Annotated in this window: 107 protein-coding genes and 2 tRNA genes (2 of these 109 cut by a window edge); 92 read left to right on the top strand and 17 right to left on the bottom strand. The window is 70.7% G+C overall.

The genetic code is table 11. The features are described 5' to 3' along the window. The 7 genes from ABD169_RS11645 to ABD169_RS11615 all read left to right on the top strand — a co-directional run. Positions 1–1,683 carry the 3' portion of a Na+/H+ antiporter subunit A gene (locus tag ABD169_RS11645; RefSeq protein WP_344032371.1) on the top strand. It extends 1,296 nt beyond the left edge of the window, so only the last 1,683 of its 2,979 coding nucleotides appear in the window; the start codon falls outside the window, past its left edge; the stop codon is at positions 1,681–1,683. Continuing rightward, positions 1,680–2,171 carry a Na(+)/H(+) antiporter subunit C gene (locus ABD169_RS11640; protein ID WP_046455385.1) on the top strand — a complete coding sequence of 164 codons (492 nt, stop codon included), beginning with the start codon at positions 1,680–1,682 and terminating at the stop codon, positions 2,169–2,171. The genes ABD169_RS11645 and ABD169_RS11640 overlap by 4 nt, the downstream gene beginning before the upstream one ends. Beyond that, positions 2,168–3,835 carry a Na+/H+ antiporter subunit D gene (locus ABD169_RS11635; RefSeq protein WP_344032369.1) on the top strand — a complete coding sequence of 556 codons (1,668 nt, stop codon included), beginning with the start codon at positions 2,168–2,170 and terminating at the stop codon, positions 3,833–3,835. Before ABD169_RS11640 ends, ABD169_RS11635 begins: the two co-directional genes overlap by 4 nt. Next, positions 3,832–4,380: a Na+/H+ antiporter subunit E gene (locus ABD169_RS11630; protein WP_344032367.1), complete on the top strand. Its 549-nt coding sequence runs from the start codon at positions 3,832–3,834 to the stop codon at positions 4,378–4,380. The genes ABD169_RS11635 and ABD169_RS11630 overlap by 4 nt, the downstream gene beginning before the upstream one ends. Then, complete coding sequence (locus ABD169_RS11625; protein ID WP_046455383.1) at positions 4,377–4,727, top strand: MrpF/PhaF family protein; 351 nt, start codon at positions 4,377–4,379, stop codon at positions 4,725–4,727. Before ABD169_RS11630 ends, ABD169_RS11625 begins: the two co-directional genes overlap by 4 nt. Then, complete coding sequence (gene mnhG / locus ABD169_RS11620; RefSeq protein WP_099724772.1) at positions 4,724–5,092, top strand: monovalent cation/H(+) antiporter subunit G; 369 nt, start codon at positions 4,724–4,726, stop codon at positions 5,090–5,092. The genes ABD169_RS11625 and mnhG overlap by 4 nt, the downstream gene beginning before the upstream one ends. Positions 5,093–5,245: 153 nt before the next feature. Next, a complete protein-coding gene (locus ABD169_RS11615; RefSeq protein ID WP_344032364.1) occupies positions 5,246–7,210 on the top strand; it encodes a DUF7507 domain-containing protein in 1,965 nt (654 codons plus the stop codon). A gap of 91 nt (positions 7,211–7,301) precedes the next feature. Here the strand turns inward: ABD169_RS11615 and aceB are convergent, their stop codons facing one another. After that, on the bottom strand, positions 7,302–8,954 hold the full coding sequence (gene aceB / locus ABD169_RS11610; RefSeq protein WP_156174982.1) for a malate synthase A: 1,653 nt from the start codon (positions 8,952–8,954) through the stop codon (positions 7,302–7,304). A 196-nt stretch (positions 8,955–9,150) separates the two neighbouring features. On the opposite strand from aceB, the gene ABD169_RS11605 reads away from it, so the two are divergent. The 4 genes from ABD169_RS11605 to ABD169_RS11590 all read left to right on the top strand — a co-directional run bounded on the left by ABD169_RS11605 (position 9,151) and on the right by ABD169_RS11590 (position 12,646). Further along, a complete protein-coding gene (locus ABD169_RS11605) occupies positions 9,151–10,632 on the top strand; it encodes a helix-turn-helix domain-containing protein (RefSeq protein WP_344032362.1) in 1,482 nt (493 codons plus the stop codon). Positions 10,633–10,763: 131 nt separating this feature from the next. Further along, positions 10,764–11,228, top strand: a complete 465-nt coding sequence (locus ABD169_RS11600; protein ID WP_046455379.1) for an FHA domain-containing protein — start codon at positions 10,764–10,766, stop codon at positions 11,226–11,228. 1 nt (position 11,229) lies between these two features. Further along, complete coding sequence (gene ftsR, locus ABD169_RS11595; protein WP_046455378.1) at positions 11,230–11,928, top strand: transcriptional regulator FtsR; 699 nt, start codon at positions 11,230–11,232, stop codon at positions 11,926–11,928. 160 nt (positions 11,929–12,088) lie between these two features. Beyond that, positions 12,089–12,646 carry a MerR family transcriptional regulator gene (locus tag ABD169_RS11590; protein ID WP_046455377.1) on the top strand — a complete coding sequence of 186 codons (558 nt, stop codon included), beginning with the start codon at positions 12,089–12,091 and terminating at the stop codon, positions 12,644–12,646. A gap of 187 nt (positions 12,647–12,833) precedes the next feature. Here ABD169_RS11590 and ABD169_RS11585 read toward each other — a convergent pair whose 3' ends face one another. After that, the gene (locus tag ABD169_RS11585; protein ID WP_046455376.1) at positions 12,834–13,724 is read right to left on the bottom strand and encodes a ParA family protein; all 891 of its coding nucleotides are present in this window, start codon (positions 13,722–13,724) and stop codon (positions 12,834–12,836) included. Positions 13,725–13,824: 100 nt separating this feature from the next. On the opposite strand from ABD169_RS11585, the gene def reads away from it, so the two are divergent. After that, positions 13,825–14,316 (top strand): peptide deformylase, encoded by a 492-nt coding sequence (def, locus tag ABD169_RS11580; RefSeq protein ID WP_344032358.1) that lies wholly within the window; start codon positions 13,825–13,827, stop codon positions 14,314–14,316. Positions 14,317–14,421: 105 nt separating this feature from the next. On the opposite strand, the gene ABD169_RS11575 is transcribed toward def, so the two are convergent. Further along, a complete protein-coding gene (locus ABD169_RS11575) occupies positions 14,422–16,251 on the bottom strand; it encodes an AMP-dependent synthetase/ligase (RefSeq protein WP_344032356.1) in 1,830 nt (609 codons plus the stop codon). Between the two features lie 135 nt (positions 16,252–16,386). On the opposite strand from ABD169_RS11575, the gene ABD169_RS11570 reads away from it, so the two are divergent. Both ABD169_RS11570 and ABD169_RS11565 read left to right on the top strand, forming a co-directional pair. Further along, positions 16,387–17,067, top strand: a complete 681-nt coding sequence (locus ABD169_RS11570) for a lysophospholipid acyltransferase family protein (protein ID WP_344032354.1) — start codon at positions 16,387–16,389, stop codon at positions 17,065–17,067. Positions 17,068–17,203: 136 nt separating this feature from the next. Further along, positions 17,204–18,574, top strand: a complete 1,371-nt coding sequence (locus ABD169_RS11565; protein ID WP_046455373.1) for a class II 3-deoxy-7-phosphoheptulonate synthase — start codon at positions 17,204–17,206, stop codon at positions 18,572–18,574. Between the two features lie 75 nt (positions 18,575–18,649). Here the strand turns inward: ABD169_RS11565 and pknB are convergent, their stop codons facing one another. Further along, positions 18,650–20,578: a Stk1 family PASTA domain-containing Ser/Thr kinase gene (pknB, locus tag ABD169_RS11560; protein ID WP_344032352.1), complete on the bottom strand. Its 1,929-nt coding sequence runs from the start codon at positions 20,576–20,578 to the stop codon at positions 18,650–18,652. A 203-nt stretch (positions 20,579–20,781) separates the two neighbouring features. On the opposite strand from pknB, the gene ABD169_RS11555 reads away from it, so the two are divergent. Continuing rightward, positions 20,782–21,129 (top strand): Rv2175c family DNA-binding protein, encoded by a 348-nt coding sequence (locus ABD169_RS11555; RefSeq protein WP_344032351.1) that lies wholly within the window; start codon positions 20,782–20,784, stop codon positions 21,127–21,129. 44 nt (positions 21,130–21,173) lie between these two features. Here the strand turns inward: ABD169_RS11555 and ABD169_RS11550 are convergent, their stop codons facing one another. Then, a complete protein-coding gene (locus ABD169_RS11550) occupies positions 21,174–22,325 on the bottom strand; it encodes a polyprenyl synthetase family protein (protein ID WP_344032349.1) in 1,152 nt (383 codons plus the stop codon). Between the two features lie 71 nt (positions 22,326–22,396). On the opposite strand from ABD169_RS11550, the gene ABD169_RS11545 reads away from it, so the two are divergent. The 26 genes from ABD169_RS11545 to msrA all read left to right on the top strand — a co-directional run bounded on the left by ABD169_RS11545 (position 22,397) and on the right by msrA (position 50,783). After that, positions 22,397–22,783 (top strand): DUF3040 domain-containing protein, encoded by a 387-nt coding sequence (locus ABD169_RS11545; protein WP_046455369.1) that lies wholly within the window; start codon positions 22,397–22,399, stop codon positions 22,781–22,783. A 780-nt stretch (positions 22,784–23,563) separates the two neighbouring features. Next, positions 23,564–23,995: a division/cell wall cluster transcriptional repressor MraZ gene (mraZ, locus tag ABD169_RS11540; protein WP_046455368.1), complete on the top strand. Its 432-nt coding sequence runs from the start codon at positions 23,564–23,566 to the stop codon at positions 23,993–23,995. 169 nt (positions 23,996–24,164) lie between these two features. Next, entirely contained in the window at positions 24,165–25,151 is a 987-nt protein-coding gene (rsmH, locus tag ABD169_RS11535; RefSeq protein WP_046455393.1) for a 16S rRNA (cytosine(1402)-N(4))-methyltransferase RsmH, read from the top strand. Continuing rightward, positions 25,151–25,747 carry a cell division protein FtsL gene (gene ftsL / locus ABD169_RS11530; protein WP_046455367.1) on the top strand — a complete coding sequence of 199 codons (597 nt, stop codon included), beginning with the start codon at positions 25,151–25,153 and terminating at the stop codon, positions 25,745–25,747. The genes rsmH and ftsL overlap by 1 nt, the downstream gene beginning before the upstream one ends. Before the next feature lie 28 nt (positions 25,748–25,775). Beyond that, on the top strand, positions 25,776–27,566 hold the full coding sequence (locus tag ABD169_RS11525) for a peptidoglycan D,D-transpeptidase FtsI family protein (RefSeq protein ID WP_344032344.1): 1,791 nt from the start codon (positions 25,776–25,778) through the stop codon (positions 27,564–27,566). Between the two features lie 50 nt (positions 27,567–27,616). Beyond that, positions 27,617–29,161, top strand: a complete 1,545-nt coding sequence (locus ABD169_RS11520; RefSeq protein ID WP_344032342.1) for a Mur ligase family protein — start codon at positions 27,617–27,619, stop codon at positions 29,159–29,161. Next, positions 29,158–30,603 carry a UDP-N-acetylmuramoyl-tripeptide--D-alanyl-D-alanine ligase gene (locus ABD169_RS11515; protein WP_344032340.1) on the top strand — a complete coding sequence of 482 codons (1,446 nt, stop codon included), beginning with the start codon at positions 29,158–29,160 and terminating at the stop codon, positions 30,601–30,603. The genes ABD169_RS11520 and ABD169_RS11515 overlap by 4 nt, the downstream gene beginning before the upstream one ends. Further along, positions 30,600–31,685, top strand: coding sequence for a phospho-N-acetylmuramoyl-pentapeptide-transferase (gene mraY, locus ABD169_RS11510; protein ID WP_046455364.1), 1,086 nt, complete (start codon positions 30,600–30,602; stop codon positions 31,683–31,685). Before ABD169_RS11515 ends, mraY begins: the two co-directional genes overlap by 4 nt. After that, on the top strand, positions 31,682–33,166 hold the full coding sequence (gene murD, locus ABD169_RS11505; protein ID WP_344032338.1) for a UDP-N-acetylmuramoyl-L-alanine--D-glutamate ligase: 1,485 nt from the start codon (positions 31,682–31,684) through the stop codon (positions 33,164–33,166). The genes mraY and murD overlap by 4 nt, the downstream gene beginning before the upstream one ends. A 1-nt stretch (position 33,167) precedes the next feature. After that, positions 33,168–34,376: an FtsW/RodA/SpoVE family cell cycle protein gene (locus tag ABD169_RS11500; protein ID WP_344032335.1), complete on the top strand. Its 1,209-nt coding sequence runs from the start codon at positions 33,168–33,170 to the stop codon at positions 34,374–34,376. Then, positions 34,373–35,449: a UDP-N-acetylglucosamine--N-acetylmuramyl-(pentapeptide) pyrophosphoryl-undecaprenol N-acetylglucosamine transferase gene (locus ABD169_RS11495; RefSeq protein WP_344032333.1), complete on the top strand. Its 1,077-nt coding sequence runs from the start codon at positions 34,373–34,375 to the stop codon at positions 35,447–35,449. Before ABD169_RS11500 ends, ABD169_RS11495 begins: the two co-directional genes overlap by 4 nt. Before the next feature lie 141 nt (positions 35,450–35,590). Further along, positions 35,591–36,829 carry an MFS transporter gene (locus ABD169_RS11490; RefSeq protein WP_344032331.1) on the top strand — a complete coding sequence of 413 codons (1,239 nt, stop codon included), beginning with the start codon at positions 35,591–35,593 and terminating at the stop codon, positions 36,827–36,829. A gap of 86 nt (positions 36,830–36,915) precedes the next feature. Then, on the top strand, positions 36,916–38,361 hold the full coding sequence (gene murC / locus ABD169_RS11485) for a UDP-N-acetylmuramate--L-alanine ligase (protein ID WP_344032329.1): 1,446 nt from the start codon (positions 36,916–36,918) through the stop codon (positions 38,359–38,361). A gap of 24 nt (positions 38,362–38,385) precedes the next feature. Beyond that, on the top strand, positions 38,386–39,594 hold the full coding sequence (locus tag ABD169_RS11480) for a cell division protein FtsQ/DivIB (RefSeq protein WP_344032327.1): 1,209 nt from the start codon (positions 38,386–38,388) through the stop codon (positions 39,592–39,594). A 167-nt stretch (positions 39,595–39,761) separates the two neighbouring features. Next, the gene (gene ftsZ, locus ABD169_RS11475; protein WP_344032325.1) at positions 39,762–40,973 is read left to right on the top strand and encodes a cell division protein FtsZ; all 1,212 of its coding nucleotides are present in this window, start codon (positions 39,762–39,764) and stop codon (positions 40,971–40,973) included. 2 nt (positions 40,974–40,975) lie between these two features. Beyond that, complete coding sequence (locus tag ABD169_RS11470; RefSeq protein WP_344032323.1) at positions 40,976–41,680, top strand: YggS family pyridoxal phosphate-dependent enzyme; 705 nt, start codon at positions 40,976–40,978, stop codon at positions 41,678–41,680. 37 nt (positions 41,681–41,717) lie between these two features. After that, positions 41,718–42,200 (top strand): cell division protein SepF, encoded by a 483-nt coding sequence (locus ABD169_RS11465; RefSeq protein ID WP_046455357.1) that lies wholly within the window; start codon positions 41,718–41,720, stop codon positions 42,198–42,200. 4 nt (positions 42,201–42,204) lie between these two features. Next, positions 42,205–42,492 carry a YggT family protein gene (locus ABD169_RS11460; protein WP_046455356.1) on the top strand — a complete coding sequence of 96 codons (288 nt, stop codon included), beginning with the start codon at positions 42,205–42,207 and terminating at the stop codon, positions 42,490–42,492. A 138-nt stretch (positions 42,493–42,630) separates the two neighbouring features. Further along, positions 42,631–43,245: a DivIVA domain-containing protein gene (locus ABD169_RS11455; protein ID WP_344032320.1), complete on the top strand. Its 615-nt coding sequence runs from the start codon at positions 42,631–42,633 to the stop codon at positions 43,243–43,245. Positions 43,246–43,253: 8 nt separating this feature from the next. Further along, positions 43,254–43,871, top strand: a complete 618-nt coding sequence (gene lspA / locus ABD169_RS11450; protein WP_344032318.1) for a signal peptidase II — start codon at positions 43,254–43,256, stop codon at positions 43,869–43,871. Next, the gene (locus tag ABD169_RS11445) at positions 43,871–44,788 is read left to right on the top strand and encodes an RluA family pseudouridine synthase (RefSeq protein ID WP_046455353.1); all 918 of its coding nucleotides are present in this window, start codon (positions 43,871–43,873) and stop codon (positions 44,786–44,788) included. The genes lspA and ABD169_RS11445 overlap by 1 nt, the downstream gene beginning before the upstream one ends. Positions 44,789–44,828: 40 nt before the next feature. Then, positions 44,829–45,410 (top strand): GNAT family N-acetyltransferase, encoded by a 582-nt coding sequence (locus tag ABD169_RS11440; RefSeq protein ID WP_344032316.1) that lies wholly within the window; start codon positions 44,829–44,831, stop codon positions 45,408–45,410. Further along, complete coding sequence (locus tag ABD169_RS11435; RefSeq protein WP_344032314.1) at positions 45,407–45,775, top strand: TraR/DksA family transcriptional regulator; 369 nt, start codon at positions 45,407–45,409, stop codon at positions 45,773–45,775. The genes ABD169_RS11440 and ABD169_RS11435 overlap by 4 nt, the downstream gene beginning before the upstream one ends. Positions 45,776–45,912: 137 nt before the next feature. Beyond that, a complete protein-coding gene (gene dnaE / locus ABD169_RS11430; RefSeq protein ID WP_425560970.1) occupies positions 45,913–49,407 on the top strand; it encodes a DNA polymerase III subunit alpha in 3,495 nt (1,164 codons plus the stop codon). Between the two features lie 9 nt (positions 49,408–49,416). Next, positions 49,417–50,262 carry an ammonia-dependent NAD(+) synthetase gene (gene nadE / locus ABD169_RS11425; RefSeq protein ID WP_344032311.1) on the top strand — a complete coding sequence of 282 codons (846 nt, stop codon included), beginning with the start codon at positions 49,417–49,419 and terminating at the stop codon, positions 50,260–50,262. Beyond that, on the top strand, positions 50,259–50,783 hold the full coding sequence (gene msrA / locus ABD169_RS11420; protein WP_344032309.1) for a peptide-methionine (S)-S-oxide reductase MsrA: 525 nt from the start codon (positions 50,259–50,261) through the stop codon (positions 50,781–50,783). Before nadE ends, msrA begins: the two co-directional genes overlap by 4 nt. A 52-nt stretch (positions 50,784–50,835) precedes the next feature. On the opposite strand, the gene ssb is transcribed toward msrA, so the two are convergent. Then, a complete protein-coding gene (ssb, locus tag ABD169_RS11415; RefSeq protein ID WP_344032307.1) occupies positions 50,836–51,615 on the bottom strand; it encodes a single-stranded DNA-binding protein in 780 nt (259 codons plus the stop codon). A 281-nt stretch (positions 51,616–51,896) separates the two neighbouring features. On the opposite strand from ssb, the gene ABD169_RS11410 reads away from it, so the two are divergent. After that, positions 51,897–52,403, top strand: a complete 507-nt coding sequence (locus ABD169_RS11410) for a DUF6993 domain-containing protein (RefSeq protein WP_344032306.1) — start codon at positions 51,897–51,899, stop codon at positions 52,401–52,403. 6 nt (positions 52,404–52,409) lie between these two features. On the opposite strand, the gene ABD169_RS11405 is transcribed toward ABD169_RS11410, so the two are convergent. Further along, a complete protein-coding gene (locus ABD169_RS11405; protein WP_344032305.1) occupies positions 52,410–53,213 on the bottom strand; it encodes an aminoglycoside 3'-phosphotransferase in 804 nt (267 codons plus the stop codon). 113 nt (positions 53,214–53,326) lie between these two features. Between ABD169_RS11405 and ettA the strand changes: the two genes are divergently transcribed. Further along, complete coding sequence (gene ettA / locus ABD169_RS11400; protein WP_046455347.1) at positions 53,327–55,006, top strand: energy-dependent translational throttle protein EttA; 1,680 nt, start codon at positions 53,327–53,329, stop codon at positions 55,004–55,006. A 91-nt stretch (positions 55,007–55,097) separates the two neighbouring features. Then, the gene (locus ABD169_RS11395) at positions 55,098–55,565 is read left to right on the top strand and encodes an acyl-CoA thioesterase (protein ID WP_344032302.1); all 468 of its coding nucleotides are present in this window, start codon (positions 55,098–55,100) and stop codon (positions 55,563–55,565) included. Between the two features lie 156 nt (positions 55,566–55,721). On the opposite strand, the gene ABD169_RS11390 is transcribed toward ABD169_RS11395, so the two are convergent. Next, complete coding sequence (locus tag ABD169_RS11390) at positions 55,722–56,588, bottom strand: acyl-CoA thioesterase (protein WP_344032300.1); 867 nt, start codon at positions 56,586–56,588, stop codon at positions 55,722–55,724. Positions 56,589–56,702: 114 nt separating this feature from the next. Between ABD169_RS11390 and ABD169_RS11385 the strand changes: the two genes are divergently transcribed. The 5 genes from ABD169_RS11385 to ABD169_RS11365 all read left to right on the top strand — a co-directional run bounded on the left by ABD169_RS11385 (position 56,703) and on the right by ABD169_RS11365 (position 61,521). Then, positions 56,703–57,350 carry a DUF8185 domain-containing protein gene (locus ABD169_RS11385; RefSeq protein ID WP_344032298.1) on the top strand — a complete coding sequence of 216 codons (648 nt, stop codon included), beginning with the start codon at positions 56,703–56,705 and terminating at the stop codon, positions 57,348–57,350. A gap of 61 nt (positions 57,351–57,411) precedes the next feature. Continuing rightward, on the top strand, positions 57,412–57,714 hold the full coding sequence (rpoZ, locus tag ABD169_RS11380; protein ID WP_344032296.1) for a DNA-directed RNA polymerase subunit omega: 303 nt from the start codon (positions 57,412–57,414) through the stop codon (positions 57,712–57,714). A gap of 158 nt (positions 57,715–57,872) precedes the next feature. Next, a complete protein-coding gene (gene metK, locus ABD169_RS11375; RefSeq protein WP_344032295.1) occupies positions 57,873–59,075 on the top strand; it encodes a methionine adenosyltransferase in 1,203 nt (400 codons plus the stop codon). Then, entirely contained in the window at positions 59,072–61,087 is a 2,016-nt protein-coding gene (locus ABD169_RS11370) for a primosomal protein N' family DNA-binding protein (RefSeq protein ID WP_344032293.1), read from the top strand. The genes metK and ABD169_RS11370 overlap by 4 nt, the downstream gene beginning before the upstream one ends. Before the next feature lie 23 nt (positions 61,088–61,110). Further along, entirely contained in the window at positions 61,111–61,521 is a 411-nt protein-coding gene (locus tag ABD169_RS11365; protein WP_344032291.1) for a DUF1622 domain-containing protein, read from the top strand. A gap of 1 nt (position 61,522) precedes the next feature. Here ABD169_RS11365 and trpB (ABD169_RS11360) read toward each other — a convergent pair whose 3' ends face one another. Then, entirely contained in the window at positions 61,523–62,752 is a 1,230-nt protein-coding gene (trpB, locus tag ABD169_RS11360; protein WP_344032290.1) for a tryptophan synthase subunit beta, read from the bottom strand. A gap of 237 nt (positions 62,753–62,989) precedes the next feature. Between trpB (ABD169_RS11360) and ABD169_RS11355 the strand changes: the two genes are divergently transcribed. The 5 genes from ABD169_RS11355 (at position 62,990) to ABD169_RS11335 (ending at position 68,027) form a co-directional block, all read left to right on the top strand. Beyond that, on the top strand, positions 62,990–63,913 hold the full coding sequence (locus ABD169_RS11355) for a methionyl-tRNA formyltransferase (protein ID WP_344032289.1): 924 nt from the start codon (positions 62,990–62,992) through the stop codon (positions 63,911–63,913). Further along, a complete protein-coding gene (locus ABD169_RS11350) occupies positions 63,910–65,490 on the top strand; it encodes an RsmB/NOP family class I SAM-dependent RNA methyltransferase (RefSeq protein ID WP_344032288.1) in 1,581 nt (526 codons plus the stop codon). The genes ABD169_RS11355 and ABD169_RS11350 overlap by 4 nt, the downstream gene beginning before the upstream one ends. Before the next feature lie 165 nt (positions 65,491–65,655). Continuing rightward, positions 65,656–66,108, top strand: a complete 453-nt coding sequence (locus ABD169_RS11345) for a DUF6389 family protein (RefSeq protein WP_344032286.1) — start codon at positions 65,656–65,658, stop codon at positions 66,106–66,108. A 116-nt stretch (positions 66,109–66,224) separates the two neighbouring features. Next, a complete protein-coding gene (locus tag ABD169_RS11340; protein ID WP_344032285.1) occupies positions 66,225–66,659 on the top strand; it encodes a hypothetical protein in 435 nt (144 codons plus the stop codon). 45 nt (positions 66,660–66,704) lie between these two features. Beyond that, the gene (locus tag ABD169_RS11335) at positions 66,705–68,027 is read left to right on the top strand and encodes an MFS transporter (protein WP_344032284.1); all 1,323 of its coding nucleotides are present in this window, start codon (positions 66,705–66,707) and stop codon (positions 68,025–68,027) included. A 15-nt stretch (positions 68,028–68,042) separates the two neighbouring features. On the opposite strand, the gene ABD169_RS11330 is transcribed toward ABD169_RS11335, so the two are convergent. Next, a complete protein-coding gene (locus ABD169_RS11330; RefSeq protein WP_344032282.1) occupies positions 68,043–69,635 on the bottom strand; it encodes a hypothetical protein in 1,593 nt (530 codons plus the stop codon). Between the two features lie 74 nt (positions 69,636–69,709). On the opposite strand from ABD169_RS11330, the gene rpe reads away from it, so the two are divergent. The 15 genes from rpe to ABD169_RS11255 all read left to right on the top strand — a co-directional run bounded on the left by rpe (position 69,710) and on the right by ABD169_RS11255 (position 83,447). Continuing rightward, positions 69,710–70,372: a ribulose-phosphate 3-epimerase gene (rpe, locus tag ABD169_RS11325; RefSeq protein WP_344032280.1), complete on the top strand. Its 663-nt coding sequence runs from the start codon at positions 69,710–69,712 to the stop codon at positions 70,370–70,372. Positions 70,373–70,416: 44 nt separating this feature from the next. Further along, positions 70,417–70,680, top strand: a complete 264-nt coding sequence (locus ABD169_RS11320) for a phosphoribosyl-ATP diphosphatase (RefSeq protein ID WP_099724822.1) — start codon at positions 70,417–70,419, stop codon at positions 70,678–70,680. 105 nt (positions 70,681–70,785) lie between these two features. After that, positions 70,786–71,625, top strand: coding sequence for an ATP phosphoribosyltransferase (hisG, locus tag ABD169_RS11315; protein ID WP_336653451.1), 840 nt, complete (start codon positions 70,786–70,788; stop codon positions 71,623–71,625). 14 nt (positions 71,626–71,639) lie between these two features. Then, positions 71,640–72,434, top strand: coding sequence for an imidazole glycerol phosphate synthase subunit HisF (gene hisF / locus ABD169_RS11310; protein ID WP_336653450.1), 795 nt, complete (start codon positions 71,640–71,642; stop codon positions 72,432–72,434). Then, the gene (hisI, locus tag ABD169_RS11305) at positions 72,431–72,802 is read left to right on the top strand and encodes a phosphoribosyl-AMP cyclohydrolase (RefSeq protein ID WP_344032276.1); all 372 of its coding nucleotides are present in this window, start codon (positions 72,431–72,433) and stop codon (positions 72,800–72,802) included. The genes hisF and hisI overlap by 4 nt, the downstream gene beginning before the upstream one ends. 37 nt (positions 72,803–72,839) lie before the next feature. Further along, positions 72,840–74,384 (top strand): anthranilate synthase component I, encoded by a 1,545-nt coding sequence (locus ABD169_RS11300; protein ID WP_344032274.1) that lies wholly within the window; start codon positions 72,840–72,842, stop codon positions 74,382–74,384. A 5-nt stretch (positions 74,385–74,389) separates the two neighbouring features. Next, positions 74,390–75,031, top strand: a complete 642-nt coding sequence (locus tag ABD169_RS11295) for a Trp biosynthesis-associated membrane protein (protein ID WP_344032394.1) — start codon at positions 74,390–74,392, stop codon at positions 75,029–75,031. A gap of 85 nt (positions 75,032–75,116) precedes the next feature. Further along, entirely contained in the window at positions 75,117–75,350 is a 234-nt protein-coding gene (locus ABD169_RS11290; RefSeq protein WP_099724828.1) for a DUF6704 family protein, read from the top strand. A 1-nt stretch (position 75,351) separates the two neighbouring features. Continuing rightward, on the top strand, positions 75,352–76,122 hold the full coding sequence (gene trpC, locus ABD169_RS11285) for an indole-3-glycerol phosphate synthase TrpC (protein ID WP_344032272.1): 771 nt from the start codon (positions 75,352–75,354) through the stop codon (positions 76,120–76,122). A gap of 20 nt (positions 76,123–76,142) precedes the next feature. Further along, on the top strand, positions 76,143–77,366 hold the full coding sequence (gene trpB, locus ABD169_RS11280) for a tryptophan synthase subunit beta (protein ID WP_336653446.1): 1,224 nt from the start codon (positions 76,143–76,145) through the stop codon (positions 77,364–77,366). Beyond that, positions 77,363–78,160 carry a tryptophan synthase subunit alpha gene (gene trpA / locus ABD169_RS11275; RefSeq protein WP_336653445.1) on the top strand — a complete coding sequence of 266 codons (798 nt, stop codon included), beginning with the start codon at positions 77,363–77,365 and terminating at the stop codon, positions 78,158–78,160. The genes trpB (ABD169_RS11280) and trpA overlap by 4 nt, the downstream gene beginning before the upstream one ends. 131 nt (positions 78,161–78,291) lie before the next feature. After that, positions 78,292–79,236 (top strand): prolipoprotein diacylglyceryl transferase, encoded by a 945-nt coding sequence (lgt, locus tag ABD169_RS11270; protein WP_336653444.1) that lies wholly within the window; start codon positions 78,292–78,294, stop codon positions 79,234–79,236. 46 nt (positions 79,237–79,282) lie between these two features. Continuing rightward, a complete protein-coding gene (gene pyk, locus ABD169_RS11265) occupies positions 79,283–80,743 on the top strand; it encodes a pyruvate kinase (RefSeq protein ID WP_344032269.1) in 1,461 nt (486 codons plus the stop codon). Positions 80,744–80,841: 98 nt separating this feature from the next. After that, the gene (locus ABD169_RS11260; protein ID WP_344032267.1) at positions 80,842–82,101 is read left to right on the top strand and encodes an ATP-binding protein; all 1,260 of its coding nucleotides are present in this window, start codon (positions 80,842–80,844) and stop codon (positions 82,099–82,101) included. After that, positions 82,098–83,447: a tetratricopeptide repeat protein gene (locus ABD169_RS11255; RefSeq protein ID WP_344032265.1), complete on the top strand. Its 1,350-nt coding sequence runs from the start codon at positions 82,098–82,100 to the stop codon at positions 83,445–83,447. Before ABD169_RS11260 ends, ABD169_RS11255 begins: the two co-directional genes overlap by 4 nt. A 4-nt stretch (positions 83,448–83,451) precedes the next feature. Here ABD169_RS11255 and ABD169_RS11250 read toward each other — a convergent pair. Beyond that, positions 83,452–83,533, bottom strand: a tRNA-Leu gene (locus ABD169_RS11250). 82 nt (positions 83,534–83,615) lie between these two features. On the opposite strand from ABD169_RS11250, the gene ABD169_RS11245 reads away from it, so the two are divergent. Then, positions 83,616–84,221 carry an ANTAR domain-containing response regulator gene (locus ABD169_RS11245; protein ID WP_099724836.1) on the top strand — a complete coding sequence of 202 codons (606 nt, stop codon included), beginning with the start codon at positions 83,616–83,618 and terminating at the stop codon, positions 84,219–84,221. A 67-nt stretch (positions 84,222–84,288) separates the two neighbouring features. Here the strand turns inward: ABD169_RS11245 and ABD169_RS11240 are convergent, their stop codons facing one another. Next, positions 84,289–84,741, bottom strand: a complete 453-nt coding sequence (locus tag ABD169_RS11240; RefSeq protein ID WP_046456399.1) for a hotdog fold thioesterase — start codon at positions 84,739–84,741, stop codon at positions 84,289–84,291. Positions 84,742–84,852: 111 nt separating this feature from the next. On the opposite strand from ABD169_RS11240, the gene polA reads away from it, so the two are divergent. Together polA and rpsA are read left to right on the top strand one after the other, a co-directional pair. Further along, a complete protein-coding gene (polA, locus tag ABD169_RS11235; RefSeq protein ID WP_344032263.1) occupies positions 84,853–87,480 on the top strand; it encodes a DNA polymerase I in 2,628 nt (875 codons plus the stop codon). Between the two features lie 216 nt (positions 87,481–87,696). Then, positions 87,697–89,142, top strand: coding sequence for a 30S ribosomal protein S1 (rpsA, locus tag ABD169_RS11230; RefSeq protein ID WP_046456397.1), 1,446 nt, complete (start codon positions 87,697–87,699; stop codon positions 89,140–89,142). A 525-nt stretch (positions 89,143–89,667) separates the two neighbouring features. Here the strand turns inward: rpsA and ABD169_RS11225 are convergent. Further along, positions 89,668–90,273, bottom strand: coding sequence for a DUF4126 domain-containing protein (locus tag ABD169_RS11225; RefSeq protein WP_344032261.1), 606 nt, complete (start codon positions 90,271–90,273; stop codon positions 89,668–89,670). A 57-nt stretch (positions 90,274–90,330) separates the two neighbouring features. Here ABD169_RS11225 and coaE point away from each other — a divergent pair, with 57 nt between their 5' ends. Then, positions 90,331–90,954, top strand: a complete 624-nt coding sequence (gene coaE / locus ABD169_RS11220; protein ID WP_344032259.1) for a dephospho-CoA kinase — start codon at positions 90,331–90,333, stop codon at positions 90,952–90,954. A 31-nt stretch (positions 90,955–90,985) separates the two neighbouring features. Here the strand turns inward: coaE and ABD169_RS11215 are convergent, their stop codons facing one another. After that, positions 90,986–91,594, bottom strand: coding sequence for a vitamin K epoxide reductase family protein (locus ABD169_RS11215; protein WP_099724842.1), 609 nt, complete (start codon positions 91,592–91,594; stop codon positions 90,986–90,988). A gap of 247 nt (positions 91,595–91,841) precedes the next feature. On the opposite strand from ABD169_RS11215, the gene ABD169_RS11210 reads away from it, so the two are divergent. The 19 genes from ABD169_RS11210 (at position 91,842) to ptsP (ending at position 112,138) form a co-directional block, all read left to right on the top strand. Further along, positions 91,842–94,454 carry an Rne/Rng family ribonuclease gene (locus tag ABD169_RS11210; protein ID WP_344032256.1) on the top strand — a complete coding sequence of 871 codons (2,613 nt, stop codon included), beginning with the start codon at positions 91,842–91,844 and terminating at the stop codon, positions 94,452–94,454. Between the two features lie 202 nt (positions 94,455–94,656). Beyond that, positions 94,657–94,965 (top strand): 50S ribosomal protein L21, encoded by a 309-nt coding sequence (gene rplU, locus ABD169_RS11205; RefSeq protein ID WP_046456392.1) that lies wholly within the window; start codon positions 94,657–94,659, stop codon positions 94,963–94,965. Positions 94,966–95,000: 35 nt separating this feature from the next. Beyond that, on the top strand, positions 95,001–95,258 hold the full coding sequence (gene rpmA, locus ABD169_RS11200; protein WP_046456391.1) for a 50S ribosomal protein L27: 258 nt from the start codon (positions 95,001–95,003) through the stop codon (positions 95,256–95,258). An 85-nt stretch (positions 95,259–95,343) separates the two neighbouring features. Beyond that, positions 95,344–96,849: a GTPase ObgE gene (obgE, locus tag ABD169_RS11195; RefSeq protein ID WP_344032254.1), complete on the top strand. Its 1,506-nt coding sequence runs from the start codon at positions 95,344–95,346 to the stop codon at positions 96,847–96,849. Beyond that, positions 96,846–97,634 (top strand): glutamate 5-kinase, encoded by a 789-nt coding sequence (proB, locus tag ABD169_RS11190; RefSeq protein ID WP_046456389.1) that lies wholly within the window; start codon positions 96,846–96,848, stop codon positions 97,632–97,634. Before obgE ends, proB begins: the two co-directional genes overlap by 4 nt. 51 nt (positions 97,635–97,685) lie before the next feature. Continuing rightward, on the top strand, positions 97,686–98,942 hold the full coding sequence (locus tag ABD169_RS11185; protein WP_344032251.1) for a glutamate-5-semialdehyde dehydrogenase: 1,257 nt from the start codon (positions 97,686–97,688) through the stop codon (positions 98,940–98,942). 59 nt (positions 98,943–99,001) lie between these two features. Further along, positions 99,002–99,214, top strand: a complete 213-nt coding sequence (locus ABD169_RS11180; protein ID WP_046456387.1) for a hypothetical protein — start codon at positions 99,002–99,004, stop codon at positions 99,212–99,214. Next, complete coding sequence (nadD, locus tag ABD169_RS11175) at positions 99,198–99,815, top strand: nicotinate-nucleotide adenylyltransferase (RefSeq protein WP_344032392.1); 618 nt, start codon at positions 99,198–99,200, stop codon at positions 99,813–99,815. Before ABD169_RS11180 ends, nadD begins: the two co-directional genes overlap by 17 nt. A 3-nt stretch (positions 99,816–99,818) precedes the next feature. Further along, a complete protein-coding gene (locus ABD169_RS11170) occupies positions 99,819–101,543 on the top strand; it encodes a hypothetical protein (protein WP_344032249.1) in 1,725 nt (574 codons plus the stop codon). A gap of 49 nt (positions 101,544–101,592) precedes the next feature. Beyond that, complete coding sequence (gene rsfS / locus ABD169_RS11165; protein ID WP_344032247.1) at positions 101,593–102,000, top strand: ribosome silencing factor; 408 nt, start codon at positions 101,593–101,595, stop codon at positions 101,998–102,000. 35 nt (positions 102,001–102,035) lie between these two features. After that, positions 102,036–102,108, top strand: a tRNA-Ala gene (locus ABD169_RS11160). A gap of 190 nt (positions 102,109–102,298) precedes the next feature. Next, positions 102,299–103,270, top strand: a complete 972-nt coding sequence (locus ABD169_RS11155; protein ID WP_344032246.1) for a helix-turn-helix domain-containing protein — start codon at positions 102,299–102,301, stop codon at positions 103,268–103,270. Positions 103,271–103,438: 168 nt separating this feature from the next. Next, positions 103,439–105,250 carry an APC family permease gene (locus tag ABD169_RS11150; protein WP_344032390.1) on the top strand — a complete coding sequence of 604 codons (1,812 nt, stop codon included), beginning with the start codon at positions 103,439–103,441 and terminating at the stop codon, positions 105,248–105,250. Then, complete coding sequence (gene gluQRS, locus ABD169_RS11145; protein WP_344032244.1) at positions 105,247–106,170, top strand: tRNA glutamyl-Q(34) synthetase GluQRS; 924 nt, start codon at positions 105,247–105,249, stop codon at positions 106,168–106,170. Before ABD169_RS11150 ends, gluQRS begins: the two co-directional genes overlap by 4 nt. Before the next feature lie 92 nt (positions 106,171–106,262). Further along, positions 106,263–107,024, top strand: a complete 762-nt coding sequence (locus tag ABD169_RS11140; protein ID WP_344032242.1) for a DeoR/GlpR family DNA-binding transcription regulator — start codon at positions 106,263–106,265, stop codon at positions 107,022–107,024. Then, entirely contained in the window at positions 107,021–107,968 is a 948-nt protein-coding gene (gene pfkB / locus ABD169_RS11135; protein WP_344032240.1) for a 1-phosphofructokinase, read from the top strand. Before ABD169_RS11140 ends, pfkB begins: the two co-directional genes overlap by 4 nt. A gap of 45 nt (positions 107,969–108,013) precedes the next feature. Then, complete coding sequence (locus ABD169_RS11130; RefSeq protein ID WP_344032238.1) at positions 108,014–110,083, top strand: PTS fructose transporter subunit IIABC; 2,070 nt, start codon at positions 108,014–108,016, stop codon at positions 110,081–110,083. Between the two features lie 67 nt (positions 110,084–110,150). Beyond that, positions 110,151–110,420 (top strand): HPr family phosphocarrier protein, encoded by a 270-nt coding sequence (locus ABD169_RS11125; protein ID WP_046456378.1) that lies wholly within the window; start codon positions 110,151–110,153, stop codon positions 110,418–110,420. A 68-nt stretch (positions 110,421–110,488) separates the two neighbouring features. Continuing rightward, positions 110,489–112,138 (top strand): phosphoenolpyruvate--protein phosphotransferase, encoded by a 1,650-nt coding sequence (ptsP, locus tag ABD169_RS11120; RefSeq protein ID WP_344032236.1) that lies wholly within the window; start codon positions 110,489–110,491, stop codon positions 112,136–112,138. A gap of 42 nt (positions 112,139–112,180) precedes the next feature. Here the strand turns inward: ptsP and ABD169_RS11115 are convergent, their stop codons facing one another. The 3 genes in view from ABD169_RS11115 to ABD169_RS11105 are tightly spaced (each overlapping or abutting the next) and all read right to left on the bottom strand, a layout consistent with a single transcriptional unit that may run on beyond the window. Beyond that, the gene (locus ABD169_RS11115; protein WP_344032234.1) at positions 112,181–113,392 is read right to left on the bottom strand and encodes a glycoside hydrolase family 3 N-terminal domain-containing protein; all 1,212 of its coding nucleotides are present in this window, start codon (positions 113,390–113,392) and stop codon (positions 112,181–112,183) included. Beyond that, positions 113,389–114,615 (bottom strand): MFS transporter, encoded by a 1,227-nt coding sequence (locus ABD169_RS11110; protein ID WP_344032232.1) that lies wholly within the window; start codon positions 114,613–114,615, stop codon positions 113,389–113,391. The genes ABD169_RS11115 and ABD169_RS11110 overlap by 4 nt, the downstream gene beginning before the upstream one ends. Next, positions 114,612–114,840, bottom strand: partial view of an SGNH/GDSL hydrolase family protein gene (locus ABD169_RS11105; protein WP_046456375.1) — the final stretch only. The gene runs 599 nt beyond the window's last position; only the last 229 of its 828 coding nucleotides appear in the window; its start codon lies off the right edge, out of view — the gene reads right to left on this strand; the stop codon is at positions 114,612–114,614. The genes ABD169_RS11110 and ABD169_RS11105 overlap by 4 nt, the downstream gene beginning before the upstream one ends.

Raw genomic sequence — 114,840 nt, 5'->3', positions numbered from 1 at the left:
TTCCTGTGGGGAGCGTTCTCGCGCAAGACCGGCGTCATCGGCTGCTCCATCGTGCATCGACAGCACCCCAGCATTCTGTTCGCGCCGATCGTGTTCGTCGTCACGGCCATCGCGGCCGGTATCGGCGCGACCGCGCTCGATCCCTTCATCCAGGAGCTCGCGAAGCAGGCCGGCCCGGAGGGGGTCGAGTCCCTCGACCCCGCGCACCTCGCGCTCTGGCACGGGCTGACGCTCGCGCTGCTCATCTCGGTGTTCATCATCGCGCTCGGCGTACTGCTCTTCTTCGTCACGCGCAGGCTCGTCGACCGCCTGCCGGTCTGGCCCGAACGCTTCACCGCGTCCCACGCCTACTTCTCGATCACCCGTGCCGTCGACGAGCTCGCGCTCCGCGTCACCGGCTTCACCCAGCGCGGTTCCCTGCCGTACTACCTGGCCGTGATCCTCTGCGTCACCGTCGTCGCGATGACGGGGACCCTGCTCACGAGCGGGCAGAAGCCGGTCGACACCACGCTCGCGACCAACGCGGTGCAGCCCGTGCTCGCCGTGCTCATGATCGCCGCGGCCATCGCGACACTGCGCGCGACGAAGCGCTTCCAGGCGCTCATCCTCGTGGGCTTCACGGGTTACGGCATGGCCGCCCTGTATGCGTTCCACGGCGCCCCCGACCTGGCGCTCACGCAGGTCCTCGTCGAAACCGTCACGCTCATCGCCTTCGTGCTCGTGATCCGACGTCTGCCGCAGCGCATGCAGCGCCGGAGTACGCGCAAGATCCGCATCGGCCGGGTCGTGCTCGGCACGGCGCTCGGCACCCTGTTCGGAGCCGCGGTGCTGTTCGCGCTCGGGGCCCGCGTCGCCGATCCGATCTCGCTCGAGCTGCCCAGGCTCGCGGTCGAGGGCGGGCACGGCATCAACGTGGTCAACGTGATGCTCGTCGACATCCGCGGCTGGGACACGCTCGGCGAGCTCTCCGTCGTGCTCTCGGCGGCGACCGGCGTCGCCTCGCTCGTGTTCCTGCGCAACCGCAGCGGCTCCCTGCCGCGCCTCAGCCGTCGCGACGCGCGGAGCCGGGTGCGCGAGCACCTGCAGCGCGTCGCCGATCCGCAGGACCGCACCGAGCGCGGCACCTGGATCCTGGCCGGCCGGCGCCTCGACCCCGCGAACCGCTCCATCATCCTGGAGGTCGTGGTCCGCCTGGTGTTCCACGCCCTCATCATCCTGTCGATCTACCTGCTGCTCGCGGGCCACAACGCGCCCGGCGGCGGGTTCGCCGGCGGCCTCGTGGCCGGCATCGCGCTGGTCGCCCGGTACCTGGCGGGCGGACGCCACGAGCTGGGGGCGACGGTGCCCTTCGACGCGGGCAGGATCCTCGGCACCGGCCTCGCGATCTCGGTCGCGACCGCCGCCGTGCCGCTGCTCTTCGGCGAGGCCGCGCTCAGCTCGAGCTGGTTCGACCTCGACCTCGGCCCGTTCGGACACCTCTCCTTCGTCACCTCGACGCTGTTCGACATCGGCGTCTACATGGTGGTCTTCGGTCTGGTGCTCGACGTGCTGCGCAGCTTGGGATCGCAGGTCGACGTCTACGAGGAAGGCGAGGAGATCGAGGAGATCGCGAACACCGACGACCACGACGAGGAGCAGACCGGACCCCACGCGGGCCGCGTCGAGCGGGGAGGATCGCTGTGACCGTCCCGCTGATCCTCGTCATCGCCATGGTGGTGCTGTTCGCCTGCGGCTTCACCCTCATGCTCGATCGGGGCCTCACCCGGATCCTGCTCGGGTTCCTGCTCGTCGGCAACGGCGCCAACCTGATGATCTTCCTGATGTCGGGCACCTTCGGGCACGCGCCGATCGCGGGGGAGAGCGCCCCGGATGAGATGAGCGACCCGCTGCCGCAGGCGTTCATCCTCACCTCCATCGTGATCACCTTCGGAGTGAGCGCGTTCCTGCTCGCCCTGATCTACCGCTCCTGGCGCCTCGACCGCGAAGAGGTCGACGTGGTCTCCGACGACGCGCACGACCTGGAGCTCGCGCAGACCGCCGGTCTCCCGCTCGAGGAGTTCACCGACGCCGAGCTCACCGAGAGCTCCGACTTCGACGACGACGACGGCGACGGCTCCGCCTCGGCACCCGTGCCGCACGACGGGCCGCAGCAGGACGGGGGCCGCCGATGAACCCGTCAGCCCTGATCCCGCTCATCGTCCTCGTGCCGCTCGCGGGCGCCGCGTTCGCGCTCGCCGTGCCGCACAAGGCCCGTGCGCAGCGCGGCATCACGCTCGGCACCCTCGGCCTGATGGTGCTCATCGCCGCCACCCTCGTCTGGGCGAGCGACGTCCACGGCACGCTCGTCATGGAAGTCGGCGGCTGGGCCGCGCCCTTCGGCATCGCGCTCGTGGTCGACCGCTTCGCGGCGCTGCTCCTGCTCGTCAGCGCGATCGTGCTGTTCGCGGTCCTCACCTTCTCGATCGGTCAAGGCCTCGCGGACGGCGACGAGGAGACCCCGGTCTCGATCTTCTTCCCGACCTACCTGGTGCTCGCCGCCGGCGTCTCGGAAGCGTTCATCGCGGGCGACCTCTTCAACCTCTACGTCGGGTTCGAGATCCTGCTCGTGGCGAGCTACGTGCTGCTCACCCTCGGCGGAACCGGTCCGCGCATCCGCGCGGGCGTCACCTACATCGTGGTGTCGCTCGTGTCGTCGGTGCTCTTCCTGGTCTCCATCGCGCTGGTCTACGGGGCCACCGGCACCGTCAACATGGCGCAGCTCTCCGAACGCATCGGCGATCTGAGCGCGGGCATGCAGCTGTTCCTGAACGTCGCGCTGCTGGTCGCCTTCGGCATCAAGGCCGCGATCTTCCCGCTCTCGTTCTGGCTGCCCGATTCATACCCGACCGCCCCGGCCCCGGTCACGGCGGTGTTCGCCGGTCTGCTCACGAAGGTGGGCATCTACGCGATCGCGCGCACGCAGACCCTCATCTTCCCCCACTCGAGCGTCAACGACCTGCTGCTCTGGCTGGCCGGCCTCACGCTCGTCGTCGGCATCCTCGGCGCCATCGCGCAGCTCGACATCAAGCGCCTGCTCTCGTTCACGCTGGTGAGCCACATCGGATACCTGCTGTTCGGCATCGCGCTGAACACACCGCTGGGCTACGCGGCGACCACCTACTACATCGTCCACCACATCATCGTGCAGACGACGCTGTTCCTCGTGGTGGGCCTCATCGAACGGCACGGTGGCACCACCTCGCTCGCGCGCCTCGGAGGCATGCTCAGGACGGCGCCGCTCGTCGCGGTGCTGTTCTTCATCCCGATGCTCAACCTCGGCGGCATCCCGCCGTTCTCCGGGTTCATCGGCAAGCTCGGCCTGTTCACCGCTGCGGCGGAGCTCGGCACACCCGGCGCCTGGTGGCTGATCGGCATCGGCGCACTCGTGTCGCTGCTCACGCTGTACGCGCTCGCGCGCGCCTGGAGCCTGGCGTTCTGGCGTCCCCGAGGCGAGGACGCGACGCCGACGGGTGTGCTCGCACGGCTGCAGGACGCCCCCGAGGCCGCGCCCCAGCGCGAGTCGCGCGGCATGCCGAAGCTGATGGTCGGATCCACCGCAGGCATGGTCGTGATCAGCGTGCTGCTGACCGTGTTCGCGGGACCGCTCGTCGCGTACTCCGAGCGCGCCGGGGTGGTCCTGGAGGACGCCGAGAAGCAGACCTCCTGGTACGACGAGCACCGGGTCGATCGGGAGATCACCGGCGACGATTCGAAGGGCGACCACGGCGCCGCTTCCTCGGAGCCGGCTCAGGCACCCGAGCCGGCACGGGCCCGCGGAACGGAGGATCCCTCATGAGCCCCGCACCCGGTCGCCGCGTCGAACGGCGCTTCCGCCTCTACGAGCTCCCGCTGCTGCTCGGGCTCGTGCTGCTCTGGATGATGCTCTGGGGCGAGATCAGCTGGATGTCGTTCGGCAGCGGGATCCTCATCGCGCTGCTCGCGACCCGCCTCTATTACCTGCCCCCGGTGGAGCTCGCCGGGCGGTTCAACGTGTGGTGGGCGATCCGGTACCTCTGGTACTTCTTCACCCACCTCGCGCTCGCGTCGCTGCAGGTCGCCTGGCAGGCCCTCGGGCCCGTGCCCAGGCCCGTGCCCGCGGTCATCGAGGTGCGGCTGCGCACCCGATCCGACTTCATCCTGACGATGACGAGCCTCACGCTGTCGCTGATCCCCGGATCCCTCGTGGCGGAAGTGGATCGCTTCGGATCGACCCTCTACCTGCACGTGCTGAACGCGCCGACCCACGAGGCCATCGAGCGCGTCCGCTGGGACGCGCACCACGTCGAAGAACTTCTGATCCGGACCATCGGCAGCCGCGAGGAGGTGGCCAAGCTCCCATGACGACCCTCCAGTGGATCCTGGTGATCGGCGGCGGCACCGCGCTGACGATCACGCTCATCGCCGCGCTCATCCGCGCGATCATCGGGCCGACCGTGCTCGACCGCATGATCGCCTCGGACGTCTTCCTGACCACCGTCGTGCTCGGGCTCGGCGGCGACATGGTGATCCGGCAGCACACCGATTCGATCACGCTCATGACGGCGATCGCGGCGACCGCCGTGTTCGGCACGATCACGGTCGCGCGGCACGTGCACCGCACCGACGGCCCCGAGTCCGTCGGCCCGATCACCCAGCCGGGCGAACCCGGACCCGAAGACGCTGCGCACGCGACGGAGGAGGCCCGATGAACCTGCCCGAATGGGTCGACACGGCCTGCGATATCGCCGCTGCGGTCTGCGTGCTGGGTGCGGCCGTGCTCGCCGTCGCCGCGGGCGTCGGCCTGCTGCGCTTCTCGGATCCGCTCTCGCGACTGCACGCGGCGACCAAGCCGCAGATCCTCGGTCTCCTGCTCATCATCGCTGCGGTCGCGCTCTCGGACCGCTCGCTCCTGACCCTGTTCGCGCTGGTGCCGACCTTCATCATGCAGACCCTGACGGCTCCGGTCGCCGCGCACATGATCGGCCGCGCGGCGTATCGCGCGGGACACATCGACACCGAGCACCTGTCGGTCGACGAGCTCGCCCCCGCGGTCGAGCAGTCCGATCACTCCTGAGCAGCACCGCTGACCGGCATCCGTATCGCCAGGACCCCCGCCCGGGGGTCATTTCCCGGGAGTCCGCCGAGACCGACCCTCCCGACTGTCACCCTGAGAAGAAGCTGTGTCTTCGCGGCACCGCTGATTCGACCGGTTCAGGAAGGGAAAACCGTGGCTTCAACGAAATCCAGGCCCGCGCGGCGGCTCGCCGCACTGGTGGGCGGCACCGCCGTACTGCTGGGAATGGGGGTGATCGCGCCCTCGGCCGCGGTCGCGGCTCCCGCTCCGGCGCCCGCAGATCCGACCGTGCTCTTCCAGGAGGGCTTCGAGAACGGTACCGGCTCGGAGATCATCGGCCTGCCGGCGTACACCGGGAGCCAGGGGGCTTCCTACACCGCTGATCCGTTCTGGCTCAGCGCGGCCGCGTGCAACGGCCTGGTGCTCCAGGGCGGCGGCGACTGGAGCGGATCGGGAGCCCCGTGCGCGACGCCCGAGTCGCGCGCCCGCCTCATGGATCTCGCAGGGGTCCTCGGCGGCGGCGATACGAAGAACCACATCGTCGCGGCCTACACCGATTCGAACGGGCCCGCGGGGCAGACCCTGCTCGCTCGTTCCGACCACAGCGGGATCCAGCTCACCAAGGGCCGCTTCTACGTGGCGGGCATCGACATCGCCGAGGTGAACTGCTTCGCGGCGGCCGACTCGACGATCTCCTTCGGGCTCGTGCTGCCGAGCGGCGAGGTCATGATCGACGGCGCACCCGCCGTGGCCTGCAGCACCGGCCAGACGACCACCGTGAACGGGCACGAGATCAAGTACGGCTCCTTCCGGAGCGCCGGTTTCAAGGCACCCGAGACGGGTGCCGGCGAGTACGTCGTGCGCAACCTCCAGACCTCGGGCGGCGGCAACGACTTCGCCTACGACAACCTCGTGCTGATGGACGCGACCCCCACGCTGCACAAGTCCTTCTCGCAGGACGCGGTCGAGGTCGGGCAGTCGGTCACGATGCAGCTGACCGTGGTGAACACGAGCGAGCTCTCCGAGAAGACCGGCTGGGGCTTCTCCGATGCGATGCCCGCGGGCATGAAGGTGGCATCGACGCCGAACATCGCCTCGACCTGCGCCGCCGGCGACGTCACCGCGGCCGCAGGTTCCTCCGCGCTCTCGGTCGAGAACGGTTCGCTCGCGAGCGGCGCCGAGAGCTGCACGATCTCGGTCGACGTCGTCCTCGACAAGGGCGGCGACTTCACGAACGTGATCACCAGCATGGACGGTCTCGGCGGCACGCCGAGCGCCGCGGTCCGCGCGCTCGTCCCCTCGCTGTCGCTGACCAAGACCGTCGCTCCCGAGACGCTGACCGCCGACCAGCGCGAGGCCACCTACACCTTCACCGTGCGCAACGACGGCGACGTCGACCTGCACGATGTGGCGGTGACCGATCCCGGTCCGATCGGCGGCACGGGCACGATGGGCCCCATCGACTGCGGCGGCGTCACCGACCTCGCCGTCGACGAGCAGATCGTCTGCACGGCCGTCTACACCGCCGGGCTCGATGATCTCGACGGCACCGCGCTGAAGAACGAGGCCAAGGCGTCCGGCGTCAGCCCCGCCGGCACCCGCGTCGACGCCGACGCCTCGGCCCAGCTGCCGACCGTCGCCCCGAAGCCGGAGCTCACCCTGGTGAAGTCCGCCGACACGGACGTCGCGACCCGCGCCGGCCAGAAGATCGTCTACTCGTTCCTCGTGACGAACACCGGGAACGTGACCGTCACCGACGTCGCGGTGGCCGAGGGCGACTTCTCGGGCAAGGGCGAGCTCGGAGACATCGTCTGCCCGGCAGCGGCCGAGTCTCTCGCGCCCCAGGCGAAGGTGACCTGCACCGCCGACTACACCGTCGTGGCTGCGGATCTCACGGGCAAGGCGATCACCAACACTGCGACGGCATCGGGCACCGGCCCGAACGGTGCGGTCGTGTCGAAGGCGGCAGCCGCGCAGGTGAAGACCCAGGCACCCGCTGAGCTCGCGGTCACGGGTTCGGCGTCCGGCTTCGTTCCGGCCGCCGGCGCGCTGGCGCTGCTGCTCATCGCCGGTGGCGCGACCGTCGTCGCGACCCGTCGCCTGAACGCTCGTTCCTGAGCCGGGAGCGTCGCCTGATCCGATCCGGCGGCGGTAGCGCGAAGGGCCCGGTCCTCCTCGAGGAGGACCGGGCCCTTCGTCGTGCGTCGGCCTAGAGGTCGACCAGGTACCGGCTGTAGGCGGGCACCGTGAGGAACGTCGGGAAGTTGTCGCCGAGCGACACGTCCTCGAACAGCTCCGTCGCGTCGTCGTAGCGGTCGCCCGGGAAGCGGTCGAAGCCGGCGACGGTCTCGCGCACGAGCTCCTGCACCCACTCCCGGGTGATGCGGGTGCCCTCGGCGGTCGACTGATCCTGGTGGATCCACTGCCAGATCTGCGAGCGGCTGATCTCGGCGGTCGCGGCGTCCTCCATCAGGTTGTCGATCGCCGCGGCGCCGATGCCGCGCAGCCACGCCTCGATGTAGCGGATGCCGATCGAGATGTTCTCGCGCACGCCGGCCTCGGTGACGTCGCGGCCGATGTGCACATCGAGCAGCTGGGCCGCGGTGACCTCGACGTCGTCGCGCTGGCGGTCGACCTGGTTGGGGCGGTCGCCCAGCACGGCGTCGAACTCGGCGCGAGCGACCGGGATCAGGTCGGGGTGCGCCACCCAGGTGCCGTCGAAGCCGTCGTTCGCCTCGCGGTTCTTATCGGCGCGGACCTTCTCCTCGGCACGACGGGTGATCTCGGGGTCGCGACGGTTCGGGATGAACGCGCTCATACCGCCGATGGCGTGCGCTCCGCGCTTGTGCGCGGTCTTGACCAGCAGCTCGGTGTAGGCCCGCATGAACGGCACCGTCATGGTGACCTCGCTGCGGTCGGGGAGCACGAAGCGGGCGCCGCGGCCGCGGTAGTTCTTGATGATCGAGAAGATGTAGTCCCAGCGACCGGCGTTCAGGCCGGCGATGTGGTCCCGCATCACGTAGAGGATCTCCTCCATCTCGAACGCGGCGGGCAGGGTCTCGATCAGCACCGTGGCGCGGATCGTGCCGTGCTCGAGGCCGAGGGCCTGCTCCGTGTAGGTGAAGATGTCGTCCCAGAGCTTCGCCTCTTCGCTCGACTCGAGCTTCGCGATGTAGAAGTAGGGCCCGCGTCCGCGGGCGACGAGCTCGCGCGCGTTGTGGAACGCGTAGAGGCCGAAGTCGACCAGGCTGCCCGAGGCCGCACCGGACTGGCCGTGCGCGTCGACGTAGCGGATGTGCTTCTCGACGAGGTGCCAGCCGCGGGGGCGCATCACGATCGTGGGGGTCTGCTCGGCGGTGACGCGGTACTCCTTGCCCTCGGGGCTCGTGTACTGCAGCTGATCACGGATCGCGTCGAACAGCGACAGCTGGCCGCCGATGACGTTGTGCCAGGTGGGACTCGTCGCGTCCTCCTGATCGGCGAGCCACACCTTGGCGCCCGAGTTGAGCGCGTTGACGGTCATCTTCGGGTCGGTGGGGCCGGTGATCTCCACGCGGCGATCCTCGAGGCCCGGGCCGGGGCCAGCGACCCGCCACTCCGCGTCCTCGCGGATGTGCCGGGTGTCGGCGCGGAACTTCGGGTCGCGGCCGTTGCCGATCTCGTACCGGCGGCGCTGCCGGTCTGCGAGACGCTCGTGGCGGATCCCGGCGAAGCGCCGGTGCAGCTCGGTCAGGAACTCGAGCGCCTCGGGGGTGAGGATCTCCGCGGAGCGGGGGATGGCGGGGCCGAAGACCTCGATGCGCGGGCCGATGGTCGCGGGGGTGGCGGTCTGCTGCTGCGGGGCCGCCTGCGTGGTGGTCATGATCTGTTCCTTCCGAGGGAGCCGATGATCGAGGTGGAGAACCGGTGCCGAGCGATGCGCGGGATCGGAGGATCCCGGATGTTCGGCGGTGATTCCATCTTGAACGGCGGTGACGGGCCCGGACCGGCGATTCGCCGGGTGAAGTTCCGGGGAATTTCTGCTTGGCGGAATTTTCCGGATCTGGCACCATGGGCGTATGACGCTCACCGCAGCCCCGCGCACCCCGGCCGCCGAACCCGCCGAGGACGACACCGCCGACGCGCTCACCCTCGGCCGCCGCATCCGCGAGCGGCGGGCGCAGCTCGGACTCACCCTCGAGCAGCTCGCGACCGCGATCGACCGGGCGCCCTCCCAGCTCTCGGCCATCGAGAACGGCAAGCGCGAGCCCCGGCTGCCGATCCTGCGCGCGCTCGCCGCAGCGCTCGACTGCACCGTCGACGAGCTGCTCGCCGACGAGGCGCCCAGCGAGCGGGCGGCGCTCGAGATCTCGGTCGAGCGGGCGCAGCGCGGCTCGGTGTTCCGCTCGCTCGGTATTCCGGCGATCCGCGTGTCGAAGGCGACGTCCGACGACACGCTGAAGGCGATCCTCGGGCTCCACCAGGAGGTCGAACGGCTGCACCGCGAACGCGCGGCGACGCCCGAGGAGGCCCGCCGGGCGAACACCGAGCTCCGCGCCGAGATGCGGGTCCGGGGCAACTACTTCGCGGAGCTCGAGGCCGAGGCCCAGCGCCTGCTCGGGGCGGTCGGCTACAGCGGCGGCCCCGTGTCGCAGCGCACCATCGCGCAGGTCGCCGAGAAGCTCGGCTTCAGCCTGCACTACGTGACCGATCTGCCGCACTCCACCCGCTCGGTGATCGACCGTCGCAACGGCCGGATCTACCTCGGCGCGAACCTGCCCTCGCGGGACGCCCGGGCTCCGATCCTGCGGGCGCTCGCCAGCCTCGTGTGCCGGCACGAGGAGCCGCGCAACTACGGCGACTTCCTCCGTCAGCGCGTCGAGGCCAACTACCTCGCGGGTGCGGTGCTGCTGCCGGAGGACGCGACGGTGGAACTGCTGAGCGCGGCGAAGCGCGAGCGGCAGATCTCGATGGAGGATCTGCGCGACGCGTTCGCGGTCTCCTACGAGATGGCGGCGCACCGCTTCACGAACCTCGCGACCGAGCGGCTGGACCTCGAGGTGCACTTCATGAAGGCGCACGAGTCCGGCACGCTGATCAAGGCCTACGAGAACGACGGGGTGCGCTTCCCCTCGGACGCCCTGGGCAATCTCGAGGGGGCGACCGTCTGCCGCAACTGGACCGCGCGCACCGTGTTCGCGCAGCCCGACCGCTTCAACCCCTGGTATCAGTACACCGACATGGCTGCGGGCGGCACCTACTGGTGCACCTCGCGCGTCGAGAAGGCGAAAGAGGGGGAGTACTCGGTCAGCGTGGGCGTGCCCTTCGACTCGGTGAAGTGGTTCCGCGGACGCGAGACCTCGCACCGCAGCACCTCCGACTGCCCCGATGAGCGCTGCTGCCGGCGGGCGAGCGACGGCCTGACCCGCAAATGGGAGAGCGCAGCCTGGCCGGAGGCCGCGACGCCGACGAGCCTGCTGGCGGCGCTGCCGACCGGTACCTTCCCCGGGGTCGACGCGCACGAGGTCTACGAGTTCCTCGAGGCCAACGAGGTGCGCTGAGCTATGGGTCCGCTGAGCATCTGCGTGCGGCACCCCGTCACGGGATGCGCCGGGCCGAGCGCTGCGATAGCGTAGAAGGACGACCCCAGAAGCACGCACCGCACGTCGCGGTACCGGAGGTGAGAGACGACATGAACGCCGAGAATCTCCAGCATCGCCCGGATGACACCGAGGCCCGCTCCACGCAGCAGTTCCGCGAGGATCTCAATGCGATGATCCGTTCGCGCGCGACCGACCTCACGGTCGACGAGCAGGAGGCCGTGCAGGCGCTCCCCTCAGGTGCAGCGCTGCTGGTGGTGCGCCGCGGTCCCGACCTGGGCGCCCGATTCCTGCTCGACCAGAAGGTCACCGTCGCCGGTCGTCACCCCGAGGTCGACATCTTCCTCGACGACGTCACGGTCTCCCGCAAGCACGCCGAGTTCCGGCGCGAGGGCACCCGCTTCTTCGCGCGCGACCTCGGGTCGCTCAACGGTACCTTCTGGGACGGCCAGCGCATCGACGGCGAAGTCGCCCTCGAGGACGGCTCCGAGGTGCAGGTGGGCAAGTTCAAGTTCACCTTCTTCGCCTCGCGCTTCGATCTCGCGGACCTCGCCTGACATGGCGGCGTCGGCCGCAGCGGTTCCCGCCGCATCGAATCCGGCCGGTGCCGGCGCACGGTTGAGCATCGGGCAGGTGCTGTCGCACCTGCAGGGCGAGTTCGGGGACCTCACTCCCTCGAAGCTGCGATTCCTGGAGGAGCAGGGGCTCGTGACCCCGGAGCGCACACGCTCGGGGTACCGCAAGTTCTCGCAGGCCCACGTCGAGCGGCTGCGCCTGATCCTGACCCTGCAGCGCGACCACTACCTGCCGCTGAAGGTCATCGCCGAGGTGCTCGACGAGGTCGATCAGGGCCGCGACCCGGTCATCCCCGGTGCCGCCCCGCGGAGCGCCTCGAGCATCCTCATGCCGCGACGGCTGCTCGGCCGCGAGGAGCTGCAGCAGCTCACGGGCGCGAGCTCCCGGTTCCTCGGCGAAGCGATCGCCGCCGGCCTGCTGCCCGCCGCCGAGGTGTTCCCGCACGACGCGGTCGCTGAGGTCACCGCGCTCTTGCGCCTCGCGGAGCAGGGGATCACGCCCCGTCATCTGCGCGCCGTGCGCGTCGCGGCGGAGCGCGAGGCCGAGCTCATCGAGCACGCGGTCTCGAGCCGGGGCGTGCGCGGCGGAACCCCGCACTCCACGGAGGACGCGCTGGCCATCGCTGCCGAGCTCGAAACCGTGCGGAGCGGCGTGCTGAAGCGCCGCCTCACCGGCCGCTGAGTCGACTTCTTCGGGCCCGTTCGACGGGCGCTCCGCGTGTTTCCGCGGATCCGTCGACGACGCGCGCGACTCGCCCCCCGAAGGTCGTTGCACCGGGGTCGAGTGCTCGATACCTTTGAAAGGTCCGGATAGGCCGGAGCAGACGACAGGGGACCAGCATATGGAGCAACTCAGCCAGGCGCCGGGCGACTCCGCGGAACTCAATATGCTGTTCGCCGACGGACTTCCGAAGCCCGACGCCGATGGCGGGTACAAGGGTGCGATCGCCGCTCGCGCGGCCGGCATCACCTACCGTCAGCTCGACTACTGGGCCCGCACGGGGCTCGTCGAGCCCACCGTCCGCGGTGCCAAGGGCTCCGGGTCGCAGCGTCTCTACGGCTTCCGCGACATCCTCGTGCTCAAGCTCGTCAAGCGCCTGCTCGACACGGGCATCTCGCTGCAGCAGATCCGCACCGCGGTCGAGCAGCTGCACGAGGCCGGCGTGCACGACCTGGCGCAGACCACTCTCATGAGCGATGGCGCGAGCGTCTATCTCTGCACTTCCAACGACGAGGTGATCGACCTCGTCAGCCGCGGGCAGGGCGTGTTCGGCATCGCCGTCGGCAAGGTGCTCCGCGAGGTCGAGGTCACTCTGGTCGACATGGACGAGCACCGCGCCGAGGCCGAGTCGGCCGTCGATGAGCTCGCGGTGCGCCGCCGCGCCCGCAAGATCTCCTAAGCGCGCCCAGCGCCCTCAGCGCCGCCGCTCGTCGGCGTCGTGCTCGGAACTCGATAGCCGAGTCGCTCCTGCACGGTTGCCCGATTGGGAGCCGTGCGACCGGCGGGTTTGGCGGGAGCGATCAGCGCGAAGCGCCGATCGCGGATGGATCGTCGCGCGGGCCCAATCGGGCGACCGCGCAGGGGCGTCAGTTCGCCGCGGGATCCGAGACGACGTCCGAGTCGTCGCCCTCGTTCTCGACGACCGCCGTGGCCTGCGTCGCCTGGCGGGCCAGGGGAGCGCTCGCTGCGCCTTCGAGCTTGGCGGAGCGGAGCACCCGGTCGAGGATCTGGTCGAAGTAGCCGGCCATTTCTTGCGCGGCTTCGCCCGGCCACATGTGCACGGGCTTCGCCGCGCCCTGGGCCTGCTGCAGGGAGGTGCGCTCGGGGAGCTGCGGGCTGAGCACGAGGGGGCCGAACATCTCGCGCAGCTCGCGGGTGCGGAACTGGTGCTCCATCGACTGCGGGCGGGTGCGGTTGATCACGATGCCGAGGGGCTGCAGTCGCGGGCTGATGCCGCGGCGGATCTCCTCGATGGCGCGGAGCGCACGGTCGGCGGCGGCGACGGCGAAGAGGCCGGGCTCGGTGACGACGAGCACGCGGTCGCTCGCGGCCCACGCGGTGCGCGTGAGCGCGTTCAGCGAGGGCGCGCAGTCGATGAGGACGAGGTCGTAGTCGGCCTCGACGCTGGCGAGCGCCTCCTCGAGCTTCCAGATGTCGCGCACCGACGGGTGGGGTCCGTCGAAGTTGATGGCCGAGGGGCTGCCGATGAGCAGGTCGATGGCGCCCTCGTGGTGCTGGTTCCAGCCGCTCGCGGCGATCGCCGAGCGGACCGTCTTCTCTTTCGGGTTCTCGAGCACGTCGGCGATGTTGCCGTGCCCCTCGGGGTTGACGTCCATGCCGGTGGAGACGTCGGACTGCGGGTCGAGGTCGACCACGAGGGTCCGGAGCCCGCGGGAGAACGCCGCCGAGGCCAGGCCGAGGGTGACGGTCGTCTTGCCGACGCCGCCCTTGAGGGAACTCACACTCAGAACATGCACGGCATCAAGCTTAGGGGAAGAAGCCTGAACGGAACATCTCCCAGTGCGGTTCGCGGGGATCCCGCAGGGCGATTCCGCGGCGCCGGTAGACTCGATTCCCATGGCTGTACGTGAGATTCGAAAGTTCGGCGACCCGGTGCTGCGCACCGTCTGCGAGCCCATCACCGAGATCGACGAGGGTGTGCGCGCCCTGGTCGCCGACCTGTGCGACACGGTCGCGTTCGACGGTCGCGCGGGGCTCGCGTCGACGCAGATCGGTCACACGCTGCGCGCGTTCAGCCTGCACATCGACGGCGAGATCAGCTACGTGCTCAACCCCGAGATCGTCGAGCTCGCGGGGGAGCCGACCCCCACCGGCGAGGGGTGCCTGTCGGTGCCGGAGCTCTGGTTCCCGGTGATGCGCTACCCCCGGGCCACCGTCCGCGGTATCGATCTCGACGGCGCGGAGGTCGTGATCTCGGGCGAGGGGCTCATGGCGCAGGCGCTGCAGCACGAGTGCGACCACCTCGACGGCAAGCTCTACCTGAACCGGCTGGATCGCGAGAACCGCGGCGAGGCGATGCGGCAGATCCGCACCTCGGACTGGTTCTGATCGATCCCGCGTCGGCTGCGGCCGCGCGGTGAACGCCGAGGGCCCCGATCCATCAGGATCGGGGCCCTCGGCGTTGCGGGCGGTGCCCGGGAGACGCGTGCGCGGTCAGCGCGGGGTCGAGATCGCCGCGGTCTGCGGGTTGTCGCCGTAGAGCGCCGCGATCTCGGAGGCGTAGTCGCGCAGAATGTTGTCGCGCTTGATACTGAGCTTCGGCGTCAGGTGCCCGTTCGCTTCGGTGAACTCGACGGGCAGGATCACGAACTTGCGGATCGACTCGGCGCGCGAGACGAACTCGTTGCCGTGGTCGATGGCGCGCTGGACCTCGGCGAGGACCTTCGGGTTCACCGCGGCCTCCTCGAGGCTGAGGCTCGGGTTCTCCCCGTTGTTCTTCAGCCAGGTGCCGAGCATCTCGCCGTCGAGCGTGACGAGCGCGGCGATGAACGGCTTCTGCTCGCCCACGACGACGACCTGGCCGACGACGGGGTTGGAGCGGATCGGATCCTCGAGCACCGCGGGGGCGACGTTCTTGCCGCCGGCGGTGACGATGATCTCCTTCTTGCGACCGGTGATCGCCAGGTATCCGTCGTCGTCGATGGAGCCGAGGTCGCCCGTCTTGAAGAAGCCGTCCTCGGTGAACGCCGCGGCCGTGGCCGCGGGGTTGTTCCAGTACTCCTTGAAGATGTCGATGCCCTTGATCTCGATCTCGCCGTCCTCGGCGATGCGGATCGTGTGGCCGGGCAGCGCCGGGCCGACGGTGCCGATCTTGAACTTCTCGGGCAGGTTGACGGTGGCGGGCGCCGTCGTCTCGGTGAGGCCGTAGCCCTCGAGGATCTTGATGCCGAGCGAGTGGTAGAAATGGCCGAGGTATCGGCTGAGGGGTGCGGAGCCCGAGACGGCGTAGCGCACGCGGCCGCCGAGCGCTGCGCGAAGCTTCGAGTAGACGAGCTTGTCGAAGAGGCGGAAGCGGAGCTCGAGCATCAGCGGGACGCGACCCGTCTCCTGCGCTTCGGAGTAGGCGACCGCGACGCGCGCGGCGGCGCGGAAGATCTTGCCCTTGCCCTCGCCCTCGGCCTTCTGCTCGGACGAGTTGTAGACCTTCTCGAACACGCGCGGCACGGCGAGCAGGAACGAGGGCTTGAACGTGTTCAGCGCCGGCAGCAGCTGGGAGGTGTCGGCCTGGTGGCCGACGCGCACACCCGCGTGCACGGCGAGGGTCGAGATGAACCGGGCGAAGACGTGCGCGAGGGTGATGAAGAGCAGCGTCGAGGCGCCCTCCTCCTGCACGACCTGCGAGAGCGCGGCGCCGGCGTTGCGCGAGAGGTCGACGAAGTTGGCGTGGGTGAGCACGCAGCCCTTGGGGCGCCCGGTGGATCCCGAGGTGTAGATGAGGGTCGCCGGGTCGGAACCGACCGCGATCGAGCGGCGGCGCTCGATCTCCTCGTCGGGGATCTCGTCGCCCGCGGCACGGAGCGCGTCGAGCGCGCCCTCGTCGAGGCGCCAGGTCAGGTCCAGGTTGGAGAGGTCGCCTCGGACCTCCTCGAGCCGCTCCGCGTGATCCCGCGTCTCGGTGATGATGCCGCGCGCGCCGGAGTCCTCGAGGATCCAGTGCATCTGCAGCGGGGAGGAGGTCTCGTAGACCGGCACCATGATCGCGCCCGTATAGAAGAGGGCGAAGTCGACCAGCGTCCACTCGTAGCTGGTCTTGCACATGAAGCCGATGCGGTCGCCGGGCTGCACGCCCCCGGCCACGAACCCCTTCGCGACCCGGATCACCTCGTCGCGGAACTGCGCGGCGGTGATGTCGCGCCAGCCCGACCCCTCGGGGACCGCGAAGAGCGGTCGATCGGGCGTGGCGGCCACCCGCTGCTCGAGCAGGTCGGTCACGTTGTCCTCGGGGACGTGCGGGATGACGATCGGCGTCTCGGTCTGATTCACGGCAGCTCCTTCGGCACCAGGGCGAGGTCTCTGGGCGGCTTCTTCGCCGCCGGTTTCTGCCTGCCACCCTATTGCATGCGACCATGCGACGCCCGGCTCCAGTATCCTGTTTCGAGTCGAAGGGACGTCTCCGCCGTGTTCTACTGGATTCTCAAGCACCTGGTCATCGGACCGCTGCTGAAGACGATCTACCGACCCTGGGTCGAGGGCGCCGAGAACATCCCCTCGTCGGGTCCGGTCATCATCGTCGGCAACCATCTGTCGGTCATCGATTCGTTCATCATGCCGATCATGGTCGATCGGCGGGTCTACTTCCTCGCGAAGAGCGACTACTTCACCGGGACCGGCCTCAAGGGCTGGTTCGTGCGCGGCTTCATGCTGTCCGTCGGGCAGCTGCCGATCGACCGCTCGGGCGGCAAGGCCTCCGAGGCGTCGCTGAACACCGGGCTCGGCGTGCTCGATCGCGGCGACGTGCTCGGCATCTACCCCGAGGGCACTCGCAGCCCGGACGCGCGGCTCTACCGCGGACGCACGGGCGTCGCCCGCCTCGTGCTCGAGTCCGGCGCGGTCGTGGTCCCTGCGATCATGGTCGACACCGAGAAAGCCATGCCGATCGGGGCGAAGCTCCCGCGGATCCGCCGCATCGGCACCGTCATCGGCAAGCCGCTCGACTTCAGCCGCTTCGCGGGAATGAGCGCGGATCGTTTCGTGTTGCGCAGTGTGACGGACGAGATCATGCTCGAGATCCAGAAGCTCAGCGGTCAGGAGTACGTCGACGTCTACGCGTCGAGCGTTCGGGCGGCCAAACGCCCCTGAGCGATCGCAGCAGCGGCCTCGGCGACCTCCGCCGGGTTCGCTCGTGATCCCGCCCGTCGAGTACCCTGGAAAAGTTGCGGCGAACGGCCGCGGCATGCGGGTTCGTCCCGCAGATTTCGAGAAACGGCGGAGACCAATGGGCGGTCAGACTGAGACGGCAGTGAAGCGGGACGTGTTGGCGGAGCTCGACACGTATCGCACTCGCGAGGCGAAGCAGCAGCCGACCTGGCCCGACGCGGCAGCCGTCGAAGCGGCTTCGGCGAATCTCGCCTCCCAGCCCCCGCTCGTCTTCGCCGGCGAGGCGGACCAGCTGAAGCAGCGGCTCGCTGCGGCCGCACGCGGTGAGGCCTTCCTGCTGCAGGGCGGCGATTGCGCCGAGACCTTCGAGGCCGCGACCGCCGACAAGATCCGCGACCGCGTCAAGACGCTGCTGCAGATGGCGGTCGTGCTGACCTACGGCGCGTCCATGCCGGTGATCAAGCTGGGCCGTATGGCCGGCCAGTTCGCCAAGCCCCGCTCGAGCGACACCGAGACCCGCGACGGAGTGACGCTCCCGGCGTTCCGCGGCGATCTCGTGAACGGCTACGACTTCACCCCCGAGTCGCGCGCGGCGGACCCGTCGCGGCTGGTGCAGGGCTACCACGTCTCGGCTTCAACGCTGAACCTGATCCGCGCCTTCACGCAGGGCGGCTTCGCCGACCTCCGTCAGGTGCACGCCTGGAACCAGGGCTTCGTGTCGAACCCGGCCAACCGCCGCTACGAGTCGCTGGCGGCCGAGATCGACCGGGCGCTCAAGTTCATGGAGGCGTGCGGCGTAGAGAGCGCCGCGCTGACCCAGACCGAGTTCTACGTGAGCCACGAGGCGCTGCTGCTCGACTACGAGCGTCCTCTGACCCGCATCGACTCGCGCACCGGCGAGCTCTACGACACCTCGGGGCACATGCTCTGGATCGGCGAGCGCACCCGCGAGCTCGACGGCGCGCACGTCGAGTTCCTGTCGCACGTGCGCAACCCGATCGGGGTCAAGCTCGGCCCGACCGCTTCGGTGGACGACGCCATGCGCCTCATCGACAAGCTCGATCCCGAGCGCGAGCCCGGCCGCCTCACGTTCATCACGCGCATGGGCGCGGGCAAGATCCGTGAGGCGCTCCCGCCGCTGCTCGAGGGCGTCAAGGCCGCGGGCGCTCAGCCGCTGTGGGTCACCGATCCGATGCACGGCAACGGGATCACCACGGCGACCGGGTACAAGACCCGCCGCTTCGACGACGTCATGGACGAGCTCCGCGGCTTCTTCGAGGCGCACCGCGCCGCCGGCACGGTCCCCGGCGGCATCCACGTCGAGCTCACGGGCGACGACGTGACCGAGTGCCTCGGCGGATCCGAGAACATCGACGAGGAGACGCTGGCGACCCGCTACGAGTCGCTCTGCGATCCCCGACTGAACCACATGCAGTCGCTCGAGCTCGCCTTCCTCGTGGCGGAGGAGCTCAAGCAGATCGCGCACTGAGGCGCACCGCGCCGGTGACGTGAACGGCCCGGATCCCGCAGGGGATCCGGGCCGTTCACGTTTCGCGGAGCGACGTCAGAGCTCGAAGTTGAGCGTGATCTTGGTGCCCTTCGGCACCATCTCGCCGGCGGCGGGCTCAGTGCTCTCGACCTTGACCGCGTTCCAGAGCAGCTCGGGCACCGCCGTCTGCGGATCGAAGCCGGCGTCCTTGAGCGTCTGCACGCCCTTGCGCATCTTCTGGCCCGAGACATCGGGCACCGCGAACAGCTCGGGGCCCTTGGAGACGGTGAGGCCGACGGAGTCGCCGGGCCGCACCGGGTCGGTCGAGTAGATCACACCGATGACCTTGCCCTTGGCGATGTCGTCGCTGAACTCCTCGACGTTCTTGCCGGAGTCGACCGTCAGCTCCTTGTCGGCCAGCGCCGAGGTCGCGGCGTCGACGGTGCTGCCGGTCACATCGGGGACCGTGCCGACCGAGACGACGAGGTCGACCTTCGCCTGCTCGGGGTACTGCTCGCCGAGACCCTTGCCGTCGGAACCGAGGGCCGCGATTACCGTGCCGTTCTTCGCGTCCGAGCTGAACTGGCGACCCGTGACCTTGCCGAAGGTGAACCCGGCCTTCGCGATCGCGGCCTCGGCCTGATCCTGCGGGAGACCGACGAGCGTCGGCACGGGCAGGATGCGCGGACCGGTGGACTCGCAGAGCTCGACCGCGGTCTTGCGATCGACCCGGGAACCGGCTCCGGGCTTGGTGCTGACCGCTTTCCCCTTGGGGATCTCGACGCTCGAGCACTCGGTGCGCGTCGCGGTGAGCGTGAGACCGCTGAGCTCGGCCTTCGCCTCGGCGAAGGGGAGCCCGGCGACGTCCGGGACCGTGACCTGGGAACCGGGGCCCTGCCCGAACCACCAGCCGGCACCGGCCGAGGCGGCGACGGCGAGCGTCACGAGGAGGGCGATGATCCCGCCGCGGCGCTTGCGGCGGCGGGCCGTCGCGGCGGCGAGGCCGACCGCGCCGGCATCCGCCGGTTCGGGGATCTCGGGAGCGGGCTCCGGAGCGCCGTCGGTGGGGGCCTCGGCCACGGGATCGAGCACCGTGGTCGACGGCAGCACCGAGGTCGCATCGAGCCCGAGGTCGCTCGGGAGCACCCGGGTCGCGTGGAGCGGGGAGCCCGAACGGATCCGTTGCAGCTCGGCGAGCGCCTCCGAGGCGTCGGCGGGGCGGTTCGCGGGGTCCCGCTGCGTCAGCCAACGCACGAGCGCGTCGAACTCGGGGCTCGACTCGGACGAGATCGTCGACGGGACGGGAACCTCGCCGTGGGCGTGCTGGTATGCGATCTGCACCGGCTGCTCGCCCGTGAACGGATGCGTTCCGGTGAGCATCTCGAAGAGCATGATCCCGAACGCGTAGAGATCGCTGCGGGCGTCGGCGACGCCGCGGGTGACGAGTTCGGGGGAGAGGTACGCGATCGTGCCGAGCAGGGCCTGGCCCGTCGTGGTGTTCGCGCTGACGGCGCGCGCCAGCCCGAAATCGCCGATCTTGATCCGGCCGTCGTCGGCGAGCAGCACGTTCTCGGGCTTGAGGTCGCGATGGACGATGCCGGCGCGGTGCGCGGCGGCGAGCCCGGCGAGCACCGCCTCGCCGATCTCGAGGGTCTGCTCGGAGGTCAGGCGCTGCTGCTGCTTGAGCAGCTCGCGGAGCGTGATGCCCGGCAGATACTCCATGACCAGATAGGGATGCCCGGCATCGTTGCCCTGGTCGAACACGTTGACCACGTTGGGGTGCGCGAGTCGGGCCGCGCTGCGCGCCTCCTGCTCGAAGCGACGGGTGAAGTTCTCGTCGTCGGCGAGGTGCGCGTGCATCACCTTCACGGCGACGCGGCGCTCGAGCCGCAGGTCGTTCGCGACATAGACCATCGCCATACCGCCGCGCGCGATGCGCGAGCGGATCACGTAGCGCTCGTCGAGGGTTCGTCCCACGAGCGGATCGGAGGGGGCAGAGGTCACCCGCAAATTCTACGGACCCGAGGGTTCCCCAGTCTGGATCCTCACCGGCGTTGCCCGGAACCGCGCCGCGGATCGGGATCCGCGACGGCTCTCCCGCCCGGTGCTCCGGGCGCGTCCGCCGCTGAGCGGCATCGCCCGGCGGGAATCACCCGATCCGAATCGCCCGGCTGGAACCGCTCGCGGCTTCGTGGCAGAGTTGAGGCGTGGCCGAGAATTTCCTCACTGGTATCCAGACCCTCACCGTCCCCGAGCTGACCGAGCGACTCGGACTCGCTCCGAGCAAGGTTCGGCGACTCATCGAGGATCAGCACCTCGCAGCCGTGCGCATCGGCGGTGTGCTCCGTGTTCCCGCAGCGTTCCTGCAGGGCGACGAGCCGCTGAGCTCGCTGCGCGGCACTCTGCTGGTGCTGCGCGACGCCGGCTACTCGGAGGAGCAGTCGATCGAGTGGCTGTTCACCGAGAACGCGGAGGTCGGCGGGATCCCCATCGAGGAGCTGCAGAACGGACGCAAGAGCGCGGTTCGCCGCGCCACGCAGTCGCTGGCGTTCTGACGGGACGCTGACGGGCCGGGGTCGGGAGAGCCGGAGCCGGCCGCTCAGAAGGCGCGTCGACCCGAACGGTCGGCGAGGGACCCGAGACGCGCCTTGGCTTCGGCATTGATCGGCGCGGCGGCGAGCGACTGCGTCGCCCGGTCCAGGTTGCGCGTGATCATCTCCTCGACCCGGTCGAGCGCGCCGCTGTCGCGGATGGTCCGCTGCAGCATCTCCACCTGCTCGTCGTCCAGCTCGGGATCGCCGAACATATCGTCGAACACCCGGCGCTGAGTGTTCGGCAGGGCCTCGCGCGCGAGCGTCACGAGCACGGTGCGCTTGCCCTCGGCGAGATCGTCGCCCGCAGGCTTGCCGGTGACCTCCGCGTCGCCGAACACGCCGAGCACGTCGTCGCGCAGCTGGAAGGCGACCCCGACGGGCAGCCCGAACTCGGCGAGCGACTGCTCCTGCTCCTCGTCGGCACCGAACAGCGCGGCGCCGATCAGCAGGGGAGCCTCGACGCTGTACTTCGCCGACTTGTAGACGAGCACGCGCGTGGAGCGCTCGAGCTGCTCGGCTTCGGGCGCGGCGGCGGGACGCTGCTCCTCGAGCACGTCGAGGTACTGGCCGACGGCGACCTCGCTGCGCATGCGGTTGAAGTGCTCGCGCGCTGCCCGCGCCGCGGCGCGATCCCCGGTCGCGTCGCAGGCGCGCTGCATCAGCTCGTCGGACCAGGACTGCAGCAGATCGCCGAGCAGGATCGCGCCGGCGAGACCGAAATGGTCCGCGTCGCCGCGGTAATCGGCGTCCTCGTGCAGGCCCGCGAAGTGGCGGTGCGCCGACGGGCGACCGCGGCGCGTATCGGACCGGTCGATGACGTCGTCGTGGATCAGCGCGGCGGCGTGGAACAGCTCCAACGCACAGGCGGCGTCCAGGATACGGTCGGCATCGGGGCCGAGTGCAGGGCTCGCCGCGCCCGGGGCGACGCCGTCCGTCTCGGATTCGTCGGCGTCGTCGAAGTCGACACGACCGACGGATCGGGCACCGAGCACGCAGAACTGGGCGCGCAGACGCTTGCCGCCGGCCAGGTAATCGGCGGCTTCGTCGAGCAGCGGGATCGCGTCGGGGCCGAGGGCCTCGAGCTGCTGACGGTGATCGGCGAGCACATCGCCGATCCGCTCCTGTACGAGGCCTGCAAGTCGGATGGTTTCGTGCACGCAGCTAGCCTAGCCGTCCGCGTGCGGCGTAGAATCGAGGGAAGAATTCCGGATCGATCGAGGAGGCGGACGTGGCACTGTCCGAGCATGAGCAGCGGCTGCTCGACGAGATGGAGCGGCGGCTGTACCAGAGCGAAGCCGACGTGATGTCGGCTTCCACGGGTGAGCGTCGTCGGGTCGACCTGCGGTCGTTGGTGCTCGGCATCATCGTCGTGCTCGTCGGGGTCGGCGTGCTCATCGGCGCCGTCGCAGGATCGCAGCTGTGGCTGGGCCTCGTCGGCTTCGTCGTGATGCTGGGCGGCGCGGTTCTCGCTCTGACCCGACGCACCCCGGCCGAGCCGGGCGAGGTGCACGAGCCGGTCGCGGCCGGTGGTCGCGCTCACTCCGGCGGGCGCCGATCGAACATGAATGAGCGCCTCGAGCGCCGCTGGGACGAGCGCATGGAGGGCGAGCGCTAGCTCGCGACGCGCAGCGTCGGCCCACGGCGTAGGCCGAAGCGGATAGAGAAGACCGCGGTCAGGTGACCGCGGTCTTTTGCTGCGCCCGGGCGGGGTTCGCGTTCGGACGGACATCCGGGTTCGGAAGGAACGCTGCGCCGGAATCGTCCTTCTGAACGCGGATCTCCTTCGATGGGCGCCGACTCGGCTCCGGAGTCGTGTCGCCGCTGACGCACAGTCCACCCCGCGGAGATCTGCGAGATTTCGGATCGGTTCCGTCTGGTGGATCCGAATCGGTGCAGATCTCCGAGGCCGAGGAGGGCCGGCTCGACCGACCCCGCGTCCGGGCGGGGTTCGCGTTCGGAAGGACATCCGGGTTCGGAAGGAACGCTGAGCCGGAATCGTCCTTCTGAACGCGGATCTCCTTCGACGGACGGACGGACGGGCGCCCCGCCGCGAGCCACTCCACCGCGCTCCACCCTGCACTCCTCCATCCGCTCCACTTCGCTCCACTCCGACTTCGCGGCGAACTTGAGGCGGAACCGAAGCGACGGAGAATCCGCGTGTTTCCGCGGATCTGGGGAACACGCTCGCGACGGGAGCGCGCCCCGGGTCGACGGAGCTCGGGCCGGAACCGTGCGGGCGGCGGCGCGACCTCCTCGGCTCAGGACCGCCATGATCCCAACGATCTCGCCGAACTTCGCACAGAAACCTGGGGAACTCGGGAATAAAACTGAGGGAAGTGGAGGAAAGTGGAGTACTGTGGGAGCACCCGGACCCCGCAGGGAGGAGGTGACCCCCATGTTCCTCGGTACTTTCACACCGAAACTGGACGACAAGGGCCGCCTCATCCTGCCCGCGAAGTTCCGCACGGAGCTCGCGGACGGTCTGGTGATCACCCGTGGTCAGGAGCACTGCCTCTACGTGTTCAGCGAGCAGGAGTTCGCCGACATGCACGATCGGATCCGTCAGGCGCCGATCACCTCGAAGCAGGGCCGCGACTACCTGCGCGTCTTCCTCTCGGGAGCGCACGCGGAAACGCCCGACAAGCAGAACCGCGTGACGATCCCGCAGGCGCTGCGCGAGTACGCCGGTCTCGACCGCGACCTCGCCGTGATCGGAGCGGGCAGCCGCGCCGAGATCTGGGACGCCGAGGCCTGGCAGCGATACCTGGCCGAGCAGGAGTCCGCCTTCTCGCAGATCGAGGAGGAGGTGATCCCGGGCATGTTCTGACCCGGTGCCCGCGGCTCTTCGTCTACCGCCCTGTCGCACTTCCCCGGCGACAGGTGGGCTGACGGAGAACCGGGGGTCCCGGACCGGCCCGAGCACCATGAACGCAGCAGACTTCCGCGCGAACCACGACCCGTCCGACCACACCGAAGCCACACGTGAGGCCACCGCCATGAACGACACCGCACGCGACGCGTCCGCAGATCCCCGGGATCCCGGCGCGCTGCACACCCCGGTGCTGCTCGATCGCTGCCTCGAACTGCTGGCGCCGGCCATCGAGCGCCCGGGCGCCGTGGTCGTCGACGCCACGCTCGGCATGGGCGGTCACAGCGAGGCGATGCTCGAGGCGCACCCCGAGCTGACGCTGATCGGGCTCGACCGCGACACCGAGGCGCTCGCGCTCGCAGGGCGCCGACTGGAGCGCTTCGGCGACCGCGCGATCCTGGTCCACGCGGTCTACGACGAGATCGCGGAGGCGGTGCGCGGCGCCGGCTTCGACCGGATCGACGGCGTGCTGTTCGATCTGGGCGTCTCGTCGCTGCAGCTCGACGATGCCGATCGCGGCTTCGCCTACGCGCAGGACGCACCGCTCGACATGCGCATGGATCAGGAACGCGGGGTGACCGCGTTCGAGATCCTCGCGACCGCGTCGGAGGGGCGCCTGCGAGCGATCTTCGAGCGCTACGGCGAGGAACCGCTCGCCGCGCGCTACGCCCGGGCGATCGTCGCGGCCCGCGCGAACGGCCCGATCATGCGCAGCGGGGAGCTCGTCGACGTGCTGCAGGAAGCGACTCCGGCGGCGGTCCGCAACCAGCGGCACCCGGCGAAGCGCGTCTTCCAGGCGCTGCGCATCGAGGTGAACGGCGAACTCTCGGTGCTCGAGCGGGCGATCCCCGCCGCGCTCGACCTGCTCGCCGTCGGCGGCCGCGCCGTGATCATGTCGTACCAGTCCCTCGAGGACCGCCTGGTGAAACGCGAGCTTGTGCGTCGCAGCCGATCCACGGCGCCGGCCGGCCTGCCGGTCGAACTGCCCGAGCACCGTCCCGAGTTCCGCCTGCTGACCCGCGGCGCCGAACTCGCCGACACCGAAGAACGCGAGCGCAATCCGCGCGCCATCCCCGTGCGCCTCCGTGCTGCCGAACGAGCCAGGGAGATCTGATGAACTCGACGGTCCCTCTCGACCGCGACGAGCTGCTGAGCGGCTTCGCCGCGCCAGCCCCCGCGCGCCCGGCACCGGTCCGGCCCCTGCGTCCCGCGGAGGCGCCCCGTCCCGCCGCTCGGCGCAGGCCGCGCGTCATGGCCGGCGCGCTCACCGCGGTCGGGGTGATCCTCGCGATCATGGCGGCGCAGCTCGGCCTGAGCATCCTGGTCTCCCAGGGGGCCTACGAGGTGCGCGCGCTGCAGGTCGAGGAGCGCGATCTGGGCCGCGTGCAGAGCGTGCTCAAGCAGAACCTCGAGAAGCTGTCGTCCCCGCAGAACCTCGCCGAGAACGCCACGGCGCTCGGCATGGTGCAGAACTCGCAGCCGGCCACCCTGCGGCTCAGCAGCGGCGCGGTGCTCGGCTCGCTCGAGACCCGCACCAGCGAGCCGCTGAAGAACACGGTGCCGAACGCGACGCTCGAGTCGATGCCGGTCGTCGATGCGAAGGGTCTGCTCGTCTCGCGCAATGCCGCCCAGCCCGGAGCGGCCTCAGGGAACTTCGCGACCACGCCGGTAGCGTGGAAGGGCAAGCTGCCCGCGCCGGATACTCACTAGTCGTCTCGCGGGCGAACGAGGAGGGTCCATGCGGAACGGGCGGATCCGCGTGAGGCGGCGCGCGTTGGCGCTGCTGATCGTGGGAGTGGTCGCGGTGGTGTTCGCCGTGCGGCTCTTCGACCTGCAGGTGGTGCAGGCGCCGAAGCTGAACGCCGACGCGAAGGACAAGCGGGCCGTGCCGGTCTCGATCCCGAGCGTGCGCGGCGACATCGTCGACCGCAACGGCGATGTCTTCGCGACGACGGACGAGCGCTACGACGTGCAGCTGTCGCCGAAGAACACGGTGCTGAACGGCGGCCGCTTCTACCGTCCGGTCTCGCCGGGCAGCGCGGCGACGGTGGAGGTCACCTCGAAGGAGGCCTTCGCCGAGATCGGCGCGATCACCGGGCAGAAGCCGGAAGAGATCCAGAAGATCGTCGACGACGCGCTCGCGAAGAACAAGAAGTCCGACTTCGCCTACGTGAAGCGCTCGGTCGATCTCGTCGCGCTCAAGAAGCTGAAGGATCTCGGCATCCCGTGGCTGACCTTCGACACGGCCTACTCGCGGGTCTACCCGAGCGGCGCCGTTGCGGGCAACATCGTCGGTTTCTCCGGCTCCGACGGCAAGCCGCAGGCGGGGATCGAGATCTCGCAGAACTCCTGCCTCACCGGTAAGGACGGCTCGGAGGTCTACGAGCGCGGGGCCGACGGCGTCGCGCTGCCCGGCAGCGTGGTGGTGACCCAGCAGGCCGTCAACGGCGGAACGGTCAAGCTGACCCTCGACCGCGACCTGAGCTGGCAGGCGCAGGAGATCATCAACAAGCAGGTCGCCGACGTCGGGGCAGAGTCGGGCTACCTCGTCATCATGAACGCCAAGACCGGCGAGCTGGTCGCGGTGGCCGAGAACAACTCGGTCGATCCCAACAACGTCGACGGTTCGCCGAACCGCGAGGCGCGCTCGTTCACCTCGCCCTACGAGCCCGGCTCTACGTTCAAGAGCATCACGGCCGCGGCCCTCATCGACCAGGGCAAGGCGACGCCGGTCACCCCGAACCTCACGCCCTCGCACTGGGAACCCGAGCCCAACGTGCAGTTCGGCGACTCCTTCGTGCACCCGCCCGAGCAGTGGACCCTGAACGGGATCATGGTGCACTCCTCGAACGTGGGCATCTCGATGCTCGGCAACCAGTTGAGCCCGGCGGTGCGCTACAGCTACCTGCAGAAGTTCGGCATCGGGCAGTCGACCAAAGCCGGCATGCCGCTCGAGGATTCCGGGCGCCTGGACCAGCCCGACAAGTGGGACCGCCAGACGGCCTACAACACGATGTTCGGCCAGGGCCTCTCGTCGACCATCGTGCAGACGGCGGGCGTCTACCAGGCGCTCGCGAACGGCGGCGTGCGGATCCCGCCCACGCTCGTGCAGAGCTGCACCTCGGCGAACGGCGACGTGAAGAAGCCGGATCACGGCAAGCCCGTGCGCGCGGTCTCGGAGAAGACGGCGAGCACGATGATGGGCATGCTCGAATCGGTCGTGCAGGAGGGCTGGATCAAGCCGTACCTCGAGATCCCCGGCTACCGGATCGCGGGCAAGACGGGCACCGCCGAGGAGGTGGACCCGGCGACGGGTCGCTACCGCACCGACTACGTGCACTCGTTCGCGGGCATCTTCCCGGCCGACGACCCGCAGTACGTCGCGGTAGCATCGGTGGCGTTCCCCTCGTCGGGAGACGGCGGCATCGCAGCGATGACCGCCTTCCGGAACGCCGCCGAAGCGACGATCCGTACGTTCCACATTCCGCCGTCGAAGGGCGCATACAAGCCCATTCCGACCGACTACTGATCCGCGCGACCCGCGGCAGAGATGGAGACCCAGTGACGACCGACGGTGCGATGAGCATCCGACCCGCGCATCCGACCGAGATGCCGCTCGAGCGACTCGCCGAGCGCTTCGGTCTGGAGCACGACGGCGAACTCGGGGGCCGTGCCGTCACGGGCGTCTCGATCGACTCGCGCGACGTGCAGCCGGGGGATCTCTACGTCGGTCTGCCGGGGGCCAAGCACCACGGCGCGGACTTCGCCGCGACGGCCGCCGAGCGCGGCGCCGTCGCGGTGCTCACCGACGACGCGGGCGCCGAGCGCGCCGCGGCGGCGGGCCTGCCCGTGCTCCGCTCGGCCGGGCACCCGCGCGAGATCCTCGGCGAGGTCTCCGCCGCGGTCTACGGGACCGAGAACCTGGGCGACGGCGCCGACGGGGCGAAGATCTTCGGCATCACCGGCACCAACGGCAAGACCAGCGTGGTCTACCTGATCGCCGAGCTGCTGCGCGCCGCGGGGATCACCGCGGGCCTCAGCTCCACCGCGGAGCGCCGCGTGGGCGACGCGGTGATGACGAGCGGGCTCACGAGCCCCGAGGCGTCCGAGCTCCATGGACTGCTGGCGCGCATGGTAGAGGAGGACGCCCGCGGGATCGCGCTCGAGGTCTCGGCGCACGCGGTCGAGCGCCGTCGCATCGACGGCGTCCGCTTCGACGTCGTGGCCTTCAACAACTTCTCGCAGGATCACCTCGACGACTTCGGCGACATGGAGTCCTACTTCGCGGCGAAGCTCGCGCTGTTCGCCCCCGAGCACGCCGCCCGCGGCGTGGTCGTCGTCGATTCGCCCTACGGTGTGCGCGTCTCGCGCGAGTCGGAGATCCCGGTCACCACGCTCGCGACCGAGTACGGGGTCGAGGCCGATTGGCACCTCGCGGTGACGCGTCAGGACCTCGACGGCGTCAGCTTCGTGCTCCAGGGCCCCGAGGGCGCGCGGTTCCGCGGCCGCGTGCCGGTGTTCGGCCGCTTCATGGCCGAGAACGCCGCGCTCGCGCTGATCATGCTGCACGAGGCCGGGATCCCCATCGCGCAGGTCGAGGCCGGGCTCGAGAACGGCCTCATCCCGGTGTACATCCCGGGCCGTCTCGAAGCGATCAACCCGGCAGGCCCCGGCCCCCGCTTCTACGTCGACTACGGCCACACGCCCGGCGCGTTCCAGACCATGCTGGACGGACTCGCCGAGGTCGCCCCCGGCCGCATCATCTTCATGTTCGGCGCCGACGGCGACCGCGACACCACGAAGCGCGAAGAGATGGGCCGGATCGCCGCCGCGGGCAGCGACGTGCTCATCGTCTGCGACTACCACCCGCGCACCGAGGATCCCGCCGCGATCCGCGCCCAGCTCATCGCCGGGGCGCGCGAGGCGAACCACGCCGAGATCATCGAGGTCGCGGATCCGCGCGAGGCCGTGCGCCGCGCCATTTCGATCGCGGGTCCCGAAGACGTTATTCTGTATGCCGGTCCCGGGCACGAGGACTATCAGGAAGTAGCCGGGCAGCACCTCCCGTACTCGGCTCGAGACGAAGTACGCGGAGCGCTCCGCGAGGCAGGACTGCTCCAGTGATCGAACTCACGCTCGACGAGATCGCCGCTGCGGTCGACGGACGCCTGGTGCCCGGTGCATCGGGCGCGACCGGCGCCACGGCGGTGACGGGGGAGTCCCAGACCGATTCCCGCGAGGTCGCCGAGGGGCAGATCTTCTTCGCCCGGCGCGGCGAGGAGACCGACGGGCACCGCTTCGCGGCGAAGGCCGTCGACTCCGGTGCCGCGCTGCTGGTGGTGGAGCGCGAGGTCGATGACCGCGTGCCCCAGATCGTCGTCGCCGACAGCACCGATGCGCTCGGGGCGCTCGCGACCGAGGTCGTGCGCCGCGTGCGCGGTGCCGGCGGCCTCCGCATCGTCGGGATCACCGGTTCCAACGGCAAGACCACCACGAAGAACCTCGTCGCAGCGATGGCCGACCGGCTCGGACCGACGGTCGCGTCGGCGAAGTCGTTCAACAACGAGGTCGGCGGCCCGCTCACGATGCTCCGCGTCGAGGCCGGCACCGAGACGCTCGTCGCCGAGATGGGGGCGAGCGCCGAGGGCGAGATCACGCGCCTCACCGACATGGCGCAGCCGCACATCGGCGTCGTGCTGACCGTCGGGCTCGCCCACGCGGGCGGTTTCGGCGGGATCGAGACCACGTTCCGCACCAAGAGCGAGATGGTGCGCGCGCTCGACGCGACCGGCGTCGCGGTGCTCAACCGCGACGACCCGCGGGTCGCCCGCATGGCCGAGCTGACCGAGGCGCGCGTGCGCTGGTTCGGCCAGTCCGAGGCCGCCGACGTGCGCGCGAGCGACATCGTCGGGGACGCGAGCGGCACCCGCTTCACCCTCCACGCCGACGGCGCATCGCGCCCGGTGCGTTTCCGCGTGCTCGGTGAGCACCACGTCATGAACGCCCTCGCCGCGGCGACGGTCGGGCTCGAGCTCGGTCTCGACCTCGATGCCGTCGTCGAGACGCTCGAGGCCGCGGTCGTCGCGGCTCCCGGCCGCATGGAGGTGCTCGGCGGGCGCGACGGCATCACGATCATCAACGACGCCTACAACGCGAGCCCCGACTCGATGAGCGCAGCGCTGCGCACGCTCGCGCAGGTGCGGCGTCCCGACGCGCGCTCGGTCGCGGTGCTCGGCGCCATGAGCGAGCTCGGCGAGCTCGCGGGCGACGAGCACGATCGCATCGGCCTCCAGGTCGTGCGCCTCGGCATCTCCGAGCTCGTGGTGGTGGGCGCCGATGCGCGCCGCCTGCACATCTCGGCCATCAACGAGGGCTCCTGGGACGGCGAGAGCGTGCTCTTCGACTCCGCCGACGACGCATTCGACTACCTGAAGTCCGGCCTGCGGCCGGGCGACACGGTGCTCGTGAAGTCCTCCAACGCCGCCGGCCTCCAGGCGCTCGGCGACCGGCTCGGTGCGGAGTTCGCGCCCGCCTCCGACGCCACGACCGAGGAGGTCACTGCATGATCGCCCTGCTCATCGCCGGCGGGTTCTCCCTGCTCTACTCGCTGCTGCTGACCCCGCTCTTCGTGCGGGTCTTCAACCGCCTCCGCTGGGGCCAGCCGATCCGCGTCGACGGCCCGAAGGAGCACGAGGTCAAGCGGGGTACGCCCACCATGGGCGGGCTCATCTTCCTGTCGGGCTCCGTCATCGCCTACTTCCTCGGCAAGTTCATCATGGGGGAGACGCCGACCCCGTCGGCGATGCTCGTGATCCTCATGGCCGTGGGCGCCGGCCTCGTCGGCTTCGTCGACGACTTCATGAAGGCCCGCATGCAGAACTCGGCCGGCCTGAACGGCTGGGCGAAGATCGTCGGCCAGATCCTCGTCGCGGTCGCGTTCGCGCTGCTCGGCCTGCAGTTCGCGAACCAGGCGGGCGTCACCCCGGTGTCCACGCACATCTCGATCTTCCGCGACCTCCCGTTCGACTTCATGGCGCTCGGCTCGGTGCTCGGCATCATCGTGATCGTCATCTGGATCATCCTGATCGTCACCTCCGCCACCAACTCGGTGAACGTGACCGACGGCCTCGACGGCCTCGCCGCGGGCGCCGCGCTGTTCGCCTTCGCCGCCTACCTCGGCATCGGCTTCTGGCAGTCGGCGCAGAACTGCGCGACGACGGCGGGCAAGGCCGGCTGCTACGAGGTGCGCGATCCCATGGATCTCGCGGTCATCGCCGCGGCGTTCCTCGGCGGCCTCGCCGGCTTCCTCTGGTGGAACACCAACCCGGCGCACGTGTTCATGGGCGACACCGGCTCGATGGGCATCGGCGGCGCGATCGCCGCGCTCGCGATCCTCACCCGCACCGAGCTGCTGCTCGTGCTCATCGGCGGCCTGTTCATCATCGAGACCGGCTCGGTCATCGTGCAGCGCCTCTACTTCAAGGTGACGAAGGGCAAGCGCATCTTCCTGATGAGCCCGATCCACCACCACTTCGAGCTCAAGGGCTGGGCCGAGGTCACGGTCGTCGTCCGCTTCTGGATCATCGCGGGACTCTTCGTGGTGGCCGGCGTGGGCGCGTTCTACGGAGAATGGTTGCTGCAGCAATGACCATCGATGTCCGCGAGCGCGTGCTCGCACTGTCCAGCTGGCACCACGACTGGTCGGGACTGCGCGTCGCCGTGCTCGGCCTCGGCGTCACCGGGTTCTCGGTCGCCGACACCCTCGTCGAGCTCGGGTCCCGCGTCCGCGTCATCTTCGCGGGCGAGGATCCCGAGCGCGAGCAGCTGCTGCGCGTCATCGGCGCGGAGCAGGCCCGGATCGCCGGTGACGAGGCGCAGCTCGCCGACCTCGCCGCGTTCGATCCCGACCTCGTCATCGTCTCGCCCGGCTACCGGCCCGATCACCCGCTGACCGAGTGGGCGATCGCCCGCGGCACCGTGGTGTGGGGCGACATCGAGCTCGGCTGGCGCCTGCGCGACAAGACCGATCGGGTGGCCGACTGGATCTGCATCACCGGTACCAACGGCAAGACCACGACCTCGCAGCTCACGGCGCACATGCTGCTCGCCGGGGGACTGCGCGCGGCCCCCGTGGGCAACATCGGCGTGCCGATCCTCGACGCGCTGCGCGACCCGCAGGGGTACGACGCGCTCGTGGTCGAGCTGTCGAGCTTCCAGCTGGAGCGGCTCGGCGAGATCTCGCCGTACGCGAGCGTCTGCCTGAACATCGCGGACGACCACCTCGACTGGCACGGCTCCGCCGAGGCGTACCGCGCGGCGAAGGCCAAGGTCTACGCGCACACGCAAGTCGCCTGCGTCTACAACCGCGCCGACGCGGCCACCGAGCGCATGGTCGAGGAGGCCGACGTGGTCGAGGGCGCCCGCGCGATCAGCTTCGGCCTCGACGCCCCGCCGCCCAGCGGCTTCGGGATCGTCGACGGACTCCTCATCGACCGCGGCTTCCACGCCGAGCGCCGCAGCTCGGCGTACGAGCTCGTCACGATCGAAGAGCTGCAGGAGCGCCACCTGGGCGCGCCGCACCTGGTGCAGAACATCCTCGCGGCGGCGGCCCTGGCCCGCTCGCGCGGGGTCGAGCCCGAGGAGATCGCGACCGCGATCCTGAACTTCGAGCTGGACGCCCATCGCGCTCAGCATCTCGGCGTGCTCGACGGCGTCACCTGGATCGACGATTCGAAGGCCACCAACGGGCATGCCGCGGCCGCATCGCTGCGCGCGCTCGAGCGCGTGGTGTGGGTGGTCGGAGGCCTGCTCAAGGGAACCGACATCGGCGAGCTCGTCGAGACCCACGCGGAGCGCCTGCGCGGCGCGGTCGTGATCGGGGCCGAGCGCGAGGCCGTGCTCGCCGCGTTCGCCGAGCACGCGCCCGGCGTCGCCGTGAGCGAAATCGTGCCCGAGGGCTCCGACTTCGACGTCGCACGCGCTGCGGTCGATGCGGCGGCGGCGCTCGCTGACGAGGGCGACACCGTGCTCTTCGCACCGGCCGCGGCCTCGATGGACCAGTTCACCGACTACGCCGATCGCGGACGGCGCTTCCAGGCGGCCCTTCGCGCACTCGCCGAGGGCCGCTGACGTGAGCGAGCAGGCGGCGTCGACCCCGGGGCGCGGCGCGTTCGGCCGTGCGCGGATCCGCCTGGGCGGCGCGATCCCGACCCCGGGCGACCCGACGGTGGTGGCGCTCTACGCGATCACCTTCCTCCTGGTCGGCATCGGGCTGATCATGGTGCTCTCGGCGTCGTCGATCACCTCCTACCTCGACGATCAGGGCTTCCTCGGCGGATTCTGGCGCCAGGCGACCTACGCGCTCATCGGCATCCCGCTGATGATCTTCGCGGCGACCCGCACCATCGAGTTCTGGCGGCGCTGGGCCTGGTGGCTGTTCGGTCTCGGGATCTTCCTGCAGCTCCTCGTGTTCACGCCGCTCGGCGTCGACGTCTACGGCAACCGCAACTGGATCCAGATCGGTTCCTTCTCGGCGCAGCCGTCCGAGGCGCTGAAGCTCGCGCTCATCGTCTGGATCGGCGCGGTGCTGATGTCGAAGGAGCGACTGCTCACGCAGACCAAGCACGAGCTGATCCCGATCGTGCTGCCGGGTGCGCTCATCGCCCTCGGCACGGTCATGCTGGGCAAGGATCTCGGCACCACGATCATCATGGGCGCCTCGGTGCTCGGCGCGATGTACTTCGGCGGCGTCAGTTGGAAGGCCCTCGGCTACACCTTCGCGGGGGCCGCGCTCGCGGCGTTCTTCTTCGTCGTGACGAGCCAGAACCGCATGGATCGCCTGTTCGGCCACGCGGGCGGCAACAGCGACTACAGCGGCCTCGCCTGGCAGCCGCTGCACGGCCTGTGGGCGCTCGCCGGCGGCGGGCTCTTCGGCGTCGGCCTCGGCGGGTCGAAGGCGAAGTGGAAGTGGCTGCCGGCGGCCGACAACGACTACATCTTCGCGATCATCGGCGAGGAGCTCGGCATGATCGGCGCGGTCCTCGTGATCGTGCTCTTCATCGTGCTGACCGTGTTCATGCTGCGCGTGATCGGCAACGCGCGGGACCGCTTCGGCAAGGCCGTCGTCGGCGGGATCCTCGTCTGGATCGTCGGCCAGGCCTTCGTGAACATCGCGGTGGTGATCGGCATCCTGCCGGTGCTCGGGGTGCCGCTGCCCCTCATCAGCGCCGGCGGCACCGCGCTCATCGCGTGCCTGGTCGCCATGGGCGTGGTCATATCGATCGCGCGCGACAACGCGAAGCACCGAGACGAGATCACCACCACGGAGGCGACACGATGACCACCTACCTGCTGGCCGGAGGCGGAACCGCCGGGCACGTCAACCCGCTGCTCGCGCTCGCCGATCTGATCCGGACGGAGGAGCCGGACGCGGAGATCGTGGTGCTCGGCACGAAGGAGGGGCTCGAAGCCCGCCTGGTGCCGGAGCGCGGGTACGAACTGGTGACCATCGAGCGCCTGCCGTTCCCGCGGAAGCCGAGCGCCTACGCGCTGAAGTTCCCCGCGAAGTACCGCCGGGCCATCGCCCGGGTGCGCGAGCTGATCCGCGAGCGCGGCGTCGACGTCGTGGTCGGCTTCGGCGGCTACGCCTCGGCGCCCGCCTACCGGGCCGGCGCGAAGGAGGGCGTGCCCGTGGTGATCCACGAGGCGAACGCGAAGCCCGGCATGGCGAACAAGCTCGGCGCGCGCTCGACGCCCTACGTCGCGGTCACCTTCCCCGGCACCCCGATCCCGAACGCTCGGGTCACCGGGATGCCCCTCCGCCCCGAGATCACGGGGCTCGACCGCGCGGCGCTCCGCGCCTCGGCGCGCGAGCACTTCGGTCTCGACCCCGAGCGGCGCACGCTGCTGGTGACGGGCGGCTCGCTGGGCGCCCGCGCGATCAACCGCGGCATCTCGAGCGAGGCCGCGGCGATCACCGCGGCCGGGATCCAGGTGCTGCACGTCTGGGGCGGGCTCACCGAGCTCGAGGATCCGGGCGTCGCGGGCTACGAGGTGCTGCCGTACTGCGACCGCATGGACCTCGCATTCGCCGCCTGCGACCTCGCGGTCTCGCGGGCCGGATCCACGACCGTGAGCGAGCTCGCCGGACTCGGCATCCCCGCCGTGTTCGTGCCCTACGGACACGGCAACGGCGAGCAGCGCTTCAACGCCGCCGCCGACGTCGAAGCCGGCGGTGCGCTGCTCGTGGACGACGCCGAGCTGACTCCTGAGTGGGTGCGCGGCACTCTGATCCCGCTGGTCGGCGACGACGCGCGGCTCGGCGAGATGTCGGAGCGGGCCCGCGGGGTCGGCGCCCTCGACGGGACCGAGCGCCTGCTCGCGCTCGTGCGCGAGGCGCTGGCGGCGCGCTGACCGCGCTCTGACGCGATAGGATCGCCCCATGTCTCGCAGCCTCCTCCTTCGGAGCCGCAGCAGGGTGTGAATCGATCGGCGCCCTGCCAGCGGCGCCGTTCGTCGTGCCGGTCAACGCTTCGCTGATCGGAGAGTCCTCCCGTGCCCATTCGTCCTAGACCCTGGCTGATGCTCGCCGTCATGGTGTTCGGCCAGGCCTCGACCACCGTGGTGGTCGCGACCCCCGCGTTCCTCATCCCGTATTTCACGCAGGAGCGGGGCATGAGCCTCGCGGGCGCCGGCCTGCTCGCGGGCATGCCCAATCTGGGCCTCGTGCTCGCGCTCTTCCTCTGGGGCGCGCTCGCCGACCGGGTGGGCGAGCGCCGGGTGCTGATCATCGGTCTCAGCCTGAGCGTGCTGGCGGTGGCGCTGTCGATGCTGGCGGGCGACGGCTTCTGGCTCGGCGCGGCGTTCGTGCTGGGCGGCGCGATGACCGCCTGCATCAACAACACGAGCGGGCGCCTGATCACCGGATGGTTCCCGGTCGGCCGCCGCGGGTTCGTGATGGGGATCCGGCAGACCTGCCAGCCGTTGGGGATGGCGGTCGCGGCCGTCGCGGTGCCGCCCATCGCGGCGGGTGCGGGCGTCGTCGCCGCGCTCGGCTTCGGCGGGATCCTGCTGCTCGTCAGCCTGATCGCCTGCGTCTGCGCCGTGGTGGATTCGCCGTCGTCCGCCGTGGCCGGAGCGGCCGGGGCCGCGGGAGCGGCCGGGGCCGCGGGCGAGAGCCGGCCGGAGTCCAATCCGTACCGGGGCTCCGCGACGCTCGTGCGCATCCACGCGGTCTCGATGCTGCTCGTGGTCCCGCAGTTCGCGCTCTCGACCTTCGGTCTCGTGTGGTTCACCGTCGGGTTCGGGTGGAGTGCCCTCGCCGCGGGTGCGCTCGTGGCGGTCTCCCAGTTCGCGGGCGCCGCCGGGCGCATCGCGGTGGGGCTGTGGAGCGATCGCGTGCGCTCGCGCCTGCGCCCGCTGCTGCAGGTCGCCGTGATCGGCGTGGTCGTGCTGGTCCTCGCCGCGGTCTTCGGGTGGGCCGGGTGGGCCGTTCCTGCCGCCGTGGCCTACGTCATCGCGAGCTGCGTGAGCGTCGCCGACAACGGGCTCGCCTTCACCGCGGTCGCCGAGACCGCGGGGCGGGGCTGGGCCGGGCGCGCGCTCGGGATCCAGAACACCGGGCAGTTCCTCGCCGCGGCAGCGGTCGGCCCGGTCGTCGGCGGGCTCATCACCCTCGTCGGCGTGCCGACGGCGCTCGCCCTCATCGCCCTGGCGCCCGCCGCGGCGATCCCGCTCGTCCCGCGGGAGGGCCGCCGGGCCCGGGAGTCGAAGGCTCCGGTGGGAGCGCGCTGAGACCCGCGCCACACCGGGCATCCGCGCCGCGGGAACGCGGGCGCGGAACGGTAGTCTTGTCGGGCACGACCTGAGGAGGCGCCCAGATGATCTATCCCGATCTCGACATGCAGATTCCCGACGAGCTCGGGAAGGTGCACTTCGTCGGCATCGGCGGTTCCGGCATGAGCGGAATCGCGCGCATGATGCACGCCGCCGGCGTGCGGGTCTCGGGCTCCGATCGCAGCGCCAACTACAACACGAAGGCGCTCGCCGAGCTCGGCATCGACGTCAGCATCGGGCACGACGCCGCGAACGTCGGCGACGCCGACACGCTCGTCGTGACGGGTGCGCTCTGGCAGGACAACCCCGAGTACCAGCTCGCGCTCGCGAAGGGCCTCCCGGTGCTGCACCGTTCGCAGGCCCTCGCGTGGCTCGCGCGCGGCAAGCGCCTCGTCTCGATCGCCGGCGCGCACGGGAAGACCACCTCGACCGGCATGGTCGTGACCGGGCTGCTCGGCCTCGGCGCCGACCCGTCCTTCGTCAACGGCGGCATCATCGAGTCCCTCGGTACCTCGTCGGGCCCGGGATCCGACGACCTCTTCGTGATCGAGGCCGACGAGAGCGACAAGTCGTTCCTGCTCTACGACACGGCGATCGCGCTGATCACCAACGTGGATCCCGAGCACCTCGACTTCTACGGCTCCCGCGAGAACTTCATGCAGGCGTTCGTCGACTTCGCTCGCGGCGCGCGGGAGCAGATCGTCGTCTCGGCCGACGACTCCGGAGCGCTCGAAGTGCTCGCTTCCCTGCGCGAGCAGGCCGCGGGCGGCGAGCTGCCCGCCGTCCGCACTTTCGGCGAGGCCGAGGGCGCCGACGTGCGCCTCGTCTCGCTCGACGACTCCGGCCCCGTGGCCTTCGAGGTCGAGCTGATCGGCGCCGACGGGGCGGTCGAACGGCACCGGGCCCAGCTCAGCGTCTTCGGCCGGCACAACGCGGTCAACGCGGTCGGCGCGCTGGCCGTGCTCACCGGGCTCGGCTTCGACGCGGCCGCTTCGCTCCGCGCGATCAGCGAGTTCGGCGGCACCAAGCGCCGCTTCGAGTTCCACGCCGAGGTGGGCGGCGTGCGCGTGTACGACGACTACGCGCACCACCCGACCGAGGTCGCGGCGCTGCTCGATTCGGCGCGCGCCGTCGTGGGGGAGGGCCGCCTCATCGCGATCCACCAGCCCCACCTCTACAGCCGCACCAGCCTGTTCCACCGCGAGTTCGCGGAGGTGCTCGAGCAGGGCGCCGATCGCACCGTGGTGCTCTCCGTCGACGGCGCGCGCGAGGATCCCGTGGCCGGTGTCACCGGTGCGCTCGTGGCCGACGACTTCTCGGACCAGAGCCGGGTCGCATACATCGACGACTGGCAGCGCGCGGCCGACTATCTCGCCGAGATCGCCGAACCCGGCGACGTGATGGTGACCATGAGCTGCGGTACCGTCTACCAGATCATCCCGCAGGTGGTCGAGGCGCTGCACGGCCGGTTCGACGCCGACGGCGAGTGAGTTCGTCGTGCCGATGAGACGGCGGTGCGCGTGAAGCGCCCGAGCGGGTTCGATCGCGAGCCCGAGCCGGAGCGCGATGCACCCGTCGCGCCGGAGACGTCGGCGAGCGACCGCCGAGGCGGATCCGACGGTGGTTGGCTGCTCCGGCGACGCGGTTCGGGCGGGGCCGCCGAGACGCCGCCGTCCGATGCCGAGGCGACCGTCGCCGAGGTCATCCCTGAACGGGCCGAGGAGGCTCAGCGCGACCCGAGCGATCTCGCCGACGTGCTCGGCGATGCGCGGTTCGGCACGGCCGATGCAGGCAGAGCGGCTCCTCCGGAGCGCGGCGCCTTCTCGGCTCCCGCCGGAGCATCCGCGGACGAACTGGCGACGACCGACCTGAGCGACGCCGCGCTCGATGCGCGGAGGGCCGACGGCGGCCTCATCGCGAAGCTGCGTGCGCGCTCCGACCGTGAACCCGATCCGATCCGGGTCGCCGAACGCGATCTGCGGACGGCCACGCGACTGCGCCGCCGGCGCGAGCGTCGCGAGCAGCGCCGGTTCACCGTGCACACCCGACGCCGCCGCCGGTACTGGCTGATCGCCGCCGGCGCGGTGGCGGCGCTCGCGCTCTTCGTCGCGATCGGGGTGCTCAGCCCGCTCATGGCGGTGCGCGACATCCGCGTGACGGGGGCGTCGAGCGTGGACGCGGCGAAGGTGAAGGACGCGCTCGGCCGGTTCGACGGCGTGCCGCTGGCGCTGGTCGATGACGGCGAGGTGCATCGCGTCCTCGCGGAGTTCCCGCTGATCCAGCGCTACGCGATCGAGCGGATCCCGCCGGGCACGCTGGTGGTGCAGGTCGAGGAGCGCATTCCCGCCATCACGGTGGCGAAGGGGAAGAAGCTCGAGACCTACGACCCCGCGGGCGTGCTCGTGGGGACCGCCGACAAGCGTCCCGCGGGGGTGCCGCTGGCGACCGGCGCGGCGTCGTCGCCGGGCTCTCCGGCATTCGCGGCTTCGGCGAAGATCGTGCGCGACATGCCCGACGCGCTGCGGAAGCAGCTCGCCTCGGTGACGGCGTCGAGCGGGCAGGACGTCCGTTTCACCCTCACGAACGGACTCGAGGTGCTGTGGGGCGAGGCCACCGAGACGCAGAAGAAGTCGGCGGTGCTGCAGGCGCTGCTCACGGGACTCAAGGGGCGCTCGGTGCAGAAGATCGACGTCTCGGCGCCGAACGCGCCCGTCTACAACTGAGCTCCGAGCGGGGATCGGGCCGGTTTTTCGCGGAGATTGCGCCGCGCCGGTGTGTCGCCGGTGTCGTTCCGGGCTGTCACCGTACCTTGGGAACCGCCCGAAATGTATACCCGGATACTAACTTTCACCTTGAGGTAGAGGTTGAAGGTTGAGGGGGAGGACCCACAGTGTCAACGAACCAGAACTACCTGGCCGTCATCAAGGTCGTCGGTGTCGGCGGCGGCGGCGTCAATGCGGTGAACCGCATGATCGAGCTCGGCCTGAAGGGCGTCGAGTTCATCGCGGTGAACACCGATGCCCAGGCGCTTCTGCTCAGCGACGCTGACGTCAAGCTCGACGTGGGCCGCGAGCTCACCCGCGGCCTCGGCGCGGGCGCCGATCCCGAGGTCGGGCGTCGCGCCGCCGAGGATCACGCCGACGAGATCGAGGAGGCGCTGACCGGCGCCGACATGGTCTTCGTCACCGCAGGCGAGGGCGGCGGTACCGGAACCGGTGCGGCTCCCGTCGTGGCGCGCATCGCCAAGTCGATCGGCGCGCTCACCATCGGCGTCGTGACCCGTCCCTTCAGCTTCGAGGGCCGCCGCCGCGCCGCCCAGGCGGATTCGGGCGTCAACGCCCTCCGCGAGGCCGTGGACACCCTCATCGTGGTGCCCAACGATCGCCTGCTCGAGATCAGCGAGCCCGGCATCAGCATGATCGAGGCGTTCGCCGCCGCGGATCAGGTGCTGCTCGCCGGTGTCCAGGGCATCACCGACCTCATCACCACCCCGGGCCTCATCAACCTCGACTTCGCCGACGTGAAGTCGGTCATGCAGGGTGCCGGTTCCGCGCTCATGGGCATCGGCTCCGCACGCGGCGCCGACCGCGCCATCAAGGCCGCGGAGCTCGCGGTGGCCTCCCCGCTGCTCGAAGCTTCGATCGAGGGCGCGCACGGCGTGCTGCTGTCGATCCAGGGCTCCTCCAACCTCGCGCTCAGCGAGATCTACGAGGCGTCCTCGCTCGTGCAGGACGTGGTCCACGCCGAGGCCAACATCATCTTCGGTACGGTCATCGACGACACGCTCGGCGACGAGGTCCGTGTCACCGTGATCGCCGCGGGCTTCGACTCCGAGCCCGCCGCCGCGCAGCAGAACCCGCCGCGCCGCTCGGAGCGCTCGCGTCGCGCGGCTCGCGCCGAGGCCAACGATGAGAGCTCGCGTCCGCTCGCGGCGGTCGAGTCGCCCTCCGTCGAGCCCGCCACCGTGGGCGCCGCAGCGTCCGCCGGTGAAGGAGAGTTCGGCGAGGCCATCTCGAACCCGCCCCTCGAGGCGCGCATGGTCGATCCCGCCTTCGACGGTGTCGACGACGACGATCTCGACATCCCCGAGTTCCTGCGCTGAGCATGGACGCGGAAGCTGTCGAAGCGAGCCGGACCGCACTCGCGGCCCGGCTCGCCGGCATTACCGAGCGGATCGGCGATGCGGCGCGCGCGGTCGGCCGCTCGCCAGAGGAGCTCACGCTCATCGTCGTCACCAAGTTCCATCCGGCGAGCCTCGTCACTGACCTGGCCGCCCTCGGTGTGCGGGACGTTGGCGAGAACCGGCATCAGGAGGCGCAGGACAAGGCGGCGGAGCTCGCCGATCTCGATCTGCGCTGGCACTTCATCGGGCAGCTACAGACGAAGAAGGCGCGGCAGGCCGCGCGCTACGCGCACGCGATCCACTCGATCGACCGGGAGCGCCTCGTCGACGCGCTCTCCGGGATCGATCGCACGGTGGACGCGTTCCTGCAGGTCAACCTCACGGACGACCCGAGCCGCGGAGGCGCCGCACCCGACGAGCTGGACCGGCTCGCCGAGCGGGTGCTCGAGACGCCCAGCCTGCGTCTCCGCGGAGTCATGGCCGTCGCGCCTCTGCCCGAAGAGGAGGAAGCGGCTCGCGCGTTCGAACGCCTCCGCCGGTATTCGGAACGGGTTCAGGCCCTGGCGCCCGATGCCACCGCGATCTCCGCGGGGATGACCCACGATTTCGCCGAGGCGATCGCCGCCGGCGCGACACACCTTCGCATCGGCAGCGCAATCACCGGAAACCGGCCGGTGGCCGGTTAGCCTCGAAGTAACCGCGCAAGCGTGTAGGGAGTAGAACATGAGCAACCCGCTGAAGAAGACCATGGTGTTCCTCGGACTCGCCGAGGACGAGCTGGAGGAGACCGGCGAACGTCCGGCCCCGGCGCCCGCCGCCGAGACCGCCGCGCCTGCCGCAGCCCCGCGCCCCGCCGCGCAGAAGGCTCCGGTCACCCCGCTGCGCAAGGTCACCCCGACCCGCGCGCCCGCGGCACCCGCGATGAACGAGATCCTCACGGTGCACCCCAGCGAGTACCGCGATGCGGCCGCGATCGCCGAGAGCTTCCGCGACGGCATCCCGGTGATCCTCAATCTCTCGCGCATGAACGATGCGGACGCGAAGCGACTGATCGATTTCGCGAGCGGTCTCTCCATGGGACTCCGCGGACGCATCGAGCGCGTCACGAGCAAGGTCTTCCTGCTGTCGCCCGAGCACATCGCGACGGCCAGCGACGAGGATTCGGGGTCGGAGACCGGCTCCTTCTTCGTGAGCCCCTCCGCCTAGCGCGTTGGCGATCCTCGCGATCCTCAGCCTCGTGCTGAGGATCCTGTTGCAGACGTACGTCTTCATCCTCTGGGCACGATTCGTCCTCGACTGGGTGCGGGTGCTCAACCCCCGCTTCCGGCCGCGCGGCGTCTGGCTCGCGGTGGTGGAGGCCGTCTACACGGTCACCGATCCGCCCATCCGGATGTTCCGGAAGATCCTGCCGCCGATCCGCCTCGGGGCCGTCGCGCTCGACCTCGGCTGGATGCTGACAATGCTGAGCTGCTGGATCCTTCTCGCGATCCTCCCCTGATTTCCTGTCCCGAACCTCCGTCCCGCGCACGCACCCGTGAGGCGACGCCCTGCGAACTCCCTGGGCGAAGCCGAGCGATTGTTTGCTACCGTGGTTCCCATCCCACCGAAGTGGAACCGAAGCGAAAGAGATCCACGAATGTCACTGACACCCGAAGACCTTCTGAATCACGAGTTCTCCATCACCAAATTCCGTGATGGCTACGAGGTTGACCAGGTCGACGATTTCCTGGATCAGATCGCGGCAGAACTGCGCCAGCACGAAGAAGAGAAGGCCGAGCTGCGCAAGCAGATCGAAGAGCTGACCGCGAAGCTCGCCGAGGCCGAGGCCGGCAAGTCCGAGCCGCAGGTCGAGGCGTCCGAGCAGACCATCGTGGTCGATGCGCCGGCCCCGGCCGCAGCTCCCGTCTCCGCACCGAGCTTCGGCGAGGGCGACGCGGTCAAGTCGAGCGCCATGCTGCAGCTCGCGCTCGAGCTGCACGACAAGCACGTCAGCGAGGGCGAGTCCAAGCGCGACCAGCTCATCCGCGACGCCGAGGCGACCTCGGCCCAGCTCGTGCAGGAAGCGCAGAAGCAGCGCGCCGAAGAACTGCGCCTGCTCGGCGAGGAGCGCATCGACTTCCGCAACAAGATCAAGGAGCTCCGCGAGTTCGAGGGCGAGTACCGCAACACGCTCCGCTCGTACATCCAGTCGCAGCTCCGCGGCCTCGAGGGCTCGCCCGAGCCCGGTGGGGCTCCCGAGGGCCTGCAGTAGTCCGGGGCGTGAACGACGCATCCGAACGGGCGGCGCGAATTCGCGCCGCCCGTCCTGCTTCGCGACGACGACTGGTGCCCGTGCTCCTGTTCGTCGTCGCGATCGTCGTGTTCGCGACCGATCAGCTCGTCAAGAACTGGGTCGTCGACACGCTGCCCGAGGGCCAGACCGTTCCGGTCCTCGGCGATTTCCTCCAGTGGCACTTCGTGCGCAACCCGGGGGCGGCGTTCTCGCTCGCGAGCGGCTCCACCTGGATCTTCACGATCCTCGCCACGGTCGTCGTCTGCGTGATCCTGTGGCAGATCCGCCGGCTCGGCTCGCTGCTGTGGGCGGCCTTCTTCGGGCTCCTGCTCGGCGGCGTGCTCGGCAATCTGACCGACCGCCTTACGCGTCCGCCCGGGTTCCCGGTCGGGCACGTCATCGATTTCATCTCCACGCCGTGGATGATCCCAGCGATCTACAACATCGCCGACATCGCGATCTGCACCGGCATGGCGCTGTTCGTGCTGGTCACGCTGTTCGGGCTCCCGCTCGACGGATCGCCGCGCCGCAAGCGAGGCGAGGAGGAGCCCGAGAGCTCCGACGCACCCGCGGCCGACGCCGACCCGGAGCCGGAGACCCGCTGATGGAGCACCGTTCCCTTCCCGTTCCCGATGGTCTCGCGGGCGAACGCGCCGACAGCGCCATCGCGAAGCTGCTCGGCTTCTCGCGCAGCTTCGCGGCGACCGTGGTCGAAGCCGGCGGCGTCGAACTCGACGGTCGCGTGCTCGGCAAGTCGGACCGGCTCGCGGCCGGAGGCTGGCTCCAGGTGAGCTGGACCGAGAAGCGCGAGCCCGAGATCGTCCCCGTCCACCTCCCCGAGCTGGGCATCGTGCACGACGACGACGACATCGTGGTGGTCGACAAGCCCGCGGGCGTCGCGGCGCACCCGTCGCTCGGCTGGCAGGGTCCGACCGTGCTCGGCGCACTCGCCGGGGCAGGCTTCCGCATCGCCACCTCAGGTCCCGCGGAACGCCAGGGCGTCGTCCACCGGCTCGACGCGGGCACGAGCGGGCTGATGGTGGTCGCCAAGAGCGAGCACGCCTACCGCGAGCTCAAGCGCGCGTTCAAGGAGCGCGAGGTCGAGAAGATCTACCACGCGGTCGTGCAGGGGCATCCGGATCCGTTCGCGGGAACCATCGAGGGGCCCATCGGTCGGCACCCGAACCACGAGTGGAAGTTCGCCGTGACGCGCGACGGCAAGCCGTCGATCACTCACTACGAGACGATCGAAGCGTTCCCGTACGCCTCGCTGCTCGAGATCCACCTCGAGACGGGCCGCACGCACCAGATCCGCGTGCACATGTCGGCTCAGCGGCACCCGTGCGTCGGCGACGCGATGTACGGCGCCGACCCGAAGCTCTCGGAGCGCCTGGGGCTGACCCGGCAGTGGCTGCACGCCATGCGCCTCGGGTTCCGGCACCCCGCGACGGGCGAGCCGGTGGAGTTCGCGTCGAGCTACCCCGAGGATCTGCAACACGCGCTCGATGTGCTCTCGGCCTGACCCCGTCCTCGATGTCGGCGGTGCCGCCTAGGATTCCCGCATGGGAATCGAGATCCGGCCCGCCGACGTCTACGCGGACGTCCGTGCGGTCATCGGGCCGAAGCGGCCCGAGTCGAACGTCTGCTTCTGCCTGAGCTATCGCATCGGCTCCGCCGAGAACACGCGGCTCCGCGAGCCCGAGCGCAGCGAACGGGTGCGGGGTCTGTGCGCCGAGGATCCTCCTCCGGGGGTGCTCGCATATCTCGACGGCGAGCCCGTCGGCTGGGCCGCGGTGCATCCGCGGGCCGGCACGAGCTTCGCCCGCAACCGCAAGATCCCGCACATCGACGATCTCGACGTCTGGTCGCTCTGGTGCTTCCGGGTGCGCCCCGGGCACCGCGGTGCGGGCGTCGTTCACGCGCTCGCGACCGGCGCGGTCGAGTTCGCGCGCGCCAATGGAGCGCCGGCGATCGAGGGCTACCCGGTCGACAACACCGGTGAGTCGGTGCATCAGACGATGGCCTACGTCGGCACGCGATCCGTGTTCGAGCGCGCGGGGTTCTCCTGGGCGGCCGACACCGACTCGGTGTTGGCCGGATTCCGTCGCGTGGTCATGCGCCTCGACCTCCGGGGCGCGCCGTGAGCGCCCGCGGGCACGGCACCGCCGAGCTGCGCGGCCTGCTCGACGAGCTGCGGGCGCGGATCGAGGCCCGGATCGCGCGGGTCTCGGCCGAGCTGGACGAACTCGCGCGGGCTCGACGGAGCGAGAGCGACGACGACGAGCACGACCCCGAGGGCGTGCCGCTGTCGGCCGAGTGGTCGCGGCTCTCGGGCCGGCTCGACGCGGCGCGCGCCGAGCTGAGCGGCGTCGAGGAATCCGAACGGCGTCTGGCGGCGGGGGAGTACGGGGTCTGCACGGCGTGCGGCCGCGCGATCCCGATCGCCCGGCTCCGGGCGCGCCCGGCCGCCCTCACCTGCGTGCCCTGCGGGGAGCGCCTCGCCAGATAGCGCCGGGGCCTCCCCGAGCGCCAGAAGCGCGCCCGTTGTCAGCGGTGCGCGGTACCCTGGGACGGCCGACGAAAGGGGTCTGATTCGTGTCAGCGAACGACGGGTTCGTGCACCTGCACGTGCACAGCGAGTACTCGATGCTCGACGGGGCCGCACGCGTCGGGCCGCTCATGGATGCGGCCGCCGCTCAGGGCATGCCCGCCATCGCGGTCACCGACCACGGCAACACCTTCGGCGCATTCGATTTCTGGCGTCAGGCGAAGGACCGCGGTCTCAATCCGATCATCGGCATCGAGGCCTACCTCACCCCGGGCACCCACCGCACCGACAAGACCCGTGTGCGCTGGGGCAGCGGTGGCGGCGACGACGTGTCGGGCGCCGGCGCCTACACCCACATGACCATGCTCTCGGAGACGACCGAGGGCATGCACAACCTCTTCCGGCTGTCGAGCTACGCCTCCATGCAGGGCTACTACTTCAAGCCCCGCATGGACCGCGAGCTGCTGCAGACCTACGGCAAGGGGCTCATCACCACGACGGGCTGCCCTTCGGGCGAGATCCAGACCCGCCTGCGTCTCGGGCAGTACGACGAGGCCCGGCAGGCGGCGGCCGAGTTCCAGGACATCTTCGGCAAGGAGAACTTCTTCTGCGAGCTCATGGATCACGGGCTCGACATCGAACGCCGGGTCCAGTCCGACCTCATCAAGATCGCGCGCGACCTCAAGATCCCGCTCGTCGCCACGAACGACCTCCACTACGTGCACGAAGCCGACGCCGAGGCCCACTCGGCACTGCTCTGCGTGCAGTCGGGTTCCCGCCTCGACGACCCGAACCGCTTCAAGTTCGACGGCTCGGGCTACTACCTCAAGACCGCGGCCGAGATGCGGCACATCTTCCGCGACTTCCCCGACGCGTGCGACAACACGCTGCTCATCGCCGAGCGCTGCAACGTCGAGTTCAACACGTCGGCCAACTACATGCCGCGCTATCCGGTGCCCGACGGCGAGACCGAGGACAGCTGGTTCATCAAGGAGGTCGAGAAGGGGCTGCACTACCGCTACCCGAGCGGCATCCCCGATTCGGTGCGCAAGCAGGCCGAGTACGAGATCGGCGTCATCACGCAGATGGGCTTCCCCGGGTACTTCCTCGTGGTCGCCGACTTCATCAACTGGTCGAAGGACCACGGCATCCGCGTGGGCCCCGGTCGTGGCTCGGGTGCGGGATCCATGGTCGCCTACGCGATGCGCATCACCGATCTCGATCCGCTGCAGCACGGCCTCATCTTCGAGCGATTCCTCAACCCCGACCGCGTCTCGATGCCCGACTTCGACGTCGACTTCGATGATCGCCGTCGCGGCGAGGTCATCAAGTACGTCACCGAGAAGTACGGCGACGAGCGCGTGGCGCAGATCGTCACCTACGGCACGATCAAGTCGAAGCAGGCGCTAAAGGACGCGTCGCGCGTGCTCGGCTTCCCGTTCGGCATGGGCGAGAAGCTCACGAAGGCGATGCCGCCCGCCGTCATGGCGAAGGACATCCCGCTCTCGGGCATCACCGACCCGGAGCACCCCCGCTACAAGGAGGCGGCGGAGTTCCGCGCCGTGCTCACCGAGGATCCCGAGGCGAAGCTCGTCTACGACACGGCGCTCGGCCTCGAAGGCCTGAAGCGGCAGTGGGGCGTGCACGCCGCGGGCGTCATCATGTCGAGCGACCCGCTGATCGACATCATCCCGCTGCAGAAGCGCGAGCAGGACGGCCAGATCGTCACGCAGTTCGACTACCCGACCTGCGAGGGCCTCGGCCTGATCAAGATGGACTTCCTGGGGCTGCGCAACCTCACGATCATCTCGGACGCGCTCGAGAACATCCGCCTCAACCGCGGCGAGGAACTCGACCTCGAACGCCTGGAGCTCGACGACGCGCCCTCCTACGAGCTGCTCGCCCGCGGCGACACGCTCGGCGTGTTCCAGCTCGACGGCGGCCCCATGCGCGGCCTGCTGCGCCTCATGAAGCCCGACAACTTCGAGGACATCTCGGCAGTGCTCGCGCTGTACCGTCCGGGCCCCATGGGCGCCGACTCCCACACCAACTACGCGCTGCGCAAGAACGGCCTGCAGCCGATCACACCGATCCACCCCGAGCTCGAGGAACCGCTGAAGGACATCCTCGAGACGACCTACGGCCTGATCATCTATCAGGAGCAGGTCATGTCGATCGCTCAGCGGGTGGCAGGCTTCTCGCTCGGCCAGGCGGACATCCTCCGCCGCGCGATGGGCAAGAAGAAGAAGTCCGAGCTCGACAAGCAGTACGAGGGCTTCTCCGGCGGCATGAAGGAACGCGGCTTCTCCGAAGCCGCGATCAAGGCGCTCTGGGACATCCTGCTCCCGTTCTCGGACTATGCCTTCAACAAGGCGCACTCGGCCGCGTACGGCGTCGTCAGCTACTGGACCGCCTACCTGAAGGAGCACTATCCGGCCGAGTACATGGCCGCGCTGCTCACGAGCGTCGGCGACTCGAAGGACAAGCTCGCGCTCTACCTCAACGAGTGCCGTCGCATGGGCATCAAGGTGCTGCCGCCCGCCGTCAACGACTCCTTCGCGAACTTCTCGGCCGTCGGCGACGACATCCGGTTCGGCCTCGGCGCGATCCGCAACGTCGGCACGAACGTGGTCGAGGGCATCCGCGAGGCGCGCGAGGGCAAGGGGCGCTTCGAGACCTTCCACGACTTCCTCAAGAAGTCGTCCATCACGGTGCTGAACAAGCGCACGGTGGAATCGCTCATCAAGGCGGGCGCGTTCGACGGCCTCGGCGGGACCCGCCGCGCGCTGGTCGAGATCCACGAGCAGTCGATCGAGAGCGCCGTCAAAGAGAAGCGCGACGCCGAGCACGGCAACGTCGGGTTCGACTTCGACAGCCTCTTCGCCGAGGCTGCCGAGGAGCACGGCGACGCGGGCGAGACCGTCTCGCAGGTGCCCGACCGACCCGAGTGGACCAAGAAGGACAAGCTCGCGTTCGAGCGCGAGATGCTGGGCCTCTACGTCTCCGACCACCCGCTGCGCGGCCTCGAGGCCGCGCTCGCGAAGGAGGCGAGCGATTCGATCGAGCGCGTCACCAACCCGGAGTCCCACCTCGACGGCGAGATCGTCACCGTCGCGGGGCTGCTCACGAGCGTGCAGCACCGCACGGCGAAGTCGGGCAACCTCTACGGCATGGTCACCATCGAGGACTTCACGGGCGAGGTGCAGGCGCTCTTCATGGGCAAGTCGTACCAGGAGTTCGGCAGCCTGCTGCAGCCGGACTCGATCGTCGCGCTGCGCGGCAAGGTGAACGCCCGCGATGACGGCATGTCGATGCACGCCTACGGCGTCAAGCCGATCGACGCGGCCGTGCAGGACGACGCGAGCACGCTCATGCTGACGCTGCCCGACCAGCGGGCGACGGAGGACCTCATGCACGAGCTGAAGGGCACGCTCAAACGGCACCGCGGCGAGAGCGAGGTCCGGCTGCACCTGCTGACCTCGACGAGCGTGCGCGTCTTCGACCTTCCCTTCCCGGTGCGCATCACCTCCGATCTGTACGGGGAGCTGAAGGGCTTGCTGGGGCCGCGCTGCCTGTCGGAGCCCGGGGCGTAGGCTGGCGTCATGCGTGAACTTCAGCAGCGGATCCAGGCGGCGCTCGGTGCGCACGCGGAGGTCGACCCGGGGGTCGAGATCGAACGTCGAGTGAGTTTCCTCGTCGAGTACGCCCGCGCCGTGCCGGGAGTGCGCGGTTTCGTGCTGGGCATTTCCGGTGGGCAGGACTCGTCGCTGGCCGGTCGCCTGGCGCAGCTCGCGGTCGAGCGGCTGCGCAGCGAGGGCGCCGAGGCCGAGTTCGTCGCGGTCCGCCTGCCCTACGGGGTGCAGCACGACGAGGACGACGCGCAGCTGGCGCTGTCGTTCATCCGTCCCGACCGCGCGGTCGCTGTGGACATCGCGCCGGGCGTCGACGGGATCGTGGCCTCGGTCGACGCCGCGCTGGGCGAGGCGACCACCGACTTCACCAAGGGCAACGTGAAGGCGCGCATGCGCATGATCGCGCAGTACGCGATCGCGGGCGACCGCGGTCTCCTCGTTATCGGAACGGACCACGCGGCCGAGGCGATCACGGGCTTCTTCACCAAGTTCGGCGACGGCGCGGCCGATGTCGTTCCGCTCGCAGGGCTCACCAAGGGGCAGGGCGCGGCCATGCTGCAGCACCTCGACGCTCCGGATCGGCTCTGGCAGAAGGTGCCCACCGCCGACCTGCTCGACGGCGAACCCGGTCAGTCCGACGAAGCGAGCCTCGGCGTCAGCTACCCGGTGATCGACGCGTATCTGCGCGGCGAAAGCGTCCCCGAGTCCGCCGCCGAGAACCTCGAGCGCCGCTACCGCGGCACCGAGCACAAGCGGCGCCAGCCGGTCGGTCCCGACGACGACTGGTGGCGCGCGACCGGGGGAGCCGCGCGATGACCACGAGCTACGTGCTGGCCGGCGGCTGCTACTGGTGCCTCGACGCCGCCTACCGCGCGTTGCGCGGCGTGACGGACGTCGCCTCCGTGTTCACGGGCGGCCGCACCGAGCACCCGAGCTACGCCGAGGTCTGCACCGGCAGCACCGGCCACGCCGAGGCGGTCGTGGTGACCTTCGACGAGTCGGTGCTGCCGGCCGAGGTCGTGCTCGACGCCTTCTTCACGATGCACGACCCCACGCAGCTGAACCGGCAGGGCGCCGATGTCGGCACCCAGTACCGCTCGGCGATGTTCCCGCGCAACGACGAGCAGCGTGCCCGCTTCGTCGCCGCGCGGGATCGAGCGGCCGAGTGGTGGCCGGGCGAGATCGTGACCGCGATCGAGCCGTTCGGGCCCATCTATCCGGGGCCCGAGGAGCACCAGGACTTCTTCGCGAAGAACCCGACGCAGGGCTACTGCCTCGCCGTCGCCGCGCCCAAGGTGAGCAAGATCCGCGCCTCCTTCAGCGCGTATCTCGCCTGAACCGGCCGTCGGGCATGTTCGGCGCTGCTCGACGAGGCTTGGCCCGGAGCGGTCACGACGCGAGCGGAAGCTCCTCCCCGTCGTCCTCGTCGGTGCGCCCGAACGCCGCCTGAACCGGCGTCCCGGCCGGTTCTTCGGGTTCCTCCGTGGCCGTCGGATCTTCCGCCGTCGTCGATTCCATCGCCTCGAACGCGGACGCCGGGACACCGGCTCCGGGGACCGTCCATGCGGAGGCTCCGGACACGTCGGGCGCGCCGGAGGCGCCGAACGATTCGGCGCCGGCTGACGTGCCGGGAGCGCCGGCCTGGTCAGGCTGATCAGCCTGGTCGGTCTGGCTGGTCTGGCCGGTCTGGTCGGTCTGGCCGGTTCCGACGCGATCGTGGCCTTCCGCATCGGAAGCGGGGGAACCGGTCGAGCCGGCGGAGCTCAGGCCGGGGGCCGGGAACGACGTGACGGTCGCGCCGTCGCGCTGGCCCGACGTCTGCCTCGCGAACCGGGAGGTGCCCCAGCGCAGTTCGTGGCCGAGCGCATCCGCCTCGATCTCGACCGAGGTGCCGCTGCGCTCCTTGTTCTCCCAGTTGCGGATCCGGAGCTTGCCGCTGACGAACACGCGGTCGCCCTTCTGGAACGAGTAGTGCGAGTGCTCGGCCAGCGAGCGAAATGCGGTGACCGAGTACCAATTGGTCCCGCCCTCCACCCAGTCGCCGCGCTCCCGGTCGTAGCGGCGCTCGCTGCTCGCGAGCCGGAACGAGCACAGCGGAACGCCGGCGCCCGTGCGGATCAGCTTCGGAACCGTCGCGATGGTTCCGACGACGGAAATGGGGGTGCTCATGAGGGTCCTCCTCTGCGGTTGCGCCCGGCGCCTGACGCCCGGGCTGCTCGATGGGGTGAGGCGGGCGGTGCGCTGGAGGCGACCGATCCCACCGGCCTCCAGTGTGGAACCCGATCGGGGCCCGGCACCCCGCGAAGCGAGAACTGTGCACGCGATCCGCAGGGGGTCCCGCTCCGATGCGCCCTGTGCGCGGAGAACGACAGATGCGGGGGCTCGGACCGGCGGCCGCGGCGGATGCGCCGTGCCGGATCCTTTCACCACGACCCCGTACACTGAGCCGGGTGAGCAGTGCTTCCCCCCGTCGCCCCCGTCGATTCCGCGCGACCGCATCCGTCGCGCTCGCCGCAGGACTGCTCGTCGGCGTCCCGGCGCTGAGCGGGTGCGCGATCTTCGAGGGCCCGACGCCCGAGACCCCGGTGCGCACGACCCCTGCCCCGCCCAAGGAAGCGCCGAAGCTGATCCCCGATGGCACCGCCGAGCAGAACGAGCCCTTTTTCACCGAGGTGATCCGGACGTTCTCGGCGGGCAAGGAGGCGGTGCAGGGCGAACCGGTCGTGCAGGCCGTCGCCAAGGCCGGCTTCGACAAGCAGGCGATGCAGGTCAGCTTCGACAAGACCAAGACCGACCTCGTCGCCGACTACATCTACGTCTCCGTGCGAATCGGGCAGGGCTGCCTCATCGGCCAGATCTCGACGACCGACCGCAGCTTCTCGGTGGATCAGGTCGCCGCGCTCGGCCCGAACAAAGACGTGTGCCTGATCGGCAAGACCCGACCGATCGACTTCTGATCCGCCCTAGCTGAGGTCCCAGAGCAGCCGGTAGTAGGCGATCCGCTCGGGATCCGGCTCGATCCCGTATCCGGCGTAGACCGCGGCTTCGTACCCCGGACCGTAGTTCCAGACCGTGCTCCAGGATGCGATCGCGAGGTCTGCCCAGCGGTCGGCTGTGCCGAGCGCGCCCAGATCGACGTGAGCGAGGAACGCGCCGGACTCGTCGAGCAGCGTGTTCGGCGCGCAGGCGTCCCCGTGGCAGACGACGGGTTCGTCGACCGGGGGAGCGTCGCGCAGCAGGTCCCGCGCCTGTCGGATCGAGAGAGCGCGATGCTCGGGCGACCAGTCCGCGGGCCCGATCCCGCGTGACAACCGTTCCTCGGCCTGCTCGAGGCGCCGCTCGATCGACCAGTCGAAGGGGCAGACCGAGGCGTCCAGCCGGTCGTGCAGCTCCCGCAGACCGGCGCCGATGGCGCGGGCAGCGGTCCCGGGTTCGGCGATCCAGCGCGGGGCGACCGCCGAATCGCCTCGGAGCGCGGCCGTGACGAGCCAGGATCCGCTCCGATCCGAGCCCGCCTCGACGACCGAGGGCACCCGCGCGCCCTGCGCGGCGGCCCACCGCAGCCGAGCGGCCTCCGCATCGAGATCGAGCTCCGGGGTGCCTGCGGCGACCCACTTGAGGTAGCGGCCCGCCGTGCGGTCTCGGAAGGTCAGGCCGCCGAGCTCGTTCTCCCAGACCGTCTCGAGCGGACCGGCCGCTCGATCGAGGATCGCGCCCGGCGTTTCGACCGGTTCTTCGGGGGCGCCCGCGAGTGCTCGTTCCGTCATCCCTCCATGCTGTCAGCTGTTCACGGAGGATGTCGGTGCGGGCGGCTAGAGTAGAGGCGATTCTCATCAGACCAGAGCACAAGGAGTTCGGGGCGTCCTCGCCCGGAAAACATATGGCCGAGTACATTTACCAGATGGTTCGCGCCCGCAAGGCGGTCGGCGAAAAGCTCATCCTCGACGACGTGACCATGGCGTTCCTGCCCGGAGCGAAGATCGGCATGGTCGGCCCCAACGGCGCCGGTAAGTCGACCATCCTCAAGATCATGGCGGGCCTCGACACCCCGTCCAACGGCGACGCCGCGCTCGCGCCGGGCTTCTCGGTCGGCATCCTCATGCAGGAGCCCGAGCTCGACGAGTCGAAGACCGTGCTCGAGAACATCCAGGACGGCATCGAGATCAAGGCCAAGGTCGACCGGTTCAACGAGATCTCGGCGCTGATGGCCGAGCCCGATGCCGACTTCGACGCGCTGCTCGCCGAGATGGGCACGCTGCAGGAAGAGATCGACGCGGCCGACGGCTGGGATCTCGACAACCAGCTCGAGCAGGCCATGGACGCGCTGCGCACGCCTCCCGGCGATGCACAGATCGGCCCGCTCTCGGGCGGTGAGCGACGCCGCGTCGCCCTCACCAAGCTGCTGTTGCAGAAGCCCGACCTGCTGCTGCTCGACGAGCCCACCAACCACCTCGACGCCGAGAGCGTGCTCTGGCTCGAGCAGCACCTGCAGAAGTACCCCGGCGCGGTCATCGCGATCACGCACGATCGGTACTTCCTCGACAACGTCGCGGAGTGGATCGCCGAGGTCGACCGCGGTCGCCTCTACCCCTACGAGGGCAACTACTCGACCTACCTCGAGAAGAAGGCCGAGCGCCTCGACGTCCAGGGCAAGAAGGACGCGAAGCTCGCGAAGCGCCTGAAGGAAGAGCTCGAGTGGGTCCGCTCGAACACCAAGGGCCGCCAGGCCAAGTCGAAGGCGCGTCTGGCGCGCTACGAGGAGATGGCGACGGAGGCCGAGCGCACCCGGAAGCTGGACTTCGAAGAGATCCAGATCCCCGCGGGTCCGCGTCTCGGCAACATCGTCATCGAGGCGAAGAAGCTCGAGAAGGGCTTCGGCGACCGCAAGCTCATCGACGGCCTCTCGTTCTCGCTGCCGCCGAACGGCATCGTCGGCGTCATCGGACCGAACGGCGTCGGCAAGACCACGCTGTTCAAGACCATCGTGGGCCTCGAGCCTCTCGACGGCGGCGACCTGAAGGTCGGCGAGACGGTCAAGATCAGCTACGTCGATCAGAACCGCGCCAACATCGATCCGGAGAAGACGCTGTGGGAGGTCGTGTCCGACGGGCTCGACATCATCACGGTCGGCAAGACCGAGATCCCCTCGCGCGCCTACGTGTCGAAGTTCGGGTTCAAGGGTCCAGACCAGCAGAAGAAGGCCGGCGTGCTCTCGGGCGGTGAGCGCAACCGTCTGAACCTCGCGCTGACGCTCAAGCAGGGCGGCAACCTCCTGCTCCTCGACGAGCCGACCAACGACCTCGACGTCGAGACTCTGCAGTCGCTCGAGAACGCGCTGCTCGAGTTTCCCGGTTGCGCCGTGGTCATCACCCACGACCGGTGGTTCCTCGACCGCATCGCGACGCACATCCTCGCCTACGAGGGCACCGAGGAGGAGCCCGCGAACTGGCACTGGTTCGAGGGCAACTTCGAGGCGTACGAGGCGAACAAGCTCGACCGGCTGGGCCCCGACGCGGCGAACCCGTCGCGCAGCCACTACCGCAAGCTCACGCGCAACTGACGCTCGTCGGGAACGGGGTGCAACCGCAACGGTTGCGCCCCGTTCCCGTTTCGGGCCGGCACAGACTCCCACAGACCGGAAGGATCCCCGCATGGCGCGCACCCATGTCGACCTCGAGCTCCGCTGGGGCGACCAGGACGCATACGGGCACGTGAACAACGTCGCCTACGCCCGCTACCTCGAAGAGGCGCGCGTGCGCACCTTCTGGCTGGGCAGCGGACGTGAGCGCACCGGCATGGAACGGCACTTCCGCGGAGACGATCCCGACGGGCCGAAGATGCTGGTCGCGAGCCAGCAGATCGAGTTCCTGCGCGTGCTCGAATACGCGGAGCAGTCGATCACCGTCGAGCTGTGGATCGGAAAGCTCGGCGGGTCATCGCTCGAGGTGCACTACGAGGTCATCGACGGCTCCCAGCCGGAACGCACCGTGGTCGCGCGTGCCATCACCGTCGTCGTGATCGTCGACGGGAAGACCCTGCGGCCGATGCGGCTCTCGGGCGAGGGACGCGAGTCGGTCGAAGCCTGGATGGACGAACCGCTGCAGCTCGGACGTCGCTGACGCCGCCCCCGTCCCTGGGCCACCGGGCTTCAGCAGGAGATCCGGCTTCAGAAGGACGAAATCCTCCAAAGGGATCCTTCTGACGCCGAATCTCCTTCCGATGGCGGATCTTGGGTTCCAGACGGCTGGGCACCGGAGAACGGCGCCGCGCCCCGACTACCCTCGCGGGAGCCGGACCGTGACCTCCTGCGAGACCGATGCGACGAGCGCGCCCGATCGGTCGTAGAAGCGCCCGGTGGAGAGTCCGCGCCCACCCTGCGCGGTGGGGGATTCGAGCTCGTAGAGCAGCCAGTCGTCGACGCGGAACGGCCGGTGGAACCACATCGCGTGGTCGAGGCTCGCCGCACGCATCCCGGGCGTCGCCCAGGGGATCCCATGGCGCCGGGCGACGGGCTCGACCAGCAGGTAGTCGCTCGCGAAGGCCAACGCGGCGCAGTGCTGCAGCGATCCGCCTTCGAAGGTGTCGCGGCTGCGCATCCAGACCCGCTGCTTCGAGGTGCGCTCGGGCACCTCGAGCAGGATGTCGGACTCGACGTAGCGGAAGTCGAACGGACGGTTGAGGATCCAGGACGCGCGCCCGCCGTCGGCGAGGTGCCCGTACTTCTCCCACACCGCGGGCAGCTCCTCGGGCCGCACGACGCCGCTCAGGTCGACGGGGTCCTGGTGCTCGAGCCCGTCGTCGTCGGACTGGAACGAGGCGATCATCGACATGAGCACCTCGCCGCCCTGGTAGGCCTGCGTGCGCCGCGTCGAGAAGGATCGCCCGTCGTGCAGGCGGGCGACCTCGAAGGTCATGCGCTCGATGCTGTCGCCCGGCCGGAGGAAGTAGGCGTGCATCGAGTGGATCTCGCGGTCCTCGGGTACGGTGGCCCCCGCGGCCGAGATGGCCTGGCCGAGCACCTGGCCGCCGAACGAGCGTCCGTGCGGCGTCGGCAGCGCGGGACCGGTGAAGATGTCGTCCTGGGTGCGGGCGCCCGCGTCGAGCACCGAGATCATCGTCATGAGATCGGGATCTGTGGGCATCGGAACCTCCTGGCGGCGCGGAACGGCTGTCCGCCTCAGTCTATGACCGGCGGCGGCTCCGTCCGGGGAAGGCGGCGCGGTGTCCGTCCGGATGCCGCGACTAGGCTGGAGCCGATGTCCGCACCGCTCCGCCTCGCCGATCACGCCACCCGCGACGACCTCCGCATCTTCCTCGAACGTCTGGAACGCGCCGGGCGCGCGGAGGTGCGCATGGTGACCCGCGGGTCGACCCTCGCGGTGTTCGGCTGCACCCAGGCGCCCGCGGGTCTGCTGGATCCGCTCCCGGTCGTGCTCGCGGCCCGTGCTTTCGCGCTGGCCGAGCCGCCGACGGACGCGGTCGACGCCACGGTCGCGAGCCGGGCGCTGCTCGATCGGATCGCGCGGATGGGCGTGCTCGGCCGGGACCTCGACGTGCCCGACGCGACGCTCGCCGCGGCGTGGGCCGGCGTGCTGCCGCCGACGAGCGGCTGGGAGGCCGCGGGATCGATCGACGCGGCATCGCTCGCGGCGGTCGCCGCCGAGGGCGTGCAGCGGGTCGCCGCCGCACTGCCCGATCAGCCGGGCGAGGCCGCGGTGCAGAAGGTGCGTGCGCAGGTCTGGGGTGCGCCCATCGCCGACGGAGTGCCCGCGGCGGCCGCGTTCGCGGCCGACGCGCTCGGGTTCCTCCGCGATGAGCAGGTGCTCAGGATCAGCCGCTCGCGCAGCTGGACCCGGCTCTCGGGCTCCCGCGGGGACGTGCTGGTGCGCGGGAGTCTCGGCTGACGGTGACCCGTGACGGCCGATCCTCGGCTACACTAGGACGGTCAACCCGAGGAGTGTATTCATGGCCAACGTCAACGGCATCATCGACCCGCCCATCGACGAGCTGCTCGCCAAGGTGGATTCGAAGTACGCCCTGGTCGTCTTCGCGTCGCAGCGCGCCCGTCAGATCAACGACTACTACACCGATCTGCACGACGGCAACCTCTTCGACAACGTGGGCCCGCTCGTCGAGTCCTCCGTCGACGACAAGCCGCTGTCGATCGCGCTGCACGAGATCGTCGAGGGCAAGCTGACCATGACCAAGCGCGCCGCGGTCGAGGAGCTTCCCGCTGAGCCCGACTCGGCCGAGGAGCTGTCGGAGTAACCCGCAGCAACGATGTCGGCGGCGTCGGATAGCCTTGGGGCTGTTCCGGCGCCGCTGTCGTTTTTCCGAGCGCCGACCCCGCTCGGTGCCGACCGCGAGCCGCAGCGTTCGCCCGTGCACCAGTCCGCACTCAGCCATTTCCCACAGAGGAGCCCATCGTGTCCCTTCGCCAGTTCACCTCGGAGTCCGTCACCGAGGGGCACCCCGACAAGATCTGCGATCGCATCTCCGATTCGATCCTCGATGCGCTGCTCGAACAGGATCCGGGCGCGCGCGTCGCGGTCGAGACCCTGGTGACCACCGGGCTCGTGCACGTCGCGGGCGAGGTATCGACCACGGGCTACGTCGAGATTCCGCAGATCGTGCGCGACGCGGTGCGCAAGGTGGGCTACACGAGCTCCGATATGGGCTTCGACGCGGGCTCGTGCGGCGTGTCCGTGTCCATCGGGCAGCAGTCTCCCGACATCGCGAACGGCGTCGACGCCTCGCTCGAGGTGCGCGAGGGCGCGACGGCGGACGACGCGCTCAACCAGCAGGGCGCCGGCGACCAGGGCATCATGTTCGGCTACGCGACCGACGAGACCCCCGAGCTCCACCCGCTGCCGAGCTGGATCGCCCATCGTATGGCCGAGCGTCTCACCGAGGTGCGCAAGAGCGGGATCCTGCCCGAGCTGCGCCCCGACGGCAAGACCCAGGTGACCATCGGCTACGACGGCGATCGCCCGGTCAGCGTCGAGGCTGTCGTGGTCTCGACCCAGCACTCGGCCGACATCTCGCAGCCGGCGCTGCGGGAGGCGATCGAGCGCGAGGTCATCCGCCCCGTGCTCGGGCGCGTCGAGCTCGCGAGCGGCGACGCCGAGCTGTTCATCAACCCGGCCGGTCCGTTCGTCATCGGCGGCCCCATGGGCGATGCAGGCCTCACCGGCCGCAAGATCATCATCGACACCTACGGCGGGGCGAGCCGCCACGGCGGCGGCGCGTTCAGCGGCAAGGATCCGTCGAAGGTCGACCGCTCGGCCGCGTACGCCATGCGCTGGGTGGCGAAGCACGTGGTGCGTGCCGGACTCGCGAAGCGCGCCGAGCTCCAGGTCGCGTACGCGATCGGCCGCGCCCACCCGGTCGGCCTCTACGTCGAGACCTTCGGCACCGAGACCGTTCCGCGTGAGCGCATCGAGGCGGCGGTCCGCCAGGTCTTCGACCTGCGTCCGCTCGCCATCATCCGCGATCTCGAACTGATCCGCCCGATCTACGCGCAGACGAGCGCCTACGGGCACTTCGGCCGCGAGCTGCCCGACTTCACCTGGGAGGCGACACCCCGCGTCGCCGAGCTGCGAGCGGCCGCAGGGATCGACGCGGCGTGACCGCCGAGGGTGCTGCCGGCCGCAGGGTCGCCAGGATCCTGCTCGACACGAGCCTGCCGCAGCTCGACCACCTGTTCGACTACGCGATCCCGGGCGAGCTCGCCGACGAGATCCGGGCGGGACAGCGCGTGCGGGTCCCGTTCCGCTCGCAGAACCGCAAGAGCTTCGGCACGGTCATCGAATTCACCGAGCAGAGCGACTTCGGCGGCGAGCTGGCGCAGATCGCCGAGATCGTCAGCCCGCTGCCGACGCTCACCCCCGAGGTGTGGCGGCTGGCGCGCGCCGTGGCCGATCGCGCCGCGGGCAGCGCCGGCGACATCCTGCGGCTCGCGATCCCGACGCGCCAGGTGCGGGTCGAGAAGCAGCACCTGGCGGGCACCGTGCCCGATCCCGGGGAGCACGACACGCCCTTCGAGGCCGAAGAAGCCGATACCGAGCTCGCCGGCCTGCTGACGGGCGGGGCGCGCCTCGCGATCGATGCTTCGCACGGGCCGGTCCGGCTGGGCACGGGCGAGTGGGTCGGCGGGTGGAGCCTGCAGCTCGCGCGCGCCGCGCTCGCCGTGCACGCGGAGGGCCGCAGCGCGATCGTCGTGCTGCCCGACTACCGCGATCTCGATCAGCTGCGCGACGCGCTCGCGTCGCTCGGGCACGCGGGCGTCGTGCGGCTCGACGCCCGGCAGTCGAAGGGCGAGCGATACGCGGCGTTCCTGCGCGCGCTCGATCCGGAGCCCCGCATCATCATCGGCAACCGATCGGCGGTCTACGCGCCGGCCCACGAGCTCGGGGCGATCCTCATCTGGGACGACGGCGATCCCGTGCTGGCCGAACCGCTGGCGCCCTACGTCCACGCGCGCGATGCCGCGCTCGTGCGGGCGGGGCAATCGGGGGCGGGGCTCCTGTTCGCCGCGCACTCCCGCAGCGCCGAGGTCCAGCGCCTCGTCGAGATCGGCTACGTGCAGGCGCAGCGGCACCCGCCGCGCCGCACGCGCGTGGTGCACGCCGACGCGTCGATGACCCCCGACGCATTCGCCGGTCGTGTGCCCGAGTTCGCCGCCCGCATCATCCGTCAGGAGTCCCGCCGGGGCCCCGTGCTCGTGCAGGTGGCCACCCCCGGATACGCGCCCGTCGCGGTCTGCGCGTCGTGCGGCGATGCTGCGCGCTGCCGCGCCTGCGCCGGACCCATCGGCTTCCGTTCAGCAGGTGTCGCCGCCTGCCGATGGTGCGGCGAACCCGCGCGCCCCTGGCAGTGCGGCACGTGCGACGGGACCGCGCTCACCGAGCGCGGCATGGGGTCCCAGCGCACCGTCGAGCAGTTCGAGCGGCAGTTCTCCGACGCCCGGGTGCTGCTCAGCGATGGGGAGCATCCGCGCGAGCGCGTCGATGCGCGCCCGGCGCTCGTCGTGGCGACGCGCGGCGCCGAGCCGATCGCCGCGGGCGGTTACCGCGCGGTCGTGCTGCTCGATGCCGAACGGCTGCTCGGCATCGAATCGCTGCGCGCGGCCGAGGACTGCCTGCGCTGGTGGGAGAACGCCGCCGCACTCGCGGCCCCCGACGGGCAGTGCGTCATGGCGTCGGGCGGCGGTCCGACCGTGCAGGCCTTCGTCACCGGACGCACCGAGGAATGGCGCTCGGCCGAGCTGCACGACCGGCACGCGCTCCGGTACCCGCCCGCGGTGCGCGTCGCGAGCGTCACGGGCGGAGCCGCCGAGGTCGAGCGCGCGCTCGCATCCATCCGGGACCTCGGCGCGCAGGACCCGGCCGTGCCCGGTATCGACGTGCTCGGGCAGGTTCCCGCTCGCGGGCCGAGCGGATACGAGCAGGTGCCCGGGATCGTGCGCCTCATCGTTCGTTTCGACTACGGGCTCGGCGCCGAGATCGCGCGCCGGCTGCGCGGCGTGCTCGTCGCCGACGCCGCGGGCTCCTCCGCGCGCACCCGCGGTCGCCCGCCCGGTCGCGCGCGCCCGGAGGCCCTGAGGCTGCGCTTCGACGACCGCGGCGTCTTCGACGGCTAGCGTCGGCGGGCTACGCTGAGGCCATGAGCATCGAAGACTGGTTCGGGGGAGTCGTCACCGTCGTCGAGGTGCTCGGCGTGGTCGCCATGATCGCCGGCTTCGCGATCGCGCTGGTGCTGTCCGCGCGAGCGCTGTTCGCCGGTCGGGGAGGCCGCGCCGCGTTCCAGACGCTGCGCACGTCGATCGGCGGATCGATCCTGCTCGGCCTCGAGATCTTCGTCGCGGCGGACATCATCCGCACCATCTCGACGCCGTCGCTCGAGGACGCGGCGGTGCTCGGCCTGATCGTGCTGATCCGCACCGTGCTCAGCATGTCGATCCAGATCGAGATCGACGGCGTCGCGCCCTGGAGGCGAGCGGCGCTCACGAGCGGTGCCGAGGTGCTGGCCGCGGAGGTCGCGCGGGGCCGGCGGTCGGCCGACCCCGCGTCGTAGTTCACGCCTGCGCGAGCCGCTCCGCGACGAAGTCCACGTCCTTGTCGCCGCGACCCGAGAGGTTCGCGATGATGATCGCGTCGGGGCCGAGCTCCGGGGCGAGCTTCACGACGTGCGCCAGGGCGTGCGACGACTCGAGCGCCGGGATGATGCCCTCGGTGCGGGTCAGCAGCTGGAACGCGTCGAGCGCTTCGGCGTCGGTCACGGTCACGTACTCGCCGCGCCCGAGCTGCTCGAGGTGGGCGTGCTGCGGTCCGACGCCCGGGTAGTCGATGCCGGAGCCGATCGAATGCACGGGTGCGGGCTCGCCGTTCTCGTCGAGCAGCACCTTCGTGTGCATGCCGTGCAGGTCGCCGACGACGCCGAGGGTCATGGTCGCCGCGTGCCGGTCGGTGTCGAGGCCCTCGCCGGCGGGCTCGACGCCGATGACCCGCACCGATTCGTCGGTGAGGAACGCGTCGAACAGCCCCATGGCGTTCGAGCCGCCGCCGACGCAGGCGACGAGCGCGTCCGGCAGGCGGCCCTCGGCCTCGAGGATCTGGGCCCGGGCCTCGCGACCCACGACGGACTGGAAGTCGCGCACCATCGACGGGAACGGGTGCGGGCCGACGACGGAGCCGATGGCGAAGAGGTACTCGTCGGGGGACGCGGCGTAGACCTCGAACGCCGAGTCCACGGCCTCCTTCAGCGAGCGACCGCCGCGCTCCACCGGCACTACCTTGGCGCCGAGCAGCTCCATGCGGACCACGTTGGGGTGCTGCTTGGCAACGTCGATGGCGCCCATGTGGATCTCGCACTCGAGGCCGACGAGCGCGGCGGCCGTCGCGAGCGCGACGCCGTGCTGACCGGCCCCCGTCTCGGCGATCACCTTGGTCTTGCCCATCCGCTTCGCGAGCAGCGCCTCACCGAGCGTGTGGTTGATCTTGTGCGCACCCGTGTGGTTGAGGTCCTCGCGCTTCAGATAGACCTTCGCGCCGCCGAGCCGGTTCGTCAGGTTCTCGGCGAAGTACAGCAGCGAGGGCCGACCGACGTACTTCGACAGCAGGTCCTGGTACTGCCGCTGGAACTCGGGATCCTGCCGGGCGGCCTCGTAGGCCTCGGCGACCTCGGCCATGGGGCCCGCGAGGAACGGGGGCAGGATCGCGCCGCCGAACTCGCCGAAGTAGCCGGAACCGTCGGCGCGGTACGGGGAGGGCGCGGCGTCGGGAGAAGTCGTGGTGGGGTGTGTCATTGGAGAGGTCCTTTGCGTCATTGCGCCACTCGAGAGACGAAAAAACACCGCCTACGAGAGACGGTGTCGGAAGTGCATGCAGATGCGCGAGATCGAGACCGCCTAGGCGGTCCACCACTGATTCGCGATATGCATGGGGCGATCGTAGAGCACTCCGATGCCGTCGGGCAAGCCCGAGCGGCCGGGCCGAGCGCCCGCGCGCGGGCTCGCCGCCCACCGGGGTGCGAGAATGGGGGGATGCGCATCCTCTTCGCCGGAACTCCCGAGTTCGCCGTGCCCAGTCTTCGAGCGGTCGTCGCCGCAGGCCACGAGGTCGTCGGCGTGATCACCCGGGAGGACGCGCCCCTGGGGCGCAAGCGTGTGCTGACCCCCTCGCCCGTGGCGCTCGCCGCCGAGGAGCTCGGCCTGCCCGTGCGGAAGGCCAACCGATTGGGGGCGGAGGCCACCGAGTGGGCCGCATCGCTCGAGGCGGATCTCGGCGTGATCGTCGCGTACGGCGGACTGGTGCGCGAACCGCTGCTCTCGCTGCCCGCGCAGGGATGGATCAACCTCCACTTCTCGGAGCTGCCCCGCTGGCGCGGCGCGGCGCCGGTGCAGCGCGCGCTCGAAGCGGGGGAGCAGAACCTCGGCGTGACCGTGTTCCGCCTGGTCGAGGCGCTCGACGCCGGCGACGTGCTGACCCGTGATGCGCGCGAGTTCCCCGCGGGCACCCCCGCGGGCGCCGCGCTCACCGATCTTGCCGAGTTCGGCACCGGCGCGCTCGTCGCGGCGATCGCCGGCCTCGCCGACGGAACCCTCAGCGGCGAACCGCAGGCGGGCGAGGCGAGCTACGCGCACAAGCTCGGCCGCGAGGACGGCCGCCTCGACCTCTCGCGCCCCACTCGGGAGGTCCTCGCCAAGTGGGCGGGCATGACCCCCGAGCCGGGCGCCTACGCCCACTACGACGGGCAGCCGCTGAAGCTGCACGAGGTGCGCCGAGCCGCCGACGACGCGGCTGCGGGAGCCGACGGCTTCGGTGCCGTCGAGCTCCTCGACGGACGTGCGATCCTGCGCCTCGCCGACGGATCCCTCGAACTCGTGCGCGTGCAGCCCGCGGGCAAGGCCGCGATGGACGGTGCCGCCTGGTTGCGCGGCCGCGGGGGATCGGCGGTGCTCGCATGAGCGCGGAGCACGCGAACCAGGGCGGCCGCGGCAGCCGCGGGAACCGCGGAGGCCGGCACCGGAACGCCGGACGCCCGAACGGAGGCGGTGGCGGACGGGGCCGCGGGAACCCCGGAGGCGATCGCGGACGATCCGGCCCGCGGGAGCATCGGCCCGCCGGCCGGGTGTCGGCCGCCCGCCTCGCCGCCTACGACGTGCTCCGCGACGTCGACGAGCGGGAGGCCTACGCCAACCTGGCCCTGCCCGCCCGCATCCGCGAGGCCGGCCTGAACCCCCGCGACGCGGCGTTCGTCACCGAGCTCGTCTCGGGAACCCTGCGCGGTCGCGGCCGCTACGACCGCATCATCGAGATCGCCTCCTCGCGCGAGATGGATCGCATCGACCCGCGCACCCGCAACGTGCTCCGCCTCGGCGCCCACCAGCTGCTCGCGATGCGCACCGCCGACCACGCCGCCCTCAACGAGAGCGTCGAACTGCAGCGCCTGGTCGCGAACGCCGCCGGCGCCGGATTCGTCAACGGGGTCCTGCGCACCATCAGCCGATCCACCGACGCCGAATGGAACGACCGGATCGCGGCCGAAGCTCCTTCCGCCGACGCCGCGCTCGCCGCGCGCACCTCCCACCCGAGCTGGATCCTGCGCGCGCTGCGCGATGCGCTCGCCGCCGAGGGGCGCGTCGACGAACTGGACGATCTGCTCGCCGCCGACAACCGTGCGCCCCGGGTCAGCCTCGCGCTGCTTCCGGGATCGGGTATCGACGTCGACACCGCGGAGGCGCTCGGCGGCGAGGCAGGGATCGCGGTCGCGGGCCCGTCGCCCCTCGGCCTCGAACTCGCCGGCGGGGATCCCGGGCGCGCGATCGACGGCCTCGACCTCCCCGAGGGCACGCTCCGCGTGCAGGATCAGGGTTCGCAGCTCGCGGCGCTGGCGCTGCTGCGCGCGAGCGAGATCCGTGCGGGGGAGCAGTGGTTGGACCTGTGCGCGGGGCCGGGCGGCAAGACCGCGGTGCTCGCGGCCGAGGCCGAGCTGATGGGCGCCGAGCTGCGCGCCAACGAGGTGGCCGAGCACCGTGCCGAGCTCGTGCGCCGGGCGGTCGTGGCATCCTCCGATGCGGTTCGCGTGGTGTCGCACGACGGCCGGGAGCCCGAGGCGTTCGGCGACGGCGGACCCGCGAACGGCGGCACCCGCCGCTACGACCGGATCCTGGTCGACGCGCCCTGTTCCGGGCTCGGCGCGCTGCGTCGACGCCCCGAAGCGCGCTGGCGGAAGGCGCCGAGCGACCTGCCCGAGCTGACCCGGCTCCAGGCCGAGCTGCTCGACGCCGCGGCGGATCACCTCGCGGAGGACGGCCTGCTCGCGTACGTGACCTGCTCGCCGCACCTCGCCGAGACCCGGGTCGTGCTCGACCGGCTGCTGACGAAGCGCTCCGATCTGGAGGAGCTCGACACGAAGGCGGTGCTGAACCGCGTCGCGCGCGAACCCCTGGATCTCGCGGGTGACGCGCTGAGCGCGCAGCTCTGGCCGCACCGCAACGGCACCGACGCGATGTTCGTCGCGCTGCTGCGCCGGCGGGCCTGAAGGCGCCGGGCGGTGGCGCACCCGGTGTTCGCTCGCCGCGCGACGCCTCGCCGAGATGACCCGAGTGCGGGTTTTGGAGGCTCATAACCCGCACTCGGGTCATCTCGGCGACCTCCGATGCGTGCACCCCTGACCGGACGCGAGAAGTCCCCATACGCTGGAGGCATGGACGCACAGGACTACGCCGACGCACTGCGGCCGCTGCTCGCCGCGCGCACGGAAGACGCGGCCGAGCGGCTCGAACGCTTCCGCCGCGCCGCCGAGGAAGCGGGACCGGGCATCGACGGCGTCCTGATCGACGTGTTCGTCGACCAGGACGCCGAAGGTCCGTTCGACGTCTGGGTCCGGTTCGAGGGAGACGGTGCGTTCGCCCTCGACCGCCGCTTCGACGCCGACCGGCACCTCTTCGGCGTCGAGTGGGGCGAGGACGGCTGGGAGCCGGACGTGCCGCCGCGCCCGCGCGGGTGGACGCGCGACGATCTCGAACGGGCCGTGCTCGACGCCGTCGCCGAGTGGCTCTCGCCGCTCCTCCCGCCGGGGTCGCCCGGATCGCCCGGGTCGCCCGGGTCGCCCGACGGATTCTGGCGGATCGGCCTCCCCGACGGGGCGGACGCGTGACGGCCGCGCAGCACGGCCGGCTTTCGTTCCGGAGTCCGAGGCCGACGCGGATCGAGCGCTCGTCTCCCGACTGCGCGACGGTGGACCGGCGGCACGAACCCTGTCAGGATGACGTCATGGGCGTCATCAACACGTACTTCATCGCGAGCGACGATGCTGCGGCCGCGTCGGTGGTCGAAACGGGACCCGACGCGGCGCACGGGCCCGTGCTCGACGCGGTGGACCCGACCGTGCAGGCGGGCACGCTGCAGGAGCTCCTCACCGGCGAACCGTACGACACCATCACCGGCGAACGATCCTGGGCGCGCCTGGTGAGCGAGCCGGACCACGACTCCGCGTGGGTCGTCTCGCTGCCGGGCACTTTCACCGAGGCGCTCGCGGGTGCCAGCGACGAACGCCTGGCCGAGGTCGTGGACCCCTGGTCCGAGACCGAGGAGTTCTGGGGCGCGGGCGATCCGCAGCAACTCCTGCCGATGCTCCGCGACTGGCGGGCGCTCGCCCGCACCGCGCGGGAGCGCGGCGCGGGGCTGTACTGCTGGAACTCCCTGTAGCTCCGGGGATCCTCAGATTCTGGGGGTCCTGCGTACAGTGGATCCATGCGCACGTTCCTGCACCTGCTGGTGAACACCGCGGTGGCGAACCTCACCTCCAACTTCCTCTGGTTCGCCCTGGTGTTCTGGGTGTATGTGGAGACGCAGAGCATCCTCGTGAACGGCCTGCTCGGCGGCGCGTACATGCTCATCATCGCGGCGTGCTCGATGTACTTCGGCAGCCTCGTCGACCGCTACCGCAAGCTCTTCGTCATGCGTCTCTCGGGCTGGGCCTCGCTGAGCGCGTTCCTCATCGTCTGCGCCATGTTCTTCAGCATCCCGCGCGCGACCCTGCTCGATTTCGGCGCCCCGTGGTTCTGGGTGTTCTCGACGATCCTGCTGGCCGGATGCGTGGTCGAGGTGCTCCGCAATCTCGCCCTCTCGACCACGGTCACGCTGCTCGTCGCCCCCGAACGGCACGCGAACGCGAACGGCCTGGTCGGGACCGTGCAGGGGCTCGCGTTCATCGCCACGAGCGTGTTCAGCGGACTCTCCGTGGGGTTCCTCGGTATGGGTCCGACCATCCTCATCGCGACCGCGTGCACCGCGATCCCGCTGCTGCACCTGCACCTGCTGCGCGTCTCTGAGCCCGAGATCCAGCGGGATCCCGAGCGGCGGGCGGTCGACTTCGGCGGCGGATTCCGAGCGGTGCGCGCGGTACCGGGACTGCTGGCGCTGATCATCTTCACGACCTTCAACAACCTCGCGAGCGGGGTGTTCATGGCGCTGCTCGACCCCTACGGGCTCACCCTCTTCAGCGTCGAGGCCTGGGGGATCCTGTTCGGGCTCGCCTCGACCGGCTTCCTCGTCGGCGGCGCGCTGGTCGCCGCGCGCGGCCTCGGTGCGAACCCGATCCGCACGATGCTGATCCTCGTGGCGGTGAGCGGCGTGCTCGGCGCGGTGTTCACGATTCGCGACGCGCCCTGGCTGTTCGTGCTCGGGCTCTGGCTCTTCGGGATCCTGATGCCCGCGATCGAGGCCGCCGAGCAGACGGTGATCCAGCGCGTCGTCCCGTTCGCCTCCCAGGGGCGCGCATTCGGGTTCGCGATGACCTTCGAGGCGGGCACCGCGCCGATCACCTCCTTCGCGATCGCCCCGGTCGCCGCGCTGTGGATCGTCCCCGCGCTCGAGACGCCGCAGGGGCAGGCTGACTGGAGCTGGCTCCTCGGCACCGGGGACGCACGGGGGATCGCCCTCATCTTCGTGGCGACCGGGCTCGTCACGGTCCTGCTGGCGGGCGGTGCCGCGCTGACCCGGTCGTATCGACGGCTCTCGCGCAGCTACGCCGAGGCGCCCGCGGTCGGGCCGTTCGTCGCCGAAGGGGCGTGATCCGAAACGGATCGCCTAGGCGGCGTCGGGCTCGGTCCAGTCGAGCTGCACCGGCCCGGGAGCCAGGTAGGCGCTCGGCCGGAGCGAGGAGACCGGATCGCGCAGGTGCCCGTCGCGGACCGTGCCGTCCGCAGTGCTGCGGATGCTCAGCTCGATGTTCGCGCTGAACTCCGCGGGAAGCACGATCTTGCCGGTCAGACGCCCGTCGACGCGCTCGAGCTCCGGCGGATGCGCCGCGAGCACGGCGTCGAACCCCTGCGGCAGGGAGCGGGTCAGCTCGCCCTCGAATGCGTAGCCGTCGGGGAGATCCTCCTCCGGCACGTCCATGCCGCAGTCGGTGGTCGGGGTGCCCGCGGCGAGGCAGTCGTCGAGCTCGGATCGGAGCGCCTCGGTGAACCGCCTGGTGCCCGCCTCGGTGAGCTGCGGGGTCGCCTCGATCCGCGAGAGGACCTCGGCGTCCGAGAGCCGGATCACGATCGTGCGCTCATCATCGGGCAGCGAGAAGTCGCTCGTCTCGAACCCGAGCTCGTAGGCGCCGGGCATCAGAGCCGGGGTCGCTCCGCCGATCGGCTCGCCGTTGAGCGTCGTCGGGAACCCCGCGAGCACCTGCCCCTCGGGGAATACGGTGCCGCCCTCGGTGATGAACCAGCCGTCGCCGGTGCGCTCCACCTGCATGGCCGTCGACACCGTTTCGCCGCCCATCGTGTACCGGACCGAGACGCTTCCCGAGTCACCCTCCTGCACGGTGGCGTCCGCCTCGACATCGTCGATCCGGCTCTCGGGATGCTCGGACGGATCGAGCGGAGGATGCTCGAAGACTCCGGGATCCGGGGAGCTGAGCAGCTCGGCGGCACGGACGGTGTCGCCGTCGCGGAGCGCCTCCAGGTACTCCTGCACCGCGCCTTCGGGCGTGTCCGCCCCGATGGCGGTGTACGAATCATCGGCGCCGGGATCCCCGTCGTCGTTCGTCAGGCTGCCGATCAGCGACATCGCGCCGATGGCGAGGACGCCGATACCGACCCAGCCCACGATCTTCATCGGGTTCGCTGTCGCTGCGGGTTTCGGCCCGCCTTCGGGGGTCCGCGCCCGAGCGGGCGCGGGGCCGGGCATTGCGGTCGCCGAGGCCGCCGATACCGGGGTCGCCGCCACCGGAGCGGGCGGCACCGAGGGTGCGGTCGGCACCGGGGGCGCGGTCGGGGCAGGCGGTGCCGTTGACGGAGGAACCGGGGCCGCGGCCGCGGGAACAGGCGCCGCCGGCATCTCGGCCGCGGGGATCTGCATCGGCGGGGCGGCGGGTGCCGCCGGAACCGGTGCCGGCTGCGCCGGCTGCGCCGGCGGCGCCGGTGGCGCCGCCGGGTCCGTGGGAACCTCAGCACTCGGCTCGGGTGCTGCGGGGACGTCGTCGACGCCGAGCGCCTCGTGCACCTGCTCGGCGGCGTCGGCCGCGAGCGCGTCGGCCGCGTCCGCGGGTTCGTACCCCGTCCAGTCGCTCAGCTGGGGTTCGGGCAGCCCGCCCGGGGGAGCGATGCCGGGCGAGGGCCGGAGGCCCTGCGGCGCGCCGAGACCGGTCGGGATGCGCCAGGGCTCCGGGTCCTGCTCCTCTGCCATGGCGCCAGCATAGCGAGCGCACTGCGCCGCGCACGGGCCGCATCGCGGCTCCGGCCCGCGGATAGGATCGATCCGTGACCGTGCAGCGCATCCACCCGAGCATCCTGTCCGCCGACTTCGTCAACCTCGAGCGCGAGCTCGAACGGATCCGCACCGCGGACTTCGTGCACGTCGACGTGATGGACAACCACTTCGTCCCGAACCTCACCATGGGCCCGCCGATCGTGGAGCGGATCCAGGCGGTCTCGCCGATCCCGCTCGACGTGCACCTCATGATCTCGGACGCCGACCGCTGGGCCCCGGGGTACGCCGAGCTCGGCGCCGCCTCGGTCACCTTCCACGCCGAGGCCGCGCAGGATCCGGTGGCGCTGGCGCGCCGCCTGCGCGAGATCGGCGCCATGGCCGGCATCGCGCTGAAGCCCGGCACCGATCCGGAGCCCTACCTGGAGCTGCTGCCCGAGTTCGACATGGTGCTCGTGATGACGGTGGAGCCCGGTTTCGGCGGCCAGTCCTTCATGCCCGACATGATGCCGAAGCTCGGACGCCTCGCCGAAGCGCGCGCGAAGCACGGCATCGAGCTGCGCCTGCAGGTCGACGGCGGCATCTCGGCGAGCACGATCGGCGTCGCTGCCGAAGCCGGTGCCGACACCTTCGTCGCGGGCTCGGCGGTCTACGGCGGGGTGCCCGAGGACCGGATCGCGGAGCTGCGCGCAGTCGCGGCGGCGCACGCGCACTGACCGCGAAGTTCTGACCGGAGTCCCGGACACGCTAGGCTGGTCTCGTGAAGTCGTTCGAATCGCTCTTCGCTGAACTCAGCGAGAAGGCCGCCGCCCGTCCGGAAGGCAGCGACACCGTCGCGCGCCTGGACGCCGGCGTGCATGCGATCGGCAAGAAGGTCGTCGAAGAGGCGGCCGAGGTGTGGATGGCCGCGGAGTACGAATCCGACGACGCCTGCGCCGAAGAGATCAGCCAGCTGCTGTACCACCTGCAGGTCCTCATGCTCGCCAAGGGCCTGAGCCTGCAGGACGTGTACCGGCATCTGTAGCGTCGGCGCCTCACGGCACTCCCGTGACGCCGCGCTGACGCTCGCCGCCCGAATCTGATTCAGACTCCCGGCCGCGCAATGGCCGACACGGAAGGAACTTCACTCATGCTCCGCATCGCGGTGCCCAACAAGGGCTCCCTCTCAGAGATCGCCGCCGAGATGCTCGCGGAGGCCGGATACTCCGGCCGACGCGACAGCCGGCAGCTCGTCCACACCGACGCTCGCAACGGCGTCGAGTTCTTCTATCTCCGCCCGCGAGACATCGCCACCTACGTGGGATCCGGTGCGCTCGACATCGGTATCACCGGCCGGGATCTGCTGCTCGATTCGGGGTCCGCGGCGCACGAGATCGCGCACCTCGACTTCGGCGACTCGACCTTCCGCTTCGCGGCTCCCACGAACGAGATCAGCGACATCGCGGATCTCGCCGGCAAGCGGGTCGCGACGAGCTATCCGAAGCTCGTCGACGACTTCCTCCGCGCTCGGGGGATCGAAGCGATCCTCGTGAAGCTCGACGGCGCGGTCGAATCGGCGGTGCGCCTCGGCGTCGCCGATGCCGTCGCCGACGTGGTCTCCACGGGCGCCACGCTCCGCGCGGCCGGGCTCGAGATCTTCGGACCGGTGATCCTCGAATCGACCGCGGTGCTGATCGGCGGGGCGAAGCGCCCCGAGGGCGTCGACCGCCTGCTGCGTCGGCTGCGCGGTGTGCTCGTCGCACGCAAGTTCGTGATCATGGACTACGACCTGCGCGAGAGCGATCTCGACGCGGCCGTCGCGATCGCCGGCGGCATCGAGTCGCCCACGGTCTCGCCGCTGAAGGACGAGGGCTGGGTGGCGGTCCGCGTCATGGTGTCGGCCGACGAGGCGAACGACGTCATGGATCGCCTCGCCGATCTCGGCGCCCGCGCGATCCTCGTGACCGCGATCCACGCCGCCCGCCTGTAGGAGGGGACCCGCAGATGAGCATCGCGACCCGCGTGATCCCCTGCCTCGATGTGGCCGCGGGCCGCGTCGTGAAGGGCGTCAACTTCCTGAACCTGCGCGACGCCGGCGACCCGGTCGAGCTGGCGGCGAAGTACGCCGAGCAGGGCGCCGACGAGCTGACCTTCCTCGACGTGACCGCGACCGTCGACGACCGATCGACCACCTACGACGTGGTGCGCCGCACTGCCGAGCAGGTGTTCATCCCGCTAACCGTCGGGGGCGGCGTGCGCAGCGCCGACGACGTCGCGCGACTGCTGGGCGTCGGCGCCGACAAGGTCGGCGTGAACAGCGCGGCGATCGCCCGTCCGGAGCTGATCGGCGAGATCGCCGACCGTTTCGGCTCCCAGGTGCTCGTGCTCTCGCTCGACGTGAAGCGCTCGCCCCGCACGCCGAGCGGGTTCGTGGTGACGACCCACGGCGGCAAGAAGGAGACCGACCGCGACGCGCTCGAGTGGTGCCGCGAGGTCGTCGATCGGGGCGCGGGCGAGCTGCTCGTGAACTCGATGGATGCCGACGGTACGCTCGCGGGCTTCGACCTGGAGCTCACCCGAGCGGTGCGGGAGCTGGCCTCGGTCCCGGTCATCGCATCGGGCGGTGCCGGGCGTCTCGAGCACTTCGCCCCGGCGGTCGATGCGGGCGCCGATGCGGTGCTCGCCGCGTCGGTGTTCCACGACGGAACGTTCACCATCGGCGAGGTCAAGCGCGCGCTCGCGGACGCCGGGCACCTGGTTCGGCTGGTCGAGCACGGCGACGAGGAGGCGCGGGCATGACCGCGAACGATCCCACCGCGGTCGAGCAGCGGCTCGATGCGCTGACCTTCGGCCCCGACGGGCTGCTTCCGGCCATCGTGCAGGACGACGCCTCCGGCGATGTGCTCATGCTGGCCTGGATGGACCGTGAGGCGGCGCGGCGCACGCTCACCACGGGGCGGGTCACCTACTGGTCCCGCTCCCGGCAGGAGTACTGGCGCAAGGGCGATACCTCGGGGCATCGGCAGTACGTGCGCTCCGTCGCGATGGACTGCGACGGCGACACGTTGCTCGTGCGCGCGATCCAGATCGGCGCGGCCTGCCACACCGGATCCCGGACCTGCTTCGACGGGCGCGACCTCGGGGCCGTCGTCGGCGATCCCGAATAGGGGCGAGCGCGCAGGAGCGCACCGGTAAGCTGGGGCGGTGAGCCTGACGACGACGCGCGAGGCCTTCGACGCCGCCCGCACCACCCACACCGTCATCCCCGTGTGCCGCGAGGTATTCGCGGACGCGGAGACCCCGGTCGGCATCTACCGCAAGGTCGCGGCTTCGCGACCCGGTACGTTCCTGCTGGAATCCGCGGAGCAGGGCGGTGTCTGGACCCGGTTCAGCTTCGTGGGGGCGGGCTCGTTCGGCTCGCTCAGCGAGCGCGACGGGCGGGCCCGCTGGGTGCCGTCCGAGGGTGGCATCTCCGAGGACCGCCTGCTGCCGGGCGGTGTCTCGCACCTCGCCCCGGTCGAGGCGCTGCGCGCGGCGGCCGAGCACTGGCGCACGCCGCAGGTCGCCCAGCTGCCGCCCCTCGTGAGCGGCTTCGTGGGCTACCTCGGCTGGGAGACCGTGCGGCAGTTCGAGCGGCTCGAGCACGGGCCGACCGAGGGCCCGGGCATCCCGAGCCAGTCGCTCAGCTTCGCCTCCGAGGTGGTCGTGATCGATCACCGCGAGGGCAGCGTGATCCTCGTCGTCAACGTGCTGAACGATCAGCACTCCGACGACGCCGATGCGCAGTGGGCGGAGGGCCAGCGGCGCCTCGACGCGCTGCAGGAGACCCTCGCGGCTCCGGCGGCGTCGCCGCTCGGCGAGCTCGACCGCACGGCGATGCCCACGGCGCGCCGGCTGACGAACGAGGCCGACTACCTGGCCGGCGTCGAGCGCTCCAAGCAGTACATCGTCGACGGCGACATCTTCCAGGTGGTGCTCTCGCAGCGCTTCGACCAGGAGTGCACCGCCGATCCGCTCGACGTCTACCGGGTGCTGCGGCACCTGAACCCGAGCCCCTACCTCTACCTGCTCACGGTCGAGGACGCCGACGGCGAGCCGTTCTCGGTCGTCGGATCCAGCCCCGAGGCTCTCGTCACCGTGCAGAACGACGGCCACGTCATCACGCACCCGATCGCCGGGTCCCGCCCGCGCGGTGCGACCATCGACGAGGACCACCAGCACGAGCGCGAGCTGCTCGCCGACGAGAAGGAGCGGGCCGAGCACCTCATGCTCGTCGACCTCGCCCGGAACGACCTGCTGCGGGTGTGCGACCCGCCGAGCGTCGAGGTGACCGAGTTCATGCGGATCGAGCGCTTCAGCCACATCATGCACATCGTCTCGACCGTCGAGGGCGAGCTGGGCGAGGGACGCAACGCCATCGATGCGCTGCGCGCGACGTTCCCCGCGGGTACTCTGAGCGGCGCCCCGAAGCCGCGCGCCCTGCAGATCATCGACGAGCTGGAGCCCGTGCAGCGCGGCGTCTACGGGGGAGTGGTCGGCTACTTCGGCCTCTCGGGCTCCGCCGACCTCGCGATCGCGATCCGCACGGCCACGATCCGCGACGGCGTCGCGATGGTGCAGGCGGGCGGCGGGATCGTCGCCGACTCCGTCCCCGAGATGGAGGATCAGGAGTCCCGCAACAAGGCGGCTGCGCCGCTGCGGGCGGTCGCCGTGGCGAACACCCTGCGCTCGATCGGAGATCGCTCGTGAAGCGGATGCGGCTCCTCCTGATCGCCGGCCTGGGGCTCGTCGGCGCGCTCGCGCTGCTCTCGGCGACCCAGCCGTGGGCCTCGTTCAAGCTCGAACTGGGCGCGGCGGCTCAGGACCATCTCTCGGTCACCGGGCAGGAGTTCAACCAGTCGCTCTCGCCGCTCGCGCTGGCCGTCCTGGCGGGTGCGCTGGCACTGACCATCGCGGGCAAGATCTTCCGACGCGTGCTCGGCGTCGTACTCGCCCTGCTCGGTGCGGGGATCTCGGCGGTGGCGATCACCGTCCTGATCGATCCGTCGGCGGCTTCGCTGGCGCGCGTGACCAAGCTCACCGGCCTGGCCGGCGGCTCCGCGCAGGACGCGATCGCCGGTACTTCGCTCACGGTGTGGCCGATCGTCACTGCGGCGCTCGGCGTGCTCGTCGCGCTGCTCGGCGTGCTCGTGCTGGCGGTCAGCGGCCGATGGGCCACCGCCGGTCGCAAGTACGAGACGAGCACGAAGCGGGTCGAGAGCGACGAGCCCGACCGCATCGCCGACTGGGACGCGCTGAGCGACGGCGACGATCCTTCGGATGCCGATCCGGACGCCGACGAAGATGCGGAGAGTCCCGCGGCCGGGGCGGCCGATCCCGAGGCGCCGCGCGCATAAGCGGCCGTCCGCCTGCCTGTCGTGCTCCGGATGCTCCGCGGACGCGCTAGGCTGGTACGGACACATTTTCGGAACGAGGAGATTCATGTCGAACCCCCACGGAGACCCCGGACACGGCGATTCGCCCGCTGCATGGACGGCGGTGATCGTCATGCTGCTCGGTATCGCGGCCGGCACGGTGTTCTTCTTCCTGAACATCCCCGCCCTCGTGTGGGCGAGCGTCGGTGTCGTCGTCGTCGGCGCGCTGCTCGGCTGGATCCTCTCGAAGGCCGGCTTCGGCGTGAACGGACCGAAGTACGCCGTCAAGTCGCACGACTGAGGTGCTAGAGCAACTGCTCGCCGGCTCCCTGGAAGACGCGCGAGCCCGACGAGAGACCCGATCCACGGCGCAGGTCGAGGCGGAGGCGCTCGCGCGCCCCACAGCGCTCGACGCGCTCGAGGCCCTCGCCCCCGCTGATCACATCCGTGTGATCGCCGAGGTCAAGCGCGCGAGCCCCTCGCGCGGCGATCTCGCCGACATCCCCGAGCCGCAGGCGCTCGCCGCTCAGTACGAGTCCGGCGGGGCCAGCGTAGTGAGCGTGCTCACCGAGCAGCGCCGGTTCAAGGGCTCGCTCGACGACCTCGAGGCGGTGCGCAAGGCCGTCAGCATCCCGGTGCTGCGCAAGGAGTTCATCGGCGAGGAGTACCAGATCCTCGAGGCCCGCGCCGCGGGCGCCGATCTCGTGCTGCTGATCGTCGCGGCGCTGCCGCAGCAGACGCTCGAGCGACTGCACGAGTTCACGCTGCAGCTCGGCATGACCCCGCTGGTCGAGGCGCACACCGCCGACGAGGTGGCGCGCGCCGTCGACCTCGGATCCCAGCTCGTCGGCGTCAACGCCCGCAACCTCAGCACCTTCGAGCTCGACCGCGACCTGTTCGGCCGCGTGGCCGACCAGATTCCGGCGGGCGTCATCCGCGTCGCCGAGTCGGCGGTGCTCGACGTCGCCGACGTGGTGCGCTACCGCGAGGCGGGCGCCGACGCCGTGCTCGTCGGCGAGGCCCTCGTGACCAACGATCCCATCGCGACGCTCGCCAGCTACCTGAGCGTCTGACCCACCGCCGGGAGGCACAGATGTCGAAGCCGTTGCGCGATCAGAGCGGTCCGTTCTTCGGCGAGTTCGGCGGCCGGTTCATGCCGGAGTCGCTCATCGCCGCGATCGACGAGCTTACCCTCGCCTACGACGAGGCGAAGGCCGACCCGGCCTTCCAGACCGAGCTCACGGATCTGCTGCGCGACTACGCCGGCCGTCCGTCCCCCATCACGGAGGTGCCCCGCTTCGCGGCGCACGCCGGGGGCGCGCGCATCTTCCTGAAGCGCGAGGACCTGAACCACACCGGTTCGCACAAGATCAACAACGTGCTCGGCCAGGCGCTCCTCACCAAGCGCCTCGGCAAGCAGCGCGTGATCGCCGAGACCGGAGCGGGCCAGCACGGCGTCGCCACGGCGACCGCCGCCGCGCTCTTCGGCCTCGAGTGCACCGTCTACATGGGCGAGGTCGACACCGAGCGCCAGGCGCTGAACGTGGCGCGCATGCGCCTCCTCGGCGCCGAGGTGATCCCCGTGACCGCCGGATCGCGCACGCTGAAGGACGCGATCAACGAGGCCTACCGCGACTGGGTCGCGAGCGTCGACCGCACCAACTACATCTTCGGCACCGCCGCCGGGCCGCACCCGTTCCCCGCGATGGTCCGCGACTTCCAGAAGATCATCTCCGAGGAGGCCCGGGCTCAGCTGCTCGAGAAGGCCGGCCGTCTGCCCGACGCGGTCGTGGCCTGCGTCGGCGGCGGATCGAACGCGATCGGCATGTTCGACGCCTTCATCGACGACGCCGACGTCAAGCTGTACGGAGTCGAGGCGGCAGGTGCCGGTGTCGACACCGATCAGCACGCGGCCTCGATCGAGCGCGGTCGCCCCGGGATCCTGCACGGCTCCCGCACCTACGTGCTGCAGGACGAGGACGGCCAGACCATCGAGTCGCACTCGATCTCGGCGGGCCTCGACTACCCGGGCGTCGGACCCGAGCACGCGTGGCTCGCCGACATCGGACGTGCCGACTACATCCCGGCCACGGACGACGAGGCGATGCAGGCCCTGCGCCTGCTGAGCCGCACCGAGGGGATCATCCCGGCGATCGAGTCGGCGCACGCGCTCGCGGGTGCGATCCGCATCGGCAAGGAGCTGGGCCCCGACGGGCTCATCGCCGTGAACCTCTCGGGTCGCGGCGACAAGGACATGGCGACGGCGGGCCGGTACTTCGGCCTGCTCGGCGAGAACGATGCGGAGATGGACGGATGAGCGCCCACGAATCCCAGGTGGCTCGGGCGATCCGCGCCGCGAAGCAGGAGCGCAGGGGCGCGCTCGTCGGGTATCTCCCCGTCGGCTTCCCCGACCTCGACACGAGCGTCGCCGCGGCGATCGCGATGGCCCGCAGCGGCGCCGACGTGCTCGAACTCGGCCTGCCCTATTCCGATCCGGTGATGGACGGCGCGATCATCCAGGAGGCGACGCAGACCGCGCTGGCCGACGGATTCCGGGTGGCGCACGTCTTCGAGGCGATCCGCCGGGTGCGCGAGGCGGTCGACGTGCCCATCCTCGTGATGACCTACTGGAACCCGGTCGTGCAGTACGGCGTGGAGCGCTTCGCGCAGGATCTGCTCGCAGCGGGCGGTGCCGGGCTCATTACGCCCGACATCACGCCGGATTCGGCGGCCGAGTGGATCGAGATCAGCGAGCGCCTCGGCCTCGACCGTGTGTTCCTCGCGGCCCCCAGCTCGACCGACGAGCGCCTCGCGCTCGTCACCCGCTCGACCACCGGCTTCGTCTACACCGTGTCGACCATGGGGATCACGGGCGAGCGCGCCCAGCTCGACGCCGCGGCGCGCGAGCTCACGGCCCGTCTGCGGGCGCAGGGCGCCGACCTCGCCTGCGTCGGCATCGGCATCTCGACCGCAGAACAGGTCGCCGCCGCCCTCGACTACGCCGACGGCGCGATCGTCGGCACCGCCTTCGTCCGCGCGCTGCGCGACGGGGGCGTCGACCGGCTCTCCGAGGTGGTCCGCGACATCGCTGCGGGCACGGCGCGAAGCTGAGCGCACCGTCCGGGTGCGCACCCGGCGTCCGCGACGCCGACTAGGATGAAATTCGAATGCGACCGGGCCTCTCGGGCCGGGTCGCGACAGGCGGGGCGAGGCTCCGCACCAGTTCCGTGAAAGAGGAGTGAATGATTCACCCGCTGAGCATCCCGAGCCCCGACCTGCAGTTCGTGCAGATCTGGTCGCTGCAGATCCGCTTCTACGCACTGTGCATCCTCGTGGGCATCGTGCTCGCGGGCATCTGGACCGCGCGCCGCCTCGGCCGTCGCGGGGGCGAGCGCGGCGCGGTCATCGACTTCCTCGTGTGGTCGGTCGTGCTCGGCATCGTCGGCGCCCGCGCCTACCACGTGCTCACGCACTGGGGCGACTACTTCGGTCCTGGCAAGAACTTCCTCGACGTCTTCGCGTTCTGGAACGGCGGCATCGCGATCTTCGGCGCCCTGATCGGCGGCGGCATCGGCGTGCTCATCGCCTCCCGCCTCACCGGGATCCGCTTCTGGTCCTTCGCTGACGCCCTCGTCCCCGGCCTGTTGCTCGCGCAGGCGGCCGGCCGCCTCGGCAACTGGTTCAACCACGAGCTCTTCGGCGGGCCGACCACGCTTCCGTGGGGTCTGCAGATCGAGTCGAGCAACCCGGCGTTCCCCATCGGCCTGCCCGAGGGCACGCTGTTCCACCCGACCTTCCTCTACGAGATCGTCTGGAACCTGATCGGCATCGGCGTGCTGCTGCTCATCGAGCGTCGATTCAAGCCGCGCTGGGGCATGTTCTTCGGCTGCTACCTCATCTGGTACGGCATCGGGCGCGCCTTCGTCGAGTCGATCCGCGTCGATCCGAGCCTCGTGATCCTCGGCCTGCGCACCAACGTCTTCGCGGCGCTCGTCGCGGTCGTCATCGGCATCGTGATCATCCTCGTGCAGCGCAAGCGCCACGTCGGTCTCGAGTCGTCCGTCTACCTGCCCGGGCGTCGCAACCCGCAGGACTCGATCGACGAGCTCACGAGCGATCCCGAGGCGTTCTATCACGTTCTCGACCGCAAGCGGCAGCCCGCCGCGGCGTCGAGTGACACCGTCTGACGCGGGGCAGCGCGGGCGGACCACCCACGAATACAGAGGAGCACGCATGCGCCATGCCAAGATCGTCGCCACGTGGGGGCCGGCGGTATCGAGTTACGACCACACGCTGTCGCTGATCCGAGCCGGGGTGAACGTCGCCCGGCTCAACATGTCGCACGGCACGCACAACGTGCACGAGGGCGTATACCGCAACATCCGCCGCGCCGAGGCCGAGGTCGGTCGCCCGATCGCGGTGCTCGCCGACCTGCAGGGGCCGAAGATCCGTCTGGGCGTCTTCGCCGACGGCCCCTACGAACTCGCGGAGGGTGACGAGTTCGCCATCACCACGCGCGACATCGTCGGCGATCGAACCATCTGCGGCACCACGCACAAGGGTCTGCCCGGCGACGTGAAGCCGGGGGACCCGCTGCTCGTCGACGATGGCAAGGTCGGCCTGCGCGCCGTGCGCGTCACGGAGGACACGGTCTACACGGTCGTCGAGATCCCCGGTGCGGTCTCGAACAACAAGGGCATCAACCTGCCGGGCGTCGCGGTCAACGTGCCCGCCCTCTCCGACAAGGACGAGGACGATCTGCGCTGGTCCCTCAAGCTCGGGGTCGACTACATCGCCCTGTCCTTCGTGCGCGACGCGGCCGACATCGTCCGCGTGCACGAGATCATGGACGAGGAGGGCATCCGCCTTCCGGTCGTCGCCAAGATCGAGAAGCCGCAGGCCGTCGAGCACCTCGAAGAGATCGTCGACGCCTTCGACGGCATCATGGTCGCCCGCGGCGACCTCGGTGTCGAGCTCCCGCTCGAGCAGGTGCCGCTCGTGCAGACCGAGGCGGTCGCGCTCGCGCGTCGCAACGCGAAGCCCGTCATCGTGGCGACCCAGGTGCTCGAGTCGATGATCGAGAACCCGCGCCCCACCCGCGCCGAGGCCTCGGACTGCGCGAACGCGATCCTCGACGGCGCCGATGCGGTCATGCTGTCGGGCGAGACCAGCGTGGGCGCATTCCCGCGCGAAGCGGTCGCGACCATGGCCCGCATCATCGAGGCCACCGAGGATCACGCGCTCGACCGGATCGACCCGCTGGGCACCAAGCCCCGCACCCAGGGCGGCGCGCTGACGCTCGCCGCTGCGGAGGTCGCGGACTTCATCGGCGCCAAGTTCATCTGCGTCTTCACCGAGTCGGGCGACACCGTGCGCCGCATGTCGCGGCTGCGCAAGCCGATCCCGATCCTCGGCTTCACGCCGAGCCCGGCGATCCGCCGTCGCATGGAGCTCACCTGGGGCGCGGACAGCTACGACGTGCCGCGCGTCGGCTCGACGGACGAGATGTTCGCCCAGGTCGACGAGGTGCTGCTCGGCACCGGCCGCGTCGAGGTCGGCGACAAGGTGCTCGTCATCGCCGGATCCCCTCCCGGGGTGATCGGCAGCACGAACACCCTCCGTGTGCACCGCATGGGCGAGACGGTGGGCCTGCTGCCCGAGGCCGGACCGCGCAAGCACCTCGGCGACGCCTGAGTCGAGGGCCCGAACGAACGCCCCGCGAACCGATGGTTCGCGGGGCGTTCGTCGTCCGCGGTCTGGCAGACTGGGCCCAACGAGGCGAAGGAGACCGCATGGACGAGGACGACTTCCTCCAGGTGATCGCGCAGGAGGTCGAGGCGGACCCGCAGAATCTCGCGCTGCGGGAGGACTTCATCACGCTGCTGCTGCAGCGGGATCCGGATCGCGCTTCGCGCGAGCTCGCCGTGTTCGAAGCCTCGGGCGGCGACCCGGCGCGGTCGCGCCTCATGCGGGCCCGGATCATGGCCGCGCGGCTGCGCTCCGGCGGCGCGATGGGGCCGGCGGTCGCGGCGATCCCCGATGCCGCCGCCGCCACGGAGCCGTCCGCCGTACCGCACGAGCCTCCGGCTCCGGCAGCGGCCTCGAGGGCCGTCCCCGCGCCGACGAACGAGGACTCCGGGATCGGCGGCCCCCGCGCCTCGGCCGGGCTCTGGGACGCGGAGCGCCCGAGCGTGACCCTCGCCGACGTGGCGGGTCTCGCCGAGGTGAAGCAGCACCTCGACGCGACCTTCCTCGCGCCGCTGCGCAACCCCGAGCTCGCGGCCGCCTTCGGCCAGCGGCCGGGCGGATCCCTGCTCATGTACGGCCCGCCCGGGTGCGGCAAGACGTTCATCGCGAAGGCCATCGCGGGCGATCTCGGCGCGTCCTTCATCCACGTGACGCTCGCCGACCTGCTGAGCAAGTGGATCGGCGACAGCGAGAAGGCGATCCAGAGCGTGTTCGAGGACGCGCGCGCCGCGGCGCCCTGCGTGATCTTCTTCGACGAGTTCGATGCCCTCGGCGGCAGGCGGGCCTCCGGGGGCGGCGGAGCGCACTCGATGCGCATGATCGTCACCCAGCTGCTCGAGGAGCTCGACGGCGTCGCCAGCGACAACGACGGTGTGTACTTCCTGGCCGCCACGAACCGGCCGTGGGACATCGATCCCGCGCTGCGACGGCCCGGGCGCATCGACAAGACGGTGGTGGTGCTCCCGCCCGACGCGGTGGCCCGAGCGGCGATCCTGCAGGGGGAGCTGCGGGGGAAGCCCGCCGACGGGGTCGACACGATCGCGGTCGCCGCGGCCACCGAGGGCTTCTCGGGCGCCGATATCACCCAGGTGGCGCGGGTCGGGCTGCAGCAGTCCATGTCGGCCTCCATGAGCGCGGGGGCGATCGTCCCGGTGACCACGCAGGTCCTGCTGTCCGCCGCGGCCGCGGTCACGCCGTCGACGGGGGCCTGGTTCGAACAGGTCGCCCCGGTGCTCGACTACGGCACGGACGACGGCACCTTCGAGCAGCTGCGCGCCTACCGGGTCAAGCGGGGGCGGCGATGATCCGGTGGAACCCGGGCGGGCAGGGCGCCTTCCCGGTACCCGATGCGGACGACGCGCTGCGCGCGGCGATCGAGCACGACCGCGACCTCGCCTGGGAACTCTACGACGTGCGTCCCGAGCACCCGCGCATCGCCGAGCTCGCCCGGAGCGTGCTCGAACGGGAGCCGCAGTTCACCGGCATGATCATCCTGCTCGCCCTGCATCGCGAGGCGTGCGGCGAGATCGACGCGGCCCGGGAGCTGCTGCAGGATCTCGTGGCGCGGCGGGACCGCCAGCACCTGAACGCGGTCAAGAAGCTGCGCGACCTCGAGTTCTCGGACCGGCGGTTCGCGGAGGCGCGCGGACTCGCCGAGCTCGCCCTGCGCGAGGATCCCGAGCCCGGCTGGCTCGACGTGATGGAGCTCGGTAGCGCCCAGGTCTTCACGGGGGACCCGCTCGGCGGCTGGGACCGGATCGACGAAGCAGTCGAGATGGCGGCCCGGCAGGATCCCGAGCGCTACGCCGATGCGCTCGGGCAGCGGGCGACCCGACTGCTCGGTTCGGGCGCGCATCCGTCGCGCTTCCTGCCCGCCGCGCAGGAGGCGCTGGCCGCGGATCCCGGCGAGCCCCTGCTCGCCACGACCCTGGCGTACGCCTACCTCTACGACTACCGGCCGGCCGAGGCGGAGCAGCTGCTGCGCGGCGTGCTGAGCGAGGATCCGACGGACGAGATCGCCCAGGGCGGCCTCACGGTCGCGCGCGCCTTCCTGAACCCCGTGGAACGGGGCGACGCGACCATGGAGGTGCTGCGGGCCTCCGGAATGGGGGAGATCGCCTGGCGGATCCTGCGCGACCAGATGTTCGGCACCGGCCTCGAGGAGGCGCTCAGCGCTCTCGACGGCGTCATGCCGCCGGCGCTCGCCGAGTCGATGCGGGCGCCCCTCGACGGCGAGGCCGCGGGTGAGAGCCGCGGCGAGGGGAGGATCCTCGCCTGGCACGACGGGCAGCGCCCCGGCAGCGGACACGCCTGGGGGATCGCGGACGGATTCCGCCTCATGACGTCGGCCGAGGTCGCCGACATGGAGGAGCGGATCGAACGATCGCCGGCGGACTGGCCGCAGTGGAGGACCGAGGAGGAGTACTTCACGCTGATCCTCACGGACGACGCGGGCGGCTACCTCATCGAGGGGCCGGGCGGTCGGCTCCTGCAGCGGAGCGCCGGCGCGCCCGACCGGGAGGCGGCGCCGAGCATCGCCGACTGGCTGTGGGATCGCGTCGCGGCCTTCGGGGGCGAGGATCCGCGCCCCGTGGGGCACGTCGCGGGCGACGCCTCCGGGCGCGCGGAGGGCGGAACGCCCGTCCGCTGAGAAGTGCCGGATGGGGGACTCGAACCCCCACACCTTTCGGCAGCGCATTTTGAGTGCGCCGTGTCTGCCAATTCCACCAATCCGGCTGGTGCCGCATGCCCGGGGCGGAGTCCGACTCGCGTCGGGTTCCCGCAGGCAGCGTGGTTCAGAATACCGTAGGCTGGTGGTGTGAATGACCAGAGCAGCACGAGCACCGCGCGACGCGTCGTCGTCGCCGAAGACGAATCCCTGATCCGTCTCGACATCGTCGAGACGCTGCGAGACAACGGATACGACGTCGTCGGCGAGGCCGGCGACGGCGAGGAGGCGGTCCGCCTCGTCGAGGAGCTGCGCCCCGACCTCGTGGTTATGGACGTGAAGATGCCGAAGCTCGACGGGATCTCCGCGGCCGAGCGCATCAACAAGGACCACATCGCCCCCGTCGTGCTGCTGACCGCGTTCAGCCAGCGCGAGCTCGTGGAGCGCGCGAGCGAGGCCGGCGCCCTGGCCTACGTCGTGAAGCCCTTCACTCCGGCCGACCTCATCCCGGCCATCGAGATCGCGCTGTCGCGCTTCCAGCAGATCGTGACCCTCGAGTCCGAGGTCGCCGACCTGGCCGAGCGCTTCGAGACCCGCAAGCTCGTCGACCGCGCCAAGGGCATCCTCAACGACAAGATGGGGCTCAGCGAGCCCGAGGCGTTCCGGTGGATCCAGAAGGCCTCGATGGATCGCCGCCTCACCATGCAGGACGTCGCGAAGACCATCATCGATCAGCTCGGGCCCAAGAAGGACTGAGCGATCGCTGAAACGAGGAACGCCCCGGCCGACGGCCGGGGCGTTCCTCGTTTCAGCGCGGATCCGCTCAGCGCAGCTGCTTGGTGAAGTTCGTGATGCGCACCGTCGAGCAGCGGCGGCCGCGCTCGTCGGTGATGACGATCTCGTGCACCGACATGCTGCGCCCCAGGTGGATCGGCGTGCAGACCCCCGTCACGATGCCCTCCGCGGCCGATCCGGTGTGGGTCGCGTTGATGTCGACGCCGACGGCGACGGTGCCCTCGGCCGCGACGAAGTTCGCGTGCATCGAGCCGAGCGTCTCGCCGAGCACCACGTAGGCGCCTCCGTGCATGATGCCGAACGGCTGCGTGTTGCCCTCGACCGGCATGGTGGCGACCGCCCGCTCGCGCGAGAACTCGGTCATGCGCACGCCCATGCGCTGCGCGAGCACGCCGAGGCCGTGCTGCTCGATGTAGGCGAGCCCCTCGTCGGTACCGGTCGGGATCTGGTCGAAGCTCGCTCCGCTGGTCGTCTCGGGCATGCGTTTCCTCTGCTCGGGGTGGCCGCGCCGCACCGTCCGCCGAACGCCCCTGCCGATGTCGGAGGCGGCTTGTAGGCTGGGCACGTGTCGAATACGCCTCAGCCTACTCTCATGATCATCGACGGCCACTCGCTGGCCTTCCGTGCGTTCTACGCGCTGCCGGTCGACAGCTTCCAGACCGCATCGGGCCAGCACACCAACGCCATCCACGGCTTCATCTCCATGCTCATCAATCTGCTGAGCAACGAGAACCCTGATTCGTTGGCCATCGCCTTCGACATCTCGCGGCACTCGTTCCGCACCGAGGAGTACCCGGAATACAAGGGCACCCGCGGCGAGACCCCGCCCGAATTCAAGGGCCAGGTCCCGCTCCTGCAGGAGGCGCTGCACGCGATGGGCATCCGCACCATCGAGAAGGAGAACTACGAGGCGGACGACATCCTGGCGACGCTCTCCCTGCAGGGCGCGCAGGCCGGCTACCGGGTGCTCGTGGTCTCGGGCGACCGCGACACGATCCAGCTGGTCGACGACAACGTGACCCTGCTCTACCCGTCGAAGCAGGGCGTGAGCGAGCTGACGCGCTACGACGCCGAGAAGGTCATGGAACGCTACGGGATCCGCCCCGAGCAGTACCCCGAGATCGCGGCGCTCGTGGGCGAGACGAGCGACAACCTGCCCGGCATCCCGCGCGTCGGCGAGAAGACCGCGGTCAAGTGGATCAACCAGTTCGGCTCCCTCGAGGAGGTGCTGCGCCGCCAGGACGAGATCGGCGGCAAGGTCGGCGAGAGCCTGCGCGAGAACGCGCACCTCGCCGAGCGCAACCGACGCCTCAACCGGCTCGTGCGCGACGTGGAACTCGACGTCACGCTCGACGAGCTCGAGCGCGGCGACATCGACATGGCCGCGGTGCAGCAGGTCTTCGCGAAGCTCGAGTTCCGCACGCTGCTGCAGCGCGTCGGCAAGCTCGCCGGCGCCGAGGTGCCGAGCGGCGGTGCGACCACCGCGGCGGCGATCGCCCCGGTGCCCACGGCGCCCGAGGCGAAGCTGCTGCTCGACGAAGAACTGGACGACTGGTTGCGCAAGGCCGAGCGACCCGCGGTGAGCATCACCGCGGTGGGCGAGGGCTACGACGTCGGCCTCGCCACGCTCGAGAGCTCGGTCGAGCTGCACTGGATCCCCGGTGGGCGCGACTACGCGCTCTTCGAGACCTGGCTCGCGAGCGACGCGCCCAAGGTGTTCTTCGACGCGAAGTCGCAGATCCGAGCGATCGCGAGCACGGGAGTCGGCATCGGCGGCATCGTGGGCGACACCCTGCTCGCGGCCTGGCTCGTCTGGCCGCTCGCAGCCGAGAAGTCGCTCGCCAGCACGGTGCGCAAGTACCTGGGCGAGGACATGCCCGAGCCGGACCCCAACCAGCTCGTGCCCGACGAGGACGCGGCGGCGGGGCCGGGCACCGTCGCCTGGTACATCCTCCGGGCGCACGACGCCGTCGTCTCGAAGTTCCCCGAGCGCACGGGCGAGGTCTACACCGACATCGAGCTGCCCCTGCTCCCGGTGCTCGCGGTGCTCGAGCAGCGCGGCGTCGAGATCGACCTGCCGCTGCTGCAGTCGCACGAGGCCGAACTGCGCGACCGGGTCGCCGCGCTCGCGCAGCAGGCCTTCGACGCGATCGGGCACGAGGTCAACCTCTCGTCGCCCAAGCAGCTGCAGCAGGTGCTCTTCGAAGAGCTCGACATGCCCAAGACCCGCAAGACCCAGACGGGGTACACGACCGACGCCGCCGCGCTCGCGGACCTGCAGGTCAAGAACCCGCACCCGTTCCTCGACGCGCTGCTCGCGCACCGCGACGCGAACAAGCTGCGCCAGATCATCGAGACGCTGGTCAAGGCGGTGCAGGCCGACGGCCGCATCCACACCACGCTCGTGCAGATCGGGGCGAGCACGGGGCGCCTCGCCTCGACCGATCCCAACCTGCAGAACATCCCGGTGCGCACCGAGGAGGGCCGCCGCATCCGCGAGGGCTTCACCCACGCGGGCGAGTTCGAGACGCTGATGACGGCCGACTACTCGCAGATCGAGATGCGGATCATGGCGCACCTCTCGGGCGACGCCGGACTCATCGAGGCGTTCAACGCCGGCGAGGACCTGCACCGCTTCGTGGGCTCCCGCATCTTCGGCGTCGAGCCCGCCGAGGTCACGAGCGAGATGCGCGCGAAGGTCAAGGCGATGTCCTACGGCCTCGCCTACGGCCTGTCGGCGTTCGGGCTCTCGAAGCAGCTCGGCATCTCGGGCGCCGAGGCGAAGCAGCTCATGCTCGACTACTTCGAGCGCTTCGGCGGCGTGCGCGACTACCTGCGCTCGGTGGTGGAGCAGGCCAAGGCCGACGGCTACACCGAGACCATCTTCGGTCGCCGGCGCCCGTTCCCCGACCTCACGAGCCCGCACCGCGCCCTGCGCGAGAACGCGGAGCGCGCGGCGCTCAACTCGCCCATCCAGGGCAGCGCGGCAGACATCATCAAGCGCGCGATGATCCAGGTGGAGCAGCGCATGCGCGCAGCGGACATGAGCTCGCGCATGCTGCTCCAGATCCACGACGAACTCATGTTCGAGGTCGCCGCGGGGGAGTGGGACGCACTCGAGGCCATCGTCCGCGAGGAGATGGCGGGCGCTGCAGACCTCTCGGTGCCGCTCGACGTGCAGGTCGGCGGCGGCGCGAACTGGAACGCTGCGGCGCACTGATCCGACGCACCGCCGGGCTCCTGCTCGGCGGTGCGCACCCCGCGGCGCGCCGAGCGCCGCGGGGGTTGATCTCGGGCGTGTCGCCTGAGTAAGATGATGTGGTCACAACTGTGGCGACTCAACCATGCCAATCGCGGGCGTGCACTTCGGGCCTTCGGGCTCGCAAGATGTTTCGCACGTCCGCCCGACTTCCTGTCCATTCTGGAGATCATTTACATGACGAACGCAACGACCGAGAGCAAGCAGGTCGCGATCAACGACATCGGCTCGGCCGAAGACTTCCTTGCAGCGGTCGAAAAGACCCTCAAGTTCTTCAACGACGGCGACCTCATCGAGGGCACCGTGGTGAAGATCGACCGCGACGAGGTCCTCCTCGACGTGGGGTACAAGACCGAGGGTGTCATCCCCTCGCGCGAGCTGTCCATCAAGCACGACGTCGACCCCGGTGAGGTCGTCGAGGTCGGCGACTCCGTCGAGGCACTCGTGCTCCAGAAGGAGGACAAGGAAGGCCGCCTGATCCTGTCGAAGAAGCGTGCTCAGTACGAGCGCGCTTGGGGCGACGTGGAGAAGATCAAGGAGAACGAGGGTGTCGTCACCGGCACCGTCATCGAGGTCGTCAAGGGCGGCCTCATCGTTGACATCGGGCTCCGTGGCTTCCTCCCCGCTTCGCTCATCGAGCTGCGCCGCGTGCGCGACCTGACCCCGTACCTGGGCCAGGAGCTCGAGGCGAAGATCCTCGAACTCGACAAGAACCGCAACAACGTGGTGCTGTCGCGCCGTGCGCTCCTCGAGGAGACGCAGTCGGCCAGCCGCTCGTCGTTCCTCGCCGAGCTCAAGCCCGGCCAGGTCCGCAAGGGCGTCATCTCGTCGATCGTCAACTTCGGTGCGTTCGTCGATCTCGGCGGCGTCGACGGCCTCGTGCACGTCTCGGAGCTGTCGTGGAAGCACATCGAGCACGCGTCCGACGTGGTCGAGGTCGGCCAGGAAGTCACCGTCGAGGTGCTCTCGGTCGAGCTGGATCGCGAGCGCGTCTCGCTGTCGCTGAAGGCGACCCAGGAGGATCCGTGGCAGGTCTTCGCCCGTACCCACGCGATCGGTCAGATCGCCCCGGGCGTCGTCACCAAGCTCGTCCCCTTCGGCGCGTTCGTTCGCGTCGCGGACGGCATCGAGGGCCTCGTGCACATCTCGGAGCTGTCGGGTCAGCACGTCGAGCTCGCTGAGCAGGTCGTCTCGGCCGGCCAGGAGGTCTTCGTCAAGATCATCGACATCGATCTCGATCGCCGCCGCATCTCGCTCAGCCTCAAGCAGGCCAACGAGGGCGTCGACCCCGAGGGCACCGAGTTCGATCCGGCTCTGTACGGCATGACCACGGAGTACGACGAGAACGGCGAGTACAAGTACCCCGAGGGCTTCGATCCCGAGACCCAGGAGTGGAAGGAAGGCTTCGAGTCGCAGCGCGAGAAGTGGGAGCAGGAGTACGCTGCTGCCCAGGAGCGCTGGGAGGCTCACAAGAAGCAGGTCGCCGCTTCGATCGCCGAGGCTGCTGCAGCTCCCGCCGTCGACGCCCCGTCCTCGAGCTTCTCGAGCGAGTCGTCCTCGACCGGTGCACTCGCCGATGACGCGGCTCTCGCCGCGCTGAAGGCGCAGCTCGAGGGCAACTAAGCCCGACTTCGCGTAAGCGAAGCGAGTCCTCACGAAGGCCCGGCTCCCCATTGCGGGGGCCGGGCCTTCGGCGTTCCCGGGCGGCGGGTGGTGGCCGGCGGGTGCGGCGTGCTGATGGGTGGATCCCGTGTTGGCGAGTGGATACCTTGCCGACGAGTGGACGGTGTGCCGACGAGTGGACGGCGTGTCGGACGGAGATAGGGCATCCGGAGGTCGGGAACGCGTCCACTCGTCGGGCACGATCTGGCCGGGTGCCACGGGTGCCACGGGTGCCACGGGTGCCACGGGTGCCAGGGGTGCCACAGGTGCCACGGGTGCATACGAACCCGAGCGCCGGGCACACGCCGATGCGTCGGGAGGCGCCCGTCAGCACGCGATCGGATCAGGCGGCGGAGCGAGGGGGCCGGGGCCGGGCGCCGGCATCATGCGTCCGGGGTCAGACGGCCGGGATCGCGTCACCGGTGTGAGGCGACCGGTATCGTGTCAACGCGGCCAGACAGCCGCCCCGCGCGACCGCGACCGCGCCTACGCGACCGCGACGGCTCTGCGCGCCGCGCGCTCGCGCAGCGCCCGCCGGAGGCGTCGGACCAGCCACCACATGATCAGCACGACGCAGACGAGCGCGAGCACGGGCACCAGGATCGCGAGCACGGCGAGCAGCACCGCCCCGATGTCCTCCAGGGTGCTCGTCACGGGTGCCGCGAGGCCGGCGCTGAGCGCGTTCAGCACGGGCCGCGCGATCGCCTTCAGCAGGTGGGGGATCAGCGCGATGACGACGCCCAGCACGAACGGCCACACCTGGCCGCTCTCCACCCACTGCGCCGGATCCGTCACCGCGACCGTGTCGGCCTTTGCGCCGGCCGAGAAGACGAGCCCGCCGGACGCGGGCCGGATCACAGTGTGCAGCACGTCGTTGGCGGTGTCGAGGACGGGGAACTTGTCGACCAGGATCTCGATCACGAGCAGTACTCCCACGATGCCGAGCGTCCACTCGTTCTCGAGCCAGGTCCACCCGGAGGGGAGTTGGACCAGATCGGTGAAGCGGGAGAGCAGGCCGAGCACCAGCAGCGGAATGTACGCGTTCAGTCCCGCGGAGACGGCGAGGACGCCGCCGGTGATCAGCTCGAGCATGGCTCCAGCCTATGCGGCTCCGCATTCCGTGCATCGTGCGGCCCTAGACTGCATGGCGTGCAACTCATCGCGCTCACGGGCGGCATCGCCGCAGGCAAATCGACCGTCGGCCGCCGTCTGGCGGAGCTCGGGGCATTCCGGATCGACGCGGACCAGCTCGCCCGGGACGTCGTGGAGCCCGGCACGCCCGGGCTGCGCGCCATCCGAGATCGTTTCGGCGCCGAGGTGATCCGTGCGGATGGCGCTCTCGACCGGGCGGCGCTCGGCGCCCGCGTCTTCGGCGACGCCGAGGCGCTCGCAGATCTGAACGCGATCGTGCACCCCGCGGTGCGCGAGCTCGCGGAGCGACGGATCGGCGAAGCGGCCGCGCTGGATCCGGACGCGATCGTGGTGTACGAGATCCCCCTGCTCGTCGAGACCGGCGGACGCACCGCGAGCTCGGTGCCCTGGGACCTCGTGTTGGTCGCGGACGCGCCTGCGGAGCTCCGGGCGGATCGTCTGGTCGCGCTGCGAGGCATGGAACGCGCCGAGGCCGAGCGGCGGATCGGGAGTCAGGCGAACGACGCCGACCGTCGCGCGATCGCCGATGTGCTCATCGACACGAGCGGCACGGAGCAGGAGACCCTGGACCAGGTGGATGCGCTCTGGACGCGCCTCACAGCGCGAGAGACGACCGGCTGAACCGGGCTCCCCGGCCGAGCTCCGGGATCGATCAGCGGCTGAACTCGGCCAGCCAGTTGAGCTGGAACTGGGCCACCGCGGCGATGATCACGTAGCAGAACAGAACGATCACCCAGGTCCACGAGTAGAGCGAGCGGAAGATCTTCGCGGGGCGCTGCGCCAGCACGACGTCTCCGACCGCGTACGGCCGCAGGAGCGTGGTCCAGAACAGCGGGATCATGACCGTCCAGACGACCATGCACCAGGGGCACAGCGTACCGAGGACGAAGATGCTCTGGACCGCCAGCCAGCAGATGAAGACGAATCCACCGAGCAGGCCGATCTGGTAGATGGTCCAGAACCACCGCGAGAAGCGTGCACCGGCGAGCAGCGCGACGCCGACGGCGATCGGCGCGACGAACGCGCTGACCCCGATGATGGTGTTGCTGAACCCGAAGAGCGAGCCCTGCCACGAACCCATGTTCGGGCCGCAGGTGACGAGGATGCTGACGCTGCAGTTTGGCACGTAGTCGGGATTCTGCAGCGTCTTGATGTACTCGGTCAGGAGCTCGAACGCGGCGAACCAGCCGATCGCGCCGAGCACGATCGTGAACACGGCGAAGCCGATCGGACGGGGAGCGCGCACCGGCGTAGTGGTCATAATTCGAATCCTAGTGACCATTTCTGCGGTGCGTATTCAGCTGACGTGCCATAATGGACACCGTATCGGCGCCGAACAGGCGAGATGCGCACAGTCTTTTGGCCGCCCTGCGGCGGTCACCGGTCGATGCACTGACCGAGCGCGGAGCGAACGCCCCGCGGAGAACAGGATTTGCGGCGGTGAGCCGCCGCACCGAGGAGATTCCCGGAGGGGCGAGTATCCTCCGGGCCAGAGGAGTACACCAGAGATGGTGAATCAGCCCGACAACGAAACTTCACAGAACGTCGAACCCGTCACCGCGGAGCCGACGAGCAGCGACGCGCCCGAGACGATCCTCGACGCGGTCGAGGCGGTTCTCGACGCGCAGGTCGAGGCGGTCCCGGTCGACGCGGCCGCGGTCGAATCTGCGACAGCTGAGGCGGCGCCCGAGAGCGACCCCGCCGCGGAGCCGTCCGACGCGCCCGCAGGCGAGGCGGCGGACCCCGCCCCCGAGGCGGACCCCGCAGAGGCAGAGGCAGAGGCAGAGGCCGAGCCCACCGAGGCCGCGCCCGAGCCCGAGGCCGCACCCGCCAAGACCCACCCCGAGCTCGTGCTGCCGCTCGCGGACATGACGCCGGAGGAGCGCTTCCGCGCCACGACGCGCCTCATCTTCCTGGCGCCCGACGTGCCGCCGGTGGCACCCCGTCCCCGCCGCGGCGGGACCGAGCTGCGCCAGCTCGACGATCTGCTCGACCAGCAGTTCTCGCGCGACGACGCCGAGGACCGCGAGGCGGGATCCGCTCGTCGTCGCAGCCGTCGCCGCACCGGCGGTCAGGAGCTCCCTCCCGAGGAGGAGCCGCAGCCGCGTCGCCAGCCGCGTCAGGCCCCGGTGATCACCGAGCCGCAGAAGGTCAAGGGATCCACCCGCCTGGAGGCGAAGAAGCAGCGCCGTCGGGACGGCCGTGACGCGGGTCGTCGCCGTCGCATGGTCATCACCGAGTCCGAGTTCCTCGCCCGCCGTGAGGCCGTGGATCGCGAGATGGTCGTGCGCACGACCGCCGACCGCATTCAGATCGGCGTTCTCGAGGACAAGGTCCTCGTCGAGCACTACGTCGCCCGTTCCAGCGAGAGCTCGCTGATCGGCAACGTCTACCTGGGACGCGTTCAGAACGTGCTGCCGAGCATGGAAGCGGCGTTCGTCGACATCGGGCGCGGCCGCAACGCAGTGCTCTACTCGGGCGAGGTCGACTGGTCGGAGTTCGAGGGCAGCAACACCGCGCGCCGCATCGAGAACGCGCTCAAGCCGGGCGACCAGATTCTGGTGCAGGTCACCAAGGATCCCGTGGGCCACAAGGGTGCTCGCCTCACGAGCCAGATCTCGCTCCCGGGCCGCTTCCTCGTGTACGTGCCCGGCGGCGCGATGAACGGCATCTCGCGCAAGCTGCCCGATACCGAGCGTGCGCGCCTGAAGAAGATCCTGAAGGCCGTGCTGCCGTCCGGCGCCGGCGTGATCGTGCGCACGGCCGCGGAGGGCGCCAGCGAGGATCAGCTCACGCACGACGTGCAGCGTCTGACCCGCCAGTGGGAGTCGATCCAGAAGCGCGTCGAGAAGGGCGGGGCCCCGGTCCTGCTGCACTCCGAGCCGGACATGCTCATCAAGATCATCCGGGACGTCTTCAACGAGGACTTCCACCGCCTCGTGATCTCGGGCGCCGACACGTTCAGCACCATCTCGAACTACCTCGATCAGGTCGCCCCCGATCTGCTGCAGCGCGTGGAGCGCTTCGAGGGGGAGCGGGACGTCTTCGACGAGTACCGCATCTCCGAGCAGATCGTGAAGGCGCTCGACCGCAAGGTCTGGCTGCCCTCGGGTGGATCCCTCGTGATCGACCGCACCGAGGCCATGACGGTCGTCGACGTCAACACGGGCAAGTTCGTCGGTTCCGGCGGCAACCTCGAAGAGACCGTCACCAAGAACAACCTGGAGGCCGCGGAGGAGATCGTCCGGCAGCTCCGGCTCCGCGACATCGGCGGGATCATCGTCGTCGACTTCATCGACATGGTGCTCGAGTCCAACCGCGACCTCGTGCTGCGCCGCCTGGTGGAGTGCCTGAGCCGCGATCGCACGAAGCACCAGGTCGCCGAGGTGACCTCCCTCGGCCTCGTGCAGATGACGCGCAAGAAGCTGGGGCTCGGCCTGCTCGAGTCGTTCAGCGAGCCCTGCGAGGTCTGCGCGGGTCGTGGCGTGATCGTGCACCACGAGCCGGTCGCCAAGCACCGCAGCGTCGACTCGGCGCCGTCGCGCGGCAAGCGGAAGTCGAACGGCGGTCAGGGCGGCGGCCAGAACGGCAACGGTTCGAACCACTCGAACGGATCGACCCACTCGAACGGCAACGGCGGGCAGAACGGCGGGCAGCAGCAGCCCCACGCGGCCTCGCAGACCCACGCGATCAGCGACGGGGCGAAGAACATGCTCGCCCAGGTCGCGGCCTCGACGATCCCCGGCTCCGCAAAGCACGAGGACGAGGCTCCTCGTGCCGAAGCTGCGGCTCCGGCCGCCGAGTCGCCGAAGCGCGAGTCCGGGCAGCGGAACCGCGCGCAGCGCGGCGCACGCTCCGCCTGGGAGAACGCGCAGGCCGAGCCCGCCGCCGCACCCGCAGCCGCTCCCGCGGGCGGTCTGCTCGACTCGGTGCTCGAAGCGCTGCCCGACGCGCCCGCTGCAGGGCGCGGCCGGTCCCGAGGGCGCCGCGTGTCGGTCGCCTCGGGGCGTGCCGCCGAGGGGCGCGAGACCGAGACGCGCAGCGACGAGTCGGTGCGCGCAGCGCAGGCCGCGCTCGCCGAGGCGCTCGACGCGACCGTGTCCGGTCGCGACACGGAGTAGCGGGACACGCCAGGCATTTGACCGGTCGGCGATCGGGAGATATGCTTGATCGCTGGTGCCACTCTTTTTGAGTGGCGATCCGGTGAACAGGGCGCGGTTCCACAGTGCGGAGCAGCGAGAACGTTCGCCCCGCAGACCACGAACGGCGATTTCAGCGTCGCGGTTCGGATACGTAAGACGATCCTCAGGAAAAGGGTGACAAGTGGTTTACGCAGTAGTGCGCACCAGCGGACGGCAGGAGAAGGTCGAGGTTGGCTCGATCATCACGGTGAACCGTCTTTCGGCTGACGCCAAGGACAAGATCGAGCTGCCCGCCGTGCTGCTCGTCGACGGCGACCAGGTGACCACCGACGCCGCCAAGCTCGCCAAGGTCAAGGTGACTGCAGAGGTCCTCGAGGACCTCCGCGGCCCCAAGATCGTGATCCAGCGGTACAAGAACAAGACCGGCTACAAGTCGCGTCAGGGTCACCGCCAGGACCTCACCCGCATCAAGGTCACGGGCATCAAGTAGCCCCCGGCTTCCCGAAACAAGGAGACTAGAGACTCATGGCACATAAGAAGGGCGCGAGCTCGACCCGTAACGGTCGCGACTCGAACGCACAGCGTCTTGGCGTGAAGCGCTTCGGCGGTCAGCAGGTGAACGCCGGCGAGATCATCGTGCGTCAGCGCGGCACCCACTTCCACCCGGGCGCCAACGTCGGCCGCGGTGGCGACGACACCCTCTTCGCTCTCGCCGCAGGCGCGGTGGAGTTCGGCGCGAAGGGCGGCCGCAAGGTCGTCAACATCGTGACCGCAGCCGCCTAACACTCGGCAGCACTTGGCAAGGGCGGGCTTCGGCTCGCCCTTTGCCGTATTTTCGGGCTTTTGAATCTGACGTGAGGAACGCAGCATGGTGACGTTTGTTGACCGGGTGCAGGTGCACCTGCAGGCCGGGCGGGGCGGCAACGGCTGCGTATCGATCCGACGGGAGAAGTTCAAGCCACTGGCGGGCCCCGACGGAGGCAACGGCGGGCACGGCGGCGACATCGTACTGCTGGCGGACCCCCAGGTCACCACGCTGCTCGACTACCATCGCCGGCCCCACCGCAGCGCCGAGAACGGCGGCTACGGCGCCGGCGACTATCGCGCGGGCACCAACGGCGCCGAGATGACCCTCTCGGTCCCGATCGGCACCGTCGTGAAGGACGACGCAGGGGAGACCCTCATCGACCTCACCGAGCCCGGCACTCGCTACGTCGTCGCCCACGGCGGCATCGGCGGCCTCGGCAACCACTCGCTCGCCAGCACCAAGCGCAAGGCTCCCGGCTTCGCGCTGCTCGGCACCGAGGGGTGGGCCGGCAGCATCACCCTCGAGCTCAAGACCATCGCGGACGTCGCCCTCGTCGGCTACCCCTCCGCGGGCAAGTCGAGCCTGATCGCGGCGCTCAGCGCGGCGAAGCCGAAGATCGCGGACTATCCGTTCACCACGCTGCACCCCAACCTGGGCGTCGTGCAGGTGGGGGATCACCGCTTCACCGTCGCGGACGTTCCCGGCCTCATCGAGGGCGCGAGCGAGGGCAAGGGCCTCGGCCTCGACTTCCTCCGCCACGTCGAGCGCTGCAGCGCCCTGCTGCACGTGCTCGACTGCGCGACGCTCGAGCCGGGCCGCGATCCGCTCTCCGATCTCGAGGTGATCAAGGCCGAGCTGGCCGCCTACCCGGTCCCCGAGGGCCAGGTGCCGCTGCTGGATCGGCCGCAGCTGATCGCGCTCAACAAGGTCGACGTGCCCGAGGCCCGTGAGCTCGCCGAGTTCGTGCGTCCCGAGCTGGAGGCCATGGGCTACCGCGTGTTCGAGATCTCGGCCGCGTCGCACGCCGGTCTGCGCGAGCTCTCGTTCGCCATGGCCGAGCTGGTCGAGACCGCTCGCGCCGAGGCGCTGCAGGACGAGATCGATCAGCCCCGGATCGTGCTGCAGCCGAAGCCCGTCAACGAGGGCGGCTTCACCGTGCGCGCCGAGGGCGGCAGCTACGGCACGCTCTACCGCATCCTGGGTACGAAGCCCGAGCGCTGGGTCGCGCAGACCGACTTCACGAACGACGAGGCCGTCGGCTACCTGGCGGATCGCCTCAACAAGCTCGGCATCGAAGACGGGCTGGTCAAGGCCGGCGCGGTCGCCGGATCGACCGTGGTGATCGGTCCGGGCTCCGGCGTAATCTTCGACTGGGAGCCCACGCTCACGAGCGCGGCCGAGGTGCAGATGGGTGCCCGCGGCACCGATCTGCGCGTGGAGCAGAACAAGCGCCGCACCAACAACGAGCGTCGTGAGGAATACCACACGCTCATGGATGCCAAGGCCGAGGCCCGCGCGGAACTCGAGCGCGAGCGCAAGGCCGGCATGTGGAGCGAAGAGGCATGAGCCGCGCCGAGTGGCTGCTGACCGGGCGGCGCGTCGTCGTCAAGGTCGGCTCCTCCTCGGTCAGCGGCGACAACGCCGCCCAGATCCCGCACCTGGTCGACTCGCTGGCCCGGCTGCACGCCGCGGGCGCCGAGGTGATCCTCGTCTCCAGCGGTGCGATCGCGACCGGTGTGCCGTTCCTCAAACTGGAGGAGCGTCCCGACGATCTCGCGACCCAGCAGGCCGCCGCCGCGGTCGGGCAGAACATCCTGGTGAACCGCTACCAGCGGGCGCTCACGACGCACGAGATCGTCGCTGGGCAGGTGCTGCTCACCGCGCACGACCTCGACAACCCGACCCACCGCGGCAACGCCAAGCGGGCGCTCGAGCGCCTGCTGCAGCTCGGGATCCTCCCGATCATCAACGAGAACGACACCGTGGCGACGCACGAGATCCGCTTCGGCGACAACGACCGGCTGGCCGCGCTGGTGGCGCGCCTCATCGGCGCCGACCGCCTCGTCCTGCTCTCCGACGTGGACGCGCTCTACACCGCCCCGCCCGCGGTGGCCGGGGCGACCCGCATCGCGGAGGTCGCCTACGGCGACCGGCTCGAGGGCGTCGAGATCGGTGAGACCCAGTCGGGCTGGGGCACGGGAGGCGCCGCGACCAAGGTGCAGGCGGCCCGGCTCGCCGCGGACGCGGGGACCGAGGTGCTGCTGACCGAGACGCGGCTGCTGCCCGCCGTGCTCGACGGTGCGGATCACGGGACCTGGTTCGGCGCCCGCGAGCCCGAACCGACCGCGTAACCGCACGGCATCGGCGGCCCGTCGCCCGTCGAGGCGCGATAGTCTGGCTCGATGAGCGTGCTGAACGACCCCTTCATCGACCGACTCGAGCGCGCGCGTTCGGGTGCGAAGCGTCTCGCCACCGCGACGACCGCGTCGAAGGACGCGGCGCTGGAGGCGATCGCCGTCGGCATCGAGCAGGCGATCCCGGGCATCGTCGCGGCCAACGCCGAGGATCTGCGGCGCGGACGCGAGAACGGCCTGGACGCCGGTCTGCTGGATCGTCTCCTGCTCGACGAGACCCGCCTGCGGGGTCTCGCCGCAGCGGTACGCGAGGTCATCGCCCTGCCCGACCCGGTCGGCCAGGTGGTGCGGGGCAGCACGCTGGCGAACGGGATCCGGATCAGCCAGGTCCGCGTGCCCTTCGGCGTGATCGGTGCGATCTACGAAGCCCGGCCCAACGTGACCGTCGACATCGCGGCGCTCTCGCTCAAGAGCGGCAACGGCGTCGTGCTCCGCGGCGGCAGCGCTGCGGAGAGCTCCAACGCGGTCCTGGTCGACGTGATCCAGCGCGCGGTGACGTCCGTCGGACTCGACGGCGACGCCGTGCAGACGATCGACGAGTTCGGGCGCGAGGGCGCATCCCGCCTCATGCGGGCCCGCGGCTACGTCGACGTGCTGATCCCGCGCGGCAGCGCCGGGCTCATCTCGACCGTGGTCCAGGAGTCGACGGTACCGGTCATCGAGACCGGCGCTGGGATCGTGCACGTGTTCGTGGACGCGAGCGCGGACGAGGAGATGGCCGCGGCCATCGTGCGGAACGCGAAGACCCACCGCCCGAGCGTCTGCAACGCCGCGGAGACCCTGCTGGTGCACCGGGACGCCGCGGAACGCCTCCTGCCGCGCCTCGCCGCCGATCTGATCGCGGCGGGCGTCACGCTGAACGGCGACGAGGCGGCACGCGGATTCTCCGAGGAGATCCTGCCGGCGGGGGAGGCCGAGTGGAGCACCGAGCACCTGGCCCTCGTCATGGGCGTCCGCGTCGTGGATTCCCTCGACGAGGCGCTCGCGCACATCGAGCGCTATTCGACTCGGCATACGGAGTCGATCGTCACGCAGGACTACGCGAACGCGGAGCGCTTCCTCGCGGAGGTCGATTCGGCCGCAGTGATGGTCAACGCCTCGACGCGGTTCACCGACGGCGGCGAGTTCGGCTTCGGGGCCGAGGTGGGGATCTCGACGCAGAAGCTGCACGCGCGCGGACCGATGGGCCTGCCCGAACTCACCAGCACGAAGTGGCTCGTCCGCGGGTCCGGTCAGATCCGCTGAGCGGAAACCGATAGACTGTTTGCCAACTATCCATTTGCTCGCACAGTAGAGGACGTCAGATGTCACTTCTCGCCACGGTCGCCGCAGCAGCCGAGGGTTCTTCGCACGTTGTCAACGAGCTGCCCATGCCGGCACCGCTCTTCGGGGTCATCGTCTTCGGCATCTTCACGGCGCTCGCCATCGTGACCTTCAGCTTCCGCGACGTCGCGAACCGCCACGCCGAGAAGGCGGAGGCGTACGCTCGCGAGCATGGTGATGCCCAGCATCACTGATCCGGTGGAGCACCGAAGCCGCCGCATCGGGGTGATGGGCGGCACGTTCGATCCGATTCACCACGGTCACCTCGTGGCTGCGAGCGAGGTCGCGCAGAGCTTCGACCTCGATGAGGTCGTGTTCGTGCCGACCGGGCGCCCGTGGCAGAAGACCCGGGTGACCGAGAGCGAGCACCGCTACCTGATGACGGTGATCGCTACGGCGTCGAATCCGCGGTTCCGCGTGAGCCGCGTCGATGTCGACCGCGAGGGGCCGACCTACACGGTCGATACGCTCCGCGATCTGCGTGCGATCTATCCCGACGCCGAGCTGTTCTTCATCTCGGGGGCCGACGCGGTCGAGCAGATCCTGAGCTGGAAGGACGTCGACCGACTCTGGGAACTCGCTCACTTCATTGCGGTTTCACGGCCCGGTCACGAGCTCTCGCTTTCCGGTTTGTCGGGCGAGCACGTAAGCTTGCTAGAAGTCCCTGCGCTGGCGATCTCGTCGACCGACTGCAGAAGTCGAGTCGCGCGCGGCTATCCGGTGTGGTACCTCGTGCCCGACGGAGTCGTGCAATACATTGCCAAGCACGAACTGTACACCGATGGAAGCGACTGACCGATGAGCGAGCACGACGAGACACCCGCCCTGACCCGGCGCGAGCGTCGGCTGCAGGCCCTGGGCGAGACCGGCTCCATGCCGACCGTCGACGCCCCTGCGGCCGCCGCGGAAGCGGCTGCGGTCGCGGCCGAGCAGCAGGCGACCGACGCCACCGACCCCGCGGACGAGATCGAGATCTCTCCGACGGACCCGGACGGGCGCCCGCGAAGCCGACGCGAGATCCGTGAACTGCGCGATCAAGCGCGCGCGGAGATGGAGGCTGCGGCCGCCGAGCACGCTGCTGCGGCCGAGGTCGCCGATGCCGAACCCGCCGCCCCCGAGGCGACGGCTGCCGAGCACGTCGCGTCGGAGCAGGCCGAGCCGGAGCACGTCGCCCCTGAGCCCGCTGCTCCGGTGCCGACCGAGATCCCCGTGACCGAGGCGCCGGCCGAGCCGACGCTCGAGACCGTCGCAGCGGAGATCATCGAGTCCGAGATCCCCGACGCGACTCCCGCCGCTCCCGCGACGATCGTGATGGATTCCGTCGAGGTCGAGCCGCAGCCGGCCGAAGAGTCACCCGCCGACGCGGATGAGGCTCCCGAGGAGGCCGCCGAGGCTCCTGCAGAGGCGCCCGCGGCTCCCGAAGCGGCGGTCCGCGCCGAGCAGGAACCGGTCGATCCGGCGGCGACCCAGGCGTTCTCGATTGCCGAGATCGCCGAGGCCTCGGGCAGCTGGTCCGAGGAGCGCGCTCCCGAGACCGCCGGACTCGATTTCGATGCGATGGTCGGACAGGCCACCGCGCAGGTCGCCGAGGAGACCGCTCAGGCGGCCGACGCCGAGGCGGCGGAGCCCGCTGCCGAGCAGGCCGCGCCCGCGAAGCCCAAGAAGCGCAAGCTCGGCTGGAAGAAGAAGCAGGACGGCGTCGCCGAGGAGGCAGCCGCTCCGGCTGCGGACGAGGCCGCGTCGCAGGACGCCGCTCCGGCCATGCCCGCCGCGTTCGCGCCCCCGGCTTTCACCGCACCCGAGCCCGTGCCCGCTGCGGCCCCTGCCGCACCGGCGCCGGTGGAGCAGCAGGCGCAGCCCGAGTCGGCGCCCGTGCCCGAGGCTGCTCCCGAGCCCGAGCCCGAGCCCGAGGCTCGTCCCGCCGAGCCGGCCCCGGCGACGCCCGCGGCGCCGCAGTCGGCGCGCACCGCCTACTCGTTCCCCGACATCGTCCCGCTCGACGACGGCATGTCGGTCTTCGACGATCCGGCCGTCCACCGCGCCCGCATGGGCCAGGCGGGGCAGGGAACGGGTGACTTCGAGGACCTCATCTCCCGCGCCGTGGCGCAGGAGGGTGCGGCCAGCACGACCAACACGTCGGCGCTGATCCTGCCCTCGATGCCCGAGACCAGCGAGCTCACCGGTCCGCTCGGCGCGACCGGCGATCTGTTCCTCACCGGGTCCATCGAGCTGCCGAAGTCGCTGGGCGAGACCGGCGGCCACGCGGCGATGCACGACTCGATCGACGTCGATGCGGCCGAGGAGGTCAGCCGCGAGGCGGCCCCGAGCGACCCGCATGGCGCCTCTCCGGTGTCGGCGGCCCGCGCCGTCAGCGCCCGTTCCGCCCACTCGGTGGCCGTGGTCAACGAGAACAAGCGCGGAACCAAGACGCTGCCGATCGTTCTCATGTCGGCCGGCGGCGTGCTGCTGATCGGCGTCGTCGGGCTCCTGATCTGGGGCGCGAGTAACGGGATGTTCGGCTGATCGCCGACGTTCCCTCAGTTTTTCCAACCACACCCATTGAAAGGGACGCGTGAGCGACACCACTGACGTTCTCAACACTCTCGAGACCGCGGTCCTCGCGGCCGACGCGAAGGGCGCGACCGAGCCTGTCGCACTCGACGTGGGGGAGTTCTTCCCCTACGCCGATGCCTTCCTGCTCCTGACGGGCAGCGTCGAGCGCAACGTGCAGGCGATCTCCGACGCGATCGAGGACGCGCTGAACGAGTCCGGCGTGCGCACCTTGCGACGCGAGGGGCGCGAGGGTGGACGCTGGGTGCTGCTCGACTTCGGCGGCCTCATCGTGCATGTCTTCCACCAGGAGGAGCGCGAGTTCTACCAGCTCGAGCGTCTGTGGAGCGACTGCCCGGTGATCGACACGCGCGGGATCCTGGAACGGGCTGCCGATTTGCGTTCGACCCCCGAGGGTGATGTAAAGTAGAAGAGTTGTCGGGGGAGAATTCGTCCGACTTCCACGGGTCTGTGGCGCAGCTGGTAGCGCACCTGCATGGCATGCAGGGGGTCAGGGGTTCGAGTCCCCTCAGATCCACTCAAGAACAGAAGGTCCGGCGAAAGCCGGGCCTTTTGTCGTTTCCGGGCCTGAAGAATGCGTTCCCGCGGCGCGAAGGAACCGGCGTGACCCGACTGCGGCCCGAGCGCTCGCCCACGGGTCGAAAGCGCCGCAGATCCGTGCCGGCATACGCTGGTCGGCGGAATCGCGCGGCTGATACTGTCGCTCCGTGGAACGACAGAGCGCGCCGAGGATCGAGGGCCTGCCCGACCGATCCATTACCCGCTTCGGAGAGCGCGAGCTCGGCGACGAAGGGGTGCGCGGCGTCGACGGACCGCTCGGCATGACCGCGAAGGCGCGGGCGTTCGGCCCCGTGCTCATCGTCGAGGCCGAAGGAACGGGATCCGAGTTCGAACGGCGGCCGATCCGGCCGGATCTCCCGACGATCGATCTGCTCTTCGTGCAGCAGGGCGAGTTCGAGTATCTCGACGGCGGCGTCTGGTGCGCGTCGCGGGGGCCGCTCATGATCGCGCCGAGCGGCCTGCCGAACCGGGTCCGCCTGGCCGGTCCCTGGCGGATCGTCGTCGCGCGGATCCCGCGCCAGGCACTGCTCGTGCACACGCCGACGCTCGATGACCGGGTCAGCATCCATGAGGAGCTGACGCTCTCGGAGCGCTCGCTCGCCGTGCTGCTCTCACAGTCGGTACGGAGCGAGCAGGAGGCGTCCGAGGCCGATGCGCGGCTGATCGCCCGAACGGTGCTCGAGATGGCCGGGGCCGTGCTGCGCCATCGGCAGGGCGGCGGATGGGAGCTGGAGGATCGGCAGACCGGGATCCGGGATCGCGCTCTCGCCCTGATCCGGAGCGACGGTGCGGACCCGCGACTGGATCCGGAACGGATCGCGAGCGGGGTCGGGGTGTCGCTGCGCTACCTGCAGGAGATCTTCGCGGCGGGCGGGAGCTCGGTGGCCGCGGAGCTGCGGAAGGAGCGGGCTCGGGTGGCGCGTTCGCTGCTGCAGGATCCGGGGTTCGGCGGTCTCGGCGCGACCGAGATCGCGCTGCGCGCCGGGTTCGGGTCCAGCGCCAGCATGCGCCGCGCGCTCGCAGTGTTCTACCGTCTGGGGCCCGCGGAGCTCCGGCAGGGCCGTACGCCGGGACGGGATTCTGCGGAGGTGGACGCTCCGGCGTCGAAACTGGAGTAATGTGACCGCGTGACTACGCACACTCCGCTCGAGGAGCCCTCCAAACCGGCCGACGGCACCGGGTCCCGTCTGCGCCGTTGGCTGCTGACCGATACCGCTGAGAAGGCCGGAGAGCACACCGGCCCCCACGGCAAGGCCGTCGGGCGCGGAGCGCCCTGGTGGCGGGTCATGTGCCTCACCGGGCTGGACTACTTCTCGACGCTCGGCTACCAGCCGGCGATCGCGGCGCTCGCGGCGGGCCTGATCGCCCCGCTCGCGACCCTGCTGCTCGTGGCGATCACTCTGTTCGGCGCGCTCCCCGTGTACCGTCGGGTGGCGCGCGAGAGCCCGAACGGTGCCGGATCGATCGCGATGCTCTCGAAGCTGCTGCCCAAGTGGGGCGGCAAGCTCGCGGTGCTCGCGCTGCTCGGCTTCGCCGCGACCGACTTCATGATCACCATGACCCTGTCGGCCGCGGATGCGACGGCGCACGCGATCGAGAACCCGTTCGCCCCCGACTTCCTGCAGGGGCAGCAGGTCATCATCACGCTCGCGCTGCTCGCCGGACTCGGCGTCGTGTTCCTGCGCGGCTTCACCGAGGCGATCCGCATCGCGACGGTGCTCGTCGGCGCCTTCCTGCTCATCAACGCGGTCGTGCTCGTCGTCGCCCTCGCGCACATCATCGACACCCCGCTGAAGGTGGGGGACTGGTGGACCGCGCTCACGACGCAGCACGGCGATCCGTGGATGATCATCGCGATCGCGCTCATCGTGTTCCCGAAGCTCGCGCTGGGTCTCTCGGGCTTCGAGACCGGTGTCGCCGTCATGCCGCAGATCCGCGGCGAGCAGGGCGACCCCGAAGCGACCCTGCGCGCACGCGTCAAGGGCGCCCACCGCCTGCTGACCACCTCGGCGCTCATCATGAGCGCGTTCCTCGTGACCTCGTCGATCGCGACGGTCGTGCTGATCCCGCAGGAGGAGTTCCAGCCCGGCGGCAAGGCGAACGGCCGAGCGCTCGCGTACCTCGCGCACCAGTTCCTGGGCGACGGGTTCGGCACGGTCTACGACGTGATCACCATCGCGATCCTGTGGTTCGCGGGCGCCTCGGCGATGGCCGGCCTGCTGAACCTGGTGCCGCGCTACCTGCCGCACTACGGCATGGCGCCGCGCTGGGCCCGCGCGATCCGTCCGCTCGTGATCGTGTTCACGTGCGTCGCGTTCCTCATCACGATCATCTTCCAGGCCAGCGTCGACGATCAGGGCGGAGCCTACGCCACCGGCGTGCTGGTGCTGATGACCTCGGCGGCGGTCGCGGTGACGCTCTCGGCGCGGGGCAAGCGCGAGCGCGGCAAGACCATCGGCTTCGGGATCGTGACCCTGGTGTTCCTGTACACGACGATCGCGAACATCATCGAGCGCCCCGACGGTATCAAGATCGCGGCGTGCTTCATCCTCGGGATCCTCGTGGTCAGCTTCGTCTCCCGCGTGGTCCGGTCGATCGAGCTGCGGGCGACGACGGTGCAGCTCGATCCGCTGGTCGAATCCTGGGTGCGCGAGGCCGTCGATTCGGGCCGGCCGATCCAGCTGATCGCGCACGATCCGAAGCACGCCAGGCCCGAGCGCTACGCCGAGAAGCTCAAGCACGCGCAGGCGGCGCACCGCTTCGTAGGGGAGGACGCCTGGTTCATCGAGGTGACCATCGGTGACAGCTCCGACTTCGAGGACGAGATCTACGTCGTCGGCGACGAGCGCTACGGTCACCGCGTGCTGTCGCTGCGCGGCAGCTCGGTGCCGAACAGCCTCGCCTCGGTGCTCATCGATCTGCGCGATCGTACCGGGCAGGCCCCGCACATCTACTTCCGCTGGACCGAGGGCAACCCGGCCTCGAACTTCGCGCGCTTCCTGCTCTTCGGCGAGGGCGAGATCGCTCCGATGACCCGCGAGGTGCTGCGCATCGCGGTGCCCGAGGTGACGCAGCGGCCCTGGGTGCACGTGGGATGAGCGCGGGCCGCTACGCGCCGAGCCCGTCGGGCGACCTGCACCTGGGCAATCTGCGCACCGCGCTGCTCGCCTGGCTGTTCGCGCGGTCGAGCGGGCGCGGATTCCTCATGCGGATCGAGGACCTCGACCGGGGTCGCGATGCGGGCGCGGCGGATCGCCAGCTGGAGGACCTCGCCGAGCTCGGCATCGACTGGGACGGGCCCGCGGTGCTGCAGACCGAGCGCGGCGACGACCACGATGCAGCGATCGCGGAGCTGGCGGAGCGGGGCCTGGTCTACGAGTGCAGCTGCACGCGGCGGGACATCCTCGCCGCGCCGACCGCACCGCACGCGCCGCCCGGCGCGTACCCGGGGACCTGTCGCGATCGGAACGAGGCCGAGCGCGCCGCCGCGCGCGAGCGGATCCTGCCGCGGCTGCCGGCGCTCCGCCTCCGGGTTCCGGAGGGCGCGGAGCAGCTCGCGTTCGAGGATCGGCTCATGGGCCGGGTGACCGGTGTCGTGGACGATCTCGTGCTGCGCCGTGGAGACGGCGCCGTGGCGTACAACCTGGCGGTCGTGGTCGACGATGCCTCGATGGGGGTGGACCAGGTCGTGCGCGGGGACGACCTCGCGTCCTCGACGCCGCGGCAGATCGTGCTGCAGCGCCTGCTGGGCCTGCCGGCGCCGCCCGCGGTGGAATACGCGCACGTGCCGCTCGTGCTGGGGCCGAGCGGTGCGCGCCTCGCGAAGCGGGACGGCGCGGTGACGCTGCGCGAGCTGCAGGCGCACGGCATCGGGGTGGAGCGCGTGCGCTCGCGTCTGGCCGAATCGCTGGGGCTCGCGGCGCCGGGGGAGTCGGTCTGCATCGAGCAGATCCTCGCCCGTTTCGATCCCGGGCTCCTGCCGAGGGAGCCGTGGGTGTGGACGCCGGATCCCACATAAGCAACATAAAACCAATGTGGTTTTAGTTGCATATCCTCCCGTTCGTGTGGCACTGTTGGGTGAACACCACGCAACGACGGGAGGAGCGTTTCGTGTACGCCGCAGAACGCCAGCAGCTGATCCTGACCTCGGCGCGAGCCGCCGGACGCGCCGAAGTGGGCGCGCTCGCCGAGCAGCTCGACGTCTCCACCGAGACGATCCGCCGGGATCTCACGGCACTCGAGCGCCGCGGGCTGCTGCAGCGGGTCCACGGCGGTGCGATCCCCGTCGACCGGGTCGAGCCAGAGGTCGGTCTCGACGTGCGGATCGGCCGACGTGCCGCGGTCAAGCAGCGGATCGCGCTTCGCGCTCTCGAAGAGATTCCGACGGGCGGCACCGTGCTGCTCGACTCCGGGACGAGTACGCTCGCCATCGCGCAGGCGCTCCCCGCCGACGCCGAGTGCACGGTCATCACCAACAGCCTCATGATCGGCGCCGCACTGTCCGCGAAGCCCGGCATCGAACTGATGCAGCTCGGCGGGCGGGTGCGGCCGGTCACCGGAGCCGCCGTCGGGCGATGGACCTGCGAGGCGCTCGCCGAACTCACCGTCGACGTCGGCTTCTTCGGGGCCAACGGCTTCGATGCGCAGCGAGGACTCACCACTCCGGATCAGGAAGAGGCGGCGGTGAAGCGGGCGATGGTGCTGGCATCGCGCACGACCGTTCTGGTCGCCGACTCCAGCAAGGCGGGTCGCGCGCACCTCACCCGCTTCGCAGCGCTCGACGAGATCGACCTGGTGATCACCGATACCGACCTCGACGGCGACCTCGCCGAGGAGCTCCGGGCCGCGGGCCCGACGGTGGTGACGGCGTGATCGTCGCGCTGACGCCGAACCCGAGCGTGGATCGGGCGGTGACGGTCGAGACGCTGGAACGCGGCCAGGTGCTGCGCGCCGATTCGTCACGGGTGGATCCCGGCGGCAAGGGCGTCAACGTCGGGCGCGCTCTGACCGCGATGGGCGGGGACGCCCTCATCGTGGTCCCGTCCGGCGGGCCGGAGGGCGCGCTCTTCGAAGTCCTCCTCGCACGCACCGGCGCGGCGAGCCGGATCGTGCCGATCACGGGGAGCACGCGCATGAACGTCAGCGTGCTCGAGCCCGACGGCACCACGACGAAGCTCAACGAGGCCGGTCCGGCGCTCGAGCCGGCCGATGTCGATGCGCTGCTCGAAGCGGCGCTCGGCGACCTCGAATCCGGTGCGTGGATCGCCGGATGCGGCAGCCTGCCGCCGGGGGCGCCGGACTCCCTCTACGCCGTGCTCGTGCGTGAAGCGCGAGCGCGAGGGGCACGGGTCGCCATCGATTCCTCAGGTGCGGCGTTCGCCGCCGCGGTCGCCGCGGTGCCGACGCTCATCAAGCCCAACCGCGAGGAGCTCGCGGAGCTCGTGGGCCGGCCCCTCGATACGCTCGGCGCCGTCGTCGATACCGGCCGGGAGCTGGTCGCCTCAGGCATCGAGTTCGTGGCGGTCAGCCTCGGGCGGGACGGTGCGGTGCTGATCACCGCCGACGAAGCCGTGCACGCGCGGGCGATCATCTCCGACCCGGTCTCGACCGTCGGTGCGGGGGACTGCATGCTCGCCGGGCTCCTGCTCGGCCTCGACCGCGGAAAGGCTGCGGCTGATGCGCTCTCGACGGGGGTCCGCTGGGGCGCTGCCGCGGTGCGGCTCCCCGGAACCGAGGTCCCCGGCCCGGTGGATCTGCTCGACATCGAGGTCGAACGAAGCCGCACCCTGCAGCGCGAGCTGCCCCTGAACGACTGAACCGGCGACGCGCCGGACCCGAACCGAATCCCGAAAGGAATCGACATGCCACTCATCAGTGACGAGCAGGTGGTGCTCGACCTCACCGGTGCCGACCGGCACGAAGCGACCCGTGCGCTCGCGGAACGCCTCGTGGCGACCGGTCGCTGCACCGACCTCGAGGTCTTCATCGCGGACGTGCGCGAGCGCGAGTCGAAGATGGCGACCGGGCTCCCGGGAGGTATCGGGATCCCGCACGCGCGCAGCGCGGCGATCACCGAGCCCTCGCTCGTGTTCGGCCGGATCGCCGAGGACGGGATCGACTGGGGCGCGAAGGACGGCCCGGCTCGGCTCGTGTTCCTCATCGCCGCGCCCGCCGACGGGGGCGACGCGCACATGCAGGTGCTGCCGCAGCTGGCTCGCGCCCTGATGCGCGAGGACTTCCGCGCGGCGCTGCTCGCGGCGGAGAGCCCCGCCGAGGTCGTGGCCATCGTCGACGAGCACGTGCGGCTCGATCCGGCTCCGACCCCCGCCGAGAACGCTCCGGATCCCGCATCCGTCGCGGATCCCGCTCCGGCGGAGCGCGCAGCCGAGCGTCCCCTGCGCTTCGTCGCGGTCACCTCGTGCCCCACGGGTATCGCCCACACCTACATGGCGGCAGAGGCGCTCGAGAACGCCGCGCGCGAGGCCGGACACGAGATCGAGGTCGAGACCCAGGGCTCCGCGGGGTCGACCCCGCTCACCGCCGGGCAGATCGCCGCGGCCGATGCGGTCGTGTTCGCGCACGACGTCGAGGTGAAGGATCGCGCGCGGTTCGCGGGCAAGCCCACCGTCGACGTCGGGGTGAAGCAGGCGATCTCCGACGGGCCCCGACTGCTCGAGCAGGCAGCCGAACTGGCGGCAGCGTGGGCGGCGGATCCCGAGCGCGCCCAGCGGGCCGCGGGAGAGGCCGCCGCCGGCGCGGCTCCCGACGCCGATGCCGAGCAGAAGGTCGGTGCGGGAACCCGGCTGCGTCAGTGGCTCATGACGGGCGTCTCGTACATGATCCCGTTCGTGGCAGCCGGCGGCATCCTCATCGCCCTCTCGTTCATGCTCGCCCAGATCGCTCTGGGGGAGCGCGGTGCGATCGAGATCGTCAAGTACGGCCTGACGAGCTCCGACGAGTTCAACATCGCCCAGCACTTCGACGCGACGAGCCTCACCTCGTGGGCGGCGCTCTGCTTCGTGATCGGCTCGGCATCCTTCGGATTCCTCGTCCCGATCCTCTCGGGCTACATCGCCTTCGCGATCGCCGACCGGCCGGGCCTCGTGCCCGGCATCGTGGGCGGTGCGATCGCCACGAGCATGAACGCTGGATTCCTCGGCGGCATCGTCACGGGCCTGCTCGCGGGCGCGCTCGCCAGGTGGATCTCGAGCTGGAAGGTGCACAAGGGCGTGCGGGGCGTCATGCCCGTCGTCGTCATCCCGCTGTTGTCGACCCTGCTCACCGCCGGCCTCTTCATCACGGTGCTCGGTCGCCCCATCGTGGGACTCATGACCGCCATGAACGACGGACTGAACGGCCTCACCGGCGCGGGCGTGCTCGTGCTCGGACTGATCCTCGGAGCGATGATGGGCTTCGACCTCGGCGGCCCCGTGAACAAGGTGGCCTACGGCTTCGCAACGGCCGGGCTCTCGGCCGCGGGCGCCGCGATGGACGCACCGCAGCTGAAGATCATGGCCGCGGTCATGGCCGCGGGCATGGTGGCGCCCCTCGCTCTCGCACTCGCCACGGCCGTGCGACCCCGACTGTTCTCCGCTCCCGAGCGTGAGAACGGCAAGGCGGCCTGGCTGCTCGGAGCCTCCTTCATCTCGGAGGGCGCGATCCCGTTCGCCGCGGCCGATCCCATCCGCATCATCGTCGCCTCGACCATCGGGTCCGCCGTGACCGGCGGCCTCGTCATGCTCTTCGGCGCGACGCTCCGCGCACCGCACGGCGGCATCTGGGTGCTGCCGCTCATCGGCCAACCGCTGCTGTTCGTCGCGGCGCTCGCCGCCGGCGTCCTCGTGACGGCCGCCCTCGTGATCGTCCTGAAGGGCGCGGCAGCTCGCCGAGCCAACGCCAGGACCGCGGCAACCGTGCCGATCGCGGCCTGAACCGAACCATCGCACGGCCGTCGCAGGGCGGCCGTCCCACCCGAACACCCCGTACAGAGGAGTCATCATGGCAACCCGTTCCGTCACCATCGCTTCGTCCGTCGGTCTGCATGCCCGACCCGCCTCGCTGTTCGTCGAGGCCGTCGGCGAGTCCGGGCTCGAGGTCGAGATCGGTCGTCCCGGCGAGGCCGCCGTGGACGCCGGGAGCATCCTCGGTGTCATGGCGCTGGGCGCGAAGCACGGCGAAGAGGTCGTGCTCACCGCGGAGGGCGCCGACGCCGAAGCCGTGCTCGACCGTCTCGTCGAGCTGCTGTCCACTGACCTGGACGCCCAGTGACCTCCGCCGGCGACGCGAGCGGGTCGACCGCAGCGGGACAGGCTTCGGAGACCCGACAGGGCATCGGCGTGAGCCACGGCTCCGCCGCCGGCCCCGTCGTGCAGGTCGCGTCGCCGGTGGAGCCGCCGCTGAACGAAGCGGCGGCGTCGGATCCGACCGCGGCCGCCGAACAGGCGGTCGCTGCGTTCATGCGCGTAGCCGGGGCGCTCGACGCGAAGGCGATGAACGCCGACGCCACCGCGCGCGACGTGCTGAAGGCCACCGCCATGATCGCGCGCGACCGATCCCTGCATCGCGCGGTCGCGAAGCACCTCGGCTCCGGGCAGGGGGTCGCGACCTCCATCGCGCTCTCGATCGACGAGTTCGCCGCGCAGTTCGAAGCGCTCGGCGGCTACTTCGCCGAGCGGGTCACCGACCTGCGCGACGTGGGCTCGCGCGCGATCGCCGAGGTGCTCGGCGTACCGGCCCCCGGAGTGCCGGAGTTCACCGAGCCGAGCATCGTCGTCGCCGAGGACCTCGCGCCCGCCGAGACCGCGACGCTCGATCGATCCCTCGTGCTGGGCATCGTGACCCGCGCGGGCGGACGCACCAGCCACACCGCCATCCTCGCGGCTCAGATGGGGATCCCCGCCGTGGTGCAGCTGCCGGACGCGACCGCGATCCCGAACGGCACCCCGATCGCGATCGACGGCGACAGCGGTACCGTCGTGCTGCACCCCGACCCGGGTGCCGTCGATGCGCAGCGGCGCATGCGCGAACGGCGCGACGCCGCGCTCGCCGAGGTCCGCGGGCCCGGCGCGACCGCCGACGGCCACCCCGTCGCACTGCTCGCCAACATCGGGGGCGTCGAGGACGCCGAACTCGCTGCGGCGCAGGATGTCGAGGGAGTCGGTCTCTTCCGCACCGAATTCGTCTTCCTCTCGGCCGGCGCAGCGCCGACGGTCGAAGAGCAGACCGAGATCTACCGGCGGGTCTTCGCGCCGTTCGGTGCGCGGCGGGTGGTGGTCCGCACCCTCGATGCCGGCGCTGACAAACCGCTCGCCTTCGCCGACCTGGGGGAGGAGGAGAACCCCGCGCTCGGACGACGCGGTCTCCGCCTCTCGCAGGCACGCCCCGAACTGCTCGACGCGCAGCTCGAAGCGCTCGCGGCGGCGGCCGAGGCGACCGGAGCCGACGTGCGGGTCATGGCCCCGATGGTGGCGACGGCGGCGGAAGCACGCTGGTTCGCCGAACGGGTCGGCTCCGCAGGACTCGGTTCTGCCGGGGTGATGATCGAGGTCCCGGCCGCCGCGCTGCGCGCCGAGCAGGTGCTCGGCGCGGTCGATTTCGGCAGCCTCGGCACCAACGACCTCGCCCAGTACACGATGGCTGCGGATCGCATGCAGGGAGAGCTCTCCGACCTGCTCGACCCCTGGCAGCCCGCCGTGCTCGACGTGATCGCCGCGGCCGCCTCAGGAGCGCGCGCGGCCGGGAAACCGCTCGGCGTGTGCGGGGAATCCGCCGGCGATCCGCTGCTCGCGCTCGTGCTCACGGGCCTCGGCGTCGGCAGCCTCTCGATGGCGTCGAGCAAGGTGCCCGCGGTACGCCTCGCGCTCTCGGCGCACGCGCTGGAGGAGTGCGAGCGGCTCGCCGAACTCGCGCTCATCGCGGAGGGCCCGGAGGAGGCCCGCGAAACCGTGCGGGCGGCGATCGCTCCGGAGCTCGCCGAACTGCTCTGACCGGCGGCGCATCGCCGCCGGTCCGGTCCGGCCCGGTCCGGCTCAGTTCGCGGGCGGCTTCCAGCCCGCGAGCTCGAGCCGCAGCTCCGTGACGCGCGTCGCGGCATCGGTCAGCCGCGTCTCGGGCACGGTCTTCGCGGCGACCGCGGCGACGATCCCGTCGATCGCGCCGGTCGCCGTCGCCTGATCCGAGCCGATCACCATGAGCAGCAGGTCGTTGCCCGCGGCGAGGGCGTCCACGGCGTTCTTCGTCGGGTCGGTGTACGCAGGATCGCCCGACGACAGCAGCATGCCGAGGTCGTCGGTCACGGCGACGCCGGTGAAGCCGAGCTCCTCGCGCGCGATCCGATGCCAGACCGGCGAGAGGGAGGCGGGCTTCGCATCGACCGCGGTGTAGGCGAGGTGCCCGAACATGAGCAGCTGCGCGCCGGCCCTGATGCCGTCGGTGAAGGGCGGGGCCTCGTCGCGCTGCCAGCTCGCGCGGTCGAGGTCGGTCTGCGGGATCCCGCTGTGCGAGTCGCCTGGGGCGGCCCCGTGCCCGGGGAAGTGCTTGAGCGTCGAGGCCACGAGTCCGCGCTCGCCCGCGACGGCGGCCGCGACGCGGGGGCCGGACTCGGCGGCGTTCTCGCCGAGCACGCGCCCGAAGATGAAGCTGTTCGGGTCCGAGGTGACGTCGGCGACGATCCCGAAGTTGACCGTCACGCCGCCGTCGTGGAGCAGGCCGGCGCGCGAGCGGAAGGCGGCGGTGGTCTGCGCGGGCGGCTGCGATCGGAGTTCGCCGGCGCCGGGCAGGTCGTCCCACGGCAGGCGTGTGACCTCGCCGCCCTCCTCGTCGATGCCGGTCAGCACGGGGAGTGTCGGGTCCGGGCTCAGGCCCGCGGTCAGGGCGCGCAGTTCCTCCGGAGTGCCCGGGACGTTGCCGCCCATGAGGATGAGCCCGCCGAGGTGCTGCTGCGCGGCGAATGCGCGCACCGGCGCCGGGTCCGTCCCCTCGAACCCGGCCATCACGATGGATCCGGCGCGCTCGCGCGGGGTCCACGAGGCCACGAGGCGCTGGGCTTTGGCGTGCCGGAGCTCCTCGAGAGTGGGCGGGGGCGGGGTCGTCTTCGTCGGCTTCGGGGCGCTGGAGCTCGGGCGGGCCGGCGCCGGCTCGGGCGCGCAGCCGGACGCGCCGAGCAGCAGCGCCGCCGTGCCGATCGCGGCCAGCGCGACGGCGAGGCGTCCGCGCGCAGTCCGTGCTCTGCCGCGGCTCATCGGCGCGACCGCTGTTCGACGGCGCGGCTGAGCCACGCGCAGAGGAACCCGACGAGGCCCAGCAGTGCGCCGGCCCAGAGCGGCGAGACGAAGCCCCAGCCCGACGAGATGAGCGCGCCGGCGACGGCCGCGCCGATGGCGTTGCCGATGTTCAGGGCCGAGTGGTTGAGCGCGGCGGCGAGAGTGTGCGCGTCGCCCGCCACGTCCATGAGCCTCACCTGCACCGACGGCACCATCACGGAGCCGACCGTGCCGATGAGGAACAGCCCGATGGTGAGGGGGATCGGGAACGGCGCCAGCAGCGCGGTACCGGCGAGCAGCACGGAGAAGACGGGCATGAGGCCGATGAGGGTGCGGATCGCGCCCCCGTCGGCGAGCCGCCCGCCCAGCAGGTTGCCCGCGGTCATGCCGAGCCCGACCACCGCGAGCAGCCACGGCACCGCGGTCGCGGGCAGCCCGGCGACCTCCGTGGTCAGCGAAGCGACGGTGCTGTAGACCGCGAAGAACCCGGCGAAGCCGATGGAGCCGATCGCGACGGCGATCCACACGCCCGGCCGGCGCAGCGCCGACAGCTCGGTGCGGATGGAGGTGCCGGGACCGTGCTCGCCGCGCGGCAGGGTCAGCGCGATGGCGACGGTCGCGACCGCGAAGATCGCGGCGATCGTGAGCACGGCGACGCGCCAGCTCGTCGCGTGGCCGATCGCGGTGATGAGGGGCACGCCGAGCACGTTCGACACGGCGAGACCGAGCAGCACCGACGCCGCTCCGCGGCCGCGCATGCCCGGCCCCATGAGGTCGGCCGCGGCGAGCCCGGCGATGCCGAAGTACGCGCCGTGCGGCAGCCCCGAGACGAAGCGTGCGAGCACCGCGAGCTCGAAGGTGGGTGCGGCGGCGGTCGCGATGGAGGCGAGCGCGAACGCGCCGGCCAGCGCGATCAGCACGGGACGGCGGGGGAACCGGGCGAGCCAGGCCGCGAGCGTCGGGGCGCCCACGACGACGCCGATCGCGTAGGCCGAGACGAGCATCGCCGCGCGCCCGAGCGCCGCGTCGGGATCGCTGCGGTGCAGTTCGGGCAGCAGATCGGCCGCGAGCTCGGGCAGCAGCCCCATCGCGGCGAACTCGGTCGCGCCGATGCCGAAGCCGCCGATGGCGAGCGCGAAGAGCGCCGGCCGGATGCTGCGGCCGGGGGAGGATCCCGGTGCCGTGCTCGGGTCCGGGGTCACGCGAGGTCCGCGTCGTGCCGCGGCGGGTGCACGGCACCGGGCTGCGGCCGCTTGGGCTCGATGTGGTCGCCGGACGAGACGTGCTTGATGCGTCGGATGACCCAGGGCACGAGGTGCTCGCGCGCCCAGACCACGTCCTCCTTGCGCGCCTCGCGCCAGGTGCGCACCGGCAGCGGCGGCGGATCGAGCGGGGCGAGGCTGTTCGGCACGTTCAGCGCGGCGAGC

Source organism: Leucobacter iarius, from assembly GCF_039530105.1.
Classification (GTDB): Bacteria; Actinomycetota; Actinomycetes; order Actinomycetales; family Microbacteriaceae; genus Leucobacter; species Leucobacter iarius.
The sequence above is the reverse complement of the archived record's forward strand: the minus strand, read 5'-3'. Positions and strand labels throughout refer to the sequence as shown.

Bases quoted from the DNA above. Each gene is read 5' to 3' on its own strand.
- ABD169_RS11635 (WP_344032369.1), top strand. From the start codon at position 2,168: ATGAACCCGTCAGCCCTGATCCCGCTCATCGTCCTCGTGCCGCTCGCG.
- ABD169_RS11630 (WP_344032367.1), top strand. From the start codon at position 3,832: ATGAGCCCCGCACCCGGTCGCCGCGTCGAACGGCGCTTCCGCCTCTAC.
- ABD169_RS11625 (WP_046455383.1), top strand. From the start codon at position 4,377: ATGACGACCCTCCAGTGGATCCTGGTGATCGGCGGCGGCACCGCGCTG.
- mnhG (WP_099724772.1), top strand. From the start codon at position 4,724: ATGAACCTGCCCGAATGGGTCGACACGGCCTGCGATATCGCCGCTGCG.
- aceB (WP_156174982.1), bottom strand. From the start codon at position 8,954: ATGACCACCACGCAGGCGGCCCCGCAGCAGCAGACCGCCACCCCCGCG.
- ABD169_RS11605 (WP_344032362.1), top strand. From the start codon at position 9,151: ATGACGCTCACCGCAGCCCCGCGCACCCCGGCCGCCGAACCCGCCGAG.
- ABD169_RS11600 (WP_046455379.1), top strand. From the start codon at position 10,764: ATGAACGCCGAGAATCTCCAGCATCGCCCGGATGACACCGAGGCCCGC.
- ftsR (WP_046455378.1), top strand. From the start codon at position 11,230: ATGGCGGCGTCGGCCGCAGCGGTTCCCGCCGCATCGAATCCGGCCGGT.
- ABD169_RS11590 (WP_046455377.1), top strand. From the start codon at position 12,089: ATGGAGCAACTCAGCCAGGCGCCGGGCGACTCCGCGGAACTCAATATG.
- def (WP_344032358.1), top strand. From the start codon at position 13,825: ATGGCTGTACGTGAGATTCGAAAGTTCGGCGACCCGGTGCTGCGCACC.
- ABD169_RS11565 (WP_046455373.1), top strand. From the start codon at position 17,204: ATGGGCGGTCAGACTGAGACGGCAGTGAAGCGGGACGTGTTGGCGGAG.
- mraZ (WP_046455368.1), top strand. From the start codon at position 23,564: ATGTTCCTCGGTACTTTCACACCGAAACTGGACGACAAGGGCCGCCTC.
- rsmH (WP_046455393.1), top strand. From the start codon at position 24,165: ATGAACGACACCGCACGCGACGCGTCCGCAGATCCCCGGGATCCCGGC.
- ftsL (WP_046455367.1), top strand. From the start codon at position 25,151: ATGAACTCGACGGTCCCTCTCGACCGCGACGAGCTGCTGAGCGGCTTC.
- ABD169_RS11525 (WP_344032344.1), top strand. From the start codon at position 25,776: ATGCGGAACGGGCGGATCCGCGTGAGGCGGCGCGCGTTGGCGCTGCTG.
- ABD169_RS11520 (WP_344032342.1), top strand. From the start codon at position 27,617: ATGAGCATCCGACCCGCGCATCCGACCGAGATGCCGCTCGAGCGACTC.
- mraY (WP_046455364.1), top strand. From the start codon at position 30,600: ATGATCGCCCTGCTCATCGCCGGCGGGTTCTCCCTGCTCTACTCGCTG.
- murD (WP_344032338.1), top strand. From the start codon at position 31,682: ATGACCATCGATGTCCGCGAGCGCGTGCTCGCACTGTCCAGCTGGCAC.
- ABD169_RS11495 (WP_344032333.1), top strand. From the start codon at position 34,373: ATGACCACCTACCTGCTGGCCGGAGGCGGAACCGCCGGGCACGTCAAC.
- murC (WP_344032329.1), top strand. From the start codon at position 36,916: ATGATCTATCCCGATCTCGACATGCAGATTCCCGACGAGCTCGGGAAG.
- ABD169_RS11470 (WP_344032323.1), top strand. From the start codon at position 40,976: ATGGACGCGGAAGCTGTCGAAGCGAGCCGGACCGCACTCGCGGCCCGG.
- ABD169_RS11465 (WP_046455357.1), top strand. From the start codon at position 41,718: ATGAGCAACCCGCTGAAGAAGACCATGGTGTTCCTCGGACTCGCCGAG.
- ABD169_RS11455 (WP_344032320.1), top strand. From the start codon at position 42,631: ATGTCACTGACACCCGAAGACCTTCTGAATCACGAGTTCTCCATCACC.
- ABD169_RS11445 (WP_046455353.1), top strand. From the start codon at position 43,871: ATGGAGCACCGTTCCCTTCCCGTTCCCGATGGTCTCGCGGGCGAACGC.
- ABD169_RS11440 (WP_344032316.1), top strand. From the start codon at position 44,829: ATGGGAATCGAGATCCGGCCCGCCGACGTCTACGCGGACGTCCGTGCG.
- dnaE (WP_425560970.1), top strand. From the start codon at position 45,913: ATGCTCGACGGGGCCGCACGCGTCGGGCCGCTCATGGATGCGGCCGCC.
- nadE (WP_344032311.1), top strand. From the start codon at position 49,417: ATGCGTGAACTTCAGCAGCGGATCCAGGCGGCGCTCGGTGCGCACGCG.
- msrA (WP_344032309.1), top strand. From the start codon at position 50,259: ATGACCACGAGCTACGTGCTGGCCGGCGGCTGCTACTGGTGCCTCGAC.
- ssb (WP_344032307.1), bottom strand. From the start codon at position 51,615: ATGAGCACCCCCATTTCCGTCGTCGGAACCATCGCGACGGTTCCGAAG.
- ABD169_RS11405 (WP_344032305.1), bottom strand. From the start codon at position 53,213: ATGACGGAACGAGCACTCGCGGGCGCCCCCGAAGAACCGGTCGAAACG.
- ettA (WP_046455347.1), top strand. From the start codon at position 53,327: ATGGCCGAGTACATTTACCAGATGGTTCGCGCCCGCAAGGCGGTCGGC.
- ABD169_RS11395 (WP_344032302.1), top strand. From the start codon at position 55,098: ATGGCGCGCACCCATGTCGACCTCGAGCTCCGCTGGGGCGACCAGGAC.
- ABD169_RS11390 (WP_344032300.1), bottom strand. From the start codon at position 56,588: ATGCCCACAGATCCCGATCTCATGACGATGATCTCGGTGCTCGACGCG.
- ABD169_RS11385 (WP_344032298.1), top strand. From the start codon at position 56,703: ATGTCCGCACCGCTCCGCCTCGCCGATCACGCCACCCGCGACGACCTC.
- rpoZ (WP_344032296.1), top strand. From the start codon at position 57,412: ATGGCCAACGTCAACGGCATCATCGACCCGCCCATCGACGAGCTGCTC.
- ABD169_RS11365 (WP_344032291.1), top strand. From the start codon at position 61,111: ATGAGCATCGAAGACTGGTTCGGGGGAGTCGTCACCGTCGTCGAGGTG.
- trpB (WP_344032290.1), bottom strand. From the start codon at position 62,752: ATGACACACCCCACCACGACTTCTCCCGACGCCGCGCCCTCCCCGTAC.
- ABD169_RS11355 (WP_344032289.1), top strand. From the start codon at position 62,990: ATGCGCATCCTCTTCGCCGGAACTCCCGAGTTCGCCGTGCCCAGTCTT.
- ABD169_RS11350 (WP_344032288.1), top strand. From the start codon at position 63,910: ATGAGCGCGGAGCACGCGAACCAGGGCGGCCGCGGCAGCCGCGGGAAC.
- ABD169_RS11345 (WP_344032286.1), top strand. From the start codon at position 65,656: ATGGACGCACAGGACTACGCCGACGCACTGCGGCCGCTGCTCGCCGCG.
- ABD169_RS11340 (WP_344032285.1), top strand. From the start codon at position 66,225: ATGGGCGTCATCAACACGTACTTCATCGCGAGCGACGATGCTGCGGCC.
- ABD169_RS11335 (WP_344032284.1), top strand. From the start codon at position 66,705: ATGCGCACGTTCCTGCACCTGCTGGTGAACACCGCGGTGGCGAACCTC.
- ABD169_RS11330 (WP_344032282.1), bottom strand. From the start codon at position 69,635: ATGGCAGAGGAGCAGGACCCGGAGCCCTGGCGCATCCCGACCGGTCTC.
- hisG (WP_336653451.1), top strand. From the start codon at position 70,786: ATGCTCCGCATCGCGGTGCCCAACAAGGGCTCCCTCTCAGAGATCGCC.
- hisF (WP_336653450.1), top strand. From the start codon at position 71,640: ATGAGCATCGCGACCCGCGTGATCCCCTGCCTCGATGTGGCCGCGGGC.
- hisI (WP_344032276.1), top strand. From the start codon at position 72,431: ATGACCGCGAACGATCCCACCGCGGTCGAGCAGCGGCTCGATGCGCTG.
- ABD169_RS11295 (WP_344032394.1), top strand. From the start codon at position 74,390: ATGCGGCTCCTCCTGATCGCCGGCCTGGGGCTCGTCGGCGCGCTCGCG.
- ABD169_RS11290 (WP_099724828.1), top strand. From the start codon at position 75,117: ATGTCGAACCCCCACGGAGACCCCGGACACGGCGATTCGCCCGCTGCA.
- trpB (WP_336653446.1), top strand. From the start codon at position 76,143: ATGTCGAAGCCGTTGCGCGATCAGAGCGGTCCGTTCTTCGGCGAGTTC.
- trpA (WP_336653445.1), top strand. From the start codon at position 77,363: ATGAGCGCCCACGAATCCCAGGTGGCTCGGGCGATCCGCGCCGCGAAG.
- lgt (WP_336653444.1), top strand. From the start codon at position 78,292: ATGATTCACCCGCTGAGCATCCCGAGCCCCGACCTGCAGTTCGTGCAG.
- pyk (WP_344032269.1), top strand. From the start codon at position 79,283: ATGCGCCATGCCAAGATCGTCGCCACGTGGGGGCCGGCGGTATCGAGT.
- ABD169_RS11260 (WP_344032267.1), top strand. From the start codon at position 80,842: ATGGACGAGGACGACTTCCTCCAGGTGATCGCGCAGGAGGTCGAGGCG.
- ABD169_RS11255 (WP_344032265.1), top strand. From the start codon at position 82,098: ATGATCCGGTGGAACCCGGGCGGGCAGGGCGCCTTCCCGGTACCCGAT.
- ABD169_RS11240 (WP_046456399.1), bottom strand. From the start codon at position 84,741: ATGCCCGAGACGACCAGCGGAGCGAGCTTCGACCAGATCCCGACCGGT.
- polA (WP_344032263.1), top strand. From the start codon at position 84,853: ATGATCATCGACGGCCACTCGCTGGCCTTCCGTGCGTTCTACGCGCTG.
- rpsA (WP_046456397.1), top strand. From the start codon at position 87,697: ATGACGAACGCAACGACCGAGAGCAAGCAGGTCGCGATCAACGACATC.
- ABD169_RS11225 (WP_344032261.1), bottom strand. From the start codon at position 90,273: ATGCTCGAGCTGATCACCGGCGGCGTCCTCGCCGTCTCCGCGGGACTG.
- ABD169_RS11215 (WP_099724842.1), bottom strand. From the start codon at position 91,594: ATGACCACTACGCCGGTGCGCGCTCCCCGTCCGATCGGCTTCGCCGTG.
- ABD169_RS11210 (WP_344032256.1), top strand. From the start codon at position 91,842: ATGGTGAATCAGCCCGACAACGAAACTTCACAGAACGTCGAACCCGTC.
- rpmA (WP_046456391.1), top strand. From the start codon at position 95,001: ATGGCACATAAGAAGGGCGCGAGCTCGACCCGTAACGGTCGCGACTCG.
- obgE (WP_344032254.1), top strand. From the start codon at position 95,344: ATGGTGACGTTTGTTGACCGGGTGCAGGTGCACCTGCAGGCCGGGCGG.
- proB (WP_046456389.1), top strand. From the start codon at position 96,846: ATGAGCCGCGCCGAGTGGCTGCTGACCGGGCGGCGCGTCGTCGTCAAG.
- ABD169_RS11185 (WP_344032251.1), top strand. From the start codon at position 97,686: ATGAGCGTGCTGAACGACCCCTTCATCGACCGACTCGAGCGCGCGCGT.
- ABD169_RS11180 (WP_046456387.1), top strand. From the start codon at position 99,002: ATGTCACTTCTCGCCACGGTCGCCGCAGCAGCCGAGGGTTCTTCGCAC.
- nadD (WP_344032392.1), top strand. From the start codon at position 99,198: ATGCCCAGCATCACTGATCCGGTGGAGCACCGAAGCCGCCGCATCGGG.
- ABD169_RS11170 (WP_344032249.1), top strand. From the start codon at position 99,819: ATGAGCGAGCACGACGAGACACCCGCCCTGACCCGGCGCGAGCGTCGG.
- ABD169_RS11150 (WP_344032390.1), top strand. From the start codon at position 103,439: ATGTGCCTCACCGGGCTGGACTACTTCTCGACGCTCGGCTACCAGCCG.
- gluQRS (WP_344032244.1), top strand. From the start codon at position 105,247: ATGAGCGCGGGCCGCTACGCGCCGAGCCCGTCGGGCGACCTGCACCTG.
- ABD169_RS11130 (WP_344032238.1), top strand. From the start codon at position 108,014: ATGCCACTCATCAGTGACGAGCAGGTGGTGCTCGACCTCACCGGTGCC.
- ABD169_RS11125 (WP_046456378.1), top strand. From the start codon at position 110,151: ATGGCAACCCGTTCCGTCACCATCGCTTCGTCCGTCGGTCTGCATGCC.
- ABD169_RS11115 (WP_344032234.1), bottom strand. From the start codon at position 113,392: ATGAGCCGCGGCAGAGCACGGACTGCGCGCGGACGCCTCGCCGTCGCG.